Origin of the sequence: Treponema lecithinolyticum ATCC 700332 (assembly GCA_000468055.1) — a bacterium.
GTDB lineage: Bacteria > Spirochaetota > Spirochaetia > Treponematales > Treponemataceae > Treponema_C > Treponema_C lecithinolyticum.
Map to the genome: position 1 here is coordinate 57,672 of KI260552.1, position 81,242 is coordinate 138,913.

The 81,242-nt window shown below is 43.5% G+C and carries 64 protein-coding genes, 5 tRNA genes and 1 pseudogene (1 of these 70 only partly in view); 31 read left to right on the forward strand and 39 right to left on the reverse strand.

Annotation, left to right across the window (positions count from 1 at the left end; translation table 11 throughout):
• Positions 1-868 carry the 5' portion of a formylglycine-generating enzyme family protein gene (locus HMPREF9193_RS00285; protein ID WP_021686030.1) on the reverse strand. It extends 134 nt beyond the left edge of the window, so the window shows 868 of its 1,002 coding nt (coding positions 1-868); the start codon lies at positions 866-868; the stop codon falls past the left edge of the window.
• A 188-nt stretch (positions 869-1,056) separates the two neighbouring features.
• On the opposite strand from HMPREF9193_RS00285, the gene HMPREF9193_RS00290 reads away from it, so the two are divergent.
• The 3 genes from HMPREF9193_RS00290 to HMPREF9193_RS10625 are packed head-to-tail and all read left to right on the forward strand — an operon-like array spanning position 1,057 to position 5,213.
• Entirely contained in the window at positions 1,057-2,595 is a 1,539-nt protein-coding gene (locus HMPREF9193_RS00290) for a DUF6938 domain-containing protein (RefSeq protein WP_021686031.1), read from the forward strand.
• 60 nt (positions 2,596-2,655) lie between these two features.
• Entirely contained in the window at positions 2,656-3,750 is a 1,095-nt protein-coding gene (gene aroC, locus HMPREF9193_RS00295) for a chorismate synthase (protein ID WP_021686032.1), read from the forward strand.
• Positions 3,751-3,779: 29 nt separating this feature from the next.
• Complete coding sequence (locus tag HMPREF9193_RS10625; RefSeq protein ID WP_051305952.1) at positions 3,780-5,213, forward strand: D-alanyl-D-alanine carboxypeptidase family protein; 1,434 nt, start codon at positions 3,780-3,782, stop codon at positions 5,211-5,213.
• Positions 5,214-5,245: 32 nt separating this feature from the next.
• Here the strand turns inward: HMPREF9193_RS10625 and HMPREF9193_RS00305 are convergent, their stop codons facing one another.
• From HMPREF9193_RS00305 to HMPREF9193_RS00315, 3 genes are read right to left on the reverse strand one after another with little or no spacing between them, the layout of a single operon-like run.
• Complete coding sequence (locus tag HMPREF9193_RS00305) at positions 5,246-6,925, reverse strand: serine/threonine protein kinase (protein WP_021686034.1); 1,680 nt, start codon at positions 6,923-6,925, stop codon at positions 5,246-5,248.
• Between the two features lie 3 nt (positions 6,926-6,928).
• The gene (locus HMPREF9193_RS00310) at positions 6,929-7,951 is read right to left on the reverse strand and encodes a hypothetical protein (protein ID WP_051305953.1); all 1,023 of its coding nucleotides are present in this window, start codon (positions 7,949-7,951) and stop codon (positions 6,929-6,931) included.
• Positions 7,952-7,962: 11 nt separating this feature from the next.
• Positions 7,963-8,307 (reverse strand): FHA domain-containing protein, encoded by a 345-nt coding sequence (locus HMPREF9193_RS00315; protein WP_021686036.1) that lies wholly within the window; start codon positions 8,305-8,307, stop codon positions 7,963-7,965.
• 146 nt (positions 8,308-8,453) lie between these two features.
• Between HMPREF9193_RS00315 and HMPREF9193_RS00320 the strand changes: the two genes are divergently transcribed.
• The 7 genes from HMPREF9193_RS00320 to HMPREF9193_RS00350 all read left to right on the forward strand — a co-directional run bounded on the left by HMPREF9193_RS00320 (position 8,454) and on the right by HMPREF9193_RS00350 (position 14,243).
• Entirely contained in the window at positions 8,454-9,983 is a 1,530-nt protein-coding gene (locus HMPREF9193_RS00320; protein WP_021686037.1) for a CCA tRNA nucleotidyltransferase, read from the forward strand.
• Positions 9,984-10,061: 78 nt separating this feature from the next.
• Positions 10,062-11,699 (forward strand): CTP synthase, encoded by a 1,638-nt coding sequence (gene pyrG, locus HMPREF9193_RS00325; protein WP_021686038.1) that lies wholly within the window; start codon positions 10,062-10,064, stop codon positions 11,697-11,699.
• Between the two features lie 4 nt (positions 11,700-11,703).
• Positions 11,704-13,563 carry a glutamine-hydrolyzing GMP synthase gene (gene guaA, locus HMPREF9193_RS00330; protein ID WP_021686039.1) on the forward strand — a complete coding sequence of 620 codons (1,860 nt, stop codon included), beginning with the start codon at positions 11,704-11,706 and terminating at the stop codon, positions 13,561-13,563.
• A 13-nt stretch (positions 13,564-13,576) separates the two neighbouring features.
• Positions 13,577-13,912: a methionine--tRNA ligase subunit beta gene (gene metG, locus HMPREF9193_RS00335; RefSeq protein ID WP_021686040.1), complete on the forward strand. Its 336-nt coding sequence runs from the start codon at positions 13,577-13,579 to the stop codon at positions 13,910-13,912.
• A 77-nt stretch (positions 13,913-13,989) separates the two neighbouring features.
• Positions 13,990-14,061: transfer RNA gene (locus tag HMPREF9193_RS00340), tRNA-His, on the forward strand.
• Between the two features lie 20 nt (positions 14,062-14,081).
• Positions 14,082-14,155, forward strand: a tRNA-Arg gene (locus HMPREF9193_RS00345).
• Positions 14,156-14,170: 15 nt separating this feature from the next.
• Positions 14,171-14,243: transfer RNA gene (locus HMPREF9193_RS00350), tRNA-Lys, on the forward strand.
• 74 nt (positions 14,244-14,317) lie between these two features.
• Here HMPREF9193_RS00350 and HMPREF9193_RS00355 read toward each other — a convergent pair.
• Genes HMPREF9193_RS00355 through HMPREF9193_RS00365 form a run of 3 tightly spaced genes read right to left on the reverse strand, consistent with a single transcriptional unit; the run spans position 14,318 to position 16,458 of the window.
• Positions 14,318-14,836 carry a hypothetical protein gene (locus tag HMPREF9193_RS00355; protein ID WP_156882428.1) on the reverse strand — a complete coding sequence of 173 codons (519 nt, stop codon included), beginning with the start codon at positions 14,834-14,836 and terminating at the stop codon, positions 14,318-14,320.
• Between the two features lie 10 nt (positions 14,837-14,846).
• Entirely contained in the window at positions 14,847-15,362 is a 516-nt protein-coding gene (locus HMPREF9193_RS00360) for a hypothetical protein (RefSeq protein WP_021686042.1), read from the reverse strand.
• Between the two features lie 4 nt (positions 15,363-15,366).
• A complete protein-coding gene (locus HMPREF9193_RS00365) occupies positions 15,367-16,458 on the reverse strand; it encodes a hypothetical protein (protein WP_021686043.1) in 1,092 nt (363 codons plus the stop codon).
• A 328-nt stretch (positions 16,459-16,786) separates the two neighbouring features.
• On the opposite strand from HMPREF9193_RS00365, the gene HMPREF9193_RS00370 reads away from it, so the two are divergent.
• The 5 genes from HMPREF9193_RS00370 (at position 16,787) to clpX (ending at position 20,333) form a co-directional block, all read left to right on the forward strand.
• A tRNA-Leu gene (locus HMPREF9193_RS00370) sits at positions 16,787-16,867 on the forward strand.
• Between the two features lie 41 nt (positions 16,868-16,908).
• Positions 16,909-16,980 (forward strand) — tRNA-Gly (locus HMPREF9193_RS00375).
• A 91-nt stretch (positions 16,981-17,071) separates the two neighbouring features.
• Positions 17,072-18,436 carry a trigger factor gene (gene tig, locus HMPREF9193_RS00380; protein WP_021686044.1) on the forward strand — a complete coding sequence of 455 codons (1,365 nt, stop codon included), beginning with the start codon at positions 17,072-17,074 and terminating at the stop codon, positions 18,434-18,436.
• Between the two features lie 27 nt (positions 18,437-18,463).
• A complete protein-coding gene (gene clpP / locus HMPREF9193_RS00385; protein WP_021686045.1) occupies positions 18,464-19,075 on the forward strand; it encodes an ATP-dependent Clp endopeptidase proteolytic subunit ClpP in 612 nt (203 codons plus the stop codon).
• Positions 19,068-20,333: an ATP-dependent Clp protease ATP-binding subunit ClpX gene (gene clpX / locus HMPREF9193_RS00390; RefSeq protein WP_021686046.1), complete on the forward strand. Its 1,266-nt coding sequence runs from the start codon at positions 19,068-19,070 to the stop codon at positions 20,331-20,333. Before clpP ends, clpX begins: the two co-directional genes overlap by 8 nt.
• Positions 20,334-20,347: 14 nt before the next feature.
• On the opposite strand, the gene HMPREF9193_RS00395 is transcribed toward clpX, so the two are convergent.
• On the reverse strand, positions 20,348-21,469 hold the full coding sequence (locus HMPREF9193_RS00395; RefSeq protein ID WP_021686047.1) for a glycosyltransferase family 4 protein: 1,122 nt from the start codon (positions 21,467-21,469) through the stop codon (positions 20,348-20,350).
• A 49-nt stretch (positions 21,470-21,518) separates the two neighbouring features.
• Positions 21,519-22,556, reverse strand: a complete 1,038-nt coding sequence (locus HMPREF9193_RS00400; protein WP_040847148.1) for a YeiH family protein — start codon at positions 22,554-22,556, stop codon at positions 21,519-21,521.
• Between the two features lie 82 nt (positions 22,557-22,638).
• On the opposite strand from HMPREF9193_RS00400, the gene smpB reads away from it, so the two are divergent.
• Positions 22,639-23,109, forward strand: coding sequence for an SsrA-binding protein SmpB (gene smpB / locus HMPREF9193_RS00405; protein WP_021686049.1), 471 nt, complete (start codon positions 22,639-22,641; stop codon positions 23,107-23,109).
• The gene (locus HMPREF9193_RS00410) at positions 23,106-23,951 is read left to right on the forward strand and encodes a TP0183 family DNA metabolism protein (RefSeq protein ID WP_021686050.1); all 846 of its coding nucleotides are present in this window, start codon (positions 23,106-23,108) and stop codon (positions 23,949-23,951) included. The genes smpB and HMPREF9193_RS00410 overlap by 4 nt, the downstream gene beginning before the upstream one ends.
• A 29-nt stretch (positions 23,952-23,980) precedes the next feature.
• Here HMPREF9193_RS00410 and HMPREF9193_RS00415 read toward each other — a convergent pair whose 3' ends face one another.
• Both HMPREF9193_RS00415 and HMPREF9193_RS00420 read right to left on the reverse strand, forming a co-directional pair.
• Positions 23,981-24,583, reverse strand: coding sequence for an L-threonylcarbamoyladenylate synthase (locus HMPREF9193_RS00415; protein WP_021686051.1), 603 nt, complete (start codon positions 24,581-24,583; stop codon positions 23,981-23,983).
• Entirely contained in the window at positions 24,564-25,019 is a 456-nt protein-coding gene (locus HMPREF9193_RS00420) for an FtsB family cell division protein (RefSeq protein WP_021686052.1), read from the reverse strand. The genes HMPREF9193_RS00415 and HMPREF9193_RS00420 overlap by 20 nt, the downstream gene beginning before the upstream one ends.
• Positions 25,020-25,158: 139 nt before the next feature.
• Here HMPREF9193_RS00420 and HMPREF9193_RS00425 point away from each other — a divergent pair, with 139 nt between their 5' ends.
• From HMPREF9193_RS00425 to HMPREF9193_RS00440, 4 genes are read left to right on the forward strand one after another with little or no spacing between them, the layout of a single operon-like run.
• Positions 25,159-27,576: a midas domain-containing protein gene (locus HMPREF9193_RS00425; RefSeq protein WP_021686053.1), complete on the forward strand. Its 2,418-nt coding sequence runs from the start codon at positions 25,159-25,161 to the stop codon at positions 27,574-27,576.
• Entirely contained in the window at positions 27,577-28,461 is an 885-nt protein-coding gene (locus HMPREF9193_RS00430; protein ID WP_021686054.1) for a hypothetical protein, read from the forward strand.
• A complete protein-coding gene (locus HMPREF9193_RS00435) occupies positions 28,445-30,058 on the forward strand; it encodes a 6-hydroxymethylpterin diphosphokinase MptE-like protein (protein WP_021686055.1) in 1,614 nt (537 codons plus the stop codon). Before HMPREF9193_RS00430 ends, HMPREF9193_RS00435 begins: the two co-directional genes overlap by 17 nt.
• On the forward strand, positions 30,051-31,766 hold the full coding sequence (locus tag HMPREF9193_RS00440) for a 6-hydroxymethylpterin diphosphokinase MptE-like protein (protein ID WP_021686056.1): 1,716 nt from the start codon (positions 30,051-30,053) through the stop codon (positions 31,764-31,766). Before HMPREF9193_RS00435 ends, HMPREF9193_RS00440 begins: the two co-directional genes overlap by 8 nt.
• Here the strand turns inward: HMPREF9193_RS00440 and HMPREF9193_RS00445 are convergent.
• The 8 genes from HMPREF9193_RS00445 to HMPREF9193_RS00480 all read right to left on the reverse strand — a co-directional run bounded on the left by HMPREF9193_RS00445 (position 31,754) and on the right by HMPREF9193_RS00480 (position 41,051).
• Positions 31,754-33,211 carry a sulfatase family protein gene (locus tag HMPREF9193_RS00445; protein ID WP_021686057.1) on the reverse strand — a complete coding sequence of 486 codons (1,458 nt, stop codon included), beginning with the start codon at positions 33,209-33,211 and terminating at the stop codon, positions 31,754-31,756. The genes HMPREF9193_RS00440 and HMPREF9193_RS00445 overlap by 13 nt on opposite strands.
• A gap of 22 nt (positions 33,212-33,233) precedes the next feature.
• Complete coding sequence (locus tag HMPREF9193_RS00450; RefSeq protein WP_021686058.1) at positions 33,234-34,769, reverse strand: extracellular solute-binding protein; 1,536 nt, start codon at positions 34,767-34,769, stop codon at positions 33,234-33,236.
• Positions 34,770-34,860: 91 nt separating this feature from the next.
• Positions 34,861-35,736, reverse strand: coding sequence for a carbohydrate ABC transporter permease (locus tag HMPREF9193_RS00455; RefSeq protein ID WP_021686059.1), 876 nt, complete (start codon positions 35,734-35,736; stop codon positions 34,861-34,863).
• Positions 35,736-36,683, reverse strand: coding sequence for an ABC transporter permease (locus tag HMPREF9193_RS00460; protein ID WP_021686060.1), 948 nt, complete (start codon positions 36,681-36,683; stop codon positions 35,736-35,738). The genes HMPREF9193_RS00455 and HMPREF9193_RS00460 overlap by 1 nt, the downstream gene beginning before the upstream one ends.
• The gene (locus HMPREF9193_RS00465) at positions 36,680-37,978 is read right to left on the reverse strand and encodes an AGE family epimerase/isomerase (protein ID WP_021686061.1); all 1,299 of its coding nucleotides are present in this window, start codon (positions 37,976-37,978) and stop codon (positions 36,680-36,682) included. The genes HMPREF9193_RS00460 and HMPREF9193_RS00465 overlap by 4 nt, the downstream gene beginning before the upstream one ends.
• A 2-nt stretch (positions 37,979-37,980) precedes the next feature.
• The gene (locus tag HMPREF9193_RS00470; protein WP_021686062.1) at positions 37,981-38,847 is read right to left on the reverse strand and encodes a carbohydrate ABC transporter permease; all 867 of its coding nucleotides are present in this window, start codon (positions 38,845-38,847) and stop codon (positions 37,981-37,983) included.
• Positions 38,848-38,868: 21 nt separating this feature from the next.
• A complete protein-coding gene (locus HMPREF9193_RS00475; protein ID WP_040847152.1) occupies positions 38,869-39,768 on the reverse strand; it encodes a carbohydrate ABC transporter permease in 900 nt (299 codons plus the stop codon).
• Between the two features lie 5 nt (positions 39,769-39,773).
• Positions 39,774-41,051, reverse strand: a complete 1,278-nt coding sequence (locus tag HMPREF9193_RS00480) for an ABC transporter substrate-binding protein (protein ID WP_021686064.1) — start codon at positions 41,049-41,051, stop codon at positions 39,774-39,776.
• Positions 41,052-41,228: 177 nt separating this feature from the next.
• Here HMPREF9193_RS00480 and HMPREF9193_RS00485 point away from each other — a divergent pair, with 177 nt between their 5' ends.
• Positions 41,229-42,401 carry an ROK family protein gene (locus HMPREF9193_RS00485; RefSeq protein WP_021686065.1) on the forward strand — a complete coding sequence of 391 codons (1,173 nt, stop codon included), beginning with the start codon at positions 41,229-41,231 and terminating at the stop codon, positions 42,399-42,401.
• A 22-nt stretch (positions 42,402-42,423) separates the two neighbouring features.
• Here the strand turns inward: HMPREF9193_RS00485 and HMPREF9193_RS00490 are convergent, their stop codons facing one another.
• The gene (locus HMPREF9193_RS00490; RefSeq protein ID WP_021686066.1) at positions 42,424-43,410 is read right to left on the reverse strand and encodes a helix-turn-helix transcriptional regulator; all 987 of its coding nucleotides are present in this window, start codon (positions 43,408-43,410) and stop codon (positions 42,424-42,426) included.
• Positions 43,411-43,783: 373 nt separating this feature from the next.
• Between HMPREF9193_RS00490 and HMPREF9193_RS00495 the strand changes: the two genes are divergently transcribed.
• Positions 43,784-45,019 (forward strand): PDDEXK-like family protein, encoded by a 1,236-nt coding sequence (locus HMPREF9193_RS00495; RefSeq protein WP_021686067.1) that lies wholly within the window; start codon positions 43,784-43,786, stop codon positions 45,017-45,019.
• A gap of 111 nt (positions 45,020-45,130) precedes the next feature.
• Here HMPREF9193_RS00495 and HMPREF9193_RS00500 read toward each other — a convergent pair whose 3' ends face one another.
• The 12 genes from HMPREF9193_RS00500 to HMPREF9193_RS00555 form a co-directional block, all read right to left on the reverse strand.
• Positions 45,131-47,455 (reverse strand): AAA family ATPase, encoded by a 2,325-nt coding sequence (locus tag HMPREF9193_RS00500; RefSeq protein WP_021686069.1) that lies wholly within the window; start codon positions 47,453-47,455, stop codon positions 45,131-45,133.
• Between the two features lie 167 nt (positions 47,456-47,622).
• Positions 47,623-48,807: a MalY/PatB family protein gene (locus HMPREF9193_RS00505; protein ID WP_021686070.1), complete on the reverse strand. Its 1,185-nt coding sequence runs from the start codon at positions 48,805-48,807 to the stop codon at positions 47,623-47,625.
• A gap of 51 nt (positions 48,808-48,858) precedes the next feature.
• Entirely contained in the window at positions 48,859-49,986 is a 1,128-nt protein-coding gene (gene truB, locus HMPREF9193_RS10630; RefSeq protein ID WP_021686071.1) for a tRNA pseudouridine(55) synthase TruB, read from the reverse strand.
• Positions 49,986-50,351 carry a 30S ribosome-binding factor RbfA gene (gene rbfA / locus HMPREF9193_RS00515; protein WP_021686072.1) on the reverse strand — a complete coding sequence of 122 codons (366 nt, stop codon included), beginning with the start codon at positions 50,349-50,351 and terminating at the stop codon, positions 49,986-49,988. The genes truB and rbfA overlap by 1 nt, the downstream gene beginning before the upstream one ends.
• Before the next feature lie 18 nt (positions 50,352-50,369).
• The gene (gene infB / locus HMPREF9193_RS00520) at positions 50,370-53,042 is read right to left on the reverse strand and encodes a translation initiation factor IF-2 (RefSeq protein WP_021686073.1); all 2,673 of its coding nucleotides are present in this window, start codon (positions 53,040-53,042) and stop codon (positions 50,370-50,372) included.
• A 6-nt stretch (positions 53,043-53,048) separates the two neighbouring features.
• A complete protein-coding gene (gene nusA / locus HMPREF9193_RS00525; protein ID WP_021686074.1) occupies positions 53,049-54,575 on the reverse strand; it encodes a transcription termination factor NusA in 1,527 nt (508 codons plus the stop codon).
• Between the two features lie 2 nt (positions 54,576-54,577).
• Positions 54,578-55,069 (reverse strand): ribosome assembly cofactor RimP, encoded by a 492-nt coding sequence (locus HMPREF9193_RS00530; RefSeq protein ID WP_021686075.1) that lies wholly within the window; start codon positions 55,067-55,069, stop codon positions 54,578-54,580.
• 136 nt (positions 55,070-55,205) lie between these two features.
• On the reverse strand, positions 55,206-55,997 hold the full coding sequence (locus HMPREF9193_RS00535) for a phosphoribosyltransferase family protein (protein ID WP_040847122.1): 792 nt from the start codon (positions 55,995-55,997) through the stop codon (positions 55,206-55,208).
• 6 nt (positions 55,998-56,003) lie between these two features.
• Entirely contained in the window at positions 56,004-58,745 is a 2,742-nt protein-coding gene (gene mutS, locus HMPREF9193_RS00540; protein WP_021686077.1) for a DNA mismatch repair protein MutS, read from the reverse strand.
• A 9-nt stretch (positions 58,746-58,754) separates the two neighbouring features.
• Positions 58,755-59,288, reverse strand: coding sequence for an OmpH/Skp family outer membrane protein (locus HMPREF9193_RS00545; RefSeq protein ID WP_021686078.1), 534 nt, complete (start codon positions 59,286-59,288; stop codon positions 58,755-58,757).
• A gap of 14 nt (positions 59,289-59,302) precedes the next feature.
• The gene (bamA, locus tag HMPREF9193_RS00550) at positions 59,303-61,732 is read right to left on the reverse strand and encodes an outer membrane protein assembly factor BamA (protein WP_051305955.1); all 2,430 of its coding nucleotides are present in this window, start codon (positions 61,730-61,732) and stop codon (positions 59,303-59,305) included.
• 26 nt (positions 61,733-61,758) lie between these two features.
• The gene (locus HMPREF9193_RS00555) at positions 61,759-66,213 is read right to left on the reverse strand and encodes a translocation/assembly module TamB domain-containing protein (RefSeq protein ID WP_040847123.1); all 4,455 of its coding nucleotides are present in this window, start codon (positions 66,211-66,213) and stop codon (positions 61,759-61,761) included.
• A gap of 54 nt (positions 66,214-66,267) precedes the next feature.
• Between HMPREF9193_RS00555 and tmk the strand changes: the two genes are divergently transcribed.
• From tmk to HMPREF9193_RS00580, 5 genes are read left to right on the forward strand one after another with little or no spacing between them, the layout of a single operon-like run.
• A complete protein-coding gene (gene tmk / locus HMPREF9193_RS00560; protein ID WP_040847125.1) occupies positions 66,268-66,888 on the forward strand; it encodes a dTMP kinase in 621 nt (206 codons plus the stop codon).
• Positions 66,885-67,499: a DUF8513 domain-containing protein gene (locus tag HMPREF9193_RS00565; protein WP_021686082.1), complete on the forward strand. Its 615-nt coding sequence runs from the start codon at positions 66,885-66,887 to the stop codon at positions 67,497-67,499. Before tmk ends, HMPREF9193_RS00565 begins: the two co-directional genes overlap by 4 nt.
• Positions 67,500-67,508: 9 nt before the next feature.
• On the forward strand, positions 67,509-68,612 hold the full coding sequence (locus tag HMPREF9193_RS00570) for a 3-dehydroquinate synthase (RefSeq protein ID WP_021686083.1): 1,104 nt from the start codon (positions 67,509-67,511) through the stop codon (positions 68,610-68,612).
• Entirely contained in the window at positions 68,584-69,780 is a 1,197-nt protein-coding gene (locus HMPREF9193_RS00575; protein ID WP_021686084.1) for a cysteine desulfurase family protein, read from the forward strand. The genes HMPREF9193_RS00570 and HMPREF9193_RS00575 overlap by 29 nt, the downstream gene beginning before the upstream one ends.
• A 31-nt stretch (positions 69,781-69,811) precedes the next feature.
• Positions 69,812-72,589 carry an ankyrin repeat domain-containing protein gene (locus HMPREF9193_RS00580; RefSeq protein ID WP_040847127.1) on the forward strand — a complete coding sequence of 926 codons (2,778 nt, stop codon included), beginning with the start codon at positions 69,812-69,814 and terminating at the stop codon, positions 72,587-72,589.
• A 101-nt stretch (positions 72,590-72,690) separates the two neighbouring features.
• Here the strand turns inward: HMPREF9193_RS00580 and HMPREF9193_RS00585 are convergent, their stop codons facing one another.
• On the reverse strand, positions 72,691-73,113 hold the full coding sequence (locus HMPREF9193_RS00585) for a Trp family transcriptional regulator (protein WP_021686086.1): 423 nt from the start codon (positions 73,111-73,113) through the stop codon (positions 72,691-72,693).
• Between the two features lie 48 nt (positions 73,114-73,161).
• Here HMPREF9193_RS00585 and HMPREF9193_RS00590 point away from each other — a divergent pair, with 48 nt between their 5' ends.
• On the forward strand, positions 73,162-73,440 hold the full coding sequence (locus tag HMPREF9193_RS00590; RefSeq protein WP_021686087.1) for a hypothetical protein: 279 nt from the start codon (positions 73,162-73,164) through the stop codon (positions 73,438-73,440).
• Here the strand turns inward: HMPREF9193_RS00590 and HMPREF9193_RS00595 are convergent.
• Together HMPREF9193_RS00595 and HMPREF9193_RS00600 are read right to left on the reverse strand one after the other, a co-directional pair.
• A complete protein-coding gene (locus HMPREF9193_RS00595) occupies positions 73,437-74,402 on the reverse strand; it encodes a TatD family hydrolase (protein WP_021686088.1) in 966 nt (321 codons plus the stop codon). The two genes, HMPREF9193_RS00590 and HMPREF9193_RS00595, sit on opposite strands and share 4 nt — an antisense overlap.
• Before the next feature lie 13 nt (positions 74,403-74,415).
• Positions 74,416-74,862, reverse strand: coding sequence for a rhodanese-like domain-containing protein (locus HMPREF9193_RS00600; RefSeq protein WP_021686089.1), 447 nt, complete (start codon positions 74,860-74,862; stop codon positions 74,416-74,418).
• Between the two features lie 181 nt (positions 74,863-75,043).
• Between HMPREF9193_RS00600 and HMPREF9193_RS00605 the strand changes: the two genes are divergently transcribed.
• Together HMPREF9193_RS00605 and HMPREF9193_RS00610 are read left to right on the forward strand one after the other, a co-directional pair.
• On the forward strand, positions 75,044-76,867 hold the full coding sequence (locus HMPREF9193_RS00605) for a phosphoglucomutase/phosphomannomutase alpha/beta/alpha domain I (protein WP_021686090.1): 1,824 nt from the start codon (positions 75,044-75,046) through the stop codon (positions 76,865-76,867).
• Positions 76,868-76,908: 41 nt separating this feature from the next.
• Entirely contained in the window at positions 76,909-77,298 is a 390-nt protein-coding gene (locus HMPREF9193_RS00610; RefSeq protein ID WP_021686091.1) for a DUF3276 family protein, read from the forward strand.
• A gap of 7 nt (positions 77,299-77,305) precedes the next feature.
• On the opposite strand, the gene rnhB is transcribed toward HMPREF9193_RS00610, so the two are convergent.
• From rnhB to HMPREF9193_RS11445, 4 genes and pseudogenes are all read right to left on the reverse strand, one after another.
• Positions 77,306-77,923, reverse strand: coding sequence for a ribonuclease HII (rnhB, locus tag HMPREF9193_RS00615; RefSeq protein ID WP_021686092.1), 618 nt, complete (start codon positions 77,921-77,923; stop codon positions 77,306-77,308).
• An 11-nt stretch (positions 77,924-77,934) separates the two neighbouring features.
• The gene (locus HMPREF9193_RS00620; protein WP_021686093.1) at positions 77,935-80,142 is read right to left on the reverse strand and encodes a hypothetical protein; all 2,208 of its coding nucleotides are present in this window, start codon (positions 80,140-80,142) and stop codon (positions 77,935-77,937) included.
• Complete coding sequence (locus HMPREF9193_RS00625) at positions 80,139-80,750, reverse strand: phosphoribosyltransferase (RefSeq protein ID WP_021686094.1); 612 nt, start codon at positions 80,748-80,750, stop codon at positions 80,139-80,141. The genes HMPREF9193_RS00620 and HMPREF9193_RS00625 overlap by 4 nt, the downstream gene beginning before the upstream one ends.
• 145 nt (positions 80,751-80,895) lie before the next feature.
• A pseudogene (locus HMPREF9193_RS11445) lies at positions 80,896-81,242 on the reverse strand (leucine-rich repeat domain-containing protein); the annotation flags it as partial.

Sequence of the window (81,242 nt, forward strand, 5' to 3'; positions counted from 1 at the left end):
CAGCACCTTGATGATCTTTCGGCAGCGGATTGGGCAGCGGGTCTTCATACCAATCATGACACCATTCCCATACATTCCCGCTCATATCATATAATCCGTAACCGTTGCGTTTTTTCATTTTTACTGCGTGTGTCTTTTTGTTGGAGTCTCCTCCTGCATCGTTTTTATACCATGCATAATCCTTCAAATAAGTACTGTCATCGGTATCGGTCCATTTAAAGTTTTTTCCGCCTTTTGCAGCCCACTCCCATTCGGCTTCGGTTGGCAAACGAAACCCGTTTTTACTTATATCCAATACGGCTTTGTTCCAATCATCGCTTCCTGCATACTTTTCGGTTGTAGGGATTTCATCGAACTTAAGCGAAGAAAAATCCACAGGCACTCCCTTAACCGTAACCGTATAACAGGGCTCAAGACCGCATTTTATGCTCAGTTTATTGCAAAAAGTTATTGCATGATACCAATTCACTTTTTCAACCGGACGTTTTTTTTGATTTTCCCGGTCGGCAGCTTCTTTTCCCGTAGTACCGTCGAAATAGCTCGGCTTATTACCCATAACCGCATACCATAACTCTTGCGTTACTTCGCTTTCAGCTATGTAATACGCTGTTAAACTTACCGTATGTACATTGTTGTCATCGTTATCTTTGTGCCCCACACTACCGTCGGTTACGGCATCAATGGCTTTCATCGTAAATTTTATACCGTCTACCGTATAGATTTTATCGAACAGCCGGATATCCGCAGAATTATCGGCAACCGCATTTTTGCATCCGGTAAAATTTACGACAACAAGCACACAAAGCGCTACAAAGACCGTCCAAAAAGAAAGGGCAATCTCATTTCGATTTACATTACTTTTACTCATAAAAGTGCTCCTTTTTAGATTAGTTAGTTAGTTTAAACTAACTTTTATATTTAATTTATCATTCAAACAAAAGAATGTCAACATATTTAAAACAAAAAAGCAAAGTAAAAAAAATGGTAAATCTTACGTAAGGCAACACGGCTTATTGTGCACTCGCGTAACATCAACTATAATACGGTAGTTACACTATGAAACTTACGGTATACGGCAACGAAATTCCTAAAAAAGAATTGCGTTTAGGCACCTTGCTGTGCCGCTATTATAAGCGCAAATACGGTTTTAAAGCCCATGATTATCCTGCTTTAACCTGCGTTCCTCATGCTCTAGGAAAAGACGATTTTAATCTTATGAGCATAACGCAAAAAAAAGTGCTTGACGTTTGTGATAAGACAGCTGACACTTTCGGTGCGGCGCCATCAGGTTCCGTTTGCGGTGCATCTGGCGCTTGGGCTGCAAACGAAGCTTCTTTTGATACAAAAAAAGGCATAGTGCTCGGTACTATGCGTATGGGATTCGGGCACTGCAGAATTGCAATCGCTCTTGCCTCTGCCGCACACCATGCAGGCTGTATTCCCTATTGGTTTGATATGCTTTCTTTTCCCGACAGCGCGGCGGGAAAAACAATACGCAGCCTTGAATACTGGTATAACCTTGCCTCACGCGTTTCACAAAAATCTGCATTGTTCAACAATACCGTGTGGGAAAAATTGACTTCTACCGCAGGTCAACACCTTTCCTCTTCGCTTCAAAACGGCGTTATGGCCGATATGTACGCCGCACTTTTCCGTGATATTCCTCCATCAATGCCGTTTTTATCCACACATCCGTGGGTAGGACACGGAGCGGTCGGCGCAGGTTTGCAGCATATTATTACGGTAGTGCCCGACAACTACCCGCTTGCATTCCATATTGTAGAAGGAAGCGTTCACGCGGTGCAATCGCCCTCTTCTTTTATGGGCTACCGCACTCTTTTTGATATGGCAGGCGAAACGGCTATAAAACACTGTATGCCGCAAAACGATATTTTTGAAGCGGGGCACTTTGTCGACCACGAAATCGTTTCAAATATCGAATACGATTGCGAATTGCGCCGTAAACGGATGAAAGACGGAAAAGCTCGCCGTTTTTTGCTTACCATGGGCGGAGCCGGCGCACAAGTGGCAAAATTTGCAGGTATCGCTAAAGCACAAAAAAGCGCCGTTGAACAAAAAAAAGCCGCTTTGCTTATCAATATGGGCGATCACAAAGGACGATGGGCGGATTTACAAAAAGAGTTTAAAGCTGCCGGTATTTTATGGACTATGCATGACGATTGGCAAAAAACGCGCGCTTTTATAGACGATATACGCGAACACGATGTACACGGCGTGCACGTATTTTTACACGACGATTTTTATGCGGCAGTTTACGCCACTAATTTGCTTATGCGCGTATGCGATGTGATGATTACCAAACCAAGCGAGCTTTCGTTTTATCCGGTGCCCAAATTGTTTATTCACCGCGTGGGACGGCACGAAGCATGGGGCGCTATACGCAGTTCCGAATGCGGCGATGGTACTATAGAAACCGAAGCTTCTTCCGATTTATACCGCACATTGCGCGTATTAACAAGCGATACCGATTTACTGGATTTGTATTGCACGCACATAATAAAAAACAACAAACAGGGTATTTACAACGGTGCTTACAAAGTTGTGCAAAAAGCGCTTGAAAGCACAAAGCTGTAAGCCCAATAAAACCGCGCAAAAACATATACAAAGCATATAAAATATGCTACAGTGCTGTATATGTCGGGCAATACTTTCGGCAGCATATTCCGTGTTACCACATTCGGCGAAAGCCACGGTGAAGCCGTCGGAGCAGTTATAGACGGCTGCCCCGCAGGACTTATTTTTGATATAAAAAAAATTCAAAACGCCCTCGATAAACGAAAACCTGGCAGCGAAAACCCTGCAACAAGTACGCGAAAAGAGCCGGATCGGCTACAAGTAATCAGCGGCGTTTATGACGGCGTTACTACCGGTGCACCCATTACCCTCACTATAAAAAATACCGACGCAAACAGCGACGATTACAAAATGCTTAAAAACGTATTTAGACCTTCGCACGCCGATTACACGTGGCAAGCAAAATACGGCATACGCGATTGGCGCGGAGGCGGCAGAGCTTCGGGAAGAGAAAGCGCAGCGCGCGTAGCGGCAGGAGCGGTAGCGCAAATGCTTTTGGAAAAAATCGGCGTTACTATTACCGCATATACAAAAAGCGCTGCCGGCATACACTGCAACGTTAAATCCATACCCGACAAAGCTATAATAGAGGCAAATCCGATGAAAGCCGCCGACGCTCAAAGCAGCCGTCTTATGATGGAGCGCATAGAAAAGCTCGGCAAAAAAGGAGAAAGCTGCGGCGGTATTGTCGAATGCATTATAACGGGCGTTCCTGCAGGATGGGGAGAACCGGTATTCGAGAAATTGGATGCGGAATTGGCAAAAGCGGTACTGTCGATAGGCGGTGTAAAAGGCATCGAATTCGGTTTGGGCTTTTTATGTGCAAATTTGAGCGCAAGCGAATACAATGACGAACTTTTTACGGACGACGGCACAACAGTACGTTTTAAAACAAACCGATCAGGCGGTATTTTAGGCGGTATATCAAACGGAGAGCCGATTGTTTTTAGAGCGGCGGTAAAACCGGTGCCGAGTGCGCGCATAGTGCAAAAAACGGTGCGTATCCGTGCAGCGTCTGTATTTGAAAATACCGACATTCAAATAAAAGGGCGGCACGATGTGTGTTTGTGCGCGCGCATTGTTCCCGTTGTAGAAGCTATGAGCGCTTTGTGCCTTGCCGATATGTATATGCGCAACGCACATGCACATTTGTAATACAAGCACTTTTAGATAGGAGTACAGCGGTGTCAACTAAAATCAAACGTATCCTTAACGGCAGCATTTTTTTATCTTCCGCTTTTTATATACTTTGTGCATTCGTTTTCGGATGGTACGTACATACCCTCGCCCATCCTCAAGTTTCCGCTTTATCGGCGCAAGAAGAAACTATGTACCGTACAACGGTAGACAAACAGTTCCCCCGCGCGCCGCTGAGTAAATTATTTTGGGATAAAAAAGAAGCCGGAATAGACGAAGATACAACGCTGTCCGTATATGCGTTATCCGTGCTCGCCGCGGATATGCATACGGGAAGTATTTTATACGAAAAAAACGCCGATCAAAGCATCCCCCCCGCGTCTATGACAAAACTGGTCGCTATGTACATTGCCTTTGAAGAAGCGGCGGCGGGAACCATTTCGCTTGACGACACTGTCCCCTTGCCAAAAGAAAGCTGGGCGGTAAACGCACCGCCATCCTCTTCGCTGATGTTTTTAAACCAAGGACAAACGGTAAGCGTACGCGAGTTACTTTTAGGTCTTGCAGTGTCGTCGGGAAACGATGCGGCAATAGCCCTTGCCGATTATATATGCGGTTCGCAAAAAGCTTTTGTTCAGCGCATGAACGATGAAGTAAAAAAACTGGGGCTTAAACACACCGTTTTTGTAGACGCATCCGGTTACAGCGAACAAAATACGACAACGGCGCGCGAGTTTGCTTCTTTTGTGCGCACATACCTCGAACGCTATCCTGAAAGCATACCGAACTTTCATTCGGTAAAAGAATTCGCTTATCCCAAAGAGCACAATATAATCGGCTTATCAAAAGAAGCGAATCCGACGATAGTACAAAAAAACACCAACCCCGCGCTCGGTGCGGTTAAAGGAGTAAACGGTCTTAAAACCGGCTACATTCCCGAATCAGGCTATAATCTTACCCTTACCGCCGAGCGCGATAATACAGCAATATTTGCGGTTATGCTCGGCGGGCCGGGACAGGGAACGGCGCAAGGTAACAGTTACCGCTTAAAAGATGCACAAAATCTTAGCGACTATGTGTTTTCCAATTTTAAAACTTTTGATGCGTATAAAAGCAGCCGCAGCAGCAACGATAAAGACGGCAAAAGCAATAATAGCGGACACTGCAGCAGCGAATTTGCATTGCCGATTGCCGCGCTCAAAGGAACAAAAAATGCGTTGTATGCAAAAGAAGCATTTCCTGCGGTAATGACTGTACCCGCTTCCGGCAAGCGAGTGGAACGCATTCTTAAAACAAATCCCTTTGTGTACGCGCCGGTTGCTACGGGACAGAGGATCGGCTATGCGCAATACAATGTAGACGGATTAACCGTACAAATCATACCGCTGATAGCCGACCGGGATATTAAAAAAGCGTTTTTACCCAAACAGCTTTTGGACCGTCTTGCAGCAGCACTTTTAATTTCGCTCAGACTTGCTTAGGTTTTAGCTGTTTTCGCTTACACGCGTAATTTTTATTCCGGCTGCAGCAGTGCCGAAATAAACAAATCTTCTTGATACCATTCGATGCGCAAAGAAAATATTTCGCTTTTATAGCCGGTTTTTTGCGCTTTAATTTTCCAGACCTTTGCTCCGGTTAATCCGTTTTTATTAATATCTTGAATCGGTATCCACGAGCCGGCAGACCATACAAAAAATTCGGTTGAAGCGCTTATATTTGCTCCGGTTTTTAAATCGCGCGCTTCGGTTCGAATACTCAAGGGTCTTCCCGTTTTTGAAGAAAAGTCAACGTATATTTCAGCTTTTTTACGCGTTATGTTTACCGAACGCCACCACACGTACGGACCGGCGGCTATTTTTATGCGGTATTTACCGGGACGCAAAGACAGAGGTTTTATGGTATATAAATTGGACGATGAAGTTTCGTGTTTTTTATAAAAAAACCGGCGGCTGTACGGTACTTCCGGAATAAGGTCGTTGTCGTTGTAAAAGAAAAAAGCGCCGACAGGTAAATCGGGGTTTACCGAAGCCGATGCGGGAATCTTCAAGGTTAATTCAAGCGGAGTGTACCACGGACGCAAAAGCGTGCGGTGAATATAGCCTTTGTGCCAACACACGCCGATAAGTAAAAGCGCGGCGCAGACGGCAGCGCTAATAGCCATGCGTTTATAGTGTTTTTTATATTTTGATTCATACAAAGCCGGTTCGCTGTATTGGGGAAAAAGCATAAGCTTTACCATGGATACGCGCAATTCGCGCTGATCGTAACGCTTTAGTTTTGCGTTTAACGCTTTTAAAACCGCTGCAGCGGAACGGTAACGGCGCGACACTTTTGCAGCCATCATTTTACGGATAATACGGGCAACACCGAACGGTAATTTTTTTTCCAACTTTTCAGGAGCTATACAGCGTCCGGTTTTTATGCGCAAAAGAGTATCCGAGTTCATGCTGTTTCCGAACGGTTTTACCCCGGTTATCATTTCGTACAGCATAACGCCCATTGCATAAATATCGGCACGGGAATCTACGCTGTTGCTGTCAGTAAATTGTTCGGGCGGCATATATGCGGGAGTACCTAAAGTTACCGTGCGCTCATCAAGTTCAGTACCGGCATACACATCTTCTTCGGAACTTGCAGCGTATAGCGTTTTATCGGAAACCGTAGCAGCGTTTGAAACGACGGTTTTGCTTTCGTCCGTACCTTCGCCGCTTTCCCCCGTCCGCTCCGAAAAAGCGATACCGAAATCCGCAAGTTTTATAGCTCCCCGTTTGGACATAAGGATGTTACCCGGTTTTATATCGCGGTGCACAATCGTTTTTTTATGCGCATACGACAGCGCTTTACATGCATCGCGCACAATTAAAAAAGCAAGCTGCCAGCTTAAACGCTTTCGTTTTGCAATCAATTTATCCAACGCCATACCGTCAATATATTCCAGTACGATGTAATGGAACGGACCTTCGGTAAAATAATCGAACATGTGCACTATATTGACGTGCTGTAAATCAAGTAAAATTTGCGCTTCGCGTTTAAAGCGTTCAAGAACAGCAGTGTTGCCGCGTATGCGCAGTTTTTTAATAATAACTTTACGCTTGAGCGTAGGATGCACGGCTAAGTACACCAAGCCCATACCGCCCCTGGCAACAACGCTTTCAATCTTGTATTTACCTATTCTATCGGGATTTACGGGCATTTTTTACTCCTGTAAAAGATTTGTTCCGGCAGATGCCGAAGTATCGTATATATCCGTATCGGGATTAAAAGGACGGTAAGTTCTAATTAAAGTAATACAGTGTTTGTCCGGATTATGAAGCTGTACGTATTTTCCGTTTGCTTTAAGCCGGTAGGTACCCGATATAAAACGGTGCCCTCCGAAATACAAAGCGTCCGGTCTATCGGGTAAAAAAGATTTAAGCATAAGGGCAACCGAATCTTTTTGCGCTTCATCGTTATCGGTCCACGTTAAGCCAAGCACAACCGCTTCATCTTTTAGACCGTTGATAACGTCATCTTTTGAAAACATACACAAAGGCTGTGCGTGGCTTGCAAGAAAATTGGCAGCCCACACAAAAAGCGGCAAACGGTGCTCAAAGTGAGCATAGCGGTTAAGCAAAGACTCACCGTACACATCGAGCATAAACGAACGGACCAATTCGCCTTCATACGTGTATTTTCCGAATGCAAGGTTTCCGTGCGCGCTTTCGTTTAATATGTTTTCATGATTGCCTTTTAAAAAATGAAAATAGCGGGGCCATCGGCATTTACAATTCATAACGCGCTGCATTAACCCCAAACTGTCGCTCATTTCGCCGAGCATAGCAGCGCTTCGTATATTTCCGGCTTTCCACTGTTCGTAAGCTTGTTTCCAACGCTCGCGCGAAACCACTTCCGTATGAAAACCGTCACCCAAACACACAAGGTACAGTTTTTTTAAGTCGAGTGCTTGCGCAACCGTTAAGCGTTTACCCGGCGTTTTGCCGTAAAAGTCCTCAGGCAGCACAAAGGATAGGATTTCGTCAAAAAAACCGGTACGCCCGTGTAAATCGGGTACTAAAACCGCAGGCACGTCCGGAGCAAAGCTTTTCAAATACAGCAAACCGCCGGGCATACCTGAAGCATCGGCGGGACGGAGCATTTCCGGTTCGGTATCCAAAACGGCAAGCGTTTGTTCCACCAAATCGGAAAGTACCCTTTTGGAAGGGAGCGAATTTACATACACTAAAGCGCCGCCTAAGATAAAATAACGCTGTCGTTTCCGATAGTGATTTTATCGTTTTTAGCCAGCTTTACGTACTTGTCGGCAGGAATTTTTTTTCCGTTTAAAAAAGTACCGTTTGTACTGCCGACATCTTTAAGAAAATAGTTGTCTTTTATTTTTTGAATGACGGCATGATGACGGCTTGCCAATTTGTTGTCGATAACGATACTGTTATCCGAAGCGCGTCCTATCGTAATTTGCGCTACAAGATTGATCTTCGTATCTTGAAATATCAAATACGAAGCATGTTCGGATTCGGCAATTTTGTCCAAACGCTGACCGACCGCACTTTCAGTTGTAATCGTATAATCTTTCATATTAGAAATTATACAGCTTTTTATTTAATTATTTCAATATGAATACAAAGAAATGACGGTAAAACCGTTGTCTGTAAAAAAATCGTTAGAATCGCGTTTTCAAGATGTCCTTTACAAAAAAACGCAATACGGTATACTGATGCTCTATGGTAAAAACCGTATCCGTACCGCCCGTGTTAAAAAAAATGAACGCTTTTTTTGAGCGCGCAGGATTTGAAGCCTACCTCGTCGGCGGAGCCGTGCGCGATATGCTCAGGGGCAAAAGTGCGTCCGATTGGGACGTCGCAACGAACGCCTGCCCGGAGCAAGTGCAAGCTCTTTTTCGCCGAGTTATTCCCACCGGCATAGAACACGGAACGCTCACCGTAATCTTTATGTCTCACCATATTGAAGTTACCACGTTCAGAAGCGAACACGGCTATAGCGACGGCAGACGACCGGATGAAGTCAGCTATGAAGCTTCGATTGAACAGGATCTTTCGCGCCGCGATTTTACGATGAACGCGCTTGCGCTAAATCTTTCAAGCGGAGCGCTGTGCGACCCGTTCGGCGGCAAAAAAGACATTAAAGCAAAAATTATCCGTACGGTCGGCAAAGCCCGCGACCGCTTTGCAGAAGACGGGTTGCGTCCGGTTCGGGCAATCCGTTTTGCCTCTACCCTGCACTTTACGATAGAAAGCGACACCTTGGCTGCGATTCCCCTATCGCTCGATAACATCAAGTGTGTGAGTATTGAACGCTTGCGCGACGAGTTTATAAAAATCATTACCGGCGAAAAACCTTCGTACGGTCTTAAACTGCTCGAACAAACGGAAGTGCTCAATCTTTTTATACCGGAATTGTGCGCATGCCGCCATGTTACACAAGATGACGGCAGAGGCTTTCACCGCTTCGACGTACTCGATCATTTGTTTTATGCGTGCGATTACGCACAGTGCCGAAGCTGTATCGAAAGCGCCAAAACTACAGACAAACCCGGCGGCGAAAGCAGTGCGGGCAAAGATGACGGCGAACAAAAAAACGGCGGCAAAAACAGCACGGGCACATCCGACAGTTTTGCCGACCGCATACTCGTAATCCGCCTTGCAGCCCTTTTTCACGACATAGGAAAGCCGCGTGTGCGCGCCGAACAAGTGCACGACGGCGTAAAACGTATTACCTTTTATTCGCACGAAAAAGAAAGCGCGCGCATTTGTACTGCCGTTTTGGAGCGCTTGCGTTTTCCTGCAAAAACCGTACGCTATGTAAGCCATTTGGTAAGTCAGCACATGTTTCACTACGAAAGCTCGTGGACCGATGCCGCCGTGCGACGCTTTATGGCGCGCGTTAGCCCACCTGCGGGCTTGGGAACGCTTGAACAAACGATTAATGACTTGTTCGATGTGCGCATTGCCGATGTAAGCGGCATGACAAACTCTGCAGCGCTTTTGCATACCGGACAGTGGAGTGCCAACCTTCTCGAATTCCGCGAGCGCATACAAAAGGAATTGAACAGCCATAACGCTATCGGCTTAAAAGATTTGGCAGTAAGCGGTTCCGACCTTATACGGGCAGGAATTCCAGCAGGAAAAACGCTCGGGCTTTTACTGCAAGAATTGCTCCAAACCGTTTTGGATGACCCTGCATGCAACACAAAAGAAAAGTTACTGGAAATCGCAAAGAGGAAGATGAGATAGTAGGCATCAAAACTTTAGTTGCAGTGCCCTCGCTTTTTGTGCTATACTCCAAAAAACACAGCTTTCTTCGGAGAATCTATGACCAAGTATATTTTTATTACCGGCGGTGTCGTTTCGGGTTTAGGCAAAGGAATTGCAGCAGCTTCAATCGGGCTTATTTTAAAAAGCCGCGGTTTGCGGGTAGTAAATCAAAAATTCGATCCGTACTTAAACATAGATCCGGGAACACTTAACCCCTACGAACACGGTGAAGTATTCGTTACCGACGACGGAGCGGAAACCGATTTAGACTTGGGGCACTACGAACGCTTTACCGATGTAAGCTTGTCCAAAACCAGTAGCACCACGGCCGGCAAAGTGTATCTTTCCGTACTGAACACCGAACGCGAAGGCGGTTATCACGGTAAAACGGTACAAGTTATTCCCAACGTTACCGACGAAATCAGGCGGCGCATGATGCTTGCCGCACAAGACAGTAAAACAGCTCCGGACGTTATTATTACCGAAGTGGGCGGCACGGTCGGCGATATAGAATCACTTCCGTTTATAGAAGCAATCCGTCAAATAAAATACGAAGTAGGCTTTGAAAACTGTGCATACATTCATTTAACACTTATGCCTTACATAAAAAAAGCGCAAGAGCTTAAAACAAAACCTACGCAACACAGTGTAAAAAGTTTGCAGGGTTTGGGAATTCAACCCGACGTTGTTATGCTCAGAAGCGAAATGCCCATAGACTTTGCCACAAAAGAAAAACTTGCTTTATTTTGCAATGTAACCACCGACGCTATTATACAAAACCTAAACGCCAAATCCATTTACGAAGTTCCGCTGATGATGGAAAAAGAAGGTTTGGGAAATGCCGTATGCCGCGCTTTGCACATAGAAAGCAAGCCGAGCCGTTTGGAAGATTGGGAAAAAATGGTAGACCGTTTGCACCATCCGGAAAAAACGGTAAAAATCGCTTTAGTCGGTAAATACATTGAATTGCACGATGCGTATTTATCGGTAGTGGAAGCACTCATTCATGCAGGAATTTATCACAATGCAGCAGTGGAAATAGATTGGGTAGACGCGCAAACAATCGGCGACGGCAAAAGTGCACGCGAGCGTCTTAAAAACAGTGCAGGCATTATCGTTCCCGGCGGGTTCGGTTGCCGCGGCATTGAAGGTATGATTTGCGCAGCACAGTATGCGCGTGAAAACAAAGTCCCCTATTTCGGTATTTGTTTGGGTATGCAAATATGCGTTATAGAATACGCGCGCAATGTACTCGGTCTTAAAGGAGCAAATTCAACCGAAATTGACGAAAAAACGCCGTATCCCATTATTTCTCTTATGCCCGACCAAAACGGCGCGGTGCTCGGCGGTACGCTGCGTTTAGGTAAATACCGTTGTGATTTGACGCACAATTCTTTAGCACAAAAAGCATACGGCGAAACGGAAGTATGGGAACGTCACCGACACCGCTACGAATTCAACAATGAATTCCGCAGCGCTTTTGAACAAAACGGATTAAACATAACGGGTATAAACACCGAGCGCAACTTGGTCGAAATCGTGGAATTGGACAAAGCAACCGGTCACCCGTGGATGCTTGCCGTACAGTTTCATCCGGAATTTAAATCCCGCCCGAACCGGGCACAACCTTTGTTTAGAGACTTTATCGGAGCTTCAATAGCGGCAAGTTCAACAAATACCGGCTCGGACAGGTAAGATTATGCGCGAAAAAATTACTGTTTTGGATTTCGGCAGTCAATATGCACATCTAATAGCAAAAAGACTACGCCTTATGGGCTATTATTCTGATATTGCACTGCCTTCGTCGCCTACTGCGGTTTTTGAAAACTGCAAAGGCATTATTTTATCCGGCGGGCCGTCGTCCGTATACGAAAAAAACATCCCGCAAGTTAACCCTGCCGTATTTGATTTAGGTATTCCCGTTTTGGGATTATGCTACGGTCACCAATTACTTTCGCAACATTGCGGCGGCACGGTAGAAAAAGCAAAAACAAACGAATTCGGCATAGCAAAACTTAACAACGAAAACTGCCCCGACAGTCCGCTGTTTAAAGGCATAAACTTTCCTTTGCAAGTGTGGATGAGCCATCAAGACGCCGTCGTCCGTTTGCCGGAAGGTTTTGAGCGCACGGGCTTTACCCGCGATTGCAGTTTTGCCGCGCTGCAGGATTTAAAACGCAAATACTTCGGTTTACAGTTTCACGTTGAAGTAAAAGATACACAGCACGGCAACGTAATTTTGGAAAACTTTGCGCGTTATTGCGGCATAAAACAAAACTGGAATCAAGACACCGTGCTTAAATTAATTATAGAGCAAATCCGCGAACAGGCAAAAGAGCGCAATGTATTGCTGTTTTTATCCGGCGGCGTAGATTCCACCGTAACTTTTGCGCTTTTAAACCAAGCGCTCGGAAAAGAGCGAGTTACTGGGTTGCACATAGACAACGGCTTTATGCGCAAAAACGAAAGCGCTCTTATCGCCGAACGATACCGTGCTTTCGGCTTTACCAATTTTATAGTTGAAGACGCTTCACACACTTTTTTACAAGCTATAGCCGGCGAAACCGACCCGCAAAAAAAACGGCACATCGTAGGTGAAACCTTTATCCGCGTGCGCGACGAAATCGCCGAACGCTGCGGCTTTACGGACGACAAATGGCTTTTGGCACAAGGAACGCTGTATCCGGACATTATCGAATCGGGCGGCAGTCAAAATGCGCACGTTATAAAAACGCACCACAACCGAGTCGCCGGCATCCAAAAACTTATAGAAAAAGGCTTGATTATCGAACCGCTTAAAGACTTATATAAAGATGAAGTGCGCATACTCGGCACAAAATTGGGCTTAAGCGGCGAATTGATTATGCGCCACCCGTTTCCCGGACCGGGACTTTCCATAAACGTATTGTGCACGGCAAAAAAAACACCGGATCAAAAAGAATACGAGCAAGCTTTGTGCGAAGCCGAACGCTTTGAGCCGGAAGTACGAAAAATATGCGCCGAATTTGCCGGATTAAAAAAAATCGGCGTTTTGCCGATAAAATCGGTTGGAGTTCAAGGCGATTTTCGCACCTACCGCTTTCCGGCAGTACTCTATATGGACGATATCAAAGCATTTTTCGCCTCCGCCAATGAAGCGTGGGACAGCTTGGAAAAAACGTCTTCGCTTATTACAAACAATGCCGAATACATCAACAGAACCGTAGTTGCCCTGTACGAAAAACCGCAGTGTACGCTGCACCAAGCATATTGTACCAAAGAGCGGCTCGACCAAATACGCGAAGCGGATGCGATTATGCTTGAACAATTGCATAAAACCGGCTGGTACGGCCGCATTTTTCAGCATTTGACGATTAACTTACCCTATGCCGTGCAGCAAAAAAACTGCGCAATCGTTTTGCGCCCGGTTGTTTCCGAAGACGTTATGACCGCCCGCTTTGCCCGCCTCGATCCGGCAGTGCTTTTTAGCGCGGCAGATAAAATAACAAAACTTTCTTTTACAGACGCACTGTATTACGATATTTCGAGTAAACCCCCGGCAACATTCGGCTGGGAATAAAACGGGAGCACCTATGAACACTATAGAATACGAAGATTTTGCAAAACTTGATATGCGCGCCGGAACAATCGTTTCGTGCGAAAAAGTTGAAAACGCCGAAAAATTGTACAAAATCATGGTTGATGTCGGCGAAGCGCAACACAGACAAATCGTATCCAGTTTAGTCGATTACTACACGGCAGAAGAATTAGTCGGCAAGCGCATAATCGTTTTGGTAAACCTTAAACCGCGGAAAATGCGCGTCATAGAATCACAAGGTATGCTGTTGTGCAGCGAAAGCGAAGACGGAGCAACATGCGTATTGCTTAAACCGGAAAAAGACGTAAAACCGGGAACGCCGGTTACTTGACCAAAATACCGCGGTTTTGATATACTGCTTCGGTATCGCGTAGGCTTGCGTATGCTTTGCCGTGCGGTACTGTTTCGGTGCCCGTAGTTCAGGGGTAGAGCGCCAGATTGTGGATCTGGTTGTCGAGGGTTCAAATCCCTTCGGGCACCCGAGCGGATATCCGCTTAATGCGTTCGTAGCTCAGCCGGATAGAGCAACGGACTTCGAATCCGTAGGTCGCACGTTCGAACCGTGTCGGACGCGCTAACAGCATACAACGGGCCATTAGCTCAGCTGGTAGAGCAACAGACTCTTAATCTGTGGGTCGCTGGTTCGAAGCCGGCATGGCTCAAAAAAAGGATTTTCAAATATTAATTTGAAAATCCTTTTTTTATTTAGAAAAAAAAACATTAGTCTGCAAAACTTTTACACAAACGGACCGAAGCGTTTCTGTTCAACGCGAATAAGCGTATCCTTAAACTCCGTTCCGTTTAGAGTACAACTGACATAATAACATCGATCTTTTACATCTTCGGTTTTTATCGGGCGGTCAAATCCGAAAAAATACTGATAATAACCGTTATCCGTCATTTTTTCCGCTTTGTATAGCTGGATTTTATCAGAATCGACATCCTCTGCAGTAAAAATAATTTTACCATTTTCGTCTTTTACTGTAAAATCCGAGATTTTTATAGAGGGTGCTTTTCCCGTTTTATTATAAAAAGCCGTACAAACCGAATAAAAGTTATCTTCAGCTTCAAAACAATCGTTAAAATATACGAACACCAGATTTTCATTAAACAAATGTTCGTTAGAAAACTTATATTTTTTCCCCGATATAAAATCCAATTCATCTTTACTGTAATATCTGGTTATAGTATAAGTTTTGCAAGAATTAAAAAACATAAGCACTCCCAATAAAACCCAAAAAATATACTTATTCATCGGCTTACCGTTATACAAATGTGCTCCCATATTTTTTTTCAACACGAATAAGCGTATCTTTGAACTCAGTTCCGTTTAGAGTACAATTGATATAATAGCATCGATCTTTTATATCTTCAGCTTTTATCGTACGGTCAAATCCGAAAAAATAGCGGTAATAACCGTTGTCCGTCATCTTTTCCGCTTTGTATACTCGAACATTATCCGAACCAATATCTTCCGCCGTAAAAACGATATTGCCGCTTTCATCTTTTACCGTAAAATCGGAAATTTTTATAGAGGGTGCTTTTTCCGTTTTATTATAAAATTCCATACCTACTACATACCACTCGGTTTCATAATCACCGCGTTTAACAAAATATACAAACACTAAATTGTCATCAAATGTGCGTCTTTGAACAAATTCATAATTGTCTTTTTTAAACAGTTTTAAATCTTTGCTCTCATAAGTGATTACTAATGTATAAAAACAAGAAGTAAAAGACATAAGCGCTCCCAACAAAATAACAAACTTATATTTATTCATCGGCTTACCGTTCGTTTCCCAATGCGTAATAGGGAAGCATATCGCAAAAAAAATGTCCGGTACCCGTTACCAAGAATTTACTTCCGCCGGTTATAAAATTTCTCATCCCTTTAAAATCGGTAATACTGTCAGGGGCAGAAGGATTAATAGACGGTGTTGCATAATTATAGGTTCCTTTATATTGACTGTCCGTATACAATTCATACGAGCCGTCCGATGAAAAATCTTTAGTATATACCGCCTCTCTACCGTCTGTATTGACAAATTTTAATTCCGGGCTTCCTATTCCGTTTTGGTGATATTTTGACTTCCATTCATCTTCCAATCGCCAATCTTCTCTATCCCTACTTAATTCATCATAAGACGGTAAGTTTTTATTTTTTGCATCTCGGTCTTCATAGTGCCATTTTGTTGCTTGTTTCCATAAGTGTTTTGCAGCCCCTGCTGATTTTTCGTATATCTTATCAACAGCTTGTATCGTTCCCTTCTGCCGTTCTGTAGCGGCAATATTTACACTATCGATTACATCGTCAAAAAAGTCACGTACCTTTGTTACAAAATTTCTTTTTTTCCCGGAGATGCTGCCGCTGTTTTTTTTCGTCATCGCATAAGTGCTTCCGTTTTTTTCTTGCTCCGCTTCTTTTATTTTTTGTCTAAGCTCTCGTGCTTTAGCACTCGGATACCGCCTGTGCGCAATGCTGCTTAATACATCGCTTTTTTGTACCGTGCAACCGGAAACTGTATTTGTCGATACAACGCTTTTGTTTTTGTTCTTCGAAACAGCTCCGGCAAACCACGAAACTTTTTTGGGCTGACCGGACGTCGAATTGTATTTGTTTCCGGAAGATACAAAAGAACCGCTCGAATAGCTTCTTCTTTGCCGCCTTTGTGCGCTGTAAGAACTGCAGGATGAACCGGCGGAACTTGAACTGCTGCTTGAACCGCTTGGACTCGATGAACAGCGGCTTTTGCTTCTCATACGGCCGCCGTTAATTTGTAAAAGCTCTTCAAAACTCAATTCCCTTATACCGTATAAGGCAAGCTCTTCCGTTGTCGGCATGTGCTGTACTTTTGTACATAGAATTTTCTTAAACATAATTGCTCCTGTAAAATTCGAAAATTAAACGGCTATCCGTTTTTCGGTAGGAGTTTACGCAAAGCTGTTATATGTAAAAGAAAGGCGTGCGGCATTTATATTCAATGCCAAATACTTTTTCTACCTACTGTATTTTATACGCTGTTTTTTCTTTTTGTCAAGAAAAAAATTATTCATATAACGCCGCACAAAATTGAGTGCGCCGCAAAAGGCAGCAGAACGATGCAAATCAATTTTGCCTAAAACCTGCTTACCGATGCTTGACTTTTTTTTTAGCTTTTGCTATAGTAAATACGTTCGTAAGGGTATGTTTTGCTGCCTGCTAAGGGCGAGAGTGGTGAAATTGGCAGACACGCCGGATTTAGGTTCCGGTGCCCTAGGCATAAGGGTTCAAGTCCCTTCTCTCGCATAGTCTTTTGACCGTGCGAAACGCTTGAAGCGTTTTTACTTGCGGGAATAGCTCAGTGGTAGAGCGCCACCTTGCCAAGGTGGATGTCGCGGGTCCGACTCCCGTTTCCCGCTCGAAGCGAAAGGCGGTTCGGAGAAATCTGAATCGCCTTTTTTTTTCTTAATTTTTACGTACGGCTTTTAAAAGCCGTAAAAAGGAAACGCTGTGAACACAACAAAAAAAATCGAAGTGCTTGAAAATTCGGCAGTAAAACTGACCATAACGGTTGCCCAAAAAGACGTAGAAGAAAACTACAATCAAACCCTTAATAAATACGCAAAATCCTTGCAGATTCCGGGCTTCCGCAAGGGCAAAGCCCCAAAATCGGTTTTGGAACGCAAATACGGAGACGCACTTAAAGCGGATTCAGTATCCGAAACGGCGGAAAAAGCGCTTGAGCAAGTATTTGAAGATATCGATAAAAACGACAAAGATAACCGTCCGCTGCCGTATGCACAGCCGGTAATGGAAAAAGCGCCCGATGCGGACATTTCAAAAGACCTTGAGTTCAGTGTTGTATACGATGTTATGCCGAAAGTCAGCGTAAAACATATAAACGGCATAACTATACAAGAACCGCAAGTAAAAATCGGAGATGCGGAACTGAACAAAGAACTTGAAGAAATCCGCGAACGCAATGCAATGGTTGTAGACAAAAAAGACGGTGAAAAAGCTGCAAAAGGCGATGTGGTTACCGTAGATTATTGGGAAATCGGCGACGACGATGCTATGGTAGCAAACACTAAACGCGAAGACTTTGTATTTACCCTAGGAAGCGGTCAAAATATTTACGGTTTTGATGATGATATTATCGGTATGAAAAAAGGCGATACAAAAACAATCGTTAAAACGTGGAAAAAAGATGATAAAGACGCCGACTTAGCCGGTAAAACAAAAAAAATCGGCATAACGCTTAAAGCGTTAAAATTGCGCAATGTGCCCGATTTGGACGACGAATTGGCGCAGGACGTAAACGAAAAATATAAAACACTTGCCGATATGAAAGCGGACATCAGCAAAAACTTAAATAAAACACTTGAAACTAAATTACGCGAAATAAAGTCAAATGCCCTCCTTGAACAGCTGATAGAAAAAAATCCGATTACACTGCCCGCTTCTATGGTACAAGCGGAAACACAAGCACGCTGGCAGATGATGGCGCGCCAATTTCAGATAGCTCCCGACCAGCTTGAAAAAATGGTAGGCGCAAGCGGACAAAAAAAAGAAGATATGCTTAAACAATGGGCAGGCGATTCGGAAAAAATGCTTAAAGGCAGACTTATTGTAGAAAACCTTCTTAAAGAACGCAACATCACTGTAACGCCTGAAGACGTGGAAGCCGAATACGCAAAAATTGCAAACGGCGCAGGAATTTCGCTTGATGAAGTAAAAAAACACTATGCGGATGCATCAAAAAAAGAGTATCTTATAGATGATATGAAAGAACAAAAACTGTACGATCAGTTGTTTTCCGAAATTAAAATTACCAAAGGCGAAAAAACAACGTTTGAGGATTTGTTCAAAAAATAACACACGCATATCGATGTTGAGGACAGCATGAACGAAAAAATGAGCAGCTTGGTTCCCTATGTCATTGAACAAACGGGAAACGGCGAGCGGTCATACGATATTTTTTCCCGTCTTTTAAAAGACAGGATTATCTTTGTAGACGGTGAAATCAGCGATGTAACGGCAGATCTTATCGTTGCCCAAATTTTATTTTTGGAATCGCAAAACCCCGAAAAAGACATCAGTATGTATATCAACAGCCCCGGCGGTTCGGTTACCGCAGGACTTGCGATTTACGATACAATGCAGTACGTAAAAAGCGATGTGCAAACGATTTGTTTGGGACAAGCGGCAAGCATGGGCGCCATTCTTTTAGCGGGAGGCACAAAAGGTAAGCGTTTTGCCCTGCCCTCATCACGGGTAATGATTCACCAGCCTTGGGGCGGAGCGCAAGGGCAAGCCGCAGACATTGCCATTCAAGCAAAAGAAATCGTGCGCTTAAAAAAAATGACCATCGATTATTTTGCTTTCCACACCGAAAAAAAACCGCAACAAGTTGCCCAAGATATGGAACGCGATTTTTATATGAGCGCACAAGAAGCGCTTGATTACGGTATTGTAGACAGTATTATGGCAGCAAGGAGGCAGTCCAATGGCTAAGTTTAAAAATTCTTTTTCTCAGCAAATCTGCTCCTTTTGCGGTCAACCGGCAGGAAAAACGCGCCATTTAGTAGCCGGTCCCGACGGTATTTGTATATGCGACCAATGTGTTGCCGTATGCCAAACTATACTCGACGAAGAAAAAACCGAACTTTCGCCTATAGAATTAACCGAAGTACCCTCACCTAAAGAATTTAAAGAATATTTGGATCAATACGTTGTCGGTCAAGACTATGCAAAAAAAGCCCTTGCCGTTGCGGTATACAACCACTACAAACGCATGTCGCAAAAAGCGCAGGGACGCGATAAAAATGCAGACGATGTACAAATAGAAAAATCGAATATTTTGCTTATAGGACCGACCGGATCGGGAAAAACCCTTTTAGCAAAAACGCTTGCACAAAAATTAAAAGTTCCTTTTGCTATTGCCGATGCCACAACGCTTACCGAAGCCGGTTACGTAGGAGAAGACGTTGAAAACGTACTTTTAAAACTGATAAATGCGGCAAACGGCAATGTCGCCGCCGCAGAACGAGGCATCATTTTTATAGACGAAATCGACAAAATTTCACGCCGCTCGGAAAATGTATCCATTACCCGCGATGTTTCCGGCGAAGGCGTACAACAAGCGCTTTTAAAAATCATTGAAGGTACCCGAGCGGGCGTGCCTCCGCAAGGCGGCCGTAAACACCCCAATCAAGAGCTTATCGATATCGATACGACCAATATTTTGTTTATCTGCGGCGGCGCTTTTGTCGGTCTCGATAAAACGGTCGAAGCGCGCATTCACCAGCATACGGTAGGCTTCGGCGCATCGGTTGATATGCTTTCCGAAGACCAAAAGGCAGAGCTTTTAAATCAAACCATCCCCGACGATTTGGTAAAATTCGGTCTTATCCCCGAATTGGTCGGACGGCTTCCCATAAGCGTAGCGCTAAAAGAATTAACACGTGAAGATTTGGTGCGCATTCTTACCGAACCGCGCAACGCAATTACCAAGCAATTTAAAGCTTCGTTTGCAATGGACGATGTGGAATTGGATTTTACCGCCGATGCCATAAATGCAATAGCCGAAAGCGCGATTGCACAAAAAACCGGAGCACGCGGCTTGCGTTCCATAGTAGAAAAATTGCTGTTGGATACTATGTTTGAAGCGCCTTCGATTAAGGGTAGAAAAAAACTGACCATTACCAAAGAAATCGTCAACAAACAACAAGAAGCAAGCACGCAGCTGACGTGCGTGCAAAAAACGGCTTAATAAAAAACAAGGGGTTAAAAAGCTAAAGACATCAACAGCTCTACCGTTTTTTCAGCCGTTTTTTCCCACGAAAAGCGCTTTACCCACTCAAAACCGCTTTTAAGCAATTTAGCGCGCAATTTTTCATCAGTTATAATTGCTTCAATAGCCGAACTCATTTGCTCAATATCGTCGCTGTTAAAATACAGCGCGCAATCTCCTGCAATTTCGGGTAAAGAACCTGCTTTTGCGCATGCAACCGGCACACCGGAAGCCATCGCTTCAATTACCGGAAGCCCCACTCCTTCGGCGACGGACGGAAATATGCACGCTTCAGACGCCGAATACAATTCGGGAAAATCTTTATACGGAAAATAGCCGGTTATAAATATATCGCACGCATACTCGCTTAAAGCGGCTTCTTTGTGAACGCTCTCGGCATAATCGTCTTCGCTTCCTGCAAGCACCAAACGGTGCGGTAATCCTGTTTTCTTTTTAAACAAAGAAAACGCACGTATCAGTTCAATATGTTTTTTTTCGCTTTTAGATAAGCGCGAAGCGTAAATAATATAGGGTTTTTTTATGGCAAAAGGTTGAATGCTCAGCGTATCACTTGCAATTGCAGGGCGCGGATAAAACATACTGTGGTCTATGCCGTTGTAAATCACTTCGATTTTTTCCTGCGCAAAGCCCAAATTTACTAAATTTTTACGGATGTACCGGCTCGGTGCAATAATTTTTTCAGCTTTTTTTAGAGATTGTATAAAAAGTTTGGATATCCACGTTTTGCCGTTAAAAGAAGTTGTTTGTTCGTTCAGTATATCGTGCACTACTGCAACGCCAGGAGTTTTACGTGTATAGCGTACAATTCTTGAACCTGCAGGAAACAAAACAGCGTTGTATTTTTGTTTTGCGGCAAAACGTTCCGCCGCGAACAGATGCCACATTTGTTCGGCAGTTACACTGTCCGGAATCTGAACGGCGCTGTACGACACACGGCCGTCGCCCGGATCGAATGTGTAGCGGTCGATTTCCGCACCGAACAAATCATACGTACAGCCTTTATCAAGCGGAAGATTTTTTACCAAAGAAAGCACATACGAGCCGAATCCCGACCGCCCGTGATCGCAGCCGAACACATCTATGCCGATATTCATATCTTATAGTATAGCATACATTATCCGTCTGCGCTACACAGTCAAAGGGCTACCATATCCCCATAAAATGCTGCATAAACAAACTGACGGCGGTAATTGCAATCCAGCAAACGGCTCCGAGAAAAAGTGGTTTTCCGCCGGTTTTAATGAGTTTTACCATGTCGCTGTTTAAGCCAACCGCCGCCATCGCTTCTACAATCAAAAACTTGCTCAAGTTTTTTAACGGGATAAACGTTTCGCTTTTTACGCCGAATTTCAGCGCGATTGTTGTAATTAAAGATGCTGTAATAAAATACAAAATAAAAAACGGAAATATCTTTTTTATGCTAAGCGAAGTCCCTGCACCGCCGCTTTTTTTTGCCGTTCGCGTGCGCATAAGTGCAAGGGCAAAGGTAATCGGAATAATGGCAAGCGTCCGCGTCAATTTAACCGTAACGGCTTTGTCAAGCGTTTGAGAACCGAGCTTCCACATACTGTCCCACGTGGAAGCGGCTGCGGTAACGGACGATGTGTCGTTTACGGCAGTACCTGCAAAAATGCCGAACGCTTCACCCGTTACAGTGTTAAAACCGATGAGTTTTCCGAAAATCGGAAAAACAAGCGCAGCAAGCACATTAAAAAAGAAGATAACCGAAATCGCTTGCGCAACTTCTTCATCGCTTGCTTCTATGACGGGCGCCGTCGCAGCAACCGCAGAACCTCCGCAAATCGACGAGCCGACTCCGACAAGCGTCGAAATCCGTGCGGGAATTTTAAACACTTTTTGTAAAATAAACGCCGTCAAAAGAGACGCCGCAATCGTGCAAACGATAATCGGAAGCGACTGCTTACCCGTTTGTAAGATAACCGTATAGTTCAATCCGAAGCCCAAAAGAACGACCGCCCATTGCAGCACTTTTTTGGAAACAAACTTAATGCCGTTATCGAATGCACCCTTGCTTTTCCAAAAAACCGTGACGAGCATTCCGCACAAAATTGCAATTACCGGTCCACCGATAACGGGAGCGGCTTTTCCCAAAAACCACGCAGGAAAGGCTATTGCCGTACAGAAGGCAATTCCCAGTCCGTTTTTTTTGATAAAATCCATATTTCCCACTTTATATACATCCAAAGTTGTTGTCAATTGCCGGCTACTTGTGAGTTTTTCGCACATAGCGTATACTGTTGATATGAATTCTGCCGGCATAAAAATGATTGCACAAAACAAAAAAGCGCGTTTTAACTATACCGTTGAAGATTCTGTAGAATGCGGCATAGAGCTTAAAGGTACGGAAGTTAAATCGGTAAAAGCCGGCAATATATCTTTTCCGGATGCGTTCGCCGAAATTACAGACGGAGAAGTATGGGTAAAGCAAATGCATATCGGCGAATACGTGTATTCGTCCGTATTTAACCACAACCCCAACCGTCCTAAAAAGCTGCTTTTGCACAAAGATGAAATAAAACGGCTGAACAGAAAGGTTGAAGAAAAAGGGGTAACTTTAATCCCGTTGGATTTTTATCTTAAAAACGGCAGAGTAAAGCTTACACTGGGGTTGTGCCGCGGTAAAAAACAATACGATAAACGCGCCGATATCCGCGAACGGGATGTAAAGCGCGATATACAGCGGGATTTCCGCAGGGGTTTGAACGGTTCATGAAACATAATACGATATATCGCTTAAAACGGTATACGCTGCTTTGGATTATCTGTATTTGTATCGCTTCGGGAAACGCTCAAGCAAGCAAAAGCCCCTTGTATTTTTACGGAGCCGTTTCCGTATCCGGAGACGATGCCGTTATAAAACTGACTCAAGATTTGTTTTTTTCGCAGCTTGAAGCGCTCGATTTATTTGACATACAAGACCGCCGCCAAACGGTATATTCTACAGATATATTAAAACAACATGCCAATACTTCCGATTTGCTTTTTTATGCACAAATATACGAAAAAAAAGGCGAATGGGTATCCGTTTTACACTTGGTGGAAGCGGCGACGGGCAAAGAAGCGGTAACCGAAAAACAATACGACGGCTACTATAAAATTCTTATGGAAGCAAAAAATTCTTTAGCTTCTTTAATTAAAGATTTCGGAAACGGAGAAATTTCGCAAGCCAAACAGGTTTTTCAGCCGCAAACGCCGAACACGGAAAACCTGTCGGGTACATGGTACGGCGAAGAATACATAGATAAAATTATTTTGCTTCGCGGCGGGCGCGGCTTTGTTATATTTAAAAACGGCGCATCGATGAATATCAGCGTCACTATAAGCGGAAAAACGCTTACCGCTTTGCAGCAAAGCAAACCGAACGCTTCCTTTTTCCCCGAAATTCCGCGCGAAGCCGCTTTAATCAATGCGGTAAACGCAGAACCGGTTCGCTGGGAAATGACTATAGAAAGCGAATCTGCTATGAGCGGCGTAAAGTATACCCTTGTAGAAGCAAAAGGAAGCGGACAGCCTTCCGTAACGCAGGGCAGTATAAACGTGCGCTGGCGCCGTTAGCTGTCGAACCTGTACTTTTATCGCATAACTTATACGGTAATTTTTACGCTTCCTTGACGCAGTATTTTTATACTGCCGTCTCTGATATCGACAATAGTTGACGGCAAAGAGGACGGCGGCGTATGCCCATCTACAATGCAAAACACTTCTTTTGAAAACTCTTTTTCCATTTCGTGTACATCGGTTAAAACCGGACAGCCTGAACGGTTTACGCTGGTTGAATACAGCGGTTTGCCGCACAAGCGTATTAAATTGCGAAGCCATTCATCGCAAGGGCAGCGGAAAGCAAGGGAAGTAAGGGGGGCAGTACCGGTATCGCCGCTCATGCGCTCAACGCCGGCGGCACTGCAGCGCTCATCAACTATAAGGGTAATCGGAGCGGGCATAAGATCTTTTATTTTTTGCGGTATACGTGTATCGCTGTATAAAGCAATATCTTCAAGATCGGCTATCAAGCGGATAAACGGTTTTGTTTTATCCCTACCCTTTATCCGCCGTATACGATCTTCACTTTCAGGCACAATGCCGGAAAATCCGTATACCGTATCGGTGGGAATAATAACGATTTGATTTTTTTTTAAAGCTTGACAAACCGTTTGTAAACAAAGGCGATCAGATTTTTGCAGTATCATAACGGTGCAGTACGCATAGCAGCGAATAAGCTAAGTTATATAAGATAAATATTAAAAACGCTATACTTTTTGCAATCCATTCGGGAACAAATATAATTTCAGGACGCATAACACGGGTTCCAGGATCGTATACAAAAGCGGGCGTTTCACTTATGCCGCTTATTTTTACCAAGCGTTCTCCGTCGCGCACAAAGCCCATTTTTTTTGCATAAGCGGCAATAACATCGCTGTCTGAACGTAAAGCATTGTCATCGCTTACCAACTGCCGGTTTAAACGCTGTAACGCTTCCACATGCAAACTTAAAAAAATTTTATGCGCTTTTAATTGATTGTACGCCCATATACCTTCTTGTCCTGCTAAAACCGAAATGCACACATACACAAGCACGGCGCAGCAAATCGATAATAAAAAATGAAAGCGGTTCATATTTTTCATTTTCGGTAACTTTCCCCTTTTACTGAACACAAAAAGTATGTTATAATCAAAGCAAGGAAAAAAATACTATGTGCTTAATAAAAGCCGTTAGTTTACCGATACATAAGTATGCCTATATTTATGTATTCATGGAGCAGTTATGTCTATAGAACAGGAAAACTTCGATAATATTCAAAAAAACGAAACGGAGCTTGACCAATACGGCGTATGGGTAAAAAAAACGCCCGAAAAAATGGATGAAGCCGGCGAAGACTTTTTTTTAGATGACTTGGATTTTGCAAATGAAAGTGCAGTTTCACCGGAAACGGTAAACGAAGAACTGTCCGATGCCACGCTCGATGCAATACTGGACGAACCTTTAGAAACAAACGAAAGCGAAACGATTCAAGACAGTGCAGAAAGTTCAAACGCCGAAATCGAAGATACCTTTATTCCTGAAGATATAATCCCCGAAGCGGAAAATGTAGTTGACGATACAAGCGCTGAAGATATGCAAGACATCCCCCCCATTCCCACTGATGAAGAAATCGAAAAAATGCTTAAAGAATCTTCATCTATGGAAGATATGGAAGAAGTTAACACCGAAGCGCTTGAACAGCCGCAAGAGGAATCTGTAAATAAAAACGAAGCGGAAACTGAAAACAAAGAAAAAACGGAAACATCAGCTTCATCAAAAAGCGGTATCGATGGTATAGAAGAAGTCGACCTTGAAGACTTTTTAGATCCCGTAAGCGAAGAAGATTCCGCAATTACCGACGAAAAACCGCTTAACATAGATCTTTCATTCGGTGAAAATGCCGAAGAGGCGGTTCCCGAAGAATTACCCGTAGACGTTCTCGATACGCAAGACGATGCCGAACCCATTGAAGAGCTTGAAGATATACCGGAAGCAGAAGAAATCGGGCAAAGCGAAATTCAAGAAAAAAGCGACAACAGCGAAGAATTCAGCACAACAAGCGGCACGGGTATAGAAGAAATCGATCTTGAAGATATCGGTATAGAAACCGAAAAAACACCGGAAGAAGTTTCACAACCGGATGAAGCTCCTATAGAAAACATCGATATCGATTCGTTTAACACATACAGCTATGCACCCGAAGAAACAGAAGAAGTTAACACAAGCGAACAAGTGCAGGAAACCGTTGCGGAAGAACAGCCGCTTCAAGAAAAAAGCGAAGGAGAAGCGGTTTACGATATAGCCGTACGCGCAGACGATGACGATCCTTCACAGCACGGCAGCACAACATCGGAAGCGACAATCGGAACAATGAGTTCAAGTTTGCTCGAAAAAATAGCAGGCGAACTTTCTATACTGCGAAAAGATATCACCGATCTTAAAGGCGATTTGAATTCGCTCAAAACCTCTCCTGCCGATTCAAAAACTGCCGAGCTAAGTCTGCCGACAATGGAAAAAAGCCTTATTGAACAAGCCGGCGAACAAACAAATGAAAACCTACAGCATGTGCAAGACGAGACAAGCGGCTTTTTTAGTTCCGATGAAACCGATGATACCATAGCTTTGTCAAACGATGAGCTTAACAACATATTAACCAGTGCCGATTTTACGGCAGAAGAAAATTCTGAAAGTACAGAAAACACGGAAACTGTGGAAGATTTTGCCGCGCAGGATTCCGCTGCGGAAAAAACCGCTTACGCCGATGAACAAACACTTGATGAAAGTACTTCGGCAATAAAAACGGAACTTCCGGATATGGAAAACATCGATACATCGAACTTTCAAGAGCAAGAACTTGAAGAGCCACAGCTTGAAGACATCAATTTTGATATCGATGAAGAAGTAACCGAAAACGTAAGCGAGCAGCTTCCCGATGAAATAGATATTCCCGTTATGGACGACTTGGTAGTAGGCTCTTCCGATGTGGATTTTCTTGAAGAAACGGACAGTCCCAAAGAATTGGATGAAAACACTATACAGTTTTTAGCCGAAAACCCTGACGAACGCCAAGATAAAAATGACGGCGAAATCGAAGATGCGGATATAACGCTTACCAACGAAATTGCAGAACCTGCTACGGAAGAAATAGCCGAAATAGAAATGCCGGCTGAAGATCTTTCAGCGGATGAAACGTTTGCCGAAGAACTTCCGGCAGAAGAGTTGGGTGCTGAAATTGAAGAAAACGATGCCGTTTCGGAAGAAGAAAACGGCGGTGAAGATGAAAACGACGAAGAGGAGATGAGCCAGTATTCTCCCATACACGACGTTTTTGACAGCAATCAATGGCAAGAAGAAGATGAAGTATTTGATGAAATCGAAAACGATTTAAGCAAAACCGAAGACGAAACAAACATGGAAACGGTTGATACGGCTGTACCGCAAAGCACTGTTTTGAGCGCTGAAGATAAAGCGATCGGTGCGGAAGAAAAAGACGGCGAAAAAAATATCATACCGGAAAACATGAGAGAAGATATTAAATCGGTATTGCTGTATATGGATCAATTGCTTGAAAATCTTCCGGAAGATAAAATTCTTGAGTTTGCCAAATCGGAACATTTTACGGTATACAAAAAACTGTTTACGGAACTCGGATTATCCTAAATGGGACTGTACCGCCGTGCGCACGCTTTATTAAATGCAAGCGAAAGCAAAAACACAACGGCAATACCGCTTGACGATTTATTTACCCGCTTTAGGCATTTTGCAGAATCGGGTATAGTCGAGCGTTTTGCCGTTTTAGCGGAGCTGTCGGGCAGTTTTAAAATAGCGTTCAGCTGCGGCTTAAACGCACAAACGGTGCGCAAATCGGTATCCACACGGGACTTTTGGAACGGCACAATCGAAAACGGCGAATGGTATAGATTTACCGGCAGACAGCTTACGCCGTTTTATCAGTTTTTTTCTGCAGCAGACACAGCTTTTTTAACCGAACTGCACATAAAAAAATTGGAAAACACCTTTCCGCAAAGTATCTGTATTGTATTGGGCTCATACGAAAACGCAACGCTAAACAAACTTGTTTCGGACTGTTTGCCTTTTGTTAAAAGTTTAAATGCCGTAAGTCCTTATGTATTTACAGAAAACGGCGGCGCTTTATCGGTAAGAATGAACGTAAAACGCTTGTTTGAACATTCATCTTTTTGTGCCGGTTTATACCTTATCCGTTTAAACAAACTGTTTGAATCGCTTTCTGCCGTTCTTTTACCGAGCGATTTTGCTTTTATTGAAGATGCACTGCTTGCCGCCGTGCGTTCGGCATGTGCTTTTGTACCTCGGTACTTTTGCCGTATAAGCGAAGAAAAAGCACTTATATATGCCGTGCTCGGCGCTCAAAACGGTGAAGAATTCGGCAAGCGCATAAAAAAATCGATACAAGCGCTTTTTGAAAACAAGCGCAGCTCGCTTATAACGGCGGAATTTGCCGGAAAAGCAAACGATGGCGCTTCGCTTTTAAAATTAATAGAAAAATATGACAATTTGCCTTGAAGACAGCAAAAACGGCGGCAAAACATGCACCGTAAACAATCAGTACTTACATTCAAAATACAATCCTCAGCAAGAAGCGCACAAATTCGTTTCGTCCATAGACTGCCCGTTTAATCCTTCATGCGTGCTTGTGCTCGGTCCATGCCTTTCTTATTGCGCTCCCGAACTTGCACGGCGCTTTCCGTCGGTACCCTTATACGCGATCCAATACGATGCGGTATTTTGCGGTAAACAAAACAGCAAAAACACGGTTATTCCGTCTGAAAACGATTGCTGGTCTTATAGTTTTTTATGTACTGCACATACGCGAACTGAAGAACTTTCCGAGCAGTTGTTTTCCGTTATCGGAGAAACAGCCGTTTTTGCCGTACTGCTTGCCGTATGGCAGCCGTCGGAACACGCTTTTAAAACGGAAAACACAACGGCGTGGCAAGCGGTAAAGCTTTTGTTACAAAAAAGTAGGGACGTTCTTGCAACGCGCAGTTTTTTTTCAAAACGCTGGTTAAAAAACAGTATCCGTTTTTGTTTACACGCCCGCAATATATACCGCATACAAAGGGGAAGCAAAAATGTTTTAATTGCGGCATCAGGTCCTTCTCTTGCAGCTTCTCTACCCTTTATAAAAAAACTGCGCAAACACTTTTTTGTAATAGCGCTGTCTTCCGCGTTAAAACCGCTTATACACGCGCACATATATCCGGACCTATGCATGAGTACCGACGGCGGCTTTTATGCGAAAGCTCACTTAAAAGTTTTATACGAACTGCAGCGGCAAGGCATACACATTCCACTCGCCGCTGCGGCAGAAAGCCGTATCGGCAGTTTTTTACTTAACACGCTGCCTGTTATACCGCTTGCGTACGGCGACGGAATAGAAACTATGCTTTTGAATTACTGTAACATACCGTATATGCACGCACTACGCAACGGCAGCGTGAGCGGAACTGCTGCCGATTTTGCATTGCGCATTACAAGCGGCGCCGTATATTTTTGCGGCTTGGATCTTAAAAACGGCACAGGTTATGCGCACACGCTGCCGAACGAATTGGAAAGTACGGCAAGCTTCTACGATACCCGTTTAAAACCGCTAGCATCGCGCACCTATGAGCCCGAATCCGGAGCACTCGATATATACCGCCGCTGGTTTTCCGAAAGAGACGGCGAATTCAATTCACGCGTATTCCGCTTATCGAGTTTGCCTTACGAACACAAGCTCGGCTCAATTACCGATATTTTGTGGCACAATATAAATGCTGAGCTTGCCGGAAAAAAAAGCAAAAGCGGCACGGACGGTAAAAAAAGTAAAACCTGCGCCTGTACTGCACAAAAAAATGCGGACGGCCAGCACATTGTTTTAGCGCTGACTAAAGACAAAACGGACGCTCAAAAACAATGCACCTCTTTTTTACAAGAACAGCACCAAAAAGTTTTAGAACTTAAAGACGAAAAAAGTCAAAAACTGTGGTACGAAAACTGTGCGTGCGCCGAATATCTTTCAACGCTAAAATATCCTGCTTCAAGCGAATTCAAACAAAAGCTTACAAACACCGTATCCGGCATATTCGACGAACTTAAAAGGCTGTGCGCGTATGAATAAAAACGAAACCTCATGCTATGTATCGTGGGCATACTCTAAAACCGGAGATGCGATTCCCTGTTACGAAAACGGCAAAGCCTCGGCATCTTTGTACAGCCCCCAAAAAGAAGCCGAGGGCATAGCAAATTCGGAAGCGTTTAAAAATGCGGGTTTTATTTTAACCGCCGGCATAGGAAGCGCGCATTATTTAAACGAATTAAAAAAACGTTTTCCTAATGCGTTTATCGCCGTAGTAGAAGCAAACAAAGCGTCCGCCGACTTTGTACTGCGTGACAGTAAAGTGTTACTGCATAAAGACATAGCCGTATGTACCGCAAATGAATTATACGATTTTTTGCTGCAGCATTACCTTTTACCTTTACACGGAAACTTTTGTTTTTTTCCGCTCCGCTCGTGGGCAGATGCGAACGAACAACTTGCAGAACAAATAAAACAAACCGTTTCGCGCGCTTTAAAAACCGTATCCGAAGACGTTTCCGTTCAAGCCCATTTCGGAAAAATATGGCATAAAAATATTTTGCAAAACTTGGAACTTTTTTCCCAAGCTCAAAAGCAACAGCGCGCGCTCGATTTTTATACAGCCGATTTCCCCGTGCATAAAACGGCTTTTGTTGCTGCAGCAGGACCGGGTTTGCAAGCTTGCTTTGACGTTTTAAAAAGCGAACGCAACTCCTATTATATAATCGCAACCGATACCGCTTACCGCGCACTAAACGCGCACAATATTATAAGCGATGCAGTTGTAAGCGTTGATCCTCAGCACATTTCCGTTAATCATATACACACACATATATCAAATCAAACGCTGTTTATATGCGATTTATGTTGCAACACCGCTTTAGTGCGCGCTGCGTTTTGTGCAGGATCTCCGCTGCTTTTTTTTAACGCCGGTCATCCTTTGTGCAGTCTTGCAGAACTGTGGTACAAAACATATTCCGCTCCTGATACTTGCGTTACACAAACGGTAGGGGAACAAACTATGCCGGCTCAAACCAGCTGCACTCCGGAAAATAAACTGTTTCCCGTTTTTAACGCTTCAAGCGGTACGGTTACCCTCGCCGCCTTGGATTTTGCAGTGCAAGCGGGGTTTAAACGCATTATAACCGGCGGCGCCGACTTTGCGTATACGGACGGAAAAGCATACACGGCAGGTTCATACTTTGACGCATTGTTCGGTATGCAAAGCACGCGTTTTAATACTTTTGAAAAACAATTTTGTTCTCTGATATTTAGAACGGAAGTAGAACTTATAGATGAACATTTTGCCGAAAAAGGATATACTACACAGCTTTTAAAAAGATACGCACACGCATTTAACGAATTGTGCCGGCGCTTTCCGTATATTGAACGCTTTGAACACATCGCAACGGACAAACATAATGCAGCTGATACAAGCGAAAAAAAAGACCGCTTTATTCAAGCTCAAAGCGGTACGGCAAACACAGCCGGTACTTGCCGTTTGAGTAAATGTTTTGATGAGCAAAAGTTCGGTCAATGGTATGTATCGCGTTTGCAAAACTTGGCAGAACAGCAAAATAGTTTACAAACGCAACACAGCGGCAGTGCAAGCGCAACGGATAAAGCCGTTTTGGCAAGCCTTTTACCCTACAGCGCATGGCTTAAACGTACTCAAAACTTTCATACGCTCACAGCACATACAGCAAAACTGTTAGCCGCATTTGTCCGTTTACATCTTCAATCGGTTTGAGCGTATTTTAGCGGCTTTTCGGCATATATTCCTGCAGAACACAGCTGCCCCAAACCGGTAACGCCTTCTTTTACACCGTCTATATCGGGATTAACGTAGTCGTTAAACCATTTTTCCAATTTGCAGCGCATATCGAGCATAATATCTGCATAGCGTTCATCGTCTATAAGGTTTACGTTTTCTTCCGGATCTTTTTCCAAATCGTACAATTCGTTTTCGCCGTACGGATAGCGGGCAACATATTTATATTTTTTTGAGCGTATCATCCGCACGGGACCGTATTCGTCGAATACAACCACGTGCCCTTCAAAGGACTGCTCGCCTTTAAGTGCGGGAACAAAACTTTTGCCGGGTAAGCGTTCGGTAACTTTAAAATCAAAGCCGAGCATATCGAGGATGGTCGGAAAAAAATCGTATGCGCTTACCGGCACATCGGTTCGGCTTCCTTTGCGTATCATCGGCGGATAGGATATAATAAAAGGTACTTTTACCGACGTATCGTACATATTCATGGGAAATGTGCCGTTGCCCTTACCCCACACGCCGTGGTGCCCCATATTCATACCGTTGTCCGCCGTAAAAATCACTATAGTATTGTCGGTAAGACCTTTTTTATCGAGGGCACTTAAAAGGCGTCCCACATCGGCGTCCATTGCCGAAATCGCCGCAAAATAACCGCGCAGGTTTTCAAAGCGTTTATCGGTACCGTACACGGGAGAACCTGTCAGCCATTTATGATCGGGAACATCGGGAATGCTTTCAAACGTACAGTTTTGATACATGTCGATAAATTCGGCAGGGTGATGTTCCTTTCCCCACGGAGCATGAGGCGCGGTATAGTGTACGCTTAAATAAAACGGCTGTTTTTTTTCGGACAATTCGTCCAAAAATACCAGCGCTTTGTCGGTTATAAGGTTGGTTACGTATTTTCCGTCTTCTACGGTTATATTGCCGTTTTCGACTATATCGGGGTGGTAATAACAACAGCCGCCCATACCTATCGTATACCAATACGAAAAACCGTGCTGCGGGTGGATGCTGTCGCCCAAATGCCACTTTCCCGAAAGAGCGCATGTATAACCGTTTTGGCACAGCACATCGGTGTACGTCGTTTTGCCGGCTAAATACTGAATGGGCTTGTCTTCGTCTCTGTAGCCGCCGCTGTACGGATTTTGTTTTCCCTGCCGCTCGAATTTACTTTTATCCACACTGCCCGAGCGCAGCCAGTCGTGCACGCCGTGAGCTGAGGGGATGGTTCCCGTTAAAAGCGAAGCACGCGCCGGAGAGCACACCGGCGATACGCAAAAGAAATTTTCAAAAAGCATTCCTTTTTGCGCTATGCTATCGATATTCGGCGTATGCAATTCTTTTGTTCCCGCACAGTGAAGCGCCCAGGGTCCCAAATCGTCGCACAAAATAAAAAGTATATTCGGTTTTTCGCTCATTTTTACGTAACAACTCCCTGATTTATTTATTGTTTTTATATATATCGTTGAGCGCTTTAAGCAATTCGTCTCCGCCCTGAGAACGCCATTTTTCGCTCAGTTTTTTTACGCCCTCTTCCACCGATACTCTGTTTTGAATCATATCGGAAAACGCTTGTATGTAAATATCGTTTAAAACGCCGCTTTTTTCGATTTCAATGGGCGGTATCGTTTTTATTAAATTGGGGCGCTGCGCTTTGGTAGCAAGCGCGACCGTTTCCAGTGCACGCGGCGCATTCGGATCGGTTGCCGGAAGGTATGAACTTTCAAGCGGCCAAAAGAAACTGCCCCATGCAAGCGCATGCGCCCAACCGTTCGGCGAAAAAGAATCTTTTGCGCGTTCTTCTTCGTTGAAGACGATTTTACCGTTTTCTTTTGTGTAGTGAACGCCTTCTATACCCAAGCGCAACAGGTCGGTACCCTCTTTTGAAATCATAAAATTAATAAAAGCGGCGGCTTTTTCCGGATTTTTGCACGAACTGGTAACGCAGGTAAAAAAGCCAGTTTTTCCCTGTCTGCTTAAGCCGAAATCGCCGTTCGGTCCTGCAGGCGGCAATGCATAGCAAAGAGAAGCGTCCGCATGTATTTGACGCAAATTGTTTTCGTGGCGCGTAATGTGGCGGAACAAGGGAAGCAGCGCGGCGCCCGCCCTACCCTGATACAGTTTTTCTTCCGCCTTGGGTTGCTGGTTAAGCATTATTTCGTTGTCGACTACGCCGCTTTGGTACAAATCGCAAATATACTGCATACCGGGTATAAATGAAGCGTCTTCAAACCACGGAATAATATTGCCGTTTGCATCGAGCGCATAATCGGCATATTTTTGACCGTACGCAAAAAACACCCAATCGAACGGCGTAGTGCCTGCAACCGAATCGGGGCGGGCTGCCGTAAAGCCGACCGTATCGTTTTTGCCGTTGCCGTCCGGATCGTTTTTTGTAAACGCGGTGAGCACGGCTTTCATTTCATCCAAAGTGCGCGGATAACTCATATTCAATTTATCAAGCCAATCCTGCCTCATAAGAATAAGCCGGTTTGCCGCTTCATACTGGGTAATAAACGGAACACCGTAAAATTTTCCGCCGATAGCCGACCACGAATAAATATCCTCGTCCCAATGTTTTATATCGGGATTGGCGGCAAAATAGTCGTTTAAGGGTATAACCAAGCCCTTGTCTATCCACTGTTGAGTTGCCGAAGTTCCGTATGCTCCGGTTACGATGTCGGGCATATCGCCGGACGCCATAATGACGTTTACTTTTTCCGTGTTGTTTTCGGGAACCACTTGCACGGAAAGTTTTATGCCCAATTTTTTGTTGATTGTCTCAACAATCCGGTCGTCGCTTTTTATAACCTTTGCCGCGGCATCTCCGGTTGTAAGCCATTTGATTTGCACATCAGTGCCTTTTTTGCCCCCGGAAGAGCCGCCGCAGCCTACAAAGGCAAGCGAAAGAACGCACACCAGCGCTGCCGCGCACAACGAGCATGCAGCTGTTTTTACCGATTTTTTTTGTATCATAGTTTTCCTCCTACAAAATAAAAATATGGGAACCGCTAAAAATTTCCACCTTAGCGGTTTTCCTTAAATCAGACTTGCAATGTTTATCCGTTCATCCTTTTACCGCTCCGAGCAGCATTCCCTTGGTAAAGTATTTTTGAAAAAACGGAAAAATAAGCATAATGGGTAAAATCGCCGCTATAACGGCAGACATTTTCATCGGCTGACCGAGCAAAAACAAACTTTCGGCCCCGCTCGAATATGCCGCATCGCTTTCAAAAAGCATTGAGCGCAAAAACAATTGCAGCGGCCATTTAAACCGGTCATTCAAATACATGATGGCGTTAAAAAAATCGTTCCAATGGTCGACCGAATAAAACAAAGCAATCGTAAGCACACCGGGCAAAGATACGGGCAACATAATTTTGAATAATACCCCAACTTCAGTACATCCGTCAATTACGGCGGACTCTTCAAGCTCTTTGGGGATGCCGAAAAAAAAGTTGCGCATTATTATCATATACGACGTAGTGATTGCCGTCGGCAATATAAGCGCCCACAGCGAATTGATAAGGTGCACTTCTTTTACGATAATATACGTCGGAATAATTCCGCCGCTGAACATCATCGTAAACACGGCTAAAAAGGTAAGCACTCGGTGCCCTTTTAGATTTTTTTTGGAAAGCACGTAAGCGGTCATTACCGTAATAATAACGTTTACAAAGGTACCCACAACCGTTATAAACAGCGAATTCGCATACGAAAGCCATAAATCTTTATTGCCGAACATATACGCATAGCCTGCAAAAGACCATCCGCTTGGCCATATATGAACACTGGTGCCCAAATAGCCTTTTAAGGAACTGAACGAAACGATAAGCGTATCCCAAAACGGGTATATGCAGCTTGCTGCCAAAACAATTAAAAAAACAACATTGACGACATCAAAAAGGTAACTTGCAAAAGATTGTTTGATTTTTGAAGCCATCAGTATACCCCTTCTTCACCTGCCATACGGGCAAGCCGGTTTGCAATAACAATGAGCGCAAAGTTTATAAGCGATTTGAATAAACCGACTGCAGCGGAAAACTCGAATTTTCCTTCCTGCAAACCGATTCGGTATACATAGGTATCTATAATATCCGCCGTACCGTATACTCCCGGATGATACAGCACAAACACTTGTTCAAAGCCCGCCTGCATTATGTTGCCTATGCGGATAATAAACATAACGGTGATAATGGGCATAATCCCCGGAAGCGTTATGTGAATAAGCTGACGGAAGCGCCCCGCGCCGTCTACCTTTGCCGCTTCATATAATTGAGAATCTATTCCCGTAAGGGCGGCAAAATAAATTATAGTATTGTAGCCGAATGTTTTCCAAATCATAGAAACAACCATTGTCGGCACAAAGTATTTTTCATCGCTCAAAAAGGCTATCGGCTTTGCACCGAACAATTTAAGCAAACTGTTTACCGCCCCGTTTTCCACCGACAACAAATTAACCATAATGCCGCCGAGCACTACCCACGAAATAAAGTTGGGTATGTAAATTGCCGTTTGAATACTGCTGCGCAAACGGCTGTTTTTAATTTCATTCAATAAAAGCGCAATGATTATGGGAAAAGGAAACCCGAATAAAAGCCGCGTAAAACTGATCGACAGCGTATTCCAAAAAACATTGTAGAATTTATCGAGGGCAAACAGCTGTTTAAAATGCGTTAAACCGACCCAAGGACTGCCCATAATACCCTTAAGCGGGTTAAAATCTTTAAATGCCATAACCGCGCCATACATAGGTCCGTAACAAAACACCGCATAGTACACTATGCCCGGTATAAGCATTGCATACAGATATTTATGTTTCCAAAAATACGCCGGCAAGGATGATTTTCTCTTATCGACCGCAAGCGTTTTATCGGTATTTGCAATCATACAAATGAAGACTCCTTTTCTTTTAAAAATAAACAAATGGAATACAAGCTTCGCGGAATGTGGAATGCCGCCTTTTGTAGACCGCCCTTATTGTCAATACGTACGGAGCCGTCTGCATGCAATACGGAGTACCATTCATTATAGTCTTTATCCCAAAAATGTTCCAAACAATAGCGCCACAGTCGTTCAAATTCATCGGCAAGTTTTTGATCGCTTTGTACGCACATATAGGCTGCAAGCGCGCACAAAGCTTCGGCATGTGTCCACCATACTTTTTCGTTCCACTGCAAGTTGCGCTCTTTATTCCAATCCTGCAAAGACGGTATACGTGATCGTGTATCGAGCATATATACGACACCGCCGTATTGCCTGTCTCTCGCAAGTTCCCATACCGTATAGAGCATGTTTACGGCTTCCCGATAATATGCATCCAGTTTTAGACGCTGTACTTCCTTTAAAATAAACCATAAAGATTCAAAATTATGCCCCGGATTTAAAATACAGCCGCTATCCTCTTCTAAAATACAGCCGTCCGCGTATTTATATTCCAAAAAATAATGCGCATCGGGTGCTTTTATAATGCAAAAAAGTTTATCCAAACAAAAACGTATGTACGGATCAGTACGCTTATAACCTATAATACCGGATGCTTCCGATAAAGCATTCATACAAATCATATATATACCGTGATGTACAATGCCTTTACGATATACGTGCGGAAAAATATCTTGAAAATTTTCATCACTCATATTGTGTACTAAAGCGGCAAACGTATCTTCAATTAATTCCGCTAATTCCGCCGGTGGCTGTGATATTTTGCCTACAGCTTTATTTGCATATGCCGTACCGTTTATACCCGCCGCTTTTTTTTGCACCGCTTCGGCATATGCACACAAAGCCATTAAAACAAAAGCATCCGTAAAGATAGATATACTGCCTTTTAGTACCTGAGTTCCGTCCTCACTGAGTAAATAATTCCACCTGCCTTTTCCTGCATAAGCTGCCGACGACAACAAAAAAACGCAGCCGTGTTCCGCCAAATTCAGCCATTTTTCATCATGCTCTATATCTATATATATTCTGGAAAACATCCATATTTGGCGGGCTTGCATCCACATATTTTTTTCCCGTTCGCTTTTAAGCGGCTTTCCCGTACGGTCTAAAGCTGTTGTATAGCCGCCGTTTACCGTATCACGTGTGTATTCACACCAAAAAGAAAGAACTGCATTTAACAAATGCGTGCGCACATCTTCGTAAAGCAAAGCAATACTTTTTTTGTTATTTATATCGACCATAATCAGCCTTTTACCGAACCCATAACCAAACCTTTTACAAAATCTTTTTGCAAACACCACACTAAAATTAAAACAGGAATGATAATAACCATACCGGTAGCAGTCATCGGCCCCCAATCCAACCCGCGATCAGTAATATACGCAGAGATAATCACCGGCAAGGTTTTTGCATGTTTAACCGTTAAAATAACCGCAAATAAAAATTCGTTCCACACGTTTACAAAGGTCAATATAGCCGAAGCTATGATACCGGTTTTTGCAATGGGAAAAGTTAATAAAAAAAAGCGTTGATACATATTTGCACCGTCGATAATTCCCGACTCTTCTATCGCAGCCGGTATTTCCTGGAAAAATCCCATCATAAGCCAAATTACAAGCGGCAAACTAAAACTCGTATTCATAATCATTAAAGCAAGTTTAGTATCAATTAATCCGAATTTGCGCATAGTTATGTATATGGGAATTGCCATTGCAATAGCCGGATACATTTTTTGTACTAAAAAAATAAAAGCAAAAGCATGCTTGATTTTTCCGAGTTTTCCTTTAATCAAAGAATATGCCGCCAAATTACCGAACAAAACGGTTAAAACAGTCGAACAAACGGCAATAACAGCGGAATTATACAATCCGTGTAAAACGATATCTTTAAATAGTATTGTGTAGTAATTTGCAAAGGTAATATGGTGCGGAAAAAAAACGGGAGGGCTTGCCAAATATTCGGCTTCCGATTTTATCGAATTTCCGGCAAGCCAATACAACGGAAACGAAATCAGTAAAATTAATAAAACGGTAACGATACGGCGGACATTTTTTCCTAAAAAATTTTCAAATATTTCATCCGAATTCAGCAGTTTTTTATTTTTTTTCATAGTTTTTTCTCCGGTTTGCCGTCAGTCTTTTTTTGCACGGCGCAACAAAAGAAATACAAGCGCAAGGCAAGCCATAGCAAGCAAAAAACTTATTGCAAGGGCTGCAGCATATCCTGCATTAAAATACCGTAATCCCTGTGTATAAATATAATTAGGCAGCATTTCGGTTGCACGTCCGGGACCTCCGCTCGTCATTACATATACCACGTCAAATACTTTAAAAGCATCTATTGTGCGAATCATCAATACAAGAATGAAAATTTTATACAGTTGCGGAAGAACTATAAAAATAAAATTTTGCCATTTGGTAACACCATCTACTATGGCAGCTTCAATGGTATCGTAAGGAATTGCTTTTATGCCGGAAATCAATAGCAGCGCTACCCACGGCATCATCCGCCATACATCCACAAAGATAATCGACAGCATTGCAAGCTTTGCATTCCCGAGCCAATTTACGGGCGGTAAAGAAAGCAACGTTAAACCGTAGTTTATAATACCCGTACTTTTATCGAGCATCATCCGCCACAAATTACCGGATACGACCGGAGCTATAATCATGGGAATAAGCATAAACGAGCGCAAAAATCGAGGAATATGACCGTCGCCTGCAAACATCATGGCGGCAACCGTTCCCAAAACACATTCGCACAGCACCGATACAAGTGCAAATATAAACGTACTTTTTACGGTTATTCCGAAGTCGTTGTCTCTAAACATTTGCACATAGTTTTCCAAACCGACGAATTTATGTTCGTACTGTGCAATATTTAAGCGCACGCTTTTTAAGCTTAACAATATCGAATTCAACAATGGGTAGACAACCACCAATAAAACGATAATCAGCGCAGGCAGTAAAAATATCCACGATGTTATTTTATCTGCCCGCCGAGTATGTTTAGCACAAATATTCCCGTGCATGTACATTACTTCCGGTTTTTTACGGCTTGCATAATTTTTATTGCATGCTGATTTTTATATTTAGGTTTGGTTTGTTCCAAAGCACGGCTTAGATTTTTTTGATAATAGTCCATCGTTGCATTTAAATCCATCTCGCCTGCCATAAAAGCTCCTACCGCATTAGTCATTATCGTATCTTGTTCGGCACTTGCATAAATATTCCATTTGGTCAAACATATCCCCCTAAAACCGTCGCCTAAAGCCGCTAAGGGCGAATTACGTATGGCTGTCGTATCATAAAAACTTAACAAAGACGGCAAAGTTGAATATGTTCCATAACATTCTTTTTGATAATCCGCAGAAACATAATTTTTTATAAAATTAAACGCCGCTTGCGGATTTTTACAGCTTTTTGAAATACCGAAACACTGCAAACTCATTTGTTTTACACCGGATGCATCTTCGGGGAAAGGAGCCATAGCCCACTTGCCTTTAATTTTTGAAAGTTCCGCATTGTCCGCTTTTTGCGCAATTCCCAATGTAGGCCATGCTTCACAAAATACCGCATTTCCTTGTAAAAAAGCGGCATGCGCTTCATTTAATCCCCATGTGAGGCACGCAGGATCCGCATACTGCATCGTGTCTTTTAAATGCTGCATAGCTTTCCGTCCGATACTGCTGTCTACAATTACATTCCAGTTTTCATCTGCAACATCCTGCCCCATAGACCATAAGCGCACTAAAAATAATACCGCACACTGAGCTTTTGCACCGGGCAAAGAAACGCCATACATACCTTTGGAAGGATCGGTATATGAAGCGGCAATTTTTAAATATTCATCCCATGTTTTCGGCGGATTTTTAACCAAATCAGTACGATAAGCCATCATATTCGGAGTCGGCGCTACGGGTAAAGCATACAGCGTTCCGTTTATCATACAAGCATCGATCGTACTTTTGGAGAATTGCGATAAATCAATACCGGCTTCTTTAACAAACGGGGTTAAATCCATAAAATATTGAGAGCATTCTTCGAGCCAAGAAGCATTGGTCATAACCAAATCGTAACTGCCCGAACCGCCGGAAAGGTCAAGCATTATACTTTCGTGCAAAGAAGCGTAAGCAACGTCATATATATCTACCGGAGTACTTCCGTTTTCTTGTGCCAATCTTTCGGACAAAACTTTTGCCGCATTTGAATAGTTCCCCGTTTGCCCGATAAAGGATAAATTATCTTTTTTTCCGCCGGCATACAGTGCAACAGCCGCAAAAAAAATACATACAAAAACGTAGTTTTTTTTCATACCCTTCACTCCTTTAATTATTAAAACGGTAATAATATACGCAATATAAAAAAATTATAGGTGCAAAATACCAATCTGTCAACAAAAAAAGCGTTTTTTTTATTATTTTAATAAAATATAGGGTAAAATAAGTATGCCAAACGAAAAAAATCTGATAATATATAAGAAGAGGATGTTATGCCGTACGCTGCTTTAAATGAAAAAGAAAAAAACATAGTACGTCACATTTTTTCTTTGCATACGACAACCCGGCAGGAATTGTGTGCCTATACGCGTTATACACTTCCCACCGTCTACCGCATAACGGACGATTTATTGCGCCGCAAAATTATTGCGGTTTCCGGCATTGCGGAAGAAACGATCAAAGGACGGCCGACCGAAAAAATCGGAATGAGCACAAAAGCCGGCAGAATATTATGTATCCATATTGAACGCACGGGCTACAGCACGGCCCTCGCCGACTTCGGCTTGCATATATTAAGCCGGCGCACGCACGCATTTACCGAAGCGGTTCCGCCTGAAAACGTTATTTTAAGTATTGCAAACGACTATAACACAATGCTTGCCGAATGCAAGGCACAAGACAAAGACGTGTTGGGAATCGGAGTTGCGATAGTCGGCCCTATCGATTATGCGCGCAAACAAATGCTGCAGCCGATACATTTTCAAGCCGGCAACTGGGCGGGCGTTCCATTTATAGATATGCTGCATAATTGTTTTAATAAACCGGTGGAATATAACTGCAATGCAAGCGCTTGTCTGCAAGGACATTATTACGGCGATTTATACGGAAAATATAAAAATCTGGCTTACATTACACTCGGTACCGGCATCGGTTCCGGGATGATTTTAAACGGTAAGCCGCACATGCACCACATTGTTTTGGACGGTTTGGCACACATGACGATAGAATTAAACGGTAAAAAATGTTATTGCGGCTCTTACGGCTGCGCCGAAACCTACGTCAATAAATACGCAATTATCGAGGACTGTCAAAAAGTATTAAAAACGGGACAGGAAAGCTGTATGCAGGAACATATCGACACTCTTACAATCGAAGACATAGCAAATGCATTGGAACAAAACGATGCGGTTGCACACGCCGTCGTACGTAATGCCGCAGCCGTTTTTTCCTGCTGCTTGGTGAATTATTTGCGCATAACCGATTTAGAGGCCGTCATTTTGGGCGGATCGCTTATAGAATCGCTGCCGTTCTTTTATGACCACATCATGAGCGCAACCGCCGCAAAAAAAATTGAAAATATAACACTGTTGCGCGGTAAAGACGAAAGCAAAAATACCCTGCGCGGTATTGCTTCGCAATTTATTTTAAATACCCTATTGCAATAACGCACAGCAATGCCCGCCCGTATTATAATATACCTGCCCGCTCTGCCATCCATCTTATTTGATTTTTCCAGTCGGCTGCAAAAACTTTAGGCTCAATCGGTAGTACATTTGCTCCTTGAGCCAAAACCCATTCCATAATGACATCATCTTGTGCGGAAGAAAAAATAATTTCGGTGCAGCCTTCTTCGTCATAGTCGATTATTTTTTGATCATCAGCCCAGATTTTGTCTTTTACATATTGACGAGCATGACCATAAAAACGAATCTTATACTTTCGAATATCGGCTGAAATAAAGGTGCCGAATTTACCTCCTCCGCATCGGGATGAAAATTCATAATCTTGAGGCAGCGTAAAATTGTCATCAGTGATGATAAGATTTTTAATTCGTGAAAGACAAAACAGTCGTTCCGCATTACGCAGCTCGCAAAATCCGAATAAAAAACATAATCCATCATCCAATAAAATCTGATACGGGCGTACACGGCGATGAGTTGTTTCGGTATTATGTCTCCCGCTATAATCAAATTCTATAATCGAATTATTTTTCATAGCAGAATAAATAGTATTCCAAATTGTTTCATCAATTATTATGGGCGAAGCTGGAGGCACGGCAATCCTGTCAATAAAATCCGTATTTCCCCTTATCTCGGAAAAGGTCATTAAATTAATAACATTGCATAGATCATCATAAATAGGAGTTCCCTTATAATTAGATAAAAGAATTTTTGCAGACGAAAGAGCTATTAAGTTTTTTGCCGAAATACTGTTAAGAGGCATATTATATTCTTGAGTATAATAATACCCTTTTTTTGCCGAGTCATATTCTATAGGAGCTAAAAACCTATCACGCAAAAATTCTATATCCCGATTTATTGTAGTAATACTGCACTCCAGTTTTTTACTTAAAAAAGTACAGTTCGGATATTTTCCGGCTTTAATTGTTCTGTGAACATAAATCAATCGCTCAAGCATTTGATGGTTGACACGCTGTCGCTTTGTTTCTTTCATATGTACAATTATAGCGTAAAAAAGAGGATTGGAGTAGATAGAAATATTTTAAGATTTTATAGTTTAAGCAGAGATTGATATATGAGCAATAAAAATGAAGATAAAATTGGTTAAAAAATCAAATCTTCGGCGCAATCTTGACATTTTACTTCTATTAAACATAATTTAAGTATGGTCGGTATATTTGGGCTTTTTCCCGATTTATCTGATTTATTTTATAGTCGATAAAACAGAAATAAACATGCTAGAATTATTGAAAAGCATTTGAACATCCGGTAAATAATATTGTCTATGAAGCAGACAAACATAAAGTTTTGTTATAAGAACTTATTGCGTAAATGCAGGTTAAGCGGATGTAAGGAGATTTTTAAGCATGAATATTGATGAAATGTTTAATTTTTGGCAAAAATGCTCATCAGATTTTGTAGATAATGAATATTCTTTTTTAAATAGTTTATTATTTAATGAATTACGGCAAGAACGGCAAAATTTTGATAAAAACAATTTTAATCTATTTTCACTTATTTCCGAAGCGTATCGTCCCGGAGAAAATGTTTATGAAAAGGAAAATCCTAACAGTGAAATATTGAAAATATTGCTTGATCCAAATACTGCAGAAATAGGAAATCCTATAATTTTAGAAAAATTCTTTGAGTTTATAGGATTAAAAGAATATAAAAAATTCTTCCCAGATTTAGGTGCAGTAAAAGTTGAAAGAGAAAGACATCGTATAGATATTTATATTCACAATGATAAAAACTCTGTTATTGTAGAAAGCAAGCTTTATGGAGCATCGAACCAAGACTTCCAACTTGCACGGTATTATCTTAAGTCAAAAGAAGATGGTTGTACTGTAAGAAAAATAGTATATCTAACATTAAAGTCTATTCAAGAATTAGATTTACAGGATCTATATAAACCGTCAAAAGAAAAAAAGTATTCACAGGAGGAACAGAAAAAATACTATACATTGATTCCTGAGATAACACCTATTATCACATATATATCAGCAAAAAATGACAATGATAAGGAAAAAAGTCTTTCCGATTTTTTTGATAGGTGTTCTGAGGAAAAGGAAATTGAAAATGAACTTTTAAAAATGATTTTGAAACAGTATTCAAAACTATTAATAAGACTTGCAGGAGAAATTATGACAAGTGCGGAAAAAAAATTGATTAGTAAAATCTATGAGTCGGAAGAAAGCATAAAAAATGCTTTGGATTTTATCAGCGTATGGGAGAGAAAGGACGACGCTTTACGGGAAATATTTGCCGATAAATTTAAGCAACAACATAAAGAAGACTGGCTTTATGATAGTAATGAAGGGGTTTTCTATAAAGAAGTAAATAGATATTGTCTGTTTATATATAAATATGCACCAGAAATAGGTTTTTGGTCAGAAAAATTTAAGAAATCTGAAAGAGAAAAATTAAGGAAAGTTCTTGAAAACTTAGATATCGGCGGTTTGAATATAGACGGTGAGATAAAAGATAATGAAAATTGGGTATATATGGATTTTATTTATAATAACGAACCGATTAACTCATATTTTAAATCTCTTGATCAGGCTCTAAAAAATCTGGAGAACACTGTATTGCAATTAGATTAAATATTCAGAAAATCACCTAAATCTGGATAGCACTTGATTATTTCTTCCTCCTCTTCCAAGGCTTGCAGCAAAAACTCCGGCAATGTTTTTTTAATCCATAAATCTTTCCCCTTACTCCCCAAACCCGATTTTTCGGCTGCAAGTTTTTTCTTTTTGCATATTTGATAATTCCGTGATGATGTATTCACTGCTGATACTTTGTTTATTCATAAATCGTATTCTTCCATACAGAGAATTAAAATCTCCAGGTGTAACCGAATTATAATTCTGTAATGCTGTAATATTTTCTTGCGAAAAAATAAAGGAAGCAAAATATTTTGTAAGAAGTGTTTTTATTCCGTTTTCATTGAGTGCCTTAAATTCAGTCATAATATGAAAACGCCTTTGCATTGCAGGGTCCATAAGTTCTTTGATATTTGTCGTACAAATCAATAAACCGTTAAAATCATCCATTTGCATTAAAAACTCATTTACCATTGTACGCTCCCAGCTATTATTTGCGCCAAGACGGTTCGCAAAAAAAGAATCGGCTTCATCAAACAAAAGTATTGCATCTTCCATTAAAGCCTCTTCAAATGCTTCTTTAATGTGCCGTTCGCTTTCACCGACATATTTTCCTAAAACATCGGAAGCCTTTTTTAAGATAAGTTTTTTATCCAAGTTCTCCGCAATGTAGCGGGCAAATTCCGTTTTACCCGTTCCGCTTAAACCGTAAAAAAGCATGCGGATACCTGTTTTAATTTCCGCACTTTTAGAATACTCAACAGCATTTTTTACCATTTCAACAATCTCGTTCGGTGCAATAGATGTGTTTAAAGCTTCAAGCTCATAACTGTCTTGAAGTTTTTTTCGAATATTGGATGTACCGTATAACAACTCCGAATTTGCTTCAAGCATATTTTTTACATCAAGAATTATTTTTTCTTCATTTTCATTTACATCGCTGTTTACTGTTTTTAGCATATTTGTAATTGATGCTCCCGTTACTCTATATGAACCGCATAAGCCGACAAGCTCATTCAATAATTTTCCTTTGAAATTAATATTTTTTAACTTTGAATATGCAATAGATTGCAGCATAGTTTTAGGCATTTCGCCGAATTTAATTGAATATGTAAAACGCCTCAAGGTTGAATCATCAAGCCCGTCAGTATAATTTAAAATCCAAATAACCTTATTAACACTGTTTTCAAGCATCTTATTTACAATACCTTTTTTAGGACTCGTAAACTGCATTCCAAAAAAAGATGATTTACTCTGTAGAATATTCTCGGCTTCATCGACAACAATAATAGAATCGTTTTTTTGAATTGAAAGTAAACAATTTAAACGGTATAAAGTATTTTCTTTTTCATTATCATTATTATTTTCCATTTCATTTTTAAATATAAATAATTTTAATCTGCTCTGTGCAGCAAGAGTTTTTGCAAATTCCGTTTTCCCTGATCCGGGATTTCCGTATAAAAGAATGTTTGAAGCACAATCGCTTTTTAAAAATTGTAAGGCCAAGTTAGAATATTCTTTCTTTATAGAGTAGGTGCTTATATCAAAAAAAATTTCCGTGCTGTTTTCCTTTAAAATATTAAAGAAAAACGGATCAAGAGTTCTTGAGAAAATACACTCATTACAATCGTCCGGTACTTCTGCGTTATCATTCATTAATCCGAAAGAAACAAGTTTTTTATCGGGACGAAGAAGTGTCTTGATTTTTAAGCCGGAAATGTCAAGAAATTTTGCATATATATCCGTATAATCATCCGAGAGGCTGCACATAACCGCTTCGCGTAATTCATAAACAGCACCTGTCCTATACGCCAATAAAAGCAGTTTTGCTTCTTCCTCAGAAAGTTTGAGTGCCTCAATTAAAAAAGCTATCGGTTTTATATTTTTAATTGCTTGTGAGATATGGGAAGGCATTTTTATGTCTTTAGACTGCTTTTCGAGTATATCTAAATCTATTTGCTCGGTTTCTTTATAAAAAAATGTTAAGGCAATAATTTTTGCAAAATTTTCGTTTTTCGCAAAAATACATCGGCATAGATTTATATTTAGAATAGTATGGGTATTAAATTTTTCAAACTTTTTACTTATCATCAAATCTTCTTCAAAATTTTGTTCAAGTTCGTTTCTATAATCAAATGGGTGCAGGTAATTTTCCCTCGGATTAAATAAAGTCAGCTGTTTTTCTTGTATACTTTTTTGAATTACAGCCCGTATCACTTCTAAAGTTCTATTTTCGAGTTCAAACCTTTCTACCAAGGCATTGAATAAACAAAAAAATTTTGAACAACCCCTAAAACTGTCAAGATTTTTACATATATTATAAAAATACCCTATTATTGCATAACATTCGTTCCTTTCTAAATTCTCAATATAATATCTTATTCTCATCGCAGTTCGCCCATTGTTACTAATAATGTATTTTTTTAATCTCATCACTAACTATAGGGATTATACAACACCCTCTCTATCATTTGATGATAGAGAGGGTGTTGTTTTAAGATTTTTATAGTGTGGGATGTAAATAGCAAGTTGAAACGTCGTTACGCTTGAAGGGACCGTCCCCGACTGTATTCACGCCGGACGGAAATTCGTTTCGGAGACTATTTTTTATTGCGCCGTTTAGCAACGGCTTTTTCAAGCTGGGACAAAGCTTTTTCAAGCGTACAGCGCGGACAAGCAACATTGATTCTCATATAACCGTCTTTGGAACCGAAAGCGCGTCCGTCACTTAACCCCAAACCGGCTTCGTTAACCATAAAGTCACAAAATTCGTCAGCGGTCATACCGAGCGCGCGGCAATCGAGCCACATTAAATACGTACTTTGCGGTATATACGTTTTGATTTCAGGGATTTTCGTATCAAAATAATTTTTAACGAACGTTGCGTTGGCTTCGATGTAGTGCAAAAGCTGTTCGAGCCATTCTTCGCCTTCACGGAAAGCAGCCTCAACAGCAACAACGCTAAAACAATTATTCAGTCCGATATCGATACGTTGCCAAAAGGTATCGAATTTTTGTTTCGATGCCGCATCGGGGAAAATAATCGTCGACGCTTGCAAACCTGCAAGGTTAAAAGTTTTTGTTGCCGACGTGCAGGTAATCGTGTTCAAAGCGGCTTCACGACCTATCGAAGCGAGCGGAATATGCTTGTTTCCCCACAGCATAATGTCCGAATGGATTTCGTCGGATACGACTGGTACCTTATAGCGGCGGCACAGCGCATCGATTTTTTCCAATTCGGATCTTTTCCACACGCGACCGAGCGGATTGTGTGGGTGGCACAAAATAAACAAAGCCGGCTTTTTTTGCAACGCTTTTTCAAAAGTGTCAAAATCAATATCGATAGAGCCGCCTTCTTTTTGCATCAAAGGAACGGTAAGCGGGATGCGCTCGCAGTTTTTTGTCGCATTAAAAAACTGAGGATACACCGGCGTAAAAAATAAAACCGCATCGCCTTTGCGGGTAAATTCGCTTATAACGGCGGCCAGAGCCGGAACCACTCCCGGACAAAAAGATGCAAGAGCGGTATCGAAGATCCAGCCGTTCCGTTTTTTTTGCCAATCGCGCACCGCTTCAAAATACGAAGCCGGTCTTGACGTATAACCGTAAACACCGCTTTTTGCGCGTTTGCAAACCGCATCGATAACCGGCTGCGCGGTCGGAAAATCCATATCGGCAACCCACAGCGGAATAATATCTTTTTTACCGAATACGGATTCGGCTCCGTCATATTTAAGCGAGTCCGTATTTCTTCTGTCTACCGGTATATCAAAGTTGTACTTCATTGTATTCTCCCTTATTTTAAGTATAAAACGCCGTTATCCGCGCCTAAGCGGTTACCTATGTGCAACGACAAAACCGTATGTTAACTTTATGCCGATTTTGCCGGACGAATCCGTAGCGCACGGTGCATAAAGTTTCTGCGCAGCACAAGTTGTACTTTGAATTATACCCCCAAAAGTATCGTCAGGCAAGAAGACGGCAAAAAATATTTTATCTTGAGTATGTTTTGCAGCTTGGCATACGGCTTGCTCATAATTTTCAAAAAAATCGCTTTTTAAAGGTTTTCCGTTAAAAAAATCAAACCGGTATTTTTTACGCAGTTCAAGAATACCGAAACCGCACTGCAATGCCGTACTGCGCTCAAAATTTAATACACCGTTTAAAACGGCGCTTGTAGAACCACCGTAAGCGTTTTTTTCCGTGCGTTCCCGTTCGGTGCATTCCGGTTCGCTGTACTGCTCGTCGGCGTTTTTTTGTATACGCCGGACGCGCTCTGTAACCATATCGATGGTAAAAGGCTCAAGTTTATCCGCCCACACGGCAGCTTCCAAATCAAAACACCCTACTTTTGTCCGTTTTAATCCGATTAAATGAGCTGCCGAACCGCATGCACGGGCTATGTCACGCACCAAAGAGCGAATATACGTTCCTTTGGAAACAGAAAACAAAACGCGCGCATAGCTCACACGATTTTGCGCGCAAAGGCGTTTTTCAATGATAGTGCTGCGGTACACACTGATAGAACGCGCGGCAAGCTCCGGTTTTTGTCCCGCGCGGGCAAGGTCCGAAGCACGTTTGCCGTTTACGTGAACGGCAGAATAAGCCGGGGGCGTTTGCATAAGGTTTCCGCAAAAAGAAGCGCACGCGCGTTCAAAAGAAAGTACATCTGGTAAAGGAGCGGTTTTTACTACCGAACCGTATAAATCGAGCGTATCGGTTTCTTCGCCAAAAGCGATAAGCGCTTCATAGGTTTTATCGAACAAGGTAAAAAAAGGTACCAAACGGGTAAGACTTCCGCTCAGCACAACCAAAAGCCCTTCGGCAAATTTATCAAGCGTTCCGGTATGTCCGATTTTTTTAGTGCCGAGCGTTTTTTTAACAATGTTTAAAGAGGCAAAACTGGTTATCCCGTAAGGTTTTGCATACGGCAGTATACCGGAAACACAAAAAGGGGTTTCCATCAATGTGTGCTTTCGCTTTCGGCTTCGAGGGCGTTTAATTTGCGAACCATTTCCATTCCCTCTTTTATGCTGGTGTCGGTAATAAACTGAAGTTTGGGGAATTGGCGCAGCCGGAGTTTTTTACTCAAAGAAGTTTGAATAAAACCGGCTGCACTTTCCAAGCCTTTAACGCCTTTTTCGACGGTTTTATCCGCCAAAAAACTGGACACGTATACTTTTGCATAAGCTAAATCGGCACTGACTTCTACCCGATTTATATTCAAAAAAGCGGATACGCGCGGATCTTTTACGTGACCCGATATAATCATCGAAGCGATTTCTTCTCTGATTTGTTCTCCCAAGCGCACAAGGCGGAATTCACCCATAAAAACTTCACAGCTCCCTTAATTCGAAGTTTGTACCGGAGACGGCGAAGATGCGTCTTTATCCGCCGTTTTTTTTGCAGGAGCCTCGCTATCGCCCAATTTACGCGCAACTTCCACATATTCAAACACTTCCAATTGGTCGCCCGCTTGTATATCATGCCACTGGTCTATACCTACACCGCATTCAAAACCGGTATTTACTTCTTTTGCATCGTCTTTAAAGCGCTTAAGCGAAGAAACTTTTCCGCTGTACAGCACTATGCCGTTTCGTATAACGTTGACGCTGCTGGTCCGTTTGATAAGACCTTGTGTAACATAGGATCCGGCAATAAGACCGATTTTAGGCACTTTGAAAGTTTCGCGTACTTCCAGCATACCGATAACTTCTTCTTTTACGTTCGGTTTAAGCATACCTTCCATAGCCAGTGTTATTTCTTCAACCGCTTTGTAAATAATGTTGTACTTGCGGATATCGACCTTTTCTTGGTCTGCCAAAGATTTTGCTTTCGGCGTGGGGCGCACATTAAAACCTATAATAATGGCATTGGAATCCGCTGCGGCAAGCATAACATCGCTTTCGTTTATAGCACCTGCAGACGAATGAATAACAACCAAGCGTATATCTTTTGTAGACAGTTTTTCCAAAGACTGTTTAAGCGCTTCGGCGGAACCTTGTAAATCGGCTTTTATAATAACTTTCAGTTCCATAACTTCGCCGGCATCGATCGTATCGTACAAATTGTCCAGCGTAACTTTTTTTACGCTCTTTGCGTCTTCAAAACGTTTTAATTCTTGACGCTTTGCCGATATAGCGCGCGCCGTGCGTTCCGTGTCGGTAACTTGGAAAGGGTCTCCTGCGTTCGGCATTTCTTCCAAGCCGAGTATTTCAACCGGCATAGACGGTGTAGCTTCATCTATTTTTTGTCCCAAATCATTAAAAATAGCCCGAACGCGTCCGGAATAAATTCCTGCAACATAGGAATCTCCGGTATGCAGCACGCCGCGTTCCACGATAATAGTTGCAACAACGCCGCGTCCGTGATCGACACGCGATTCTATTACTTTACCTTCCGCACGGCACTTCCAATTCGCTTTTAATTCCAGAATTTCGGCTTGCAGCAAAATAGCGTCCAAAAGTTCATCCAAACCCTCTTTTTTAAGCGCGCTTATTTTAACAAACTGCGTTTGTCCGCCCCATTCTTCGGGAATGAGCCCCATATCGGAAAGTTGAGTCATAACACGGTCGGGATTTGCTTCGCTTTTGTCTATTTTGTTGACGGCAACAATAATCGGCACTTGCGCATCTTTTGCGTGGTTTATAGCTTCTACCGTTTGAGGCATAACACCGTCATCCGCCGCAACTACCAAAACAACGATATCGGTTACTTTTGCACCGCGAGCCCTCATCATAGTAAAAGCTTCGTGACCGGGCGTATCGAGGAAAGTAATGCGTCCCTTAGGCGTTTGCACCATGTATGCACCGATATGCTGGGTAATGCCGCCAAATTCCATATCCGCCACGTTAGCACTGCGGATAGCATCCAATGTTTTTGTTTTACCGTGGTCGACGTGCCCCATAATCGTAACAACGGGCGGACGCGGCGCCATAGCGTCTTCGGTATCTTCTTCGGTTGCAATAACCGTTTCGTCGTATAAGCTGACTACTTTTACGTCGCAATTGTATTCGGAAGCTAAAAGTGTTGCCGTATCCGAATCTATGGATTGTGTTATGGAAACCATCATTCCCATAGACATCAATTTGGCAATAATTTCAGACGCTTTTAAGTTCATTTTTTTTGCCAAATCGGAAACGGAAACGGTTTCCATAATTTCTATTTTTTCGGGAACCGCACTCGCTTTTACCACTTGCTTTTTTTTGCGGTTAAATAATTTATCTTCCAAATCTTCTTCACGGTCTTTACGTGAATAAACCGTTTTCTTTTTGGTAAATGTCTTTTTAGACGGCGTTTTTTTTGCTTCGGGAAGTACCCCCGCAGAAGCACCGGCACCGCCGAAACCGCCTTTTTGAGCAAAACCGGGACGCGGACCAAAAGCGCCCCTGCCGCCACCGGCTGTACCCGAGCGGAAAGAACCGTTTGCACCGCGCTGACCGCCTTGAGAAGAAAAAGAGCCTTGAGACGAGCGCGGGTAAAAAGAAGAACGCGAAGCACCGTCGCGACCGGCGCCCTGAGCTTGCCCTTGCATATACGGGCGGTTTTGATAGCGGCCGCCTTGTCTTCCGTCTTGCTGAAAACCGGAACGGTCGTTGCGGTTTTGATACCCTTCGCGCGCTTGCGCTCCGGTAAAATTATCCGAATACGAATTTTGGTAGCGCCCGCCGTTTTTTGCTCTTACGGCAAGGTTTCCCTGACGCACATTCGGACGAGCAGGACTTAATTCCGAAATGGATGACGGTTTTTTTACAACGCTACTATCACCTGCAGCTCGTGTTGCTGCAGGCTTTACAGGAGACGCACCTTGTGCCGGCGGCGCACTGTGTGCAACGGGTACGGCCTTTACGGAAACTTTTACGGAAGGTGCCGGAGTCGTATCCGTTTTTACGGAAACTACCTTTTTTTTAACGACAACAACCTTTTTCTTTTCCGGAGAAACGCTATCCGCAGCAACGGCGTTTTCGCTTCGTTGTTTGTTTACGCGAAATTTAGGTTTTTTCTCTAATTCATCCGCCATGTAATCCTACTCTTCGTCCTCATATTCAAAACTTAAACCGATACCGCAATTCGGACAATTTGTCATATCGGTCGTTATTTTAGCCCCGCATTCGGGACATTCATATACTTCTTCATCTTCCGTATCTTGTGCTGCAAAAGGTTCTTGCACTTCAGCACTTTCAGCATCGCCAGTTTCTTGAGCTTGTTCCGGCTGTTCATTTTCATCGCCGTCTTGAACTTGATTTGCCTCTTCTACAAATTCAACCGTTTGTTCTATAAGAGCACCGATTTTATCAATATCTTCGGAAGAAAGATCTTCAAACGCGCTCAAAGAACCTTCGTCTTTTGCAGCTATAAAATCCTGAATATCGCTTATGCCGTGAGAAGCAAGCACTTCCACGATTTTTTGATCGGCGCCGGGAAGTTCTGCAAGCGAAGCGATTTCATACACTTCATCGCTTGCGGCAAATAAATCGTGCGCCGCTTTGCGAGATTCCGCCAAAAGAGAATCAAAGTCTTCGTACTGCTCTTCGGTTTTTACGTCGATATTCCAATCGGCAAGACGGTTTGCCAAACGCACGTTAAGCCCTTGTTTGCCTATGGCAAGCGAAAATTGACTTTCCGGCACAATAGCTAAAGCTTGCCGTTTTTCTTCATCCAAAATCACCACACCGGTAACTTCTGCCGGCGAAAGCGCATTTTTTATAAAAATACGCGGATCGGGGTCGTAGCGCAATATGTCTATTTTTTCGCCTTCAAGTTCGCGTATAACCGATTGAATGCGCACACCTTTTAAGCCGACGCATGCTCCCACAGGATCGACATCTTCCCGGTGTGAAAAAACGGCGATTTTTGTACGGTAGCCGGCTTCGCGCACGATTTTAAAAATTTCAACCGTATTGTCATAAATTTCGGGAACTTCCAATTCAACAATAGAACGCACGAATTCGGGATCGGTACGCGAAAGCACCACTTGCAAACCCGCATGCGTTTTTTTAACGTCTATAATAAGCGCTTTTATGCGGTCGTTTTTATGATACACTTCACGCGGAGATTGAAACTTAACCGGCAATATACCTTCGACTTTTCCCAAATCCACATAAATATTGCCATTACGCTCTCTTTGGTAATAACCGATAATGATTTCGCCCATTTTTTCTTTGTATTCTGTCATAAGCGTATCTTTTTGAATTTCGGACAAAGATTGGCGGGCGGTTTGTTTTCCCGTTTGCACTGCAGAAAGTTCAAAGTCTTTCGGATCTATAAGAATATCAATTTCATCGCCGACTTCGCATTCGGGGCTCATTTGCAAAGCTTCTTCCAATTCGATTTCGGTAACGGGGTCGTATACGCCGTCGACAATCACTTTGCGCGAATACACGGATACATCGCTTAAATCGTCTTCGAATTCAACATAACAGTTATCGGCAGTGCCGTATGCACGTTTATAAGCCGCTTTTATGGTATTTTCGACCGTTTTTAAAACCGCTTCTTCGGTTAATCCTTTGTCTTGAATAAGCTGGTGAATTGCTTCAGCTAACTGTGACGCCATTTTCAGCCCTCCGTATCTACAAGTTTTGCTTTTGCTATATCCGTATACTGCAGCGTTTGCTTTTCGCCGGTTTTCGGATGTGTAAAAGTAATCGAGGCGGTATCCGATTTTTCGATAATGCCCGACACCCAATCTGAAACGTTTTTATCCCACAAACGCACTTCTTTTCCGACAAACAAAGCGAATTCGGCAGCATTTTTTATATTGCGGTTCATACCGGGAGAAGTTACTTCCATGTAAACCTCTTGGGAACGCAGCAGAGCTTCCAAACGAGGCAGCAACAACCGATGTACTTTTGCACAATCGTTTACGCCGATAGAACTGCGGTTTTGTACTTTCGCTTCAGCCGTACGCAAAGGAGCAATAACAGCTCGCACTTGAACTCCCGAATGTATGCGAACAATATGCAGTTCTACCAGTGCATAGCCCAAACCTTCCGTAAGCGCTTTACATTCGCTGTAATATTGCTGGCTTTCCAAAGCCGTATATTCCATATTGGTCCCCGTATATAAAAAAAGAGCCGTTTGAACGACTCCCAACTGTGAGGATATTACTTTGTTCTATATGTACTATAACACTTTGAAAAAAGACTGTCAACAGCCGGCTTATGATTCACGGTTGTCTCAGCCGTCAACAGCCGAACAATGTTACGGCGTACACGCTGCGTACCCCCGCTTGCTTTAAAAGGTGAGCGCAGGTTTCTACCGTTACACCGGTTGTTAAAATATCGTCTAGAAGCACAACTTTTTCGGGAACAAAGCTAAACCTGCATAAAACGCTGCTGATGGCGCCTATGTGACGTTGCGGTTGTGCCGGATTGTATTCTTTTTTTAGCACATAACCTGTACCGGCATGTTCCAAGCGCAGCTTGCGGTTTAATTTTTTTTGCTGATCTGAAGTAAGCCTTTTAAGCATTTTTTTTATACGCACCCCGTATAAACCGTGCAAACAGCGGCACAAATCGTCGATTTGATCCCATCCCGTTTTACGTATTTTTCCCGGACGCGGCGGAACGGGCACAACCGGAAGCCCGCTATAATATTTTTGCAGTACTTTGTACACTAAAGAAGCAAAAAAAGGGGTTAAAGAGCGGTTTCCTGCTATTTTCCACGTAAAAAGCAATTCCTTTTTCCACAATACGTAAGGATATAAAGGAAAAACACCATCGGTATGAAAAAGTGTTCGGCTGCTGCGGCACTCAAAACACAGCGTTTTTTCTGAAATCAACGGCCGTCCGCAGTACATACAGCGCTGTTCCAAAGGAACAACGGCATGCATAAGCTCACTGCGGCAAAGCGGACACAGCGGCATAGTATACGTGCGCGTAGCGCAAGAAATGCAACTTTGTCTAAAAAGCGATGCCGACAAAACTGCGGCACCGGCACTGCGCAGCGCACAGCACCATTTAAATAAAATTCCCATACTTTTTTATTTTCCGCAAAGACTTTTGTGCCAGCGGGAAAGCGCTTGTAAAGCTTCAAGCGGGGTAAGCGTATTCGGGTCGCACGAAAGAATTTCGTCTAAAACAAGCTCTTCGTCGCTGAATAAAGCGGGAATGCCGCTTGCAGATACGCTATCCGCTTTTGCACCTTTTACCGTAAGTCCCTCCGCAGGATTTTCAGGTGAGTTTCCATTTTCAATAAACTCATCATTTTCCGCCTCGTCTCCCATTGGCGTATCTGCAGCCGAATGTGCAGCGTTAGGCTTGTGCAATGCAAAAGGCGTTTTATTTTGCAAACCGTTTAAAATAATTTGTGCACGATCGATTACTTGCAGCGGGATGCCTGCAAGACGCGCAACGTGCAATCCGTATGAGTTTTCCGAAGCCCCCGCATGGATTTTTTTGGTAAACACAATGTGACCGTCGGTTTCCCTTACGTCCAAACACAAAAGCTGCAAACAGTTATGACGGATTCGGGTTAACTCATGATAATGTGTTGCAAAAAAGGTGCGGGCTTTTACCGTGTTCAATAAATATTCGGACACCGCCCACGCAATGGCAAGACCGTCTTCCGTAGAAGTGCCCCGCCCTACTTCATCCATAATAATCAAACTGTGCTCGCTTGCCGACCGTAAAATAAGCGCGGTTTCGCTCATTTCCACTAAAAACGTGGACTGTCCGCGGGCAAGGTTATCCGAAGCGCCTACACGGCAAAATATACGGTCGACTAAACCAATCTTCGCTTTTCGGGCGGGTACCCACGAACCTATGTGCGCCAAAAACACTATAAGCGCGTTTTGCCGTAAATACGTACTTTTTCCCGCCATATTCGGTCCGGTTACCACGGCAAAACAACCGTCCGACAAAGAGGTATTGTTCGGTACAAATTCGCCTTCAGGCAAATGCATTTGCACAACCGGGTGCCTACCGTCTTCTATTTCAAGCACTTTGCCGTCTGCCATATCGGGACACACCCAATTGTGCAGCAGCGCCGCTTTTGCAAAAGAAGCGATAACATCGATATAAGCAATTTCGGCTGCAACGTTTAACAAATACCGTATATGAACGGCGAGCTTGCTTCTGATTTCCAAAAACAAACGCTTTTCCGTTTCGATTATTTTTTCGCCGGCAACTGTCAATTCGGCTTCCAGCTCTTGCAGCCTTTCGGAAGTATAGCGGTCGCCGTTTACCAAAGCACGTCGTAAAATAAAATGGTCGGGAACCGCATCCAATTTACCTTTTGATACTTCCATGTAATAACCGATAATACGGTTATAACGGATTTTTAAGTTTGCAATACCGGTCCGTTTTTTTTCTTCTTCAAGATATTCGTCGAGCACTTGATTAAAATTCGTTTGCAATTGACGGTAGCGGTCGAGTTCTTCCGACCACTGGGGTTTTATAATGCCGCCTTCGGTTAAAACGGTAGACGGGTCGTCGAGGATGGCATTACCGATAAGGTTTATCATATCCGAAGCCGTATCGGTTTCAGCAACGTACAGCGCATCGGAAAAATCGCCCGGTGCAAAGGATGCAAAAATCTCTCGTAATTTAAGCCATTGATTTAAACTAAAGCGCAGCGCTTGAATATCTTTTGCGTGCGCTTTTTCCAATACAATGCGGCTTGCAAGCCGTTCCACATCCAAAATACCGGATAAAACGGAGTGTACATTATCCAATATCGGCTGATTCCGTACAAAAAGAGCGACATGTGCTTGCCGGCGGCGGATATCGTTTCCGTTGCGCAGCGGATGCATAAAAAAACTGCGTAAAAGCCGCGATCCCATAGCAGTTGCAGTATGCTGCACCGTTTCCAATAAACTATACTGTATTGTGCCGTCGTGCAAATTCGATATCAATTCCAAATTGCGCCGCGAAGAATCGTCTATAACAACAAAATCACTGTCTTTATACGGCACGAGCGAGGTAATTTGCGGCAATTTTGCGTCGGTACGCGAAACGGCTGAAGTACGTAATATGTATCCAACTAAACAGCCCGCCGCCGGCACCTCCGGAGAAGAGTCTGCTAAAGAAAACGAATGCAAATTAACGGTTCCGAATTGGTGCAAAAGCTGTTTGTATGCGGCTTCTCTGTCGAAGCGCCAATCGTCTTCCGTATTAATCGAGATAAAAGGAAAGTTTTCGAGTATTTTTGCCGTATCTTTATGTTCATACAATGAACGCGATATAATCAGTTCCCGCGGCAAAACCCGTCCCAGCTCTTTTGAAAACTCTTCTAGCGTATCGGAAAATTGCCAATGCGTTGCGTAAAAAGCGCCGGTTGAAATATCGATATAGGCAAAAGAAACTTCGCTTTTTTTCGGAGAAGCAAAACAAACGGCACTTAAAAAATTATGCGCATTTTGCTCCAAATAATCTTCTTCTACCGCAGTACCCGGCGTTATAATTTCAACAACTTTGCGTTCAGCTAAGCCTTTGCCGTTTTCGTTTAAATTCAACTGTTCGCAAACGGCGATTTTTTTTCCCAGCCGCAAAAGACGCGCAATGTATATACGCGATGCATGGTAAGGCACACCGCACATCGGGTGTCCCGCGCGGTGCGTTAAAGTTAAATTTAAAAGACGCGAAATTTCTTCGGCGTCAGAATCGAACATTTCATAAAAATCGCCCAGCCTAAAAAAGAGCACTTCACCGGCATGCTGTGCTTTGATGCTTTGGTATTGCGCCATTAACGGCGTTAACGCCGGCTGCCGCTCTTTTTCATTCATACCGCTTTTTTACCGTGAACCCAATTCGGCAATAACTTTTTCGGTAATGTCTACGGTGGGGCTGTACCACAAAATACCGTTAGCTTGCTGCAAACTCAATATCATACTGTAGCCTTCACTTTCCGCAATGCGTCCGATCGCTTTATACAACAGTTGATAAAACGAATTTGATGTAGCCAAATTTTGCCGCAGTTTTTCAAGCTCCGCATTTTTTGTACCGGTGTATGCCGATAAATAATCCGATTTTTTATTGATATCCGCTTGCACTTTTAAAGCGGCGGCTTCATTGCCGTTTTGTTCATAGTCGATTTTTTTTTGCTGCAAGTTTTTTAATTCTGCGGTTTTTTTGTCGATTTCGGCTTGAAACTCGCTTTTTTTTGCTTCGTAATTGCGCACGGCAGACGATTCTCGAAAGTATGTTGTATACACGCGCGCCGTATCCACAACGCCGAAATTGGTAATTTGCTGTGCAAAAAGTCCGAAAGCACATGCAAAAAGTACACAAATTAAAACAACCGTTTTTTTTCTATTAATAATACTCATAATCACCGCCTGCTTTATTGATTGGTAAGGTTAAAAGACAATACGAATTTCCCCGTATTTTTAGTTGACGTATTCCATTCAAAAGCTCCGTCACGCGTTTTAAACGACCACGCCCACATTAAGCGCAGAGGAAACTGCGGAAGAGAAAAGCGCAGTCCCGGACCGAAACTAAAAAAGAAATCGTTTCCGGAAAGTTCTGTAAACATTTTTTTCGGAGTTTCTTTTACGGCAATAACGTCGGTAAAAAAGTCCAGTGAAAAAACGCCGGGTGCAATCGGCATACGCAATTCCGCAAAACTGCTCCACATGGCATGCCCGATAAGCGATGAAGATTGGTCTCCCGCCGAAGCCCAGCCGCGGCCGTTAAACATACCGTCTATATACAATTTGTTTAACTTACCGATGGGAGAACCTTGTGCGGGAAACAAAAATGAAAAGCCCGTATAGGCTGCAAGCACAAACTTTAAATTCCACGTTTCCGACATCGGCTTATCCAAAAGCGTAAAATAAATTTCACCCTTGGTATCGCTTCGCAAAAAATACTCCGATTCTAATTTGGGGAGCAAGCCCGTCCACTTAAACTGCTGACTTGCAAACCAGCCCTTTGACGGGTCGAACAGTACATCGCGCGCATTGAGCGCACCTTTCACCCAAATCGAATTTTGCACGCCGAATTTACCGTATTTATCGCTGACGGTTGTATCTACCGGAACATAAAGCTTATTGTCGTAAAAATTACGCGCAAAATCATTTGCCACGCCGCCGGTTAACGTAAAAGCTGCAAAGTTCCACACCCAGCGTTTACCCAAAGCCGCTTCAAGACCGAAAGAAAGCTGGTCGTAGTTCATGTAATAATTGCTTTTGTTTACACCGCCGGGAACGTAATTATAGTACAGCGCGGTAAGCGCTTTATGTTTTATATTAAAACCGGCTGAAAAATTAAGCGGTTTATTTAAAAACCACGGATCGGAAAAATTAAAAGACAGCACTTGTTCATCGTTTGAACCGGTTACATTAACGCCGATTGTTTTTCCCGTTCCCAAAAAGTTTGAATCTTTCCAGTTGGCGAACAATGAAACCGGCCATGCCGACGGATCGGTTACCCCCGAAAAAGTAACGCCGAACTCTATTGCCGTAGTGGAGCGCTCTTCCACATCTACAACCAAATTAACCAAATTTTCTTCGGAACCGCTTTGGATGTTCGGAATAACGGCTGAAAAAAAGCCCAGATTGTATAAACTGCGCAAACCGGTTTCCACTTTCTTTTTTGAAAAAATATCGCCGGGTTCAAGAGGAATTTCGCGCAAAATAACGTAATCTTTGGTTTTAGTATTTCCGGTAACCAAAATGCGTTCGATATGACTGCGAGGTTTTTCACTTATGTGCAGTACGCAAGATACTAACCGTGTTTCCGTATTTTTATTTGTTTCAGGATAAAAACCGTTTGACGTGTAGCCGTTTTCGTAGTACAAATCGGCAATGGCGGCAAGACTTTCTTGAAAACGTGTTTGGTTAAAAATCGCGCCTTTTTTTAATTTTATTAAAGACTGTAATTGCTCGGTGGGAAAAATCACATTGCCTTCAATCGTCATCCCGTCAAACAAATATTGCGCACCCTCTTTAATTACATAGGTTATGGTAAGTTCGTCGCGCATTTTTTGGGCATTGTACGTAGTTTCGCGCACCACATCGGTAACGGCTGCATCGATATACCCTTTGTTTTGGTAATATAAAAGCAAAGATTGTTTATCCGCTTCCAAAAAAGATTCTTGAAAAGCACCTTTTTGCACCAAATTTACTTCTTTTAATTTCATGTTCTTTTTTAAATTCTTTTCGGTAGCGATTACATTGCCCTGAAAACGTATTGCCGAAACAACGGTTTGCTGTCCTTCGCTGATATTAAAAACGATATTTATTTCACCGTTTACTTCCGTTACTTCGCGCGCTACTTTTGCTTTGGTATAACCTTTTTCAAGGTATAAGTTTTGCAGTTTTTGCTCGTCGAGCAATACTTTCGATTCTATGTATACATCACTTTCTTTTACCGACACCGTGTCGCGCAATTCTGATGTGCGCAGCCTGCTGTTTCCTGAAAAACTCAGTTTTTTTACAACCGGCCGTTCGATAACGGTAAACTGAATAATAACGGTTTTATTTTCGCTGTCCGCAGGCAATGCAAGCGGTGTTACTTCTTCAAAGTATTCAAGCGCATAAATTTTATTTAAGATTTCCGTATACAATTCATCGGAAAAATTTTGACCGATAAACGGAGAAACTACCGCATCTATATCAGCCGATTTTACGGCTTTTAAGCCTACAAACCGTATATTGCGGATTTCTTTTCCGTAATACCAATCGCTTTCGCTTTGAGCCGGCAGCAAAGCGCACACAGCGCTCAATATGCACACACATAATATAGTAAACACACGCCGGTTACTGTGCATTACGCACCTCCTATCCCGTTCGATTTTCAAAAGTTAAATTTCCACGACAAACTGATCGATGTATAGGGAACAAGCAAATTATTCCAATCCGAATTCAAGTCGGGGGCTATACTCCATCGTATGAGCGCAAACGGAGAAGGCAGTTCAAGACCTATTTCAGGTTGAAATACCAATCCGCCCGTTTGAGTATCTTTTTTTGCAAGATTTTCGCTGTATGTTAAATGCAGCATAGCATCTGCATACAGCGTATCTCCGAGATACTTACCTATATAAACAGTCGTGTTGTCTAAAAAGTTACCGGCGGTCATTTTGCTCGTACCGCTTTCCGATTTTAACGCACTTATAAATGCATTTTGCAAAAACATAGTGCGCAGTGAAAATATATCAAATTTAAACAAGTCGCGCAATCGGTTTTCAACGTGCCGGAATACGGTAACTTGCGCACCGTAATCGGCTAAACTTCCGAGCAAAGAGAGCGCATTGGTATTGGTAGCGTCGGCTAAAAAAATCTGACCGAGCAAAGTTAATATTTCCTGCTGTGTTTTTGCCGGCACCGATGTAAAAGCAGGATTTAAACGGCTAAGCGGCTGGTCGGCAACGCTAAGCTCTATGCGTACCGGATTTCCGTCTTTGTCGCGCTCGCGGATTTCGGCGCGGGCATTTAAGCGCGGATCAAAAGAATCCACATTTTCATTTAAAACCGCATCGGCTTCTTTTATAAAAAAAGTTCTGTTCAAATATAAAATTTCTCCGCCTTTCATTGCAAAAGAGCCGGTAAAAGAAGAGGTTCCGTAGCGGGTATCCATTTGTATTTTTAAGGGATTGGTTTGAGTTACCAAACCGCGTACAATGGGATTGTCTTTTTTAGGGATAAACAAGCGAGATTTTGTATCGGTCGTTACCGTTAAATCCACGATAGCGTCCGTATCCATTTGCACTTCTTCCGCAAATTCGGGGCTTAACGAAACAACCGCTTCCAAATCCTGTACGGCAATGTCGCCTGAAACTTCTACCGTATCCCGGTTTGCTTGTAAAAAAATATCCGCTTGAGCCGTTCCGGTAAATATGCCGTGCGGCATAACATATTTGCCTTTTACGCGGCTTGAGCCGAGCGTTTTTGCTTTTAACACAACCGAAGAAAACAAAAGTTTTTCCAAAGTCAAGTCGACCGTTAAATTCACTTTGGCACCGCTTTTATCGCCGGTAAAAAGACTGTCGGCTGCCGAAAACACGCTGTGTACGGTTTTAACGCGAAAATCTTTGCATAGCATTTTTTCGTCTATATAATCGGGAACTCCTACAAGTATGCCGTCTCCCTGAAATTCGGCATCGATAAGCGGATTAGCAAGCGTTCCGCTGAGCGTAGCTTGCCCCGTTGCCGTTCCGTCGTACAAAGAAAATACGGGCAAATCCAAAAGACCGGCAAAGGTTTTTCCTTCGGCATACATATTTTCAAACACCACCGTTATTTCGCCCTTATCTACAATACCGTATGCGTCAAAAAGAACGGGAAACCCTTTAGCCGCATGGAACGACAACTCTCCGTCGTCAAGCACAAAACCGGAAAGTTCGGCATGGGTTCCGGCTGTTATGTCAAAGCGGCCGTTTGTACGAACCGCTTGAATACGGTAATCGTTCATTGTGGCAAAAAAAGAAGATTCCAAACGCGCAATAAGCAATTCGGCTTTAAACTCTTTTTGTTTAACGGGAATACCGGCGTTGTCTTTTAAAGGCGTGAGAGTAACGGTAAACGGACCGGAAAATGTTTTTTTATCAAAATATATTTCATCTGAAACCTTTCCGCTTAAAGAACCTTCAAGGCTGCCGCTCATTTGTGCAAGCGAAAATGAACCGGACATACTATTTAAATTAAACGTAGTACCGTTTACATCAAAATCGGTAAACACTAAATTTTTATCTTCTACGGCAGCCGAACCGCTGAGTTTTATTTCCGAATGTCCCGACGAAAAAGAAGCTTCGCGTAAGTTAAGCTGTGCCGAAGGGTCTGCTAAAGTGCCCAAGGCAGTTAAACTGCCGCTTATAACATTTTTTTCTTTTTGCAAACGGACAAAACGTCCGGACGGCATGTGTTCTATTTCAGCTTCGGCGGAAAAATACACATTTTTTAAAAAGTCCGGGTCGTTTGCAGCAAAGCGGTCGGGGTTGTGCGCTTGTATAATAAAGTCGTATTTTTCCGAAGAAAAGCGGTCCGAAAAAGCGGCATTTAGCGTAAACGCTTCCGGTATTCCTTTTTGCCATGTCCACAAAAGGTTTAAGTTGCCGTCCAAAGAAGACAGTTCATCCGAATAGCGCGCATAGTTAAAATAGACACCGAGCGGGTCGGCGCTGCCTTTAAGAGAAATTTGCGGCAAAACGGCGAGCGTTTTTGATGTTTCGCCGATATCCAAGCGCTCGATTTGCGCATTCCAATTATCAGGGGAACTGTAAACACATTGCAGCGAAGTTGAAAGCGAAAAGTGCAGTTTGCTTAAAACAAGCGGCACGCTTTGCGCGCTCAGCGAACCGGTAAAGCCGCCGGCTTGGTCAAAATAAAATGCCGCATTAAAACCGTAATCGCCGGAAACGTTTACGTAGCGTCCGGGAATGTATACGCCCGAAAAACTGTACGGCAGTGAATTGATAAACAGCGATAAACCGAAAAACACTTCACTGCCGGCAGCGCCGATATCGGCATTTGCTTGCATTTGAACCGATTGTCCGCCTGCAAGCATATCGAAACGGGAAAGCTGAAACACCGATTCGGTGCCGTCGACGGCAAATAAAAGCAATTCTCCGTTTTTTTTCGTGTTTGCAATAACGGCATAGGGTGTATTATACGTTATGGATTTAAAGTCGGTTGAAAAAAACAAATCAAAAGAAAATATATACGGCGCTAAAGCAGGTACAGCACCGTTAAGCGCAAGACGCTGCGCTTCGGGCAAACACCACGAAATAATGCCGGCGGCCGAATCCAAAAACAAGTTTTCACTGGACAGCTGCAGCTGCATATATTTTTGCTCGCCTAAAGTAATGCTGCCGTCGGCACGCACAGCTCCGGCTCCGGCAATGTCCGACTTTGCATAATCGTATGCTTCAAAGCTAAAATCGCGCGACTGTCCGTCGCCGAACACGCGTAATTGCAGCGCGGTTAAACTGTTTTGTCCGAAATACAGTTGCGGTATAAAAAAAAGCGATTCGTTTCCGGACGATTCCATATACAGTTCCGCCGACAATTCATTTCCGTTCGGCAATTTTAGCGAGTGGATAAACGCGTTTCCTTGGGGCCGCAAATTGCGTATATCAAAACTGCCACTGTAGTCGGCGGAAACGGCTGAAGAGCGCACTTGTACCGAATCGAAATTTACTTTTTCGCTTGTACCGCTAAAACGGTAAAAAGCTTCGGCATTTTCTTTTGTTTTTGACGCGAATTTAACAGAGCCGTCGACACTGTACGAAGCGCTTTTTTGCGCCCAGTCCCAAGAAAGCGTATACGTTCCGGAAAGCGATGACGACGAAAATGCATTCAAGGGAGTAGACGCCGTTTTGATTTTAAATGCCGATAAAAAATCAAAGTTTTCCGCTTTAAATTCAAGCGTAAGATTTTGAGTGTTTGTGTCGGCGTTTAAATTTAACGAAAACGGCAATTTATTTTGCATAATCGATGCGTGCAGCGATGTCCCCTCGTAAGAGGCATACATATTTACCGCCGGCACTGCATAATCCGATTCACGCAGCGCAAAAAAGCGTATTTGAGCAAAACTGTTTTGTAAAGACGGAGCAATGCTTGCTTGCACCGAAAAAGAAGCGGCAAGATTTCCCGACAAAGCGCTGTTGTTTTTAAGCAAGCGCACGCTGTTTTTACCGGAGATTTCCCAATTAAAATAATTTGTTTGCTTTGAGCGCTGTATGCGCGCATCGGAAATATGCAATTCGTTTTTTATAAACGCGTCGGTATACGAAAACAGCGCATTTTTTACCCGAACACGGATCGGGGTTGTATAAAGAGCGGCGGCAAAAGATTGCACGCTATCCCGGTGCTCCGCTTTGTACGTATCGTTTTTTACGGCTTTTCCCAACACTTGCAGTTTTTCGCGCAGCGCATATTGGCTTAAATCGTTATAATCGGCTTTTATACCGGAAACAACCAATTCGCCTAAGGCTTGTACCGGATCTTTACCGAGTAGTTTTAAAATATTCCAGCGCAGTTTTACCGAATTAACCGTTAAAACCGGCGAACCGCTTTCAATATCCGATACGCGCACGTCAGCCATACGAATACCGGATAAAATCGAAGGAGACAAAGAGCGGTATGAAATATCCAAACCGGTATACTCGCGTATTAAAACAACATAGCGTTCGCGCATGCGTTCAAATGCTTTGCCGCATGCCGAAAGCACCGGACGTACGACTAACAGAGAACAAAGCAATATACTTGCGAGAATAATTAAACTGATACCGGCTAAGAGGCTCTTTTTTTTCATCCGCGTAATACGCTATAATAGCAAAAAATATGATGTTGTGGTAGGGAGTAAATGATGATATTACCTCACTTTATTGTTTTTGAAGGTATCGATGGAGCGGGAACTTCCACCCAAATCGAACGCTTGCAAAAACGGCTTAAACACAAACCCGTTTTTTTTACGGCAGAACCCACCGAATTGGAAACGGGAAAATTTTTACGGCGTATATTAAAAGGCAATATTTCCGTTACCCCCGAAACGGCAGCCCGCTTGTTTGCCGCAGACCGCAGCGAGCATGTATACGGTACAGGCGGCATTATCGAACAGTGCAATGCCGGGCGCGTATGTATATGCGACCGCTATGTTTTTTCAAGCCTTGCGTACCAAAGCATTGAATGCGGCATGCAATTACCCAAAAAACTGAACGAAGACTTTCCTCTTCCGCAAATTGTTTTTTATTTCCGCATACAGCCGGAACAGTCTTTAAAACGCATTGCAGGGCGAAGCGTAACCGAAATTTACGAAAAAACGGATTTTTTAAAAAAAACGGCAACTTCTTACGAAACCGTATTTGACACAATGCGTAAAACTCAGTGCGATATGCGCATAATCGACATAGATGCATCATTGAGTGCGGATGAAGTTGAAAAAAACATCTGGACTGTTATAAGCAGTATGCCGATATTAAATACGTGAAACTTTTTTTAAAATCGGTATGCGCTGCGTGCGCATGTATCTTTTGTATACTGGTATTTACTTCGTATGCAATAAGTTACAAAGAACAATATTATAAACTTTACCACATTCACTACCAACAATACCCCGATGATGTAATGGAAAACATCTATTGGCTTGAACGCGCCGTTGCAGCCGATTTTGCAAACCCGCAGCACGCGCTTTCCCGTATAAAAGACAAAACCGATTGGGAAAAATACCGCTATTTGTTTATGATGCACGTTAATTTAAAATTAATTGAACAGCACATGAGGCTCGGCCGTACATGGGACAAAAAAATTGCATATTTTTACGACGCCCCGTGGCAAGACCAATACATACGCGACTTGGAAACCGCCGAAAGCTGTTACCGCGCCGGGTTGTATTATTGGACAGAAGCAAAAGTGTGGGCGGAAAAAGCAAATCAAAAAAAATTTAAATTTTTGCATTTAACGGACATTCAAAATTGGGAAGACGAATGTTACCGTATCGACACGGGCGATTTAAACTACGAAACAACGCTGAAGCGCGAGCTTAAACGCTTGGAAAAAGTAAAGCAAACTTTCCTTGAAATGGACGAGCATACTTATTAAAATAAAGCTATGAACGACAAAGCGTTTCGCATAAGCTACGAATCGGTGCATCCGGGAACGGCATACACCGACATTACCTTTTATAACGACATTGTTTCTCTTTTTACGGAAGCGCCGCTTTGCGGCGGCAGCGCAAAGCGGCTTTACGTAACCGACAGCCATATTGCACATCTGGGCGCCGTGCAGAGTTTTTTAAACAAAGCCGAAAAAAACGGACATACAAGTGTAATTATAAGAGTGGGAGAAATTTATAAAACGGCGGAAACTTTGTGCACCGTTTTACAGGCGGCACTGAATGCCGGTTTAAACCGCACTTCCGTTTTTACGGGAATAGGAGGCGGCGTTGTGTGCGACATATGTGCGTTTGCCGCTTCGGTTTTTAAACGCGGCGCCGCTTTGGAACTAATCCCCACTACCCTTTTAGCTATGGTAGACGCGGCAATCGGAGGAAAAACCGGCTGCGATTTTGCAAACTATAAAAACGCAATCGGCACTTTTTATCCTGCACGGCGCATTTATATAGCTTCGGATTTTGTGCAAAGCTTAAGCGAGCAAGAGTTTAAATCGGGACTTGCCGAAGTTTTTAAAACAGCGCTTTTATACGACAAGCACACGCTGCGTATTTTAACCGAACAACAAAAATCGGTATGCAGCCGCGATAAAAAACTGCTATCTTTTATAATACAACAGTGTGTAAAAGCAAAAGCCGCTGTAGTGGAACAAGACCTTACCGAGCGCTCACATCGCGCCCATCTTAATTTGGGGCACACATTTGCCCACGCTCTGGAAAGCGTGTGCGGTTTGGGAAAAATCAACCACGGGGAAGCCGTAGCATGGGGCATAGGGCGCGCCGCACAATTAAGCTTTATTTTGGGATACTGCAATGCACAATACCGCGATGATGTATTTTCCGTTCTTGCAAGCTACGGATGGTGTACCGAAAAACGCCACAGCGCACTTGACGGTATTGAAAATCCGGTAAAAGCATTACTTAGTGCAATGAAGCAAGATAAAAAAAACAGCACAAACCGTATCCGCTTTGTATTGCAGCGCAGCGTATGTTCAACCTTTACGGAGGAAATCGATGACACAACCGTATCACAAGTACTTTGATTGGGCAGCAGGAGCGCCGCAAGATGCCGCCATACTTTCCGAAGCGGTGCAAGTATCGCTTGAATGCCCTGCAAACCCATCGAGCATACACAAAGAAGGAAAAATTGCCCGCGAAAAACTTGAACAAGCGCGCTCACGCTGCGCCGCCGTTTTACGGGTTGCACCTTCGTGCATTACCTTTACTTCCGGCGGAACCGAAGCAAATCAAATAGCCTTGCTTTCTGTTTTAACAAAGCCGGCAAAAGGCAGTATCCTCATTTCATCGATAGAACATCCTTCGGTACGCGAACAAGCGTATGCGCTTAAACACACCGGCTGGAAAATCATTTCGGTAGATTGCGAAAAAAACGGTATTATGAGCACAGAGCGCATACTCGGCAAATTGCAAGAAGACACCGCTTTGGTATGCATTATGGCGGTAAACAACGAAACGGGCGCCGTACAGCCGATATACGAAATTGCAGACGGCTTGCAAAAGCTCGCACAGGCAAATAAAAAAAAGCCCAAATTTCACGTAGATGCCGTACAAGCGGTCGGTAAAATTCCATTCGATTTTTCTAAAAGCGGTATCGACAGCGCAGCGCTGAGCGCTCATAAAATAGGCGGCGCGCGCGGCGCGGGAATTCTATACAACGCCGGTATGCAAGAATTTTTTTTACGCGGCGGCGGTCAAGAAAACGGTAAAAGAAGCGGAACCGAAAACCTTTTGGCAATTTGGTCATTTATGCGCGCCCTTGAAAAATACGCGGCAGCCGAAACAGTTAACGAAGCTATGTGTAAACAGCACAAAATAACGGCGGATTTTATCGATCGGCTTAAAACAATAGACGGCTGCATGCTTATACCGGAAGAACGCATAAGCAAAAACAAAAACTATTCTCCGTGGATAGTACAAGCGCGCTTTAAAGGCATACCCGGCGCAGTTGCCGTGCGCGCGCTTAGCGAAAAAGGCTTTTGTATTTCAACAGGTTCGGCTTGTTCAGCGCGGAAAAACGAACGTCCCGTGTTACAAGCTATGGGAATAACAAACGAACAAGCAATTGAAGCAGTGCGTTTTTCGTTCGGACATGCCGTTTCAGATGAGGATATTGATGCCCTTGTGCACGCCCTTAAAGATATGAGCGCCGCATTTTCCTCACACAGTTTTTCAAACGCGTTATTCCGTTAACTATTTTTCCGGAAATATCGATAATATCAATATGAAAGATTCTATTTATAAGCATTTATTTTACGGCTGTAGTTTACTTTGTATTGCAGCTGTTTATTTTGCCGGCTGTGCCGGAACGCCTCGTCCGGCATCTTCACGCGAAAGCATACAGCAAATGATTCTCGCGGGAAAGTCCGAGCAAGTGCGCGAGCTTTTTCAAACAAAAACCGATGTAAACGCTGTGGACGAACAGGGGAATACCGCTTTGCACGCCGCAGCTACGGTAAACGATGCAGAGCTTATAACTTTTTTACTGTATAAAGGCGCCGACAGCGAAATTAAAAATGAAGCCGGAGATACGGCTCTTCACACGGCTTTAAAATCGGAAGCAAAAGAAGCTGCCGCCGTCCTTGCCGCATTAGGTAACAATATCTTTGCAAAAGACGAAGAAGGCAGTACGGCGCTGGAAATAGGGCTTGCACGCGGAACGCTATTTTACGAAGCGCTTTTAACGCCGTACACCGCCGGTTTGCATGACGAACAAGGGCAAACGGTTATCCATTATTTGGTAAAAGCAAAGAATTTAGACGGCATACGTTTTTGCATACACAAAAAACTTCCGCTTTCGGCAAAAGACGCAAACGGTGTAAGCGCGCTTGCACTCGCTTATACGCAAAAAGATCTTCCATCTGCGTACATTGCCGCAGAATTGATTTTGGGGAATGCCGCTCCGGAGCGCGGACGGCATGCATATTTTGAAGATGCGGTAAAAACGCGTAACCCGTCTATGCGCTTTAACGACGGACAAAGCCCGCTGCACATAGCCGTTATTTTAGGCGAAACGGGAATTGTGCGCTATTTAATCGAACAGGGAGCAGACATAAAAGCAAAAGATATTTCCGGTTCAACTGCGCTTCACGAAGCCATGCGGTACGGTAGACTAGATATAGCGGTAATTTTATTGGATGCGGGTGCCGACATCAATGCACGTGACAGTATCGGTAAAACGCCGCTTCTTATCATTACGCCGGAAAAAAACAGGCAGGAAATGTACCGTTTGCTTTTATCGCGCAATGCACAAGCTAATATAACCGATACGTTCGGCGACAATGCTTTGCACATAGCGACTATGACAAAAACCGAAGTTGCCGTTTTAAAAGAACTGAGTGAACGCGCGGCGGATATAAACGGACGCAATAAAAAAGGAGTAACACCCCTTGCACAAGCGGTTGAGCGGCGAAACACCGCTCATATCGGCTTTTTTGCTTCGCGTGGAGCGGATATCCACGCAGAAGATATAGACGGCAACACGCCCTTTACCCGTGCGCTTGAAGCCAATTTGGATATTATAAAGCTGCTTATAAACGCGTCGACTGTAAACACCAGGGATTCTTTGGGTAATACGCCGCTTCACATAGCAGTGTTCAAACAAGCCGCTCCCGAGTACATACGCTTTTTGCTGGATAGCGGAGCCGAAATAAACGCACGCAACAGAAACGGAGACTCTCCTTTATATACGGCAGTTAGACAAAATTCTCGCCTAACCGGCGAAATGCTTCTTGCCAGCGGTGCTGATGTTTTTGCAACAAATACGGCAAATTATTCCCCCCTGCGTCTTGCTTTAAGCGCAGGAGGTGAAGTGCTGGACTGGCTGCTTACTTCCGAAGTTATAAAAGCTTTTGACGGTATAGGGAACACTCCCCTGCACTATGCAGCCGAATGGAAATCCGATTCTTCCGCAGCCGTCATTATCGAAAAGGGCGCGCCGATAGATGCACAAAATGCAAACGGCGAAAGCGCCGTGTTCAGCGCGCTTAAAGCTGACAGCGATTCTACCGTTAAATTATTTTTAAAACACGGCGCAAACAAAAACATCCGCGACTATTGGGGCAACACGCCGCTTCACGCATGCGTACGCTGGGATGCGGAAAAATCAGCTTTACTGTTTTTAAAAAGCGGTTCGGACGTAAATGCAAAAAACCTGTCGGGAAAAACCGCACTGCATGAAGCAGCCCGCAGCAGCCGTAAAAACATTGCACAGTTATTATTAACCAACGATGCCGATATAAACGCAGCCGATACGTTGGGTCGCACACCGCTTATGGATGCGGTACAAACAGGCGACAGCGATATGTGCGCGCTTCTTTTAAAAAACGGCGCAAGTCCTTCAATTCAAGATATGTACGGAAGAACGGCGTACCATGAAGCTGCCGAAACAGCGCACCAAAAGTTAATCCGCCAGTTACGGCTTGCCGGCGGCAATCCTCTGGCGCGCGACACATACGGTAACACGCCGCTTTCTCTTGCATTCGCAAAAGATGCCGCAGTTATAGAAGCGGTTTTAGGCACTGATGTTAATTTAGCGGACTCGGATGGAAATACACCGATACACATTGCAGTGGAAAGTTCGATTACACAAAAAACGTTAAGCGTTTTACTCGGCTTAGGATACCCCGCCGACAGACGGAACAGACAGGGAACTACGCCTCTTATGCTTGCAGTAAAAGACGGCAAGCAAACAGCAGCACAAATCCTGCTGGAAAGCGATGCCGATCCTTTTGTAACCGACAATTCGGGCGAGTGCGCGTTAAGCTTTGCACTTAAACATAACGGCGAAATTTTAAACATAATTGTGCAAAACGCGGGAACAAAACGCGATATAGCAGGCGAAACTATTTTGCACTATGCCGCGCGCGAAGCCGACACTGCAACAATTCAGCGCTTGCTGTCGATGGGTATCGATAAAACGGCAAAAAATATTTCAGGCGAAACGGCGTACGATATTGCGATCAGATGGAAACGCCCGGAAGCCGCCGCACTATTAAAATAATAAAACCGTTTTATTAAAGTATAACAACGGCTCCGTAAACCTCTTATACTCGATCGATGGCTATACAAGGTTCGGCGGGTACAAGATTTGCGGGGTCGTTTTTATTTTGACATAACGTTAAAATCGCTTAAACTATCCAACACCTTTCTAAACGCACTATTTTCTTTTTTTAATTCTTTTGCACCGCGCGTAATTTTACATAAACTCATTTTAAACATACGGGCTATGTCGCGCTGGGTAGTACCTTTGTCTATCTCGCGTACCAAAAGCCATCGCTTTGCCAAATCGCTTCGTTCGGCAGGAGTAAACAAACATTCAAAAAACGAAGCGACAAAAACGGCATTATCCATAGAAGCAATAACTTTATACAATTCTTTAAGACCGTCTTCCAAAGGTACGCTGCAAAGCTGCGTATCCGTTTTACCTTGCACGGTTTGCTCGCTTTGTCCTGTTTGCACGGTTTTCTCCGCGTGCCCGATACACTTAGTTTGTCCCGCCTGCCCTATGTGTCCGTTTTTTTTCATAGTTGTATTATACTTGTATTTACAAAAAAAAGACAGTATATTTTTTGTATGGGAGAAAGCACCGATTGGGAAGATCGCGCGTACACATATATTTTTGAAGAAGAAATACGCGGTCTTAAAAGGCGCAAAGCGCATGATCCCGATTTAACTGTAGGCGAGCTAAAAGGAATACTGGATTCCCTATATACAAGCGAAGGAAACAATTACGAGGGCAGAGGCCCCGTCGGCGATATTACCATTGCGGCAACAATTGCCGCATACGAACGCTTTATAATTGATTGGGAAGCGGCAAACAAAAGTGCCGAAAACGGCAGTAAAGCCGACTAACCGAACAGCGCGCGCGCGTTTTTGAATACCGTATCGGCAAGAGATTGAACACTCGCATTCCGTTTTTCCGCTATAAAACGGTACGTATGTTCAATAAAAAGCGGCGTATTCGGTTTTCCGCGCAAAGGAACCGGCGCCAAATACGGAGAATCGGTTTCCACAAGCAGCCGATTTTCAGGAACAAAGCGTATTAAATCTTCGATATCTTTAAGCGCCGCTTTTTTTGCATAGGTTACCGAACCGGAAAAAGAAATATACCAGCCTGCGTCCAAAAACGCGCGCGCTTCGTTTATGCCGTATGAATAGCAATGTATTACCCCGCACGCTTGTGGAAAATTTTGTATGCACGAAAGGGTCGCTTCAAAAGCGCACCTTGAATGAACGATAACCGGAAGATTCAGTTTACACGCTAAGGCAAGCTGCATTTCAAACAATTCGGCTTCGCCCGCATAGTCGATTGTATCCGGCTCCCAATAGTGATCCAAACCGCATTCACCGAGCGCGCACACCCGTCCGTCGGTACAAGAACCGAACTGTCGTTCCAAAAGATCGAGTTGTTCAACGCGGGCGCTAACCGCTTGTCTGTCCGGCCAAATGCCTGCGGCAAAACGGAACAGGGCATCAATACTTTGGCGCAGGCTGTGTACGTCATCGATTGCGCCGTGTACGGCACCCGGCATGCTTTGTGAGCCGCTCGGCACTCCGCTATCGGCACAAACATTTGCGCCGCCGGAAAAAGCATTCTTGCCGCCGGCGCTATCGTCTTCGGCATCATCGCCGAGTGCATCCGCTGCTGCAGCTGTTTTATTTACGTATGCTATCCGTTCCGTCAAATCGCCGGCTTTAATTCCTGCATCTAAAACAAAGGGCGTACCCTTAAGCGCAAGAGAGCGCAGCACACGCGCTGTGTCGATTCCGCGCTCTTCAAGATACGTTATATGACAGTGCGTGTCGGTAAACATTGTTTATAAAAAATCAATCCTTGGTCGTTTCGTAGGGCCAGCTCATAATACCGCCTAAATCGTACACTCTGGTATAGCCCATTGCCGCAAGTTTTTTTACGGCTTGCCGGCTTCTTGCACCGGAGCGGCAGTATACAATAATTTCGGCATCTAAATCGGGAAGCTGTTCGGGACGCTGCGTACCGATAGTTTCGTTCGGAATAAGAATTGCCGAAGGAATATGAGCTTGTTCGTATTCGCCTTTAGTGCGCACATCGACGATAATCGGCGCAGGCGCACTTTGCATACGCTCTTTTGCTTTTTCCGCAGAAATGGTATAAAAAGGCTGGTCGCTTTTTTTATCTCCGTCTTTTTTCGATTTTCCGAAACCAAACATATTAGCTCCTAAAAAAGAAGTAACGCATAAAACGGCACATACGCTCACTAGCGTTTTGTTTATAAAAAAACCTGTTATTTTCATAAAGTTAAAGCTATAATAAGCGTTCACATTTGTCAAGATTGCTGAACTAACAGTTACCCTGTCAGCCTATGCGCGCAACCGACATACGCGTATACAGAATGGGATGCAGGATATCTTGACATATGTACGGATTCTGTTATAAATGTATATATCTGTAATTTAACAGCTCCGGAGGCATGCGATGAAAAAGATATTTGACGACACGGTTTCTTCCATGATTTTATCGGCTTCCGGATGGCGTACAGTATTTGCCCTTTCCGGAAACGAAGAAGACGGCGGCGAGCGCATCAGCACAGAAAAACAAAGTATTGCAGTGTTGGCGGGTACGGCATTTGCCCGCTATATGATAGATAAAAAAGGAAAAGACTGTACGGTTGTAGTCGGAACCGACACGCGCCCGACCGGAAGCGCAATAGCAGAGTGTATAATCCGCGCACTGTTACGCGCAGGCTTAAACGTTTATTTTGTAGGTATAAGCGCTGCACCCGAAATTATGGCGTATGCGCGTAAAGCCGACGGCTTTGCTTATATTTCGGCAAGCCATAACCCCATAGGACACAACGGTATAAAATTCGGCCTTTCAGACGGCGGCGTTATTCCCGCGCAAGAAGCTGCCGTTCTTATTCAATCTTTTAAAGATTTATGCGCTTCGCAAAACCCCGAACAAGATGCACAAAATATCATACACGAATGTCCCCGCCAAGCATTTGAAGCGGTATATGCCGAAAGCGCCATGCGAAAAAAAGAAGCACTGAATGCTTACCGCGAATTTACCGAACAAGTGGTAAGCGGCGAAACCGACACAGATGCCCGGCAGCGCTTTTTACACGGCATAAAAAACGCCGCTCAAAAGCAAAACCTTGGTGTTGTGTGCGACATGAACGGAAGTGCGCGCACGGTGTCTATCGATAAAACATTTTTAACCGAAAACGGAATCGAATTTTACGCAATAAACGATAAGCCCGGCGCCATAGCGCACGCTATTATCCCCGAACCGGAAAACCTCGTGTACTGCGCACGCGAAATGGAAAAACTGCACGCGCAGGGAAAAAGCGGCGTACTGTTCGGCTACATGCCCGACTGCGACGGGGACCGCGGAAATATAGTGTATTGGAATGAAGAAAAAAAATGCGCCGATATATTGCGCGCTCAACAAGTGTTTGCCCTGTCGGTACTAAGCGAATTGGCTTTTAATTTTAGAAAATACGGCGATATCGGTTTACAAAATTCAAAAAAATACAAATGCGCCGTATCGGTAAACTGCCCTACTTCTATGCGCATAGAAGATATCGGCAACGCTTTCGGTGCGCTCGTTGCCCGAAGCGAAGTCGGAGAAGCAAACGTGGTAAACCGTGCACGCGAGCTGCGTAGCGAAGGCTACGATGTTCCTATTTTGGGCGAAGGTTCAAACGGAGGCAATATCACTCATCCTGCGGCAGTGCGCGACCCGATGAACACGCTGTTTGCACTGCTTAAATTGCTGACCATACGCGACACGGACACACAAATCGGCTTATTCCATTTGTGGTGCATGGTGTCAAATCAAGAAAAATCATACAAAGACGACTTTACCCTTTCCGATGTTATACGCACCCTGCCCGTTTACACCACTACCGGCGTATCCGAAAAACGCGCGCTTTTACACATAAAGCAAAATGACCACGTGCAGTTAAAGCGGAATTTTCAAAAAATATTTTACGCGCAATGGGAAGAAAAAAAAGAACAGCTTAAAAAAAAGTACGGTATAGTTTCTTGGAAAGCTTTTGCAACAGTCGGCACCAAAGAGATTGCCCAGCCCGACGATTTCGGCATATCGGGAAAAGGCGGCTTAAAAATTACGTTTCAAAACGAAAAAGGCGAAAACACTGCTTTTATATGGATGAGGGGAAGTGGCACCGAACCGGTATTCCGTATTTTATGCGACGTAAAAGGCGACAACAGTACATGCGAAAAAGAGCTTTTACAGTGGGAAACCGATATGCTTGTACAGGCTGACAATAGCTGATATACTCTTTTATATTTTAACAAATTATAAGGCGGTTAATTATGGGCGCACGCGGCGAGCTTTTTACTACGCAAGTTATACTGGATAACAGGTCGTATTTTTTTAATGTAAAAGAAAACCGCACCGGTGATGTTTTTTTACAAATAGTAGAAAGTAAAAACAAAAACGGAGAAGCGTTCGACCGACATCAAATAGCCGTTTTTGCCGAAGATATGCAAAAATATCTTAAAGGATTTGAAGCCGCACTATCTTTTATAGAAAAACAGCAAAAAGAAAAATCAAAACTTGCAATGCAAAAAAAAGCCGCAAAAAAAGTCGTATACCGCTCAAAAGCGAGTGCTGCTGCCGCTAAAGACAGTATGCCTGAAATTAAAAAAACCGGACGGGTACACATCGTATCAAAGCGGACTGCAAAAAAAGAAAATAAATAGTTTAAGTTTAATACGAAAACGTCATACGCTGTATCGGCGAAGGTCCCAAACTGCGGCATATTTTACGGTGTTCTGCAGTCGGATAACCTTTGTGCCGTTCGTAGCCGTACTGGGGGTATAGCCGCGCATAAGCGCACATAATGCGGTCGCGTTCGGTTTTTGCCAAAATGGAAGCTGCCATAACCGCAGGCACGCATGAATCGGCGCGCACCCGTGAGCTGCAGTGCACAGCAGCGGGATACATACCGGCGCACAACTCGTATTCGCTTGCTATATCGGGGCAAAAAAGACCGTCGGTAATGCATTCAATACACTCGAGTTCGGCGCCGCAGCGTTTTGTATCCGGCAGTTTTTGCAGCGCACGTTCAAACGCTTGTTTCATAGCAGCAAGACTTGCTTGCAAAATATTGATACGGTCTATTTCTTTTTCGTTAACCGACGCGACCGCCCAAGAAAGCGCTTGTTCTTTTATTAAAACTTCAAGCGCTTCACGCTTTTTTGCCGACAGTTTTTTGGAATCGTTTAAAAGTGCAACGGGAAAATCATCGTTTAAAAAAACAGCACCCGCCGTAACCGGTCCGGCTAAAGGTCCCCTTCCCGCTTCATCCAAACCGCACACCAGCATTGAGCGTTCCTTTAACGTCTCGACTCTGCAAAAAGCGAAGCAAACCCCTTGTATGTATTTCCCGAAGCGGTACGCGCTTGAGAAGCGGACAACACGCCGTCGCTCCACACTGCGCCGGTTCCTTTCATTTCGTTTTGCGAAACAAAGGTGTTGTTCATAAGGGTAAAACCGGATGCGCTAAATTCAAGCGCACGGGCAAGATGCGCGGCAAGGGTAAAAGACGATGCGTTTAACAATACGGAGCTGTGATTTGCACTCATACCGACTGCCGTTTCCGATAAAACAACGGTACGGATATTTTTTGCCGCAAGAACTGAAAATTCGGCATGTATGCCGCACGCATAAGACAACGCTTCTACGGTTACTCCGGAATCGGTAATTTCAAGCGACGAATTGCGCATGGATATGCACGAAGTACTTCCCGAACCTTTACAAATAAGTTCATCGCCGCTTAACAGTATAACGGCGTTTTCAGCTTCAAGCAGTTTACTTTGATACAGTCCGTTTGAAGAACGGTGATTTTGTTCAAGCGTGCAGTCTTTTAAAGTAAACGTACAGTTTTTAACCTTTACAAACGCGTCTTTTTCAAAAATTAAGCGGGTTTTACCGTTTCCGCATATTTCCATATCGCGCTCGATAAAAAACGGCGGAATATCGGTACACACCCCTTCGGCGACACAGCGCACAAAAGGTGCGCTCGTAGTTTTAAGCACTTCAAACAGTGCCGAAAAATCACCGAACGGGCGGTCGGGAGAGCCGTCTGCAAAAGCGGGGCACTTTGCAGAGGAAACCGGCAAAGACGAACCGTTTGCTTTTCCGCGCACGTAGTAATTGAGCGGGTCTATAACCGTTTGAAACACAACCGTTTCGCTGCGGTTTCCGGCAACATCTTGCGCGTATGCGTGCAGCGTATAAAATAAAGCATGCGTATCGGAACTTTCCAACACCATATCGCGTGAAGTTAATTTTACAAAATCATCGGATGAAAGCGGCACGGATGCGCTGTTTAACTCTTTTATGCGCTGAACGGTAAAGCCTTCGGCAGCGGCAAACGGCTCTTTTAAACAATAATAAACAGTGTCGGTATTGGAAAAATTAAGTAAAACGGATTTACGCACGTATGCACGATTATCCGAAGCGCTAATAACCGGAGGGGACGGCGGAATTTTATCGATAATAAAAGAGGGGCGCATACTCCCCTGCTTTATTCCGTTGTAATATATATCTATATCGCGCAAAAACCCGAATGAATCGCCGTCTAGCGTGTCTATCGTGCAAACGGATGCACAACGAATTTTGCCGCCGCCGGAAGTACAGCCAAAAGAAAAACGCGGATCGGAAAGGCTGAGGCGGACTGCAGTGTTTACGGCAGGCGCTTCGGGAATGCCTACCACCGACGGCTTGGCAGGAACGAGCACTTCGGTAAAAGGATCTTCGCTTTGTTTTTGCCGCCAGTAAATCACGTGGTCTTTTCCGCGCTGTATATAAATACGCTCCGAGCGGCTTTCGCGCAGGTTTTGATCATCTATGCGGTATTCAACCGGAACGCTCGATTTAAACGAAAAATAATTCCAATCGTAGAATTCAAGGATGGAATCCGCAGCGCCGCTTTGTGTTTGCGTTTGTGCTTGTGTTTCGTTTAGCACCCCGTCGTCTCCGCCGCACAAAAGCACATAGCGGAACGGTACTTGTCCGTCGTACAACACCAAAGGCACAAAACGTTCAAAAATCGTTTTACGCTGCAATATAAGGCGCTTACCTGAAAACAAAGAAGAACTGTTGCCGAAAGTATAGGAAACCGTTTGCGGTATATCGACAAAGCGTGAAGCATCAATACGCACAAAAGCGTCGCTTTCGCTCAAATCAATATAATCGGGAGTTTTTTGCGGCGTAACCGTATACCGTACGTCAATTTTTTCACTTAGCCCGCCTTCATAAACCACCAAAAGCATTAAATGCACATTGCCGCTTACGTTAAGCAGCGTAGGACCGTCATAAGCAAAGCCCGAAACGGCAGGGTCTTCTTCGCTTAAAGAATAAAAAGCTTCTGCGCCCGACGGTAAATCAAGCACCAAACTTTGACAGTTTGCCCACACGCCGGCAACCGGGCTTATAACATCCGCTTTAGTGTATGCAAAAGTACGGACAAAACCGAACGTACTTAAAACAAACAGCAGACAAAACAAAAACTTTATACGAAATATGAGGCCGTGCTTCATTTGCTTTCCGTAAACAAAGGTTCCAAAACTTCACGCAAATCGGGATCTTGGCTGTAATAGTATTTTTCGCGCTCTTCAGCTGTTAAACCGACCAATTCGTGACTCAAATAATGCAGCCAATTGTCGTTATCGCGGTTCGGCTGAGTAAATTTTCGGCACCAATAATCGGGCTGAATGGGAAGCTGTTCTTTCAAATCGGTAAAATATTTGTAATCGTGAACGGCAACCTTTATATCTTTGCGCGGAATGCCCTTTTCAAGTAAAATCTCAACCAAATGATTTATAGTTCTACCGGTATCAAAAATATCGTCCACAAGCAAAATGCGGTCGCCAGAACGCAAATGCTCGGGCGAATAAGTCCAGCCGTCGACCATAACACGGCTGTGGCAGCGGATATCCGAATAGGAGCGCGCAACAACTGCAGCATACAGCACAGGATGCACATCTTTACGGGCAAGCTTAAAATACTCGCTGAGTACGTTTGCCACATATGCGCCGCCGCGAAGCGATACGTAAATAACATCGGGAATAAAACCGTCCTGTAAAATACGATGCGCCATTTTAAGCGCGTTATTTCGTATACTATCGGACGACACGAATTCTTTCATCGGTAAAACTCCTAGTACATAATAGCATACCCCGCTCACCTTCGGCAAGCATCTTATAAAAAAACCGCCTTCAAAGTCGTATCATTATCCGATTTGAAAGCGGTTAGTTTTATTTAATTGATATGTAATTATCAATTAGACGGAACTAAATCTCAACACCATTCAAGCCCGTAGTTTGTTTATACATTTTCCAGTGTTTTACGTTTTTTGCATTATCGAAGGCGGTTTTCAGTTCCCCCGGAGAAGTAAAATCCCTATGATTGCCTTCGATAACGCCGGATCGTTCGGTGTAAAGATAGCATTGTGCACCCGCATTTGCAGTGCGCTGCGGTAAATCGTCAAAGAGCTTTTTAAACGCATCAGCGGTAAGCTTATTTTCGGCGCAGCCCAGAAATCTCAAAGCGTTTAAGCCCTGTACGCTAAGAGAGGTAAGCTGATTTTTGGGGCAGTACAGATATTGCAAAGCGTTTAAGCCCTGCACGTTAAGAGCGG

Bases quoted from the DNA above. Each gene is read 5' to 3' on its own strand.
- HMPREF9193_RS00600 (WP_021686089.1), bottom strand. From the start codon at position 74,862: ATGAAAATAACAGGTTTTTTTATAAACAAAACGCTAGTGAGCGTATGT.
- HMPREF9193_RS00480 (WP_021686064.1), bottom strand. From the start codon at position 41,051: ATGAAAAAAAACTACGTTTTTGTATGTATTTTTTTTGCGGCTGTTGCA.
- tmk (WP_040847125.1), top strand. From the start codon at position 66,268: ATGATATTACCTCACTTTATTGTTTTTGAAGGTATCGATGGAGCGGGA.
- HMPREF9193_RS00450 (WP_021686058.1), bottom strand. From the start codon at position 34,769: ATGATACAAAAAAAATCGGTAAAAACAGCTGCATGCTCGTTGTGCGCG.
- HMPREF9193_RS00355 (WP_156882428.1), bottom strand. From the start codon at position 14,836: ATGAATAAGTATATTTTTTGGGTTTTATTGGGAGTGCTTATGTTTTTT.
- HMPREF9193_RS00430 (WP_021686054.1), top strand. From the start codon at position 27,577: ATGGGACTGTACCGCCGTGCGCACGCTTTATTAAATGCAAGCGAAAGC.
- metG (WP_021686040.1), top strand. From the start codon at position 13,577: ATGAACACTATAGAATACGAAGATTTTGCAAAACTTGATATGCGCGCC.
- HMPREF9193_RS00315 (WP_021686036.1), bottom strand. From the start codon at position 8,307: ATGAAAGATTATACGATTACAACTGAAAGTGCGGTCGGTCAGCGTTTG.
- HMPREF9193_RS00605 (WP_021686090.1), top strand. From the start codon at position 75,044: ATGAAAAAGATATTTGACGACACGGTTTCTTCCATGATTTTATCGGCT.
- HMPREF9193_RS00455 (WP_021686059.1), bottom strand. From the start codon at position 35,736: ATGGCTTCAAAAATCAAACAATCTTTTGCAAGTTACCTTTTTGATGTC.
- HMPREF9193_RS00420 (WP_021686052.1), bottom strand. From the start codon at position 25,019: ATGAAAAATATGAACCGCTTTCATTTTTTATTATCGATTTGCTGCGCC.
- guaA (WP_021686039.1), top strand. From the start codon at position 11,704: ATGCGCGAAAAAATTACTGTTTTGGATTTCGGCAGTCAATATGCACAT.
- HMPREF9193_RS00365 (WP_021686043.1), bottom strand. From the start codon at position 16,458: ATGTTTAAGAAAATTCTATGTACAAAAGTACAGCACATGCCGACAACG.
- HMPREF9193_RS00495 (WP_021686067.1), top strand. From the start codon at position 43,784: ATGAATATTGATGAAATGTTTAATTTTTGGCAAAAATGCTCATCAGAT.
- HMPREF9193_RS00395 (WP_021686047.1), bottom strand. From the start codon at position 21,469: ATGAATATCGGCATAGATGTGTTCGGCTGCGATCACGGGCGGTCGGGA.
- truB (WP_021686071.1), bottom strand. From the start codon at position 49,986: ATGGAAACCCCTTTTTGTGTTTCCGGTATACTGCCGTATGCAAAACCT.
- HMPREF9193_RS00485 (WP_021686065.1), top strand. From the start codon at position 41,229: ATGCCGTACGCTGCTTTAAATGAAAAAGAAAAAAACATAGTACGTCAC.
- HMPREF9193_RS00580 (WP_040847127.1), top strand. From the start codon at position 69,812: ATGAAAGATTCTATTTATAAGCATTTATTTTACGGCTGTAGTTTACTT.
- rbfA (WP_021686072.1), bottom strand. From the start codon at position 50,351: ATGGGTGAATTCCGCCTTGTGCGCTTGGGAGAACAAATCAGAGAAGAA.
- HMPREF9193_RS00425 (WP_021686053.1), top strand. From the start codon at position 25,159: ATGTCTATAGAACAGGAAAACTTCGATAATATTCAAAAAAACGAAACG.
- HMPREF9193_RS00500 (WP_021686069.1), bottom strand. From the start codon at position 47,455: ATGAGATTAAAAAAATACATTATTAGTAACAATGGGCGAACTGCGATG.
- smpB (WP_021686049.1), top strand. From the start codon at position 22,639: ATGAATTCTGCCGGCATAAAAATGATTGCACAAAACAAAAAAGCGCGT.
- HMPREF9193_RS00610 (WP_021686091.1), top strand. From the start codon at position 76,909: ATGGGCGCACGCGGCGAGCTTTTTACTACGCAAGTTATACTGGATAAC.
- HMPREF9193_RS00470 (WP_021686062.1), bottom strand. From the start codon at position 38,847: ATGAAAAAAAATAAAAAACTGCTGAATTCGGATGAAATATTTGAAAAT.
- HMPREF9193_RS00530 (WP_021686075.1), bottom strand. From the start codon at position 55,069: ATGGAATATACGGCTTTGGAAAGCCAGCAATATTACAGCGAATGTAAA.
- HMPREF9193_RS00505 (WP_021686070.1), bottom strand. From the start codon at position 48,807: ATGAAGTACAACTTTGATATACCGGTAGACAGAAGAAATACGGACTCG.
- HMPREF9193_RS00320 (WP_021686037.1), top strand. From the start codon at position 8,454: ATGGTAAAAACCGTATCCGTACCGCCCGTGTTAAAAAAAATGAACGCT.
- HMPREF9193_RS00435 (WP_021686055.1), top strand. From the start codon at position 28,445: ATGACAATTTGCCTTGAAGACAGCAAAAACGGCGGCAAAACATGCACC.
- pyrG (WP_021686038.1), top strand. From the start codon at position 10,062: ATGACCAAGTATATTTTTATTACCGGCGGTGTCGTTTCGGGTTTAGGC.
- HMPREF9193_RS00440 (WP_021686056.1), top strand. From the start codon at position 30,051: ATGAATAAAAACGAAACCTCATGCTATGTATCGTGGGCATACTCTAAA.
- aroC (WP_021686032.1), top strand. From the start codon at position 2,656: ATGTCGGGCAATACTTTCGGCAGCATATTCCGTGTTACCACATTCGGC.
- HMPREF9193_RS00360 (WP_021686042.1), bottom strand. From the start codon at position 15,362: ATGAATAAATATAAGTTTGTTATTTTGTTGGGAGCGCTTATGTCTTTT.
- HMPREF9193_RS00475 (WP_040847152.1), bottom strand. From the start codon at position 39,768: ATGCACGGGAATATTTGTGCTAAACATACTCGGCGGGCAGATAAAATA.
- HMPREF9193_RS00545 (WP_021686078.1), bottom strand. From the start codon at position 59,288: ATGAGTATTATTAATAGAAAAAAAACGGTTGTTTTAATTTGTGTACTT.
- HMPREF9193_RS00535 (WP_040847122.1), bottom strand. From the start codon at position 55,997: ATGGGAATTTTATTTAAATGGTGCTGTGCGCTGCGCAGTGCCGGTGCC.
- HMPREF9193_RS00460 (WP_021686060.1), bottom strand. From the start codon at position 36,683: ATGATTGCAAATACCGATAAAACGCTTGCGGTCGATAAGAGAAAATCA.
- rnhB (WP_021686092.1), bottom strand. From the start codon at position 77,923: ATGCTGGTGTGCGGTTTGGATGAAGCGGGAAGGGGACCTTTAGCCGGA.
- HMPREF9193_RS00595 (WP_021686088.1), bottom strand. From the start codon at position 74,402: ATGTTTACCGACACGCACTGTCATATAACGTATCTTGAAGAGCGCGGA.
- bamA (WP_051305955.1), bottom strand. From the start codon at position 61,732: ATGCACAGTAACCGGCGTGTGTTTACTATATTATGTGTGTGCATATTG.
- HMPREF9193_RS00290 (WP_021686031.1), top strand. From the start codon at position 1,057: ATGAAACTTACGGTATACGGCAACGAAATTCCTAAAAAAGAATTGCGT.
- HMPREF9193_RS00620 (WP_021686093.1), bottom strand. From the start codon at position 80,142: ATGAAGCACGGCCTCATATTTCGTATAAAGTTTTTGTTTTGTCTGCTG.
- HMPREF9193_RS00490 (WP_021686066.1), bottom strand. From the start codon at position 43,410: ATGAAAGAAACAAAGCGACAGCGTGTCAACCATCAAATGCTTGAGCGA.
- HMPREF9193_RS00555 (WP_040847123.1), bottom strand. From the start codon at position 66,213: ATGAAAAAAAAGAGCCTCTTAGCCGGTATCAGTTTAATTATTCTCGCA.
- clpP (WP_021686045.1), top strand. From the start codon at position 18,464: ATGAACGAAAAAATGAGCAGCTTGGTTCCCTATGTCATTGAACAAACG.
- HMPREF9193_RS00585 (WP_021686086.1), bottom strand. From the start codon at position 73,113: ATGAAAAAAAACGGACACATAGGGCAGGCGGGACAAACTAAGTGTATC.
- HMPREF9193_RS00415 (WP_021686051.1), bottom strand. From the start codon at position 24,583: ATGATACTGCAAAAATCTGATCGCCTTTGTTTACAAACGGTTTGTCAA.
- HMPREF9193_RS00575 (WP_021686084.1), top strand. From the start codon at position 68,584: ATGACACAACCGTATCACAAGTACTTTGATTGGGCAGCAGGAGCGCCG.
- HMPREF9193_RS00445 (WP_021686057.1), bottom strand. From the start codon at position 33,211: ATGAGCGAAAAACCGAATATACTTTTTATTTTGTGCGACGATTTGGGA.
- HMPREF9193_RS00465 (WP_021686061.1), bottom strand. From the start codon at position 37,978: ATGGTCGATATAAATAACAAAAAAAGTATTGCTTTGCTTTACGAAGAT.
- HMPREF9193_RS00625 (WP_021686094.1), bottom strand. From the start codon at position 80,750: ATGAAAGAATTCGTGTCGTCCGATAGTATACGAAATAACGCGCTTAAA.
- HMPREF9193_RS00590 (WP_021686087.1), top strand. From the start codon at position 73,162: ATGGGAGAAAGCACCGATTGGGAAGATCGCGCGTACACATATATTTTT.
- HMPREF9193_RS00305 (WP_021686034.1), bottom strand. From the start codon at position 6,925: ATGCCCGTAAATCCCGATAGAATAGGTAAATACAAGATTGAAAGCGTT.
- nusA (WP_021686074.1), bottom strand. From the start codon at position 54,575: ATGGCGTCACAGTTAGCTGAAGCAATTCACCAGCTTATTCAAGACAAA.
- HMPREF9193_RS00400 (WP_040847148.1), bottom strand. From the start codon at position 22,556: ATGGATTTTATCAAAAAAAACGGACTGGGAATTGCCTTCTGTACGGCA.
- HMPREF9193_RS00570 (WP_021686083.1), top strand. From the start codon at position 67,509: ATGAACGACAAAGCGTTTCGCATAAGCTACGAATCGGTGCATCCGGGA.
- mutS (WP_021686077.1), bottom strand. From the start codon at position 58,745: ATGAATGAAAAAGAGCGGCAGCCGGCGTTAACGCCGTTAATGGCGCAA.
- infB (WP_021686073.1), bottom strand. From the start codon at position 53,042: ATGGCGGATGAATTAGAGAAAAAACCTAAATTTCGCGTAAACAAACAA.
- clpX (WP_021686046.1), top strand. From the start codon at position 19,068: ATGGCTAAGTTTAAAAATTCTTTTTCTCAGCAAATCTGCTCCTTTTGC.
- HMPREF9193_RS00410 (WP_021686050.1), top strand. From the start codon at position 23,106: ATGAAACATAATACGATATATCGCTTAAAACGGTATACGCTGCTTTGG.